This is a genomic window from Polyangiaceae bacterium (assembly GCA_016715885.1).
Lineage (GTDB): Bacteria > Myxococcota_A > Polyangia > Polyangiales > Polyangiaceae > Polyangium.
Genome location: JADJXL010000012.1, coordinates 1 through 91,811, shown reverse-complemented (window position 1 = coordinate 91,811; position 91,811 = coordinate 1). Strand labels below are relative to the sequence as shown.

The window sequence follows — 91,811 nt, the reverse complement described above, 5'->3', positions numbered from 1 at the left end:
ATTCCCGGCATTCACGAAATCAAGATTGACGTGCTCAAAGACCGCATTAAAAAGGCTTGCACGAAGCAAAAGAAAGCTTCTGTCAAAAACGCGAAACCTCGCGAGTAACCGGTTGACGTTATCCGGGCCGCAAATCAAGCGCCAAATGTAATCGACAACCGGTTACCTGCGAGCGAACCGGTTACCTTTCGGCAGACGCGTTGTCGGTTTTTTTGCGCGGTTCTATCTGTTCGCGCATGCAGTGGGAATTCAGCAAAACGCAACGCGCGCACATCCTGGCGGGAATCGCCGACGTCGAACCACGCACCGTCCAAAAGTACCTGGACGGCAAAACGGTTCACGCACGCAAACGAGAACGCATCGAGCTTGCCGAGCGGACATGGACGCAAATGGTCACGGACTATGACGAAGCTTGTGCTCGTCGCAAGCTCGCGCCCGTCGACACTTCCGACGCATCGAAGGGGACCGACCATGGCCACGAATGACCCCTTGGAAGATGCCCTTCGTCCGCTTGCCAAAGCTCTCGTCTCGGTCATGCGCGACGAGCTTGCAAAGCACGCCAAGGGGAGCGAAGGACCGCGCTACTACGACGCGAAAGATGCGCCCATGGGCAAAACGGCATTCTTGCGTCTCGCCAAGGAACGTGCGTTCCCTTCGTTCAAAGTGGGCAAGCGAATTCGAGCCCTCGCAAGCGACGTCCACGCGTACATGGAACGCCAGCAAGGCGCCAAGCCACGCGCCCCCCGTGCGCCCGTAGTCGCGCCCCCGGTCGACTTGAACGACTTGTCACCGGCCGAGCTTCACGAGCTTTCGATGAAGGGAGCTTTGCCCTCTCGACGGGGCAAGTAGCGGATCTCGCGCAAGGGTCGTGTGCGTTCGGCCCTCGCGCAAAAGACTTGACGCCGCGGGGAAAGCGTGATCCGTTGGGTGGTGAGCCTGAAAAGGCGCCGCCCATGGAGCTTGCACAACTCCACGGACGGCTAGGCAAAACCCCGTACTGAGCGAGGTTCTACCGTGAGCCCTTCCATAGTCGTATTTTGGCCAAGATCCAGCGTCATTTTTGCAGCTTGCGCGGAGGTGATTCGTCATGCCGCGTAAAGCTACAGGCAACGTCATCCGCGAAGGGGATCATTTCGTTGCGCGCGTTCAGCTCGACGGAAAGCGCGAGCGGATCCACCTTCCGCCGGGATTGTCCGAAGCGAAAGCAAGAGAGAACGCTGCGTTTTACGCGGAAAACCCCGAGCTAGCCCGCGCCAAACTCGAAGCGCAGAAAAACGAAAAAGCGAATATCGCCCCCATTCCGAAGGGCGAAACGTTCGCGCATTACGTCGTGAGGTATTACGAGGATCGAGACCGTCGCGGGCTTGCCGCGGTACAGGGCGATCAGCGTTTTCTCGAAAAACACGTTTGCCCCCATATCGGAGAAAAGCTGATCGCAGACGTTACCCGCGAGGACATAGAAAAACTCGTCCAGCATTTCGACAATAAAACCGCGCGCGGTGAATGGGCATGGCGTAGCGCGCGTCGATCGTGGAATTTGATCCACGCTCTATTCGCTCAGGCGTGCACGTCGAAAAACCTTGCGTTACGCGTTCGGAAGGACAACCCGACGCACGACGTAGCGCCCCCCGATGCAGGCGAGGAAAAGGCCAAGGCGTTTTTATGGCCAAACGAATTCTTGCGCCTCATGACGTGCGAGCAAGTGCCCCAGGATGCACGACGTCTCTACGCGATAGCGATTTACCTCTACTCGCGAGCGGCCGAAATCCTTGTCCTTCGCTGGACAGATATCGATTTGGAGCACGGGACGATCCGGATCGCGCGCGGGTTTGACCAGGAACGAAAGCAAGAAAAGTCGACGAAGGCCGGTAGGGTGCGACTGTTCGCGATAGAGCCTGAGCTATTGCCCTTGCTTCGCGTAATGCATGCCGAACGCCAAGACGACGGGCGAGTTTTCCCGCGTATGTCGAGCGCAATCCTTGCCGCTCGATTTCGCCATTACTTGCAAATCGCTGGTATCACGCGAGCGGATCTATTCCTTGACGATGACCAGCACATACCGATCCGGATGCATGATTGCAGGAGCACGGCTTGCACGTGGATGGCAATGCGTGGCGATCCGGTCACGACGATCATGGAACGCGTTGGACACCGCGAATTCGCGACCACGCAAGTCTACCTTCGTCGCGCTGATGCTTTGCGTGGACGAATCGGAGAACCCTTCCCAGCGTTGCCGTCATGCCTACTCGGCACGAGCACGAGCAACCCGAGCGGTGATGATGGCGGGGGGAAAGGGTCGGGGATTTGGTCGAACATTTTTACGGCTCCCGCTCTAGCGGCTGGTTTTTCGCTTGACGACAAGGTGCCAACCACTTTCCCGTGAGCTCTGTGCGAGGCTGGACGGCTCGAGGAGCGGCCGTCAAGACGCCGTTTCGGTGAATCTAATTGTGGAAGGAAAGCTTACCGTATCAGCTAGGTTTCGGCTCGCTACCGCCTTCGTCACCAGCATTTCGGTCACGCCGCTCGGCTGTGTATACGCCGTCTCCAAGCTGGTCCGTGACCGGATGCATGTACCGCATGCATCTCGTGCTTCACGACGAGCATGTCGTTTTTTCCGCCATGCGTTTGACCGTGGCGTTTGTCTGCGCTACCTCCGGGCAAGTCGAGACAAACGTATGGACTCCTTTGATCATTCGCTCAAATACCTTCTTCATCAAGAGCCGGCGGATTTTCTGCGTTTCGGGTTTGGCGACGATGCGGTGGTGATCGTGGCACCGAGCGAAAGTGCGCTTCCTCGCGCGCGGGCGCGACGTCGATGGTAGTTACCTCGTATATCGGCATGGCAAACAAAATGGTTGCGCACGTCGAGTTTCATCGACGGCATCAGGCACCAAGGACCTGGCCGTCGATGTCGCCGAAGCTCAGATCCGCCTATATCGTCGAGAAGAATGCCTCGTGGAGTCTCACGTTTGGGACTTGTACGGCGATTGCGACGGGACGCTGACGGAAAAACTTTCTTTGAACTACGGCACGGGTTGCTGTTCGACGTACGTACGGATCAATTTGCGAGCCATGGGGTGGCAGGATTTTCTGGCACGTGCGCCGCCTGCGCTTTGGCCGCTCGTGGCACTTACCCGGGACGGAGCGACAGGCGCGGCCGTCGAGAAGGCTCGTGACGCGATCGAAGCTCGCACGGACCGAACATCGAGCGAGCGGGCCGATCATCTTGCGGTGTTGTGGTTCGTTGCTGAAGCGGAAGATGTTGCCGTGCATCTGCTTCGGGCCTATCTTCAGAAGAGGCGACTCATGGAAAGCACGTTGTACAAGAGCATCTTTGCCGAAGGTGAGCTGGCGGGTGAAGCGCGCGGTGAAGTACGCGCGTACACGGAAACGATTACCCAAGTATTGATACGGTGGCTCGGAACGCTGGACGTCGCCTTTCGACAGCATCTCGCGGCATTCTCGGATCGAGCGATCCTTCGTGCGTGGCAGCAGGAAGCCATCTACTTGCATGGTGCCGATGACGCCCGAAAGCTGATCGAAAAGATCGAAGCGACGCCTTTGCCGCCGCCTGCACCCACGCGGGGCACCTCGAGCTGACTCCTCGGCGACAGCGGAGCCTCACCGTATGCCGGTGGTGGGTGGATGAAAAGAGGGGCCATCATCCCCTCCAAGAGGACTGGCTCCACGATCAACGCGGCTGCAGCCGCCTCGTCAGCCAGCGAGCGAGCGCGATATTCCGCACGGCCACGCCTACAGCATCGCCTCCGTCCTGCGAACGTCCAGCTCGAGCCCGATGCTGCGGATCCACCCGCGGCGGTTCTCTTTCAAGAATCACGCGTTCATCATTGACGCGGAAAACACGAAACCGAATCTGCCGTTCGCCGAGCTGCCCCTGACGCGGGTTCACTTACCTGCGCACGCAATGACTTCGGCGCAGGGCATCGGCTCTCACACTCGACGCATCTTCGCAAATGGCAACGAGAGCTGCCCCAGCGGCGCTCTCTTGCGCGAAGGTGGTCCTCGTGCGGAAAAGCCCGCTCGCGCCAATCCTGCCCGAATCGCTCAGGCCATTCGACGGGCTGCACGCGATTCGACCTGGCCCGCGCGCACCTCTTGCGATTCTCGATGATCGAGCCGAAAGGCTGAATTGAAATGCCAACGTTCGGGGAGAAATCCATGTCGATTGTGGGCGAGGTGCAACGCAGCGCCTTTGCCTTTGGTCATCAATCAGGCGATCCCGTGTTTACGACGCCATTCTTTCGGCGTGCACCCGAACCAGCGTCGGAACGCCCGAAAAAATGGACTCGGCTCCCCAAACCCGACGAGCCCCGCAATCTCATAGGTTGATACCGATGCATCGACGACATAGTTCAGCACCATCTCGCGCCGAATTTGCTCGAGCACGCCCTCGAAGCTCGTCCCCTCGCTCACCAGCCGGCGCTGAAGCGTACGCGTCGACATGCCCATGCTGCGCGCCACCGCAGATATCTTGGGAATGCCATCGTGGAGCGTGTGCATCAAACGCTGCCGCACCGTGGCGCCTGTCGGTCGCAAGTTTGCGGTCGGGTCGACTTTCGCAAGAACCAAGTCGAGCGCTCGACGGTACATGACGTGGTTCGTATGAAGCAGCGGCGTATCGAGCGTCTCCTGGTCGAAAACGATCTCATCGACGAGCGAACCGAAGTTGACAGGCACGCCGAAAAATTCTTCGTGCTCGTCTCGATCCCCAATCGGTATGTGTCGAAATGACACGCGAAGAGGCTTGATGTGCTTTCCGGTGAGTTGCCGTCCGAGCGCGACGGATGACGCCAGTGACGTCTCGTGCATCCCGGATGGGCCCCAATAGCGCTGATGTTTTTCGACCATCGGATGCGTTTGGACCGTTATCCGCATTCCTTCCGGCACGTGCGATATGTGCCGCACGATGAAATTGGTAGCCAAATGCTGAAACTTGCCGAAGTCGACCAAGGCCTGTCCGAAGGTGGTACCATGCTGCAACATGTTACCGATGACACCATAGCGCCTGGGCACGAAATGCTTACCCACGCGCAAACACGTATTGAATTTCGGCTGATGCATAAATAACATGCGCGAGACTTCGATCTGGCGTTCGAAGTGCACGAGCGCATCGCCGTCTTCGAGCACGTCCACATCGAGCCCCGCGTGCTTCAGCATATCGCGCGGATCCAGCCCCACGCGCATCCCGCCAAGGATGAGGCCCTGCGTGATCGACGCAATGATGTACGGCTCTCCCGACCCCACGAGCCGAGCATGCCAGAAATTTTCCGGCAATCATAGTCGTAAAAACCGACCAAAGGATCGTTTCCGAATCGAATGATATGGGGATTGCTGATCGGGTCGAGGCGAGCTCACCCCATTCTTTTCCTAGGATCGGCGCAGCTCCGTGAAGGGCGACGTCTTGGAGGCATAGCGCCCCGTGAGGAAATGCCAGTGGTAGCTGGCCACGATCCACGTGTAGCTGCCGCGAATGTACCGTCGCAGGGCTCCCTCGGCGCGCGCATCGATGGCCAAAAGCTCCCCGGTCCACTCCTCGACGAGGGCGACAGCGCGCAAATAACCGCCGCGCAAGCTCCGGTGCTCGTGCGTCATGACCGCATGCAGCAAATTGTTCGGGTTCCCCTCCTGCTGAACTTCCTTCTCGTATGAAAAAATATCATTGCTGACCACGACGATCAGATTGGAAAGCAGGGCCGCGCGGCGGGCCTCGGCGCTCGTTACGACATCGTCCTCCGTCGCGCTGCCAACCGCGAGCTCGATGAACGGCAGGACGGTATTGTAGGCGCCCTCGTGGATCCGCTGAGCCAGAAAAGTTTCAGGATCCGGGGTGTGGTCGGTTGCCCAGTTGCGTGCGCCCGGTAACGAACCGCGCAGCAGATACTCGCGGACGGCCCCGCGGAAGCGATCCACGCAACCGGCCGGTGCAACGGCCTGCAATTCGGCGAGGATCAGTGCGAGGAAGCGCACATTGGGATCGGTCGCCTCCGCCGTCGTCGACACATCGCGCCCGGCAAGGAGCTCGAGCAGGGACGAGACGACGCGCTCGTGCCGTGCGAGATCGGTGGCCAGATCACCACCGCGGACATCGGTGCGATCGTCGAAGCTCCACAACCAATAGTGCCAATCGTTGGCGATCTGAAGTACGTCGGCCGAGGCGTTTGGGTAGGCGGTTGCGGTCAGCTCGGAGAAGCGGCTTGCGCGGTAACGAGCGAGTCCCGCCGCACCTGATAGGAGGCCGAGCTCCTGCGCGCGTGAGAGCGTATGGCGGTCCGCCGTGTCAACGTGCTCATTCCGGATTAGCGTGACCCGAAGTGCATCGCACGTCCGTGCGAGCCCGCCGAGATCGATCGTGTCGCTCGATGCAGAGGCGGCTCGGACTGCGGCTCGTACCGCGGTCTGCCAGTGCGGGTCGCTGCGGCCCTTCCTGGTTGCGCATGCGCGGAGCGTGATGGCGATCGGGTCGCAGCCAACCTCGGGAACGTATTCGCCAAGCGCGCTCGCCTCGTATTGATCGCAGCGAAGGAGGATATCCCCGGCCTCGAGATCGCTCTGCTGCATCAGCTCGCGCAGCGTACGGGTGAGCAGCGTGAGGACCTCCCCTTCCTCGCTCGTAACGGCGCGCGGCGGGCGGTGCCGGATAGCCCGAGCATCGATGGGGGCCCCTTGGAAACGAAGCGTGCGGTGAGAAGGGAACGACCGAATGGGCTGATTGGTAATGGTGTCTCTTGACATGATGCATGCCATGATGAAACAGCGCGTTCGGATTTACAGCGACCCCAAACGCCAGATAACTGACTTCTGGCGCCAATCGTGTCGCGTCGGCCCGTCGTTTGCCAATCAACGCCCGCTCGGTGTTGTGCTACGTCTTTCGCGCTTCCTGCGTGAACTTCGGCATAACCCTCGAAACGTGACCAATCCCATGCCTACCCTCGTCCTTTCACACCGCTACAGTTCCGATTCGAATGCGCTGTTCGCTGCCGCGCTTGCCTCCGGCTGGGATGTCGAGCGGCTGCATTCGTTTCAATGCCCCGAAGGTCTTGCCACGCGCGAACCCGTCTTTTACGGGGAAACGCTCTTGGCGGATGCCATCGCCGCAGATCTTGGCATTGCTCTCCTCGAACCCACCTCCGATTGGCTCCCTCGCCTGCCGGCTCGATATCGCCTGCGCGACATTCGACTGATGACGCTCGAGGAAGCCGTGCAGTTGTCCGAGCGCGTTTTCGTCAAGCCCACGGACGAGAAGTGTTTCCCGGCGCGTGTGTACGAACGAGGCGCGGCCATCGATCCGGATCCGATGATCGATCGAGATTTGCCCGTGCTCGTGAGTGAGCCCGTGGTATTCGACATCGAATTCCGGTTTTTCGTCGTCGAACGGTCCATTGCTGCATTTTCGCCGTACATTCGCGGTGGTGCAATCGCACGAGACGCCGGTGGCGATTGGACGGCAAGCGAAGACGAAATCGATGCAGCCACGCAATCGATGACGGCACTGCTTGCCGATCCGGATGTCGAGTTGCCTCCCGCCGTCGTCGTGGATGTCGGACACATGGTGGGTCGAGGTTGGGGGGTTGTCGAAGCAAACCCGGCCTGGGCTTCGGGGCTCTGCGGGGCGGATCCGCGAGGCGTGCTTTCGGTCCTCCGTCGAGCCGCCGTGGCGCGTAATCATGTTACGGCAGCCGATGCGAAATGGGTGCGATGAAGACGAGGCTCTTGGCGCGGTCACCCATTTCTACTTGGCTATCTCATAAACGACGGATTCGCGCAGGTCCCCCTCGGGCTCGACTTCCCGAATGGTTCGGACGAGTTTGGCGCCGAGTTTTTCCATGGCGGCTCGCGACCTGAAGTTGGTCACCCCGACGACGAATTCCACGACGTCCACGAAACGAAATGCATGTTCGACCATGAGCTGCTTGAGTTCCCGATTGCTGCCATTGCCCCAGTGAGCGCGTGTCAAAAAGGTGTATCCGATTTCCACGCGCCTTTGTACGGGGTCGTGATTGACATAGCGGGAGGAACCGATGACGGCGCCGGTCGCATTGTCCCGCACGACCAGCGCGCCCCCGGATTCGATGCCAGTCTTGAAGAAAAGCGTGAACAAGGGCCGCGTGTATCGATCTACCGGATGCTGCGCCCAAATGTCCGGATCCGACGCCGCTGCGAACAGGGCGTCGAAATCATCTTCGCGGAGGGGCGTGGCATGAAGTGTCGGGCCCCGCAAAATGGGTTGCCAATCCGCTCGCGTCTCGGTGTCGTTCATGGCGTTTCGAGCTCCATTCCAGGACTTCGAGGAGCGAGCATGCCCGAGGCGGCAGCGGTGGTCAAGGTGCGCAGTTCGTCACGCGACATTCTCTGACGTCTCGGGAATGTCTTCGATAACGTTCCCGGTGTCGCGGCAAGTATTTCTCCCACGCGCAGATCCTTGCAGGAGCCTACAAATAGGTGTATACGAAGCGGCAGTGAAGGACAAACCGTTCGTCTTGACGGGATCCTCGCTCGAGGATCTCCGTGCCTTCCCGGCAGACGCGCGACGCAGGTCGACGGGCAATGTGTTCGAGGACCTGGGTTTCCCTCAGCAGGAGGCGGAGAACCTGCGAATTCGCGCTGACCTCATGATTCGTCTTCGAAAGATCATCGAAGATAGAGGTCTGACACAAGCAGCCGCGGCCACGTTGCTCGGCGTCACGCAGCCTCGCATAAGCGATCTCGTACATGGAAAGATCGAGCGATTCAGCGTGGACACGCTGATCTCGATGCTCGGACGCGCAGGTCTCGTTGTCAAAGTCACGGCCACGAATCGACGACGAGTGGCCTGATTCGCGCCGCGTACTCCCTCGGCGAAAAACGCAGCTATGGATATGCCGTGCACGAATACCTCGGGCTCCTGAAATGCCGGCGCATTGCGCCCATGGTCATCAATACCCAATGCAATGGCCCAACGCACCCGCGGTCAGATCGACACACGCCAATGCATTGAATGCATCGACCCACCTCAACGCATGATGTCGCGAATCTGATTCGACGTCGCGTCCGCCAATCCCTTCGCCAGCTTGCGCGGATCCAATTCGACGACCAGCGTCACGACATCCGGCATATGCGACGCAACCGCCGGCGATAACGGCGCATCCAGGCCAAGCAAATGACCAAACGGACGCGATGCAACATCCTCCCAGCTCGCAGCAAGCCTGCGCGATGCCTCGTCACCACTCTTACTGAAATCCCCCGCTACCACCATCTCGATGAGCACGCTCTCCCGCCGCGTCGGGCGCGCCGCCGCCCCCACCGCCGTCGCCGCCGCCAAAAGACCGCGTGCTCCTCGCGCCAGTTCCCCCTCGAAAGGCCCCGGTGCAAACGCTCGCAGCGGAGCCGATTCCAATCGCTTGGCAAGCACATGAAGCGCTTCGTCATCGAACACACGCCTCGTGCGCTTCAACTTGCCGAGCGCCAACAGCGTGACCACGCGACACGGCCCGCGATCCGCCGAACCCTCCTGCTGAAAACACACGACGTCTCGCCCTATCGCCGCAAACGCGTGCACTGTCTTGCCAATACGACCACTCGCTCGCACGACGCGCGGATCATCGACAGCTCGCAAAACGTCGGAGCTCAAACGATCGCGAAACAATCGTTCGACAACGAGCGGATCCGTCGCGTGCCGTACGAGCTGCAACGATATGTCGTCTGCTTCGGCTTCGTTGCGATACGCCGCCCATGAAGCTTCAGGAACGGCACGCAGATCGAAGCCCATGAGCTGCGCGAATCGATCGAGACGCGCCTTGTCGATCAACATGGCAATGGACGGCTCGAGCCATGCGATCGAGGCGATCTCGCGCGGACGAGCAACGACGAGCCAGCGCAATCCGGGCAATGGAACGAGCACGTCGAGCGATGGAATTGCGAGCGGTTTTGGAGGCTGAGGCGGCGGCCTCGTGACCGTCGCGCCCGGTGCGCCAGAACAACCAAACAAAGCAGACGCGAACACGGAGAGGGCCGCCGTGAGGAAAAAGCGCCGATCTACGCGTTCTTCAGCCGAGGACGAGATGGGCGAACTTGCGGTTCTTCGATCCAACGCGAACAAGATACCTCCGGCCCCGTTCGAGCTTCGCTTGCTCGTCGCGTACCACCTCGCCGTCGATGTGCACCGCGCCGCCCTTGATGAGCCTGAAGCCTTCACTCGTCGACTTCACGAGCCCCGACAAAGACAATGCCTTGGCGAGGCCGAGCGTATCTCCGTCGGCTTTGACAGCAATCTCTTCGATGTTTTCCGGTAGGCCCCCTGCCGCGACACTGCGCCTTCGTTCGAGCGCTGCATCGGCCGCTTCGCTCGAATGAAACCGCGTGACGATCTCCTTCGCGAACGTTTCCTTCACATCGATGATGTTCTTCGTTCCCGCGGCGACGTCGCTGCGCAGCGCTGCGATCTCTTCGTTCGATCGTGCCGACAAGAGGTCCATGTACCGCCAGATGACTTGATCATCGACGAGCATGAGCTTTTGCAGCATCTCGAACGGAGGTTCATCGATGCCGACGTAGTTGTTTGCGCTCTTCGACATCTTGGCGCCGACGACTTTGCCGTTCTCGAAGCGCGCGTTGGTTCCTTCGAGGATCGGCGTGGTCATGACGATCTGCGCACGCTTGCCGTAACGGGGCATGAGGTCGCGGCCGACGAGCAAATTGAAGAGCTGATCGGTGCCGCCAAGCTCGACGTCGCATTCGAGGACGACGGAGTCGTAGGCTTGCAAAAGCGGGTAGAGGAATTCGTGGACGTGGATGGGGACTTGGCCGTGAAAGCGCTTGGAAAAGTCGTCGCGTTCGAGCATGCGGGCAACGGTGTACTTGGCGCAAAGCTCGATCATGTCCGTCGGTGACAGCTTGCCGAGCCATTCGGAGTTGTAACGAACTTCGGTTCGATCTTTGTCGAGCACCTTGAACGCTTGCGCCTGGTACGTCTCGGCCGCCGCCATGACTTCTTCGCGGGTGAGGCGCGGGCGCGATTCGCTCTTACCCGTTGGATCTCCAACCATCGCGGTGAAGTCTCCGACGAGGAAAATGACTTGGTGCCCGAGCTCTTGGAAAGCTCGCATTTTCTGCATGAGCACGGTGTGCCCGATGTGCAGATCCGGCCTCGTGGGATCGAAGCCGGCTTTGATGCGCAGGGGTCGATTTTCCGAAAGCCGCTCGACGAGGTCCGCACGGACATGAAAGTCCACGACACCTCGACCAAGGATCTCGATTTGGCGCTCGGCAGAAAGCATGGCGGAGACTTTGTCGAACGCTGCGCCAAGCGCAAGCATGGGTGGGACTACGCGACGATTTGGATCACTCGTCGTCGTCTTTGCCGCCGGAGATGGCGAAGGCTCGGCTCTGGTTGACGAGCTCTTTGAGCTCCTTGCCGACCTTGAAGAACGGCAGTCGTTTGGCCGGAACGGATACGGCTTGGCCCGTGCGCGGATTGCGTCCGCTATAGGGTTTGTACGGACGCATCGTGAAGCTGCCGAAGCCGCGGATCTCGATGCCTTCGCCCTGCTCGAGCGCTTCGATCATCGCATCGAACACCGTGTTCACCACGAGCTCGGCTCGGGCTTTGGTGAGTTCGCCACGTCCCGCGATCGCGTCGATGAGCTCGCTTTTCGTCATCCCTGCACCCCTTTGTGCCCCTTGTAGACCTCACGAACGTCTCAAGGGAAAAACTCGAGCCTTCGCCCCCACAAAGCTCGATTCAGCCCCCGAAAATTCGGACCAGCGTCCCACGCGTTCACGTCCAGGGTCAACGCCTTTTCGGCTCTTCGATGTCGATGCGATCGAGCGCCACGAGGGCATCTGCAGGGAGCCCCGCATCTCTCAGCACAATGATGGATAACGTACGAGCAACTTCGGGAACTTCGAATGCAGGCAACGTCACGCAACGAGCCGACGAGGAATGTTCACGTTCACTCTGATCTGCCGCAGAAACGCGGGTCGAGTGCACGGTCTGTCCATCCACGACCCACGATACGGATGCTGAAGCGGCTGCTTCGAAGCCGATGCGCGCGGCGATACGACGGCCCGCAAGAAAAGGCGCGGGAAGCGCGAGCGTGATGGATGCGGGTTTGTCAGAGCTTACCGGCGTGACGACGAGCCAACGCCTTGCAGATGCGCACGGTGCGTTGGGCCATGAAGCGAGCGCGTAGCCTTGATCTTGCGCGATGGGTGGCCACAGGTTTTCCGCTTCGATGCCGAGCGTCGTGGACGAAGCGATGTCGTAAGGAACGACGCGCACGTCGGGATGGTCCACGCCCAAAGGAAAAAGGTAGCGATACGCGGCCGGTTTGCCGTGCTTTTGCCACGTCATGAGGTCGAGGGCGTCGCCGCGGAGACGAGCCACGTGCCATGGATTGGACGTCAAACTGTTTGACGTCGAAGCTTGTCCGTGTTTGTCCGGGTCGAAGGCAAGGTTGAAGCCGTGATCGGTGTCGACGAAGAGGAGCGCTGGGGCTTCGACGTTAGGCAGCCGGGAAGGCTCGAACATGGGGCGGCCTCCGTCGCGATCTCGCAAGGCGGCGTGGTCGAAGCCGGCGCGAAAGGCGAAACCGAGTGGTACGAGGGCAAGGACAGCGGAGGGCCTCACCCCCCGGCCCCCTCTCCACAAGTGGAGAGGGGGAGAAGGCCTCACCCCCCGGCCCCCTCTCCACACAGTGGAGAGGGGGGGAAAGCGCGCGACGGCAATCGCAGCGAGCACGTGTTCGAGCGGCAAGACGTCTGCATAAAAGCGGGCGCCTCCGCCGGGGTAGTTGCCGTCGAAGTAGAACGGAACGTACACGGCAATTTGCGCAAGCACGCCGATGGGCAGAAAACGCAGGCGCGGGTCACGAAAGGCGATGACTGCGCCGGCAAGCACGACGAGCGTGAAGGGCTCGGAGTTGCCTGCATCGACGAGGTGTTGCTTGAGGCGTCGCAGGGTGGTCGCTGCTGCGGCGAAGGCGCCGTAGCCGTGCGTTAGGTTTCGCTGGACGAACTCGCCGTGTTCTCCGATGCAGCCGATGCCAGCGCCGAATCCGTAACGGAAACAGTCTGGAGGACCGTCCGAAACGGCGTAGTAGGCGGTTTGCGACGATGCGAAGAACGCGCCGGTCGCGGCATGTTGGTGCGCAACGAGCAGCGCGAGGCCGGGCAAGCTGCCGAGAAGCGCCGATGCGAAGAGGCGCAAGGTTGCACGCGGGTGCGCTCGGCAAGCGGAGGCGAGCACGGCGGCGAGCGTGATGCCCAAGGCCAGCGCGGACACGGGACGGGTAGCTGCGAGCCATCCAGCAAAGAGGCCGGCGGCGATGCTGGGCCAGGTAGCACTACGGTGGTCGTGGATGGCGCGCGCTGCGCTGAGCGCGAAGACGAGCGCGCCGGAGAAGCACAGGGCCGACAGGCCGTGCGACATGGTGTCGGCGGTGTGATAGCGAAGGGCCGCGCACGCGACGGAGAAGAGGGCGGCGAGGCGCGGGATGGAGGGGGTGGACGAGGTTTCCCCAGGGGAGACGGCTCGAGCAAGCGCCCAGGTGGTGCAGGTGATGCCCGCGGCGAGGAGCGGTCCGATGACGAGCGGGTGTCCGAGGACAAACCCGAGGGCAAGCAGCGCAGGATACCCGGGCGGGAAGATGACGGCCGCGTGCGAGCCGTCGGCGCCGTCGGTGCGCACGAGGAAGCGGCCGAGCGTCGAGGCGACGGGTTCGTCCAGGCGAAACGCGAGGTGTCCTTCCGCGAGGGCGCGTGCTTCGAGGAAGTAGCTCGTCGCATCGATGATGCGCGGGCCTCCGCGCAGGTAAAGCGCGACGTAAGCGGCCGACAGCGCAGCGGCGACGAGCGCGCACACGCCAAGGAAGGCGCCGTTTCTCTCCCCCTCTCCGCGTAGTGGAGAGGGGGCCGGGGGGTGAGGCCTTCTCCCCCTCTCCGCTTGCGGAGAGGGGGTTGGGGGGTGAGGCAGCACGATGCGAGCGGCCCCGAAAAATGCTCCAATGCCCAGGATCAGCGCGAAGATCTGGACAGTTTCACGAGGAAAACCGAATTGCACGGGCGATCATCCGCCCGGTTGCGCGAGCTTTTCGCCCCGAGTCGATACGACCCACACGTGATACGTCACCCACTCCCCTTCGACGGGCGTGAGGGACAGCGTGAACCGAGCAGGCAGGTCTGCGGGCAAGTCCATGCTGACCTCGGACCACGTCGCGGATGCCGGCGCCGTGAGGCGTCCCGCGAGTTTGCCGTCGATGTGCACGTCCGCAGCAACGGGTTTGGCAGGAACAACGCGCACGATGAGTCGTCCGGCGCGGCTTGGAACGACAAACGTGGCCGTTTCCGCTTGGCCGCCCGGAATGATGCGCCCCGCGTCGAACATTTCACGCCGGCGACTCCCAGGCTCGGGCAGCAAACGATGCACGACAAACCCCATCCCAGGCTTGGGCATGTTGTACTGATGCGCCTTTTCGCTCACGAGATCTGCAACGTCGAGCTCGTCGACGACACGTTCTCCATCGCGAAGCGATCGCGGGGTGCCCGCGCGATCGAGGGCGCTCCAATCCGCCTTGTACAAGACCTTTTCTGCACCACCGCAAATCACGTTTCCCACGACGGGAATACCCACGAGCCGCTTGCCGAACATGGGCGGAAGGTCGCCCCACCAGGTCGGGTACAGCGCCATGTAGTCGGGTCGATCCTCGGGCGGAATTCGCTCGATGAGCTCGATGGATGCTCCGAGTCCATGCGTACCTGCGCGGGCGAACGGTAGGTCGTGGTAGCCGCCCAAGCCGATGAGATCGAGTCCCGGCCTATCGGATGCGTAGATGAGCGCGCCGGCGTCGCCCACGAGCACGCGCCTCGCTTTGCGTTCGGCAAGCACTTTGCCCGCGATGATGTGCTGGTCGCGAATGTTGCGACTCGCGCGGCCGAAGAACCAAATTTGGTCGCGCATCTTGGGCACTTGGTGTTGCCAGTAAACCCCCATCGCTGCGCACGCGATCGCGACGCGCACGGCCCACGTCGCACGAGCCGCCTTGCTTTGTCGAAGCGCGGGGGCGATCAGAACACCGATTCCCGTTGCAGCGAGCACGAAGAGCCACGCGACGGCGCTCATCGTGTACCTCTCGTTTTGCCAACGAACTTGGCCGTTCAGCGCGACGAGCACGGACCAACCGATGATTTGTGCCCAAAGCACTACGGCGAAAGCACGTGTTTTACGGGATGCAAGCGGCACGAGCGCCACGAGCGGCACCAGATAACCCCAGGGCCGGGCGTCTGCGAAGTGGTGCTCGGTGTTTCGCCGGATCACGTATTCGAAAAGGTCTCGCCACTGGTCGAACTTCTGCTGCGCCGTCATGTACGGGTGGTTGATCGCCAGCTTCACGAGCGCCCCTGCTGCCGTCCATTCGCCCGTGAATGCTCGATTCGCGATCGATTGCATGCCCAGCGCGATGGCCCCGGGCAAACCCACGCGCAGCAGCGTGGGCACGGCATCCCGCAGGCCAAACGTTCGCCACACATAGAGCGCGGCATAAATGGCAAAGGCGGCGATGCACACGACGGATTCGGGTCGCGTCCACAGCAAGAGCGCCCCGGCGAACCCCGCAACCCACGCATAACGACGCATCGCGCGCAGGTCCGAAGATTGCCGCGTCAACTCGAACGTGGGCACGAGCATGAGCGCCCACATGCCGAGATGAAAGGCGTTCTCCATGCCGCTCCAGAGCGACCACGCAAGCGCTCCCATGGACAAAACAGCCGGCGGCACGAGGTACTTTGCTGCGCGGCTCAGCGGGTCGATGACGCGCCCAAGGGCCACGAAAAACAGCACCATGGAGAGGACCGCGACCAGCGCCGCCCACACCATCAGGTTCGAGCTGCGAAACCCAGCCAAGTAACCGATGGCCAAGACAAACGGGTAGAGCAAGCTCGTGTTGCCGCTCGAAAAACCGTTTCCTTCGGACCACTCGAAAGGAAACCCGCGCGCCGCGGCTCGGGCGTAGTCGAAGTGGATGAACACGTCATCGAGCGGTGCGGACCACTCGCCGCGCGTCTGCACGTGCATGTAGCCGTAAAAGGTGGTGGCCGAATAGATAGTGCATCCGATGGCAAATGCGGGGAAAAGCCTGCGATCGATCGCAGGCCAACGTTCGACGAGCGCCTCCATGAACGTAGGTGACCTTGCGGCACCACTGTTTGGCGCAGCGCTCTTCTCACTGTTTGGCGCAGCGCTGTCCGGAGAGGGCTCGGGTTTGGCCGAATCGGCGAGGCTGTCCGAATGATCAGACACGATGTTCTTTTACACGATCCCGCACTTCGTTCACCGCCGACGGGTCGAGCGCATCGCACGAGAATCGGCACTTGGCGGTGAAAATGCATGGATGATCGCGTTGACCGCCCGGATGAGCCCCTGTAAATATCGGGCGCGTTCATGCGTCGCTCATCGAGACGCAGACGCCGAATGGACGACTGATGCGTTGGTTCGTTGAAATCTCGTCGCTCGGGGCCTCCGCCGAACCTCCCGTGAAGTTGTGTGTCGAGGCGCCTCAGTGGCAACCCGCGCTGCAAAAAGCGCGTGCTCTTCGTGGCGACGAGGGGCCGCTCAGCAATTTCTCCATCGAGCTGCTCGACGAGGGCTATCGCGCCGTCGATCCAGCAACTCGGCAGCGATACTTTGTACGCAAAGCACCTGACGACGCACCGCTCACGACGTCGATGCCGAGCGCCGCGCCCGCAGCGCCCGTGGCCAAACCCGAGCCACTCGCCGAGGACAAACCCGGTGCGCCCGCTCCGGAGAAACCGAACGTTCGCGCTCCGATGCAAACGTCGCCGTTCGGATCGACGGGCTCCGCGGCCATTCGTCCCGGTGGCGAAACACCTGCACCTGCACCTGCAACTGCACCTGCACCTGCTCGGCCTCTTCCGCCGAAAAAGGCCACGGTGCAGGGAATGCCTGCCGCTGCAGCGCCCATTCGAAAGCCCACCGTGCCCGGCATGCTCGCGGCTGCTGGAGCATCACCCAGCCCTGTCACGTCGACTCCCGCTCCGCCCGCTACGCGTGCTTCATCCCCCTCGATCGTCACACACAAGGTGCACTCGAGCCGCGAGGAAAACGCGACGGCGAGCTCGCCTCTGACGTACCGCGAGTTTGTCTATGTCGTCGCGGAAGGCACGAACGAGGATGCCGCCAAGACGCTGCTGCTCGACCGCCTCGACAACGTCGCCAAAGGCCTCGGCGACGTGCAGGGCAAGCTCGTGCAGATGGCGGTCTTCGACCATGCGTACCAGGGACGCCCGCAACGCAAGCCGATCGCAACGCTGAAGTGGCGAGATTGGCGCGGCGAACCGGAAGTCGTGTTCCCGTCGCGGCCCGAAGGTGAACAGCCCAAGGAAACGCAGGAAAAAGTAGCTCCGCAGCCAGTTCGACCGGCATCCACGCCGCCGCCTGCGAGGGTCTCGGCCACACCGATTCCAGCCAGGGTCGTGCCGGCCGCCAAACCATCGGCGCCGGTTGCTCCTCGAATACCCGCGCCTGCAACGAGGCCATCTTCTCCTGCGCTCCGAGCGTCGACGCCCGCACCTCCCAGAGCGTCCACGCCCGCGCCTCCCAAAGCCTCCGTCCCTCCCGCACGCATCAAGAGCACCGATGAAGTCATGGCCGAGCTTTCGGGTGCCGTGACGGATCTGCATTTCATGCGCGACGCGCTCGAAGGTGCCGACTTCGTCGTGACACTCGTGGGCGAAAAATTCCCCAGCGAGGTGGTGCTGGTTTGGCTGCACGACGCGGACAAACGCGAGCTCGTTCTGGTGCGACAAACCGGCGGAAAAACCGATCAGCTTCTGTCGCGCATCTCCGACAAACAAGGACTTGCCCAAGCTGCTCTGCGCAGCCAACGTGCCGTCGTGATCCCCGATGCGACGCGTGATCCCCGAGCGAACGAGGCCCGCTGGAAGACCATGGGCGTCGAGCCCAAGAGCATCGTCGTCGCTCCCGTCATGGCTTCGGGCAAACCCTACGGACTCATCGAGATCCTCAATCCGAAATCCGGCGGCCGATTCGGCACCATCGAAAACAACGGCCTGACGTACATCGGCCAGCAACTCGCCGAATTCATCGCGACCAACGGCGTGATCCTCGATTCCGATCGCATCCTCGCCGGTGCGAAACGGATCGCCACGTAGCGGATCGCATGGCTCGCCGCAGACTGCGCGAGCGGCTGCTCTACTTCGCGATCGTTCCGTCGATCGTCCTGTCCGTCTTGGTGCTTGGATACATCGCTCTACGCACCACGCTCCAAATCGAAAAGGCCCGTCAACAAACCGTCTTCGACGCGACGCTCACGCTCGCGGACGAACGGGTCGATCGTTTGGACAAACTCATCATCGCGCAGGACAACGTCGTCGCGGCCCACGTGGATCTGTCGAGTCTGACCAACATCGAGCGACGGTGGCTGCCGACGGCAAAGCGTGAAACGCCGACGGTTCGCGCGATCCTCGTGCTCGACATGACCCACAACGATCACGATGTCGTTGCGTTCGCATCGCGCGCGCCAGGTCGCGAAGACGACACGTTTCGCCGCCTCTTGCATGGCCGACTCTTCCCTCACCTCAACTTCGCCGGCGACACGGACGAGCTGCGGCATCTGCATCAAGTCATCGATCAGCAGAGCATTCTGATCAGCTACTGGCAGCGCACCTATCTGTCGCGCCGGTACCTCATCGTGGCTTGGCACGACGTTCCACGCCTCGTGCACGACGTTTTCCCGCGCCTCTACGGCGACCTCGACCGCGGCAACAGCCGCATGAACGTCATCGACGAAGAGGGCCGCATCGTCTTCGGGCCGCCCATCAAAGGCGGCGAATTCACCGTGGGCCGCCCGTTCCCGACGACCCTCTACAACTGGCGCGTGCAGATTGCGCTCACGACCGCCGAAGACCTGGAAGACAAGGTCGAACGGCAACGCCTGCTCGAGCTCGGCATGGTGGCGTTTGCAGCCGTCGTCGTGCTCGTGGGTGTCGCGATCGTCGTCTTGGCGTCCATCAAAGAACGGCGTCTTGCAGCGCTGAAGAGCGACTTCGTCGCGAACGTATCGCACGAGCTCAAAACGCCGCTCGCGCTGGTGCGCATGTTCGGGGAAATTCTGCTGGCCGATCGTGTTCCAAGCGATGACAAGCGCCGACAATATTTGCAGATCATCGTGAGCGAGAGCGAGCGGCTCACGGCGCTCATCGAAAACGTCCTCGACTTCGCCAAGGTCGAGCGCGGAAAGGCTGCGTACGAGTTTGCCCCGGGACGCCTCGACGAGGTCGTTGCGCGAGCCGTCGACGTGTATCGGTATCGCGCCGAGCGAGACGGGATCGCGGTGCACATGGGGCCGTCCGACGACTTGCCGCTCGCGATGATCGATGCGCGCGCGGTGGAGCTGGCGATCATCAACTTGCTCGACAATGCCTTCAAGTACGCCAAGGATGGCGGGCGAGTCGACGTCGCGTGCGAACGTCAGGGCGAGTTTGTCGTGGTACGCGTGAGCGATCGTGGACCGGGCATCGACGCGGACGAGCAGGATCGCATCTTCGAGCGGTTCGTCCGCGGACGTCGTGCGGGCGAACATCGCGTACGTGGTAGCGGCATTGGTTTGGCGCTCGTCAAACACATTGCGGAGAGCCATGGCGGATCGATTTCGGTGATGAGTCCCATCACCGAGGATCATCGCGGCAGCATGTTTGTCCTGAAGATCCCCGTCTTGAGGGGCGAACCGCAACGCGCGGCGGATCAAGCGGTCGCCACCGAAGGAAACGCACCGGAAGTCGCGTAATTACGGATGTGCGTGCGTCTGCGAATACGACACGTGCGTGCGCCGGCGAATGCGGTCGACCATGTGGTTTGTCCAAGCACACAAGCCGTCTCGCCCAGCGCAGCGCGGTATCGAATCGATCGCCGCTTCCACGAGCTGATCGAATAGACGCGTCGACGCCCCGAGCCCCATATCGGACACCACGTTGGGCCTTCCGAGCGCTTCGTCGCGGCCCACCGGCTTTCCCGCATTCGCCGACGTGCTCAGCACATCGAGCACATCATCGGCCACCTGATAGGCTTCTCCAATCCTTTGACCGAATCCGCGCCACGCCTCCGTGTCTTCTCCCACACCGGCCGCGAGCGCTCCGCCCACCGCTGCCGCCTCGAAAAGCGCCCCCGTTTTCATGCGCCGATAAAGCGTCGCCGGAATCGCTGGCTCACTCTCCCACCCCTGCCCCGCGACGATTCCCCCCGGCACACCCACGCCTCGCCCAAGCGTCTTCACGAGCCGCCCAAGGCGATGAGGCGCAGCTACCGCCGACGATGCCAGCGTCTCGAATGCTACGATGATCAGTTCGTCACCCGCGAGCACCGCCAATGGTTCACCAAATGCACGGTGTGTCGAAGGTTGCCCTCGACGCGTCGTGGCTGCATCGAAACAGGGCAAATCATCGTGCACGAGCGATGCACAATGCAAAAGCTCGATCGCAGCAGCCACACCATCGGTCAGCTCAGGCTGGTCCTCGTCACACGCCATCGCTACGCGAATGCACAGCTCCGGACGAACACGACCACCAGCGGGAAACACCGAGTGATACACGGCGGCCACGAGACGCGGAGGTGCGCCAGGGGCGCACAGGGGATCAAGAGCAGCGCGCAACGCACGCTCGATGCGGTCCGATATGTCCATGCTCCGGCATGTTCGCATGTTGTTCATGCTTTGTCAAGCGTTTTCAAATCCATGAACAAACACTAGACAACTCATCCGAACGTGTTAGCTTGGTCGTCATGTCGATGCGGACGAGCAGAGCGGTTGTGGTGGGAGCCGGCGTGGGGGGGCTGGTTTCGGCCGTCGAGCTTGCTCGGCGGGGCATGGATGTCGTCGTGCTCGAACGTGCCGCTCGGGTAGGCGGCAAGATGCGTCAGATTACAGTGGACGGTCGAGGCATCGACGCGGGTCCCACGGTCATGACGATGCGATGGGTGCTCGATGAAATCTGGAGCGCGGCGGGAGGATCGCTCGATCGAGATTTGACGTTGCAGCGCGCGGACTTGCTTGCGCGTCATGCTTGGGGCCCAGAACAAAAGCTCGATCTTTTTGCGGAAATCGAAAGGTCGGCCGATGCGATTGCAGCATTTGCCGGCAGAGCCGAAGCGGACGGGTATCGCAAATTTTGTAAATATGCTCAGGACATTTACGACACTGTCAAAAAACCATTTTTGCTTTCGGAAAGGCCGAGTTTGGCGTCGGCCATGACGGCGTTCGGCACGCTCGGTCTGCAAGGCGTGATGCGGATCGATGGGCATCGCACGTTGTGGAATGCGCTGCGTGAATTTTTCAAAGACCCGCGACTTTTGCAGCTTTTTGGTCGTTATGCAACGTATTGCGGCTCGTCGCCGTATTTGGCTCCAGCATCGCTCAACGTCATCGCGCACGTCGAACGGGACGGCGTATACCTCGTCGAAGGCGGCATGTACCGCGTCGCGGAAGCTTTGGTGCGTCTTGCCGAACGCCTGGGCGTGACCATTCGTTGTGGCGAGCATGTCGACTCCATCGTCGTCTCCAGCGGACGAGCGTCCGGTGTGCGTTTGTCTTCGAGTGAAGTGCTGCATGCCGACGTCGTCGTGTGTAATGGCGATCCAGCGGCCATCGCGCAAGGGTATTTCGGTGACTCCGCCAAACGCGCCGTACCAGCTCCTGCGCCGAGGTCGCTTTCTGCAATGACGTGGACGTTCGTGGCCGATCCCAAAGGCAATTACCCGCTCGTCCGCCACAACGTTTTTTTCTCCAAAGATTACGCAAGGGAATTCAGCGAGCTATTCGACGATCGAGTTTTACCGTCCGAACCCACCGTGTACGTCTGTGCGCAAGACCGAGACGACCAGGGCAATGCCCCGTCCGGTCCGGAACGTTTCTTGTGTCTCGTCAATGCCCCAGCCACGGGCGATCGAAATACCCCCACACTTTCGGAGATTGAGCGATGCGAAACAGCAACCTTTTCGCTCCTGCGACGAGCGGGTCTAGACTTTCCCCACTTTACCGCGCCGCCCGTCGTGACGACACCGATCGAATTCGAACGGATGTTTCCAGCGACGGGGGGAGCGCTGTACGGACCAGTTTCGCACGGAATGACGTCCCCATTTTATCGAGCGACATCACGGACGAAAATGCCGGGGCTTTATTTGGCGGGGGGAGCAGCCCATCCGGGAGCTGGCGTGCCGATGGCTGCGCTGTCGGGGCGCCTGTGCGCGAAAGCCGTGGAAGAGGACCTCGCTTCGACGAGCCGATTGCGCCGAGCGGTTATGCGTGGTGGTATCTAGATGCTCTCTCCGACGATGGGCAGCATGGTTTGACCATCATTGGTCTCGTGGGCAGCGTCTTTTCCCCCTTCTATGCTGCGTCTCGGCGCAAGGGGCGCACAAATCCGCTCGCTCATTGCTCGATGAACGTCGCCGTTTACGGTCCCAAACGGAATGCTTGGGCATTTACCGAACGCGGCGGTATGGACGTTCGTCGTTATCGCACGGCGCTCGTCATCGGCCCAAGCTCGATGGAGTGGGAAAACGACGTATTCACCGTTCGTTTCGAAGAAAAAACCGCGCCGCTTCCCGGACGCATTTCAGGCACGGTCCGCATTCATCCCGTCACGCTCGGCGAGGACAAACCGTTTGTCTTGGATGAAAAAGGTCGCCACCGTTGGGGTCCCATCGCCCCCATTGCGCGTGCCGAAGTCGAGCTTCGACGACCTGGGAACATTCGCTGGAACGGCCTCGCGTACGTCGACACCAATGCCGGCAGCGAACCGCTCGAAGACGGATTCTCCAGTTGGAATTGGTGCCGCACCACCACCAAAGATCGCATGATCGTCACCTACGACGCGTTTCGCCGCAGCGGCAGCCGCCACATCATTCAGCACGCATTTCACGCGAACGGCGAAACCAATAGCGTCGAACCGCTCGTCGAGCGATCCCTTGCCCGCACGCGCTGGGGTTTGTCTCGGTCGATGCGCGTCGACCCTCGTTCTTCGGCCCGCTTGGTCCGCACTTTGGAAGATACGCCGTTTTATTCGCGTTCGGAAGTGGTCGGTTCGTACGTGGGGCAATATGCCCGCGGCGTCCACGAATCTCTGTCGCTCGACCGCTGGAAAAGCCGTATCGTTCAGTTCATGCTGCCATATCGCATGCGTCGCGAAGCCCGCTGACCATGAACCCGCCGTCTCCCTTCGGTCTCGCGCTCGTCATCTGGTCCATGTCCGTGTTTTGGACGTCCATGGAAGCGATGCGACGAACCATTTGGTATGGCCGGGCGGTACGTCGAGGCGAGCTGGCTCGAGAAATTGGCCCAGAAAAACCGTCCGTTTTGGTCGTGAGGCCCTGCGCCGGGCACGAGCCAGCGCTCGAACGCGCGCTCGCATCGCTCGCACATGCAAGGCGAACGTTCGACGTGCGCTGTCGTTTCGCCATCGAATCGGCTCGTGACACCGCCGTCCCCGCGGCTCGAAGGGCCGTGGAAATGCTCGAGCGAGCTGGCATTGCAGCAGAGATCGTATTCACCCAAGGAGGCGGGCCGAATCGCAAAGTCGCTCAACTTGCGGCCGTAGCGAACGGCGCAGATGTCATCATCGTGGCCGACAGCGATATCGATCTCGCGGACGTAGATCTCGATGTTCTCGTTGCCCCAATCGTCGACCAAAACCCGGCGTGGGTAGCATGGGCACCTCCGGTCGAATACGCAAAACCGCGCACATGGGGGGATCGAGCATCGGCCGCGGTGCTCGGCGCGTCGCTCCATTCGTTTCCGATCCTCGCGCGCCTCGACCCGCGCGGGCTCGTGGGAAAACTATTTGCCATTCGCAAAGACGCACTCGCCACGATAGGCGGATTCGAGTCGCTCGCTCAATACCTTGGCGAGGACATGGAAATCGCGCGGCGCATTCGCAATCATGGCGGAAATGTCGTATCGGTGCCGCTTTTGGCGCGTTCGCTTGCTTCGGGCAGGTCGTGGCGCGCCATCGTGTCTCGATTTGGTCGTTGGCTGACCGTGATTCGAGCGCAGCGATCGATTTTGCTCTGGAGTTATCCGGGGCTCTTTTTCGCGACGTGGCCCATTGTCTTCGTATCGTTGGGGTATTCTCCGCTCGAGCCGATTCCTGGGCTCTTCGCGGCATCGCTTGCGTTGACGACGCGGTTGCTCATTGCGTTTTTTTCCACGCGCATTGCCAAGCGTCCCGTGCGTCTCGGGGCCGTTTTGCGCGATGCCGTCTTGGCCGACGTGGTCCTCGCGTGCGCGTTTGCCCATGCATTACGCACGCGCACGGTCACGTGGCGCAATCACGTGCTCGTCGTGGACCGGTCGGGGATCTTGCGACAATCGTCCTGAGCCCCAAGCTCATTCGGTGCCCATGGCTTTCAGGATCATTCGTTTTCGGCGTTGTCCGTCGAATTCTGCGTAAAATATTTGTTGCCACGTACCCAAATCGAGTTTTCCCTTGGTGATGGGCACGATGACTTCGTGGTGCACGAGCAATGATTTCAGGTGCGCATCGCCATTGTCTTCGCCCGTGCGATGGTGTTTGTAGTCCTCGCGCCTCGGAGCAAGATGCTCGAGCCATTGCCAAATATCTTCCCATAGGCCCGGTTCGTGGTCGTTCACGAACACGCCGGCCGTGATGTGCATGGCGGAGACGAGCACCATGCCTTCTCGTATGCCGCTCGATTGGACGAATGCAGCGACACGGTCGGTGATATTGACGAGCTCGCGGCGGTTTTTGGTTTCGAAATAGAGGTAGTCGGTGGCGGTTTTCATGGCGCCAGAGACCGTAGCAGAAAGATTGGAGGGGCATCATGATTTCATGAAGCTGTACGCTTCTCGCGCGCCGCAACAATCGTACCGTTTCGACGTTGCAACGTGACTTATTTTACAAAATATTCCGCTTCCGACGCACTGATGATAACGCGGAGGATAAGTTGCCGCGTCATCACGGGTCGAGTAGAAGGCGATTGATGATTCGCGGCATCGACATCGAGCGGCTTCGAGGTATCCGAACGGCTCACCTCACAGACCTCCTTCCGCTCACCGTGCTGGTCGGCCCAAGCGGCAGCGGCAAGAGCACAATCTTGGATGCGCTGCTCATCGCAACCAGCGGAGCACCAGGGGACGCGATTGGACGAGTCATCAGACGACGCGCCGAACTGCCTGCAGGCGGCCCGTGGCTGTTCGAGCGGCGTCATGCAGATGCGCGGATCGAGCTTCACGGAGACGCTCAGTCGAGGCGGTCCTGTAGTTTGAGCTGGACGCCTCATCCTGCGGAAGATCTTGTGCGCAAGCTGCCCGAACGCGAACAGAATCGGCGACCCATTCAAATCGACTGCGATGTCGATGCCCATGCAGGGCGTTTTCGGTCTCGGACCGTGATCAGTGTCAGCAATCAATACGTATTCGACCTCCAGCTTCGCGACGACAATTCTGATCGCCGGCAATTCCAGTCCGAGCCAGGTGCCTGGTTATGCGAACCGGCAGCCGGAGCCACCCATGAGGCACTCGATCGGGTGTACTCCAGGGCGTTGCGAGAGGGCCGGCTCGAGGGCGTTGTGAAGCTCGTCCGAGACGTCCTCGACGGCGTCATCGACCTCCGCGTGGAGACCGTGGAGGACGACCCCGTAGATCGCCCCATTTTGAGCCTCGTATTCGAACACGGCACGGTTCCAGTCGCCGGCGCAGGCTCCGGAGTCTATGCACTCATTCGGCTCGCACTCGATCTTGCTCAACTTCCTGGCGGCATGGCACTCGTCGAAGAACCCGAAATTCATCAGCACCCAGCCGGAATTCATCGCACCGCAAAGGTCTTGCTTGCAGCAATGCGGCGGGGAGTCCAAGTGGTTGTTTCCACGCATAGCTTGGACCTCATCGATTCTCTCGTTGCCGAAGCAGATGCGAATGACCTCGAAAGGTTGTGCGTGATGCGAGTCGTCCTCGATGAGGGCACATTGCGCTGCTCGCGTTATCCTGGCCCCATGGTGGTCACGGCGCGCGAATCGCTCGGCGAGGATCTGCGATGAAAAACATGGAGCCAGAATCGGTCATCCTCTGCGAAGGGTACCATGACCGCGCCTTCCTGAGCGGTCTTCTCCAATCGCATGGATGTACATCGCTGAAAGAGAAACCCTACCGTGGCGGGCAACCATTGAGGGGCAGAGGTCAATACGGCTTTCGAACACCGAGCGGCGAATGGCTACGAGTCGCCCCCGTCGATGGAGACGGCAACCTTCTCCCGGCCGCAAAGAAACTGCTCGAAGACCGCCATACCAATCGTCTTTCGCGCGTCTTGGTCGTGCGTGACGAGGACGCCGATGAGAGCATGCGACAAGTCGAGAATTTGCCTCACGCTGCATTGGATCAACGCGCCAAGTTGGGGAAGTGGGCACGTGACAACGCCAATGCGCGCCCCGTACCTGGCACGAATGATTTCGAGCTCGATGGCGGTATCGTGACGACGCGGTTGTCATTCCTGATTTGGCAAGTGACTGGTCTCGACGGCGCAAATGTGCCGTCCAAACAAACGCTCGAACGGCTCGTCTGTGCAGCAATCGACGAAGCCTACGGGCCCCGGTGCAAGGCCGTCTGGGAGTTCATCAATTCACGCCCAGCTCCTCCCGCGCACGAAAAACTACACAAGACACACGCGGCGTCTCATATGGCTGGTTGGTACTCTGAACGGGGTTACGAAGGGTTTTTCCTCGCCATCTGGGACGACGAAGCGATCCGAGATGCGCTACGCCGGAGGCTCGATGCTGCCGGAGCAACGCCGATCATTGCGGCGCTCCTCGGTAGCGGCTAGCCCTCCACAAAACTATCCTGATACCCCGCATCTTCGACGCCGAGCGCTGCTTCCGTCGCAGCGAGCGGTTTCCACGTATCGATCATCACCGCCAGCTCGCTCGTCTCGCGCGCCCCAATGCTCGCTTCGTACGCGCCCGGATGCGGCCCATGCGGAATGCCCCGCGGATGGTGCGAAATGCTCCCCGGACCAACCCCTCTACGCGACGTGAAATTGCCCCGACAATAAAAGATGATTTCGTCGCAATCGACGGCCGAATGCGGGTACGGACAAGGAATGGCTTCCGGATGAAAGTCCACAACGCGCGGAACGAAGCTGCAAATCAGTGCCCCGCGAGCGGCAAACGTCCCGTGCCAATCCGGCGGCAAATGCACGAGGCCCGCGCGCGGCTGAAAATTCAAAATGGGGAAGACGAACGGATATACCGTTCCATCCCAGCCGACCACGTCGAGCGGCGAATGCGCCATGGTAAAACCATGAAACGCATTTTCGCACTTCACCACGAGCTGCCTGATGCCTTCATCCATCGGCCCGCGAAACATGGGCTTTCTGAAGTCCCGGTGGCTGAACGGCGCATCCATGCGCAACTGCCCGACTTCATTGCGCCATTTCGACGGCACGTGAATCCCGCCGAATGCTTCCACGCAAAACCATCGTTGCGGTACGGCATCGGGGACGAACCGGTAGAACATGCCCTTCGGGATGAAGACGTAATCGTCTTTTTCATAGCGCAAATCCCCGAGCATCGTGCGCAATAGCCCCGACCCTTCGAAGATGTAAAACAATTCGTCCGCATCGGCGTTCGTGAAATACACCGGGTCCGCGCCATCGGGCGTCGCCATGGACACCACGATGTCGTCATTGAAGACGAGCGGTTGCCGCCCATCGATTTGCGGGCCACTTTTCGGGGGCAAGGCGAAACTTCGATAATGGCGCTTGGCGAGCGGCCGAGCCCCCGCCGCTTTGGGCAAGACAAAAGCATGCTCCGCAGAAGCGACGCGGTGCTCGTGCGGCCGGCGCTCGTGATACGCAATCGTATACGGCCCGTCGAAGCCGCTTCGCGTGATGCATTCTTCGTAGCGCAGTTTGCCCGCCGCATCCCGTAGCGTAATATGATGTTTACGCGGAATGTCCCCACACGCTACGCGCTCGATCACGACTGCTCCTCCACCTTCTGCCGTCGTTCGATGCTCTCGAAAAGCGCGCGGAAATTGCCGCCGCCGAATCCCCGATCACCCTTGCGCTGGATGATTTCATAAAAAAACGGCCCAGCCGAAGGATCCCCGTGCGTGCCCGCCGATTCCTTGAGGAATATCTGCAAAAGGTACTTCCCAGGTCCTTCGCCGTCGACCAGGATCTCGAGCGCCCGCAAATCGTCCGCAGATTCGTCGATCTTCTCTACACCGAGCGACCGTAGCCTTTGCGGAAGCATATCGTAATACGTGCCCGGCGTCGGCATGAATTGAACACCGCGGTTTCGCATCTCCCGCACGGCCGAAACGATGTCCGTCACCGCGAGCGCCACGTGCTGCACGCCATCGCCCCGATGCTCTTCATTGAAGATGTTGATCTGCGAGCTCTTGAAATAAGGCCGATAGGGCTCGTTGTTGGCAAACTTCACGCCCGAGCGCGGATCCCACATGACCGCCGAACGCAATCCCGAACCATGATCGCCTCCTTTGGCAACATCGTCGGTGTGAAACTGAATGTCCCAAAACCGCTCGAAACCAAGCACGTGCTCCATCCAGAGCAGCGCGGGAGCCATCGTCTGAAAGTTCGACGTGACGTGATCGAAATGCGTAAAACCGAGGCGATTCTTCCCACCCGTCGGGCTCGCGTAATGCTCGGCGCCTGGAAAAAGAGCGCGATATCCTTTGCGTTCGACGAAACGAAACGTCGTGTCCCCGAAAGGTGTCGTAATCGAAAACGACGCAAATTCTCCATTCGCGTCCCTGTCCCGCACGATTGCGTCAATTGGCGTACCGCCGCGCCCATCGAGAAGCCGAAACGCTCGCTCGATGTCCTCCACCTCGAAAATCAACGTACCCACACCATCCGGATGCTTGCGCAAATACCGAGCCGCCCGCCCGCCTTCGCCCATCGGCGCCGAACACACGATCATGCATTCGCCCGCCTGAAATACGACCGATCGCTGCCGAGCCGCCTGTTCCAGCGCTGCGCTCGAATGCGCGATTTCCTGAAAATCTAGTTTTTCAACGTAAAACTTGCGGCTGCGCTCGAGGTCTCGCACGTAATAATGAAGTGCCTCGATCCGTTTGATTCCAAGGGACTCGACGTTGGCCATGACAAAATCCTTTCACGCCGTTCGTTGCGCGTCAACCTGTTTTTCCGGATGAGCCGCCTGGAATCCGGGAAGTTCATTGCACTGCTGTTCAATCGTCGACAAAAGCGGATATGCCGTTACGTCAATGCCAAGCGACCGTGCGCTATAAAGCTGCGGCACGAGACACGCATCGGCCATCGACGGCGCATCCCCTACGGAGAACGCACCCGCCACGTCCGTCGCCAGAATTTCGTATGCACGAAGCCCTTTTTCGATGAATCGGCGCGCTACGGCCACATCGTCACCACGCAGCTCGTTCTTTACGATGGCCCGCATCGTCAAATTCTGAAACGGCTGAATCCCCGAATTGATGGTCTCCGCAAGCTGCCGCGCACGCGCCCGCAGATAACGATCGGTCGGCAAGAGCGGCGCCGCTGGAAAACTCTCTTCGAGCCATTCGATAATGGCAATCGATTGCCCGAGGCGCCGCAAAACGCCATTGTCCTCGAATTCCAAAATCGGTACTTGCTCCATCGGGTTCTTGGCGCGATATTCCTCCCCGTGCTGCTCGCCGCCATTTTGGATCAAATTGATCGGAACGTATTCGAACGGAATCGACTTGTGATGAAGCGCGATTCGTACGCGGTAACTCGCCGAGCTGCGCCAATATCCGTAAAGCTTCATGGAGACACCACCCTTTGTTCGATTCGTCCAAAAATATCACCGCCCTGCTCATCGAGCATCTCGATGGCAAGCGTGTCGCCCACCTTCATGAACGGCGTTTTGGGCGCGCCGAATTCGAGCGTCTCGCGCATCCGCCGCTCGGCCAAACACGAAATGCCTCGCATCGGGTCTTCGTTCGAAACCGTACCACTTCCCAAAATAGTGCCCGCGCCAAATGCACGCGTCTTCGCGATGTGCTCGAGCAAGTCGAAAAAGGAAAAGTGCATCTCCGGCCCCGCTTCGGGGTCCCCCACGAGCTCACCATTGTACGTGCTTCGAAGGCGCAAAAATACGCGACCATCGCGATATGCATCCCCAAGCTCGTCCGGAGTCACCGCAAAAGGCGAAAATGCGGTGGCCGGTTTGGAATTGAAAAAACCAAACCCCTTCGCCAATTCGACCGGCACGAGATTCCTCAAGGTAATGTCGTTCGCCAGACACAATAGACGAATGTGCTTGGAAGCGTCTTCTTTGGTCGTGCGAATCGGCACATCCCCAAGAATCGCACATATTTCGGATTCAAAGTCCAAACCCCACCGTTCGTCATGCAGTACGATGTCTTCACGCGGTCCGAGCAGCACCGACGAACCCCCTTGATACACCAAAGGATCGGTGCGCAGCGTCTCCGGAGGCTCGGCCCCACGCGCTTTGCGCACGAGTACGATATGGTTTATGTACGCCGATCCATCGACCCATTCGTAGGCCCGAGGCAGCGGAGAAGCGAGCTTTGCCGGATCGAGCGGCTCCGCCGGAACTTCGCCCCGCTCGAGACGCTGCGCGAGATCGCGCAAGTACCTTTCGTTTGCGTTCCAATCATCGAGCGCCGCCTGCATCGTCGGCACGCGATTGCCCGCGCGCACGAATGCCTTGCCGTCCTTTTGCACGACGATCAGCGTCCCGTCTCTTCCGGGCCCTCGTAGACTTGCGAGCTTCATGGTGCCTCTTTTGCCAAACGGCACGTAGCAGAGGCTCCGCGAACCTGCAAGCTCAGCGAAGCGCGAAATATCGCTCGATGCGGAAAAAACTCCGTTCAGCTCGCGAATACGTTTTCGGGATGCCTGAATGCTTTGAATTCCATCGGATTCCCACTGAAATCGCAAAGGAACATCGTGGCTTGTTCACCGGGCTGCCCCACGAACCGAACACGTGGACTGATCACGAAAGAAATATGGGCGGTCTCCAGCCGCTTTGCAAGCACATCGAATTCGTCCCAATCGAGGATCGCACCGAAGTGTGGAATGGGGACTTCGATGCCGTCGACATGGCCGTGGGCGACTTGCCGAGGCATCTCGGCCGAAACATGCGCCGATATTTGGTTACCAAAAAAATCAAAGTCGACCCACGTTTCGGTGCTGCGACCCTCGGTGCAGCCGAGCAGCTCGCCGTAGAAGCGACGCGTGGAGGCAAGATCGACGACAGGAAAGGCGTAATGGAAAGGTTTCGGCACGGCGCGCCACGATAGTCGAAAACGACCACCGGGGCAAGCGCCGTGCGAAATGTGGATGGCCGAAGAAGCTCAGCCGGATGCGCAGATGAGCTTACCGTAGAGGCGGCGCCGAGCGACGGGATCTCGGGGTTTTACCCAATCTCGACCGATTGAATCCCAATCGGGATCCGACGGATCGAGTCCGAGATTGTCGACGAAATAACCGTCGGCGATGAAGAAATGGCGCTTGTACGCGAGCAAGTAGCCATTGATCTCGCGTCGCAAATCGCACGCTTCTTCATATTGCGCGTACCAATGATTCAGCGCGCCGCATCGGGCCGGGTACAGCATCGTCCCAAAGTCGCCTTCGGCTTCGTCGCCCGAAAGAACACGTTGCGCGTGCGGATACCCCGAAAAGCCGAGTTCCCGCGATACGACGGCGAAGCAATGCTTGCGCTGAATCGTCGCCACGAATTCTCGAAGCACTTCGGCAGTTGCTTTACGCAACTCGGGCAGCGCACGAAGACGCGCAATCGACGGCGCATCGCCGTTTTCGATGCGTTTCTGCAGGATTTCGGCTCTAACCTTGATCTCTTGAATGGGATCGACCATTGCGTTCACCTCGGTTTTGGCCGTCACCCGCTCCCTCCGGCCCGAGGAACATCGCAAACCGTCGACCCGAACAGTCCATCGATTTATCTGCTCACGCCCGATATTTCGACAGACCGCCATGACGCGAGGGTGAAAACTTCTTTCCGGCGGATGGGCACCCCTCAGCACCCGCGCCACAGGTAGCAGAAAGTTTTAGGCGGCGCAAGAAAAATATCGACTTGGGCACGCCGATGCCCGGCGCTTGCACCGCGCACGGAATCCAGTGGCACGCGTTTGCTATTTCATTTCCAATCATCTCGATCTACAGTGCCAGGATGGGAACGACGGGTCTATTGACCGTACGCCTTCGCCGACCGGACGACGACGACTTCATTCGCGACGTTGCGCACGACTCGTTCGCGCGATGGTCGCACGCTCCACGGCAGTCGATCATGGCAATGCTGCACGGGCGCTCGGCACGAACGCTGGTCGCGGAAAAAAACGACAACAGGCTGGGGTTCGCAATCGTCACCTTCGAAGCCCTCGGCCGGCCCTTCGGACCTTGGCCGCGCCCCGTCATCGCGCATCTCGATGCCATTGCCGTCCAAAAGGACGCTCGTCGAAGTGGAATCGGTCAAGTCGTGCTTGCCAGTGCAGAGACGCTCGCATGCGAATACGGTGCCGTTTGCATGACCCTCAACACGGCTCGCGCAAACCGCCCAGCCCTCGTTCTCTTCGGGTCGTGTGGTTATCAGGTGACGCTCGAAATCCCCGAATTCTATCGCGGCAGACAGCCCGCTTTCGCCATGACCAAGTTGCTGGTAGAATGACGAGTGCCCGCTGACCGCTTGCGCTCGCATTTGGCACGCGAGATGCACTTCCGCATCACGCCGTGCCATCGCTCGACCGACCTCCCCATCGATATCACCCAAAGCACACGCGATACGCGCACGCCTTGCGCCCGCACGCAGAATGCGCGCCGCGCACCCGCATCACCCCTCCTGGAGCCGACCTCGTGAGCACAGAACAAACCACGATTGCCACGATCGATGCCAACGAAGCAGTCGCGTCCGTCGCACATCGATCGAGTGAAGTCATTGCCATTTACCCCATCACGCCTGCGTCGTCGATGGGCGAATTCAGCGATCAATGGTCGACCGATGGCCAGAAAAACCTCTGGGGAGCCGTCCCGCGAATCGTGCAAATGCAGTCCGAAGGCGGCGCCGCCGGCGCAGTCCACGGGGCGCTGCAAACGGGCGCTCTGACGACGACGTTCACCGCGTCGCAGGGCCTTCTCCTCATGATTCCGAACATGTACAAAATTGCGGGAGAATTGAATTCCTGCGTCATTCATGTCGCCGCACGAACGGTAGCCTCCCACGCGCTGAGCATCTTTTGCGATCATTCCGATGTCATGGCTTGCAGGCAAACGGGGTTTGCCTTGCTTTGTTCGAGCTCGGGACAAGAAGCACAGGACCTCGCTGCAATCGCCCACGCCGCAACGCTCGAAGCACGCATTCCGTATTTGCATTTCTTCGACGGTTTTCGCACGTCGGCGGAAATTACGAAAATCGAGACCCTTTCGGATGACGACCTCCGAGCGCTTTACAATGACGAGCTCCTCGCCGCCCATCGCGCTCGCGCACTCTCCCCTGACAAACCCGTTCTGCGCGGAACGGCGCAAAACCCAGACGTGTTTTTTCAAGCTCGGGAAGCATCGAATCCGTTTTACGATGCTTGCGCCGAAATCACGCAGCAAGTGATGGATCGGTTCGCTGCACGCACGGGTCGCGCCTACAAGCTATTCGATTATGTGGGACACCCGGAAGCCGAACGCGTGCTGGTGCTCATGGGTTCCGCCGCAGAAACAGCCCACGAAACGGTCGAACATCTGAATGACCGCGGCGAAAAAGTGGGCATTGTAAAGGTTCGTCTTTACAGACCATTCGATGTTCGCGCGATGATTTCGGCATTACCAAAAACCGCGCGTATCCTCGGAGTCCTCGATCGCACGAAAGAGCCCGGGGCGATTGGAGAACCACTGTACCTCGACGTGACGACCGCCGTCGCCGAAGCTCGCGCGGAAGGGTTTCTCGATCGTGACATTCGCGTCGTCGGCGGACGATATGGTTTGTCGTCAAAAGAAGTTACGCCAGCCATGATCATGTCGGTCTTCGATGAGCTCGCAAGACCAAAACCTCGAAATCATTTTACGATCGGCATCGTGGACGACGTCACGCATCGATCACTGCCATGGGACTCCGAGCTCGACATCGAAAAGAAGGACGTCGTGCGGGCGGTTTTTTTCGGGCTCGGTTCGGATGGCACCGTCGGCAGCAACAAACAATCGATCAAAATCATTGGGGAAGAAACACCCAACTTTGCCCAAGGTTTTTTCGTTTATGACTCGAAAAAGTCCGGCACCGTCACGGTTTCACACCTGCGTTTCGGCCCGCGCCGCATTCGATCCGCGTATCTCGTGAAAAAAGCCGGCTTCGTCGCCTGTCATCAACCGCAATTCCTCGACCGCTTCGACATGCTGGCGCACGCCGACGAGGGCGCGACGTTTCTGCTCAATTCGCACCACGATCCCAGCGAGGTTTGGGATACGTTGCCTCGTGAAGTACAGGAAGCCATCTGCAGCAAGCACTTGAGGTTTTTCATCATCGATGCCTATCGCGTAGCGGAAGACAGCGGTCTTGGACGGCACATCAGCACCGTCATGCAGGTTTGTTTCTTTGCGCTTTCCGGCGTGCTCCCGCGCGATGAAGCGATTGCTCGAATCAAGGCGTCCGCCGAAAAAGCATACAAGAAACGTGGCGAAGAGGTCGTCCGGAAAAACCATTTGGCCATCGACAACGCCCTGGCTCGGCTTCACGAAGTCACGGTTCCAGCCGCACCATCGGCTGCTCGGCAGCGCCCGCCCATCGTGCCTGCACATGCGCCCGACTTCGTGCAGCGCGTCACCGCAACGATTCTTGCAGGCAAAGGCGACCTGCTTCCCGTGAGCGCTTTCCCGCCAGATGGCACGTGGCCCCTTGGAACGACGCAATGGGAAAAGCGCGGCATCGCGCTGAAAATTCCGATATGGGATTCCAGCATCTGCATTCAATGCAACAAATGCGCCCTCATGTGCCCACATGCCGCCATTCGCGCCAAAGTTTTCGACGTCGCAGCGCTCGCGGATGCACCCGACAGCTTCAAAGCCGTGCCCTACAAGGACAAGGGCGAGGGCGTAGCGGGTAAACATTATACCATCCAAGTCGCACCCGACGACTGCACGGGTTGCGAGCTTTGCGTGACGGTTTGTCCGGCCAAGGACAAATCCAATCCACGCCACAAAGCCATCGACATGCAGCCCAAAGAGCCGCACCTTGCGACGGAACGTCGAGGGTTCGATTTCTTCCTCGGCTTGCCCGAGCCGGACAAACGCCGAGTTCGTTTGGACGTCAAAGGTTCGCAGCTCTTCGACCCGCTCTTCGAGTTCTCTGGCGCTTGCGCCGGATGCGGCGAAACCCCTTACATCAAGCTCGTCACGCAGCTCTTCGGCGATCGCATGGTCATTGCCAATGCAACGGGATGCACGTCCATTTATGGTGGCAACTTGCCCACGACGCCTTATCGCACGAATGCCGAAGGACGCGGTCCCGCGTGGTCGAATTCCCTCTTCGAAGACAATGCTGAATTCGGCCTTGGAATGCGCCTCGGGCTCGACGCACGTGCGCTCGTCGCCGTCACCGAGCTTTTGGCGCTGTCGAGCATTCTGGGCGATGAATTGGTCAAGGGCCTCGTGGAAGCCGATCAATCGACTGAATCCGGCATTGCCGCGCAGCGCGAACGCGTGGCGATGCTCAAGCAAAAGCTCGAGCGCGTGGACGATGTGCGCGCCCGAAGGCTCGAACGCGTCGCAGACGATCTCGTCAAGAAGAGCGTGTGGATCATCGGCGGCGACGGATGGGCCTACGATATCGGGTATGGCGGCCTGGACCATGTCCTCGCCGGAACGGACAATGTGAATTTGCTCGTGCTCGATACGGAAGTGTATTCGAACACGGGCGGTCAACAATCGAAAGCGACCCCGATTGGCGCCGCTGCGAAATTCGCTGCGGCCGGCAAGAGCATCGCCAAAAAGGACCTCGGAATGCTCGCGATGACGTACGGTCATGCCTACGTGGCGAGCATTGCGATGGGAGCCAAGGACGCCCACGCGATCAAGGCCATCGAGGAAGCGGAGAGTTACCCTGGGCCGAGCTTGATCATCGCGTACAGTCATTGCATTGCCCATGGTTACGACTTGGCGCATGGCGCCGAACAACAAAAACTTGCCGTAGAATCGGGCCTATGGCCACTTTACCGATTCGATCCGCGCCGAATTGCCAAAGGAGAGCCACCACTCGTGCTCGACTCGGGGCCCATCAAGGCCAAGGTGCGCGATTACATGAAAAATGAAGGGCGATTCCGTATGGTCGAGCTTCAAGATCCGAAACGATATGCAACACTCGTGCAGGCGGCCGAGCAAAACGCATTCGAGAGGCGAGGCGTTTACGAGCAACTTGCGGGTTTGCGGGTACCCATGAACACGAAAACCGAGGAGACGCACTCGTGAACCTCGAAACGACCTATTTGGGATTGAAGCTTGCCCATCCCTTCATGCCGGGCGCGTCGCCCCTTGCCGACGACCTCGACCACGCGCGGCAGCTCGAAGATGCAGGCGCTCCGGCGATCGTCATGCGTTCCCTTTTCGAGGAACAAATCGAACGCGAAGTCGCAGCCGTCGATGCGCACGTGTACCGTCATGCCGAGGGCTATGCCGAAGCGCGAACGTTTTTCCCGGATCCGACAGTGTTCATGATGGGTCCGGATCGATATTTGGAGCAATTGCGCAAACTGCGAGCGTCGCTCGCGATTCCCGTCATTGCGTCGCTCAATGGCACGTCGCCCGGCGGATGGTTGTCATTTGCCAAGAACATCGAGCAAGCAGGTGCCAACGCGCTCGAATTGAACCTATACGCGGTTCCTACGTATCCTGACGAAGATGCGATGTCGGTCGAAGCTCGCGCGATCGAAGTCGTATCCGCCGTCCGCGCGGCCATTCGAATACCGCTTGCCGTGAAGCTGTCGCCATTTTATTCGTCGCTACCGAATTTTGCACGAAAGCTCGAAAGCGCAGGCGCCAATGGCCTCGTGCTTTTCAACCGGTTCTACCAGCCGGACATCGATCCCGAAGCGCTCGACGTCAAAAGAAGCCTTCACTTGTCGGATTCTTCCGAACTTCTTTTGCGGCTACGCTGGCTCGCGGTGCTTTCGGGACAGAGAAACCTGTCATTGGCCGCGAGCGGTGGCGTGCACACGCCGCTCGACGCAATCAAGGCGGTCATGGCCGGCGCGCACGCCGTGCAAATGGTGAGCGCGCTGCTTTTGCACGGACCCGAGCGATTGCGCGAGATCATGACCGGCGTAAAAGCGTTTCTCGAGGAGCACGAATACGAGTCGCTCGATCAGATGCGGGGCAACATGAACTTGTCGAGGTGCCCGGACCCGAGCGGTTACGAACGAGCGAATTACGCAGAGATTTTGCAGAGTTGGCACGGACGCGGCGGTTGATGCCGGGCCGGCTCGCGTAATGGGCGGGGCCAAGCCGGCCCCGCCTTCGTGCCTACCGAATCACATGCAGATGCCGTTGATGCACGCCGTCCCTGCGGGGCAATTGGCGTTGCTGTTGCATTGGATGGTCAGGCATTGACCATTCAGGCACGTGCCTTGCGGACACAAGATCGCGCCGGCCGTCTTCTCGTCGACCTGGCCATCGCAATCGTCGTCGATGCCATTGCAGAGTTCGGGCTTTGGTTGGCAGCCGCCAGAGACACACACACCATTCGGCGAGCAAACTTGACCCGCGGGACAGGGTGTATTCGGGCCGCACATTTGCTGTTGGCCGCCGCATTGTCCCATCGTGCAAAGCGTTCCGTCCGGACAAACGGCGCCGGAACCGTCGTCGACATTGCCATTGCAATCGTCATCGACGCCATTGCAAACTTCCGGCTTGGGTAGGCAGCCCGCCGGAGAGCAAACGCCGTTCGGGTTGCAAACTTGACCCGCCGGACAGGGTGTATTCGGACCGCACATCTGCGGTTGACCGCCGCATTGACCATTCATGCAAGGCGTGCCGTCGGGGCAAACCGAGCCGGTGCCGTCGTCGATGAGCCCGTCACAGTCATCGTCGAAGCCATTGCATACTTCCATCACCGGTTGGCAACCGCCTGGTGTACATACTCCGTTCGGCGTGCAGACCTGGCCCGGCGGACACGGCGTGTTCGGGCCACACATCTGCGGTTGACCACCGCATTGGCCATTCACGCACACCGTACCGTCGGCACAGATTGCACCGGAACCATCGTCGACCTGGCCATTGCCGTCGTCGTCGAGACCATTGCAAATTTCCGTTGCGGGGCCACCACCGCACATTCCGTTGATGCAAAGCTGGTTGGGGCCGCAATCGGAATCCGCTTGGCACGGCCAATTACCGCCACCGCATTGACCCATGACGCAGACGGAACCATCCGGGCAGAGCGGCAACGATGGATCGTCCTGCTCGTCGATTTGTCCGTCGCAATCGTCGTCGACGCCATTGCACATTTCGGGCGTTCCGGCGCAAACGGGCACGCACATGCCGGCGGCGTCGCAATACATGTTCGGCGGGCACGCTGCATTCGGGCCACACTGCTGAGAAGGAACGCAATGGCTGCCCTGGCCACAATCTGCCGTACAAGCCCAGGTGCCCGTCGCCGGATCACAGCCGCAGCTCGACGGATAACACGCGTTGGGATCCGGGTCCGGCACGCAGACTTGCCCCGGCGCGCAACCGGTCTGCGTGCAGCTCAATGGGCTTGGTTGGCCATTGCAGGTGTTGTTCCCCGGTGAACAGGCACCATTGATGCACACTTGTCCAGCATCGCAATCCGAATCGGCCATGCAGACAGCACCGCCACTGCCGTTGCCTCCATTGTTGTTGCCACCAATGATCACAGGCTCGATGCATGCGGTGAGCGCGAGCATTGCGCCAACGGGAAAGAGCGCCGCAAGAATGAAGTTACGCATGTTCGTCATGACAAGCATTTCCTTTCCGCGTCAGCCGTCCGGCGACGCGTAGTCTGCTACCTACGCTTGAGTGGCCGGCATTCAGCCGGTCCGTGAAAAAATCGTCATCGCGTCGTCGGGCACGCTTTGCGCACACGCGCAGCTAGTGGAGAACGCGGATTCTGCGCCAAAAATGCCGCGGCTTCGGCATTCGCCTCATCCACGCGCCCGAGCTTGCATAGCGCGAGCACACGGGCTGCTGCCCTTTCTTCACGTAATTTTTGCCCCTCGACTTCCGCCTTTTGTTCCGATAACAACGCCAAAGCTTTTTCCGCATCCCCACTCTGCAGCGCCCCATGCGCCTCTCGCAATCGTTGCGTCTCGGCAATGAGCGAATCGGCCGTCTCTTCATTCGTTCGCGACGGTGTAATAGAAGCGGCCGGTCGAGCAGGCGGCGCCTTTTGAGGCAATTCGGCAGTCACCATTACCTCCGGAATATCTGCGATTTTTTCGCTGGGCTCAGCAGCCGTCGCCGCAGGCGGTGGAATCTCAATGGCCGTCGATACCGATGCCGCCGCATTGCTCATGACCTGCGGCGTGACCGGCGCCTTGACAGCCCCCACTTTCGGCCACGCGACCATTGCTCCAATTCCTGCTGCGCCCACAAACACGACAAAAATACCCTTGGCAAAAGCACTTCCAACGATAGATACCGCAACGGGTTTGGCTGCTCCCACGGAAGCCGGTAATCCTACGTCATCGGCCGCATTCGCCGCAGTCGTACTTGCTTGCCCCGCAGCCGCTTCTGCCGCGCCCGCAACGATGGCTGCCATCAATGCCGAATGGATTCGCGCGCGATCGGCCGGCGAAGGATTGTCGCCATCGCGTCCTTCTCGAAGAATTTCCCGCGCATCGGGCCCGAGCTCATTCATCGCAACCTCCATGTGTCGCGCGCCCGCTCACGGGCCACTGCTTGCTCGAAATCACGCCGCGCCGCCCGAAGTCGCGCGTAAATCGTATTCACGTTTTCCCCAAGCGTATCGGCAATTTCGGGCACCGTCATCGATTCGAGCTCCGCCAGCACCAGCACGATGCGTTTATCGTCATCGAGCTCATCGAGCAATCGGTGGAGCAACCGCACACCCTCGAGCCGCTCCATTCTTTCGTGCGGTCCTTCCGCCTTTTCGTCCGCAATGTCGTCCGCGTCGACCGCCGCATCCGGCCCTCGCGTGTGCGGACTTTTACGTCGAATCGCACGTCGATGATCGCTCGCCACGCGTGTGACGATCGAAAAAATCCAGGTTTTTAGTGACGAACGTCCTTCGAATTGACCCAAGCGGCGATACACGACGAGAAATACTTCTTGCACGGCGTCGTCGACCAGCGTCTCCGGAACCCCGAGGCGTCGGATGTTGCGAAAAACAAGGTCGAAATGTTCGTTATAAATGACCTCGAATGACGGTATTGCTTGCAACGTTTGCGCGCGCACAGCAGCGTTGCCGTCAGAAGGAACGGACGCCATCGGAGCTGCATGAACGGACGCAATCGGTGCCAAGCATCCCCCTGAGTGGCCGGACGCCAGCGCATCCGTGAACAAAAAAATCAAAAGCGCCACTCGCCCCCCAATGCAATGCGACCTACAACGCGGGACGGGGTGTGCGCTTCTCCAAGTCCGGTGACAATGAATCGTGGATACGCAATGTACAGCACACCATCAACCCCGAACACAAGATGGATGTTACGTCTCAAACGCATGGAGCCCTGCCCTCCGATTCCCATTCCAACGAGCATCGCGGAGGCTTTGTCAGGATTCGTAACGCCAAAACTTTCCGCTCGAAGACCACCCAACTCGAATCGGAATTTCGGTGCAAGCTCGAGCTTCGGGTGAGCTTTGATAACAACGCCCGCCGAAGCATATCCAAGGAGGAGATCCACATCCGCCCACGCACTCGAGAGCGACGAAAAAGTCGTTTTGCGCGGCAGGAGATATGAAATGCCGAGCTCCACTCTCGAGCGACCCGGAAAAACGACGAAAGCTCCACCAACGCCGAATGACGGACTTGGAAGTGTACCGATATCGCCAAGCGAATAAATCGATAATGCCATCGGCGGACGAATGAAACGATATCCAGGTTTTGGCGCAGGTGATGACGGTATGGAACGTACGGGCGATGGTGGCGTCGAAGGAATCGGCTGTGATGGACGCGGCGCTTCCGAAATTTGCTTCGGCTCGCTTGGCTGCGGAGGGGTTTGTCCGGGTGGACTTTGTTCCGGCAGGGTTTGTCCTGGACCAGGTGCAGGCTCTGCCGCCAAAGCCGCTTCGGAATCCACCATCATCGCAAGAATGAGCGCTGCCGCTTGGCCCAGCGCCGCACACGAAACGGCGCTGACTTCGCGTGAACGTGGCCCATCTTCTCCTGGTATTTCAAGACGAACCAGGTACGTCCCGTCATCCTTTCGTTGTACTTCCGCAACGACCTCGAGCGACGCTTCATTCGACGACGCTCGCGGACCGAGCAGCCGGTTCACCTCGCCGAGCACGTCCGCGCCCGTTGGACAATCCGCAGGCGCGGACCAACGTAGCGCCACAGCCTCAGCACCGTACACTTCCGATGCGCGCGCGGCGCAAAGCGCCACGAAAATGAGCGGAAGCAGGCCAAGTGCACGGGCGAAAAGCATGCGTTGATCACATTCTAGACAATATCTGTGATATTATCGAGTGTGCCACGTCTTGCCGACTCGTGGCACACGCTTTGCTGCAAGTTACGACCAACTCTCGCCAATGACGGTGCAAGCTTGACGACGAACCTGCGACCCTATCCCTTTCCGGCACTTTTGCGCCGCATGTTCCGCGAGATGGACACGCGGCAGAGTATTTTTGATCTGCCGTCGCGCAAGTTCTTCGTGTCCACCGGCCATCGCAACCTCGAAGCCATCATCCACGGTCAGCGAGCGCCCGTGCCCCTTGGGCCCGCCGCGGGACCGCATACCCAGCTCGCGCCGAATATCGTCCTGTCGTACCTCGCGGGCGGACGCGTCATCGAGCTAAAAACGGTGCAAGTCAAGGACGATCTCGACATTCCTCGACCCTGCATCGATATGACGACGGTGGGATACAACGTCGAATGGTCGCAAGAGCTGCGTATTGCCGAGTCGCTCGAGGAATACGCAAAAGCTGCGCTGGCCATCGCAATTCTAGCAGAAAGCGGTATCGCCAAGATTGCGCAGCCGGTGCGAGGCGTCCTCTTCGAAGCGAGCATTGGGTACGATCTCGCAGGTATAGAAAGCGAAAAGGTCGATGGATTTTTGCGACGCATGTGCGACGCAAGCCCCGTCATCGACAAACTGCGGCACGAGATTCCGCGCGAATTGCAGCGTTATCGTGACGTCGATGTTCCTTCGCGCCTGGCTGCGGGCATTACCCTATCGACATTTCACGGCTGTCCCCCGGGACAAATCGAGCGCATCGCGCAGCTGATCATGAGCGAATATGGACTGGCTGTCACGATCAAATTGAATCCGACACTTCTCGGCAAAAACGAATTGCTCCGGCTATTGCACGGAGAGCTCGGCTATCATGATGTCGAGGTTCCGGACGCAGCTTTCGATAGCGATGCAAAATGGGACGACGTTGTGTCGATGATTGGGCGTCTGTCGAATGAAGCGGCTGCGCGAGGGCTTGGATTCGGTATCAAGTTGACCAACACGCTCGTCGTGAAAAACACGCGCGCATTTTTCCCGAAGGACATTCCCGAAGCGTACCTTTCCGGGCCTCCGCTGCACGTGCTCGCCGTACGCCTTTCCGCACGTATTCGCGAAGCAGTCGGCATGAATTTGCCCATTTCGTTTTCTGCCGGAATCGATTGGTCGAATTTCGCCGACGCCGTGGCGCTCGATTTTGCTCCCGTCACCGTGTGCACCGATTGGCTGAAGCCAGGTGGATATGGTCGAGCGCACCGGTACTTCGAGGAGCTATTTCGACGCATGGACGCCGTCGGTGCTGCCACACGTGGCGATTGGATCATTCGTGCCCACGGGCATGGCCGCGCTGCGCTTGCCGCGCTGGCGCTCGATGCCGACACGGAAGCTCGATGCGCCCGAGCCCTCGACGAAAAACGTGATCTATTGGCCGCTTCCGGTGACGCATATGACCGCTGGGTCCGCGAGGCAGCGCGGCGAAATACGCAAAGTTATGCCGAAGGCATTCTCGCAAGCGGACGTTACCATCGCAATCACCATGACAAACCGCCGAAAAAGCTCGGCACGAAGCTTCATCTCTTCGATTGCATTACATGCGACAAATGCATTCCCGTTTGTCCCAACGATGCCAATTTCACGCTCGCCGCGGGTCACACTGAATTGCCCATCGTCAAAGCCCATCGAGAAGGCACGGCGTGGGTATTTCGTCGTTCGGGACTCTTGCGCCTCGACGAAAAACACCAGATTGGATGCTTTGCGGACCATTGCAACGAATGCGGCAATTGTGACATTTTCTGTCCCGAAGACGGCGGCCCGTACCGCATGAAACCTCGATTTTATGGCAGCATCGCATCGTTTTCGGCGAGCACCGGGGACGGGGTCTATGTCGAGCGCTCCGCGGAGCGCGACCTCGTTCTAGGGCGTTTCGATGACGCCGCCTTTCGCTTGGAAGCGCGTCACGGCAAGATACTTTTCGAGGGCAACGGATTTCGAGTGACTTTCTCCGAACACGATCCAGAAGGGACCATCGAAGGAATTGCCGCTGGCGAAGTGGACTTGACGTGGTACGGGATCCTGAACTTGCTCCGAAATGCCGTATTGTCGCAAAATGATGTCAATTGGGTTTCGTGTCTCTGGGAGAAGGACGCATGACGAATAGCATGACGAGCGCCATTGCCGAACGTGCCGATAAGTACACCGACGACATGGTGCAATTTCTTCGTGATATGATTGCCATTCCCTCGGAGAGCGGTGACGAGGAACGTGTCGTACGTCGGGCCGCCGAAGAAATGGAGCGCGCCGGATTCGACGAGGTCAAAATCGATGGTTTTGGTAATGTGCTCGGGCGAGTAGGTTCCGGAAAGACCATCATCGCCTTGGACGCTCACCTCGATACCGTCGGCATCGGGGACCGCTCGACATTTCGATTCGACCCCTATGCCGGCATCATTGAAAACGGAATCATTTTTGGCCGAGGAGCGAGCGATCAGGAAGGGGGAATGGCCGCCGCCGTACACGGCGCACGTATTGCCAAAGAACTGGGCCTTTTGGATGGCGTTTCGCTTTGGGTAACCGGCACGGTCATGGAGGAAGATTGTGATGGATTGTGCTGGCAATACATCCTGCGCGAGGGCGTGCTCCGGCCGGACGTCGTCATCAGCACCGAAGCGACGAACCTCGCCGTATATCGCGGCCATCGCGGACGCATGGAGGTCGAAGTGCGAACGCAGGGCCGAAGCGCGCACGGTTCGGCGCCCGAACGCGGCATCAATGCAATTTACAAAATGGCGCCCATCATCGAAGACATCGCTCGGCACAATGATGACCTCGTTCGAGGCGCCGACCCATTTCTCGGAAAAGGATCCGTCACGATTTCCGCGATCCGATCGACATCACCGTCGCTTTGCGCCGTTGCCGATAGCTGCACGATTCATCTCGACCGACGGCTCACCAAAGGTGAAACGGAACAAATTGCGCTCGATGCAATTGCCAAGCTACCCTCCGTCATGCAAGCAAACGCAGAGCTTTCCGTGCTCGATTATTCGCGTCCCACCTGGCGCGGGCTCGTCTATCCCACACGAAAATATTACCCGACGTGGCTGCTCGAAGAAAACCATCCCGCCATTCGAGCGGCCCTCGCGGCCGGTCAAGGGGCGCTCGGGAAAACGCCCGGCGTTGGGAAATGGACGTTCTCGACAAACGGGATTGCCACCGCGGGCATGTTTGGTATCCCGACGCTCGGGTTCGGCCCGGGCAACGAAGTGCATGCCCACACGCCCGAGGATCAGTGCCCCATCGATCACTTGACAATCGCTGCAAAGTTTTATGCAGCATTTTCTGCCGCATTCGTGGCCGAACCACGCGGATGAGCAACAAGGCGGGGAAGGACGGATCGTGATGAACGTATTCGACGACGTGCAAGAAAAAATCGACCGTATTCAAAAGATTGGCTGTAGCCTCGAAAAGCGTGATTTCCTTGCCACGTGGGATCACGACGAGGACACCATTCGATGGGTGCTTTTGGCCTCCGAAATCCTGGAGGACCTCGTCAGATTGGGCATATCGACACGCTTTTTCGATCGCGGCCTGGGAATGAGCATCTTCCGCGACAAGTCCACTCGAACACGTTATGCATTCAAGTCCGCGTGTAATCTGCTCGGTCTGGCCACCGAAGAGCTCGATGAAGCGACGAGTCAAATAGGGCATGGCGAAACGACCCGCGAAACCGCTGCCATGATTGGTTTCTTGACCGAAGTATTCGGCATTCGTGACGACATGTATCTTGGCGAGGGGCATTTCTACATGACGGAAGTGGCGGCGTCGCTGGCTGAAGCGCATCGCGCCGGCGCGCTCATGGGTAGGCCGTCCGTCATCAATTTGCAGAGCGATTTGGACCACCCGACGCAATCACTCGCGGATTTGCGTCATCTCGCGCATGTTTTCGGGGGCCTGGCAGGCCTGCGCGGGCGTAAAATCGCTATGAGTTGGGCGTATTCGCCAAGTTATGGCAAACCGCTGAGCGTTCCGCAAGGCATCGTTGGCCTGTTATCGAGGTTTGGAATGCACGTTCGCCTGGCGTATCCGCCCGGCTACGAATTAGCCGAATTGCCGCTGGAAAAGGCGCAAGCATTCGCCGCTGAAAGTGGCGGTTCGGTGCAAGTCACCCATTCGATGGACGATGCCTTCGACGGAGCGGACATCGTTTACCCGAAATCGTGGGCACCATTTGCAATCATGGAAGAGCGCACGAAACGACTCCGCGCTGGGCGAATGGACCACACAAAGGAGCTCGAAACAGAAGCGTTGGCGCAGAATGCAAAACACGTCGATTGGACGTGCACTGCGGCGCGCATGGAGCGCACGAGCGGCCGCAAAGCCCTCTACATGCATTGCTTGCCCGCTGATGTGTCGGGACTATCGTGCGAACGCGGTGAGGTCGATCGAGACGTATTCGAGGACGCTCGAATCAATACCTACAAGCAAGCCAGCTACAAGCCCTTCGTCATTGCCTCGCTCATACTGGGCATGCGCATTCGCCAGCCGGCTGCATCGCTCGCTCGATTGCTGCAAGCAGGAGAAGCTGCATTTGCCGCCCGCAAGACCCGGCCATCCAGCATTCCGCCGCCCCCGTCGAGACGTTTTTAATTCGAATCGCGACGGCGCCCCGTAAAAAGCACCGTCACACGCTCGCCCAGCACAGAAGGACGCGCTCGCGCGAGCACATACGCGCCCGCGAGCGACGCAGCGCCCGTCGCACACACGTCGATACCCGTTTCACGACGTCCCACGTCGAGCGCATGTTGAATGTCACCATCCTCGACGATGATGGGAAAACCGGCGGAAAGCAGCATTGCGCGCACGATCGCAAGCCAATCGTAGGTTTCGTCGTCCAAAATTCCATGCGCAATGCTATGCGGTGTCTCCTCCCACGGCTGCATGAATTGCGCACGATTGCGCGCTGCATATCGCACGACGTCTTCGATGCCCGCGGAACCAAGCACGTCGCGTAAGAATGCCGCCCGCGCCTCTTCGTCTTCGGGTAACTGCAGCGAATAACGCCGTTCGATGTCGCTCATAAGACGCGTGTATGCTCGCGCCAACGGAAAACATCCTTGCGTTTGCACGGCGTGAAGGCGCGGCAACGATTCGATTTTCGACAATGCTACGGCCTCCTCGAATGTCGAGAAAACCGCACTGGCCAGCGCACCGCCACCCACCTGCACGAAAACCCGCTCGGGCGCAGGTTCGTCCGAATGAATCATTTCCCAAGCGATCGTTTTGCCACCTTGAATCGCCAGTGCTTGGTCGGGGCCTTGACATGAAAATGGGATGCCGCCCGAACGAATCGCTTCGCGAAAACGACGATACGTCGGATCCCCCAGAACGCCCGGCTCCCGTGGGCACACTTCAATTTGCGCTCCAAGAGACCGTATTTGCGACAAAACCACAGCGTCGGCATCTTCCGGCACGAATACGCGTAGCGTCCGCTGCGCCGCTCGCGCAAGCACCGCCGCTGCCAGAGCGGCATTGCCACAACTCGCAATGACGAGCTCCGCGGAAACATCAGCCAAAGCAAGCGCGCGGACGACTTCGAGGTGCACGAGCGCCGAAAACAAATGCCGACCCTTGTGTGAACCGGAAACATTTCCCGTTTCGTTCTTTATCCAAATACCACCTTGCCCAGAAAAACCCATGGCGCATCCGAGCAGCTCGGCTTTGCCATACGGTGTCACGCGGAATCCATGACCATCGACGCTCGCGATGGCATCATCGAGCCGCTGAACAATGTCCACATACTGCTGGTCGGACAAACCGGCGTGTTGCGCCGCAAGATATACATGGTCAAAATGGCGAAACCGCAGAAATGGGTTTGTCTCGCCTAAACATGGCTGCAATTGCCCCGCATCGCCGAGCTTTCGCGCGAGCACGTGATCGATCGTCGCTTCGCCCTCGGCGTGTGCACACCGAAATCCGAGCGGCATGTCGCGAAGTTTTGGCAATTCGTAGCCGCAGCCAGAACAAACCAGCATCGACCGCGTCATTCACGCCCCCCAATGCGCCCGTTCAGCTCGCGAATGAGCTCGTCCCAGCGTGCCGGGAGCTTTTCGAGTGCTCGCCAGAACGCTTGTTGACGCCGCGCCTCGAAGTCGGCAAGCGAAACTCCACGCTGTTCGACCCATGTAAAGTAGCCCAAATTGAAGATACGCGTACGATCGACGTGTCTCAATTCGAGGAGGTGATCGACGTCTGCCCCGAGAATGTCTTCGCCAAATGCCTGCGCCGCCGATCGATCATCGAAACGGCCGCCGTAACGTTCGCCCAGAATGCGCGGGCATTCACTCGTATACATGCTCGCTCCGTCGGTTGCGATCGTCATGATGACGTCGTCGTCGCCGAGGTCGAAATAACGGGCCACTTTGATCGCGCCGAGAACATTGCAGATGGATGAAATGCCGAAGGACCCCAACTGCGAGATGATGTCGGGCGAAATGCCACAACGTTCGGCCAAGTATGCGCGTCCAACCGGATCGTTGAACAGAACGAACAATCTATCGGTCGCCGCGTCCGAAATGGCCGTGACGATATCCGTATTCATGACGTTGTGAATGAGCGGAACGTGCTTGTCGCCAATGCCTTGGATGTTGTGCGAACCGAATCCATTGTAAAGCATCGTGGGACATTCGAGCGCTTCGGCTGCGACGATGCGACTCCCGAAGCGATCCTTCAAATAGTCGCCGGCTCCAATCGTGCCCGCCGAACCGGTTGCCGACACGAACGCCGCCAATTGTAGATTTGGCTGCTTTTCGCGCAGCGCTTCGAATATGCGCCCCAAGGCGCTGCCGGTCACCAGACGATGCGCAAGATGATTACCGAATTCACAGAATTGATTAAAAACGACGTTTGCCGGATCTTGCCGCTCGAGAAATTCGCACGCATCGTAAATTTCTTTCACGTCGCTTTCTTTGCCGCGCGTCTTCACGATGTCCGCCGCCGGATCCTCCACCCATTGCTCGAGCCACCTGAATCGCTCTTGGCTCATTCCTTCGGGGAGAATGGCAACGCCACGACAACCGAGTATCTTCGATATCGCTACACCTCCACGACAATAGTTGCCCGTGGAAGGCCAGAGCGCTCGATGAAACGTGGGGTCGAATTGGCCTGTGACGAGGCGCGGAACGAGGCACGCGTACGCCGCGAGAACCTTGTGTGCACGAATGAGTGGAAAACGATCACCCAGCGCAACGACGATACGTGCACGCACTCCGGTAAGCGACGATGGCAACACGACGTGTGCCGGCGTGTCGCGAAATCGCGCCGCCGTTTCGTCGTTGTACCAATGCACGCGAAACAAATTCAACGGATGTGATTCGTCCGGCCCAATGGTCGCGAGCTTCTCCACGACCGACGGCCCAATACGCCGCGGATCCGATAGCTCGGCAAATGTCGGAAGCGTAATGCCTCGCTCACGAAACCTGGCTGCCGTGCGCTCGAGCGTAGAGTCGTCGACGATTCGCTCCTCGATTCCGAGCCGAGTCATGGTTTGTCTCCCGTCGATTGCATTCGCTCGAAAAGCCGCGCTGCCGCGCGCTCGGCTTCTTCGCGAATGGATGGCAAATTCCCCGACACGAGGTTGCCATCCCGAACCAATTCGCGTCCTGCAATGGTGACGCTCCGCGGCGCGCGAGCACTGAAATTTTCGTCCCATTCGACGTGATCATCGCTACGCGCGCCGAAAAATTCGTACGCAAGACGAGACGACGCCTCGAGACGATTCTGCACGAGCTCTGCCGCAGAAACTTCGTCATCTTTTTTCGCTATTCGCTCGAGCGCGTCCCGTTCGTCTTGCATATTCGACGGAAAACCATCCGTACCAAGCGCTACGCGATCCTCGAGGCCCAAAACGCGAGCATATCCTACGCCATTTGCTTCGTTCGAACGAGGATTTTGAACGATCCACGCATACACGTTGGCAAGGTCGCTTTGCACATTCGCACGCGTCAAGTGAACGCCGTGCGCAAGAATCGAATTCGGCGGAAGAGCATCCAGCGCGAGCAATCTTTCGAGCGGCCCTGCGTAACCACGCTGCTTTGCATCCTCCACGTCGGCCATGTCTTCGGCCACGTGCACGTGAATGGGCGCGCGCAGGCGCCGCGCAAGGTCCCCCGCGCGCCGAATCGAGGCATCTCCGAGCGTGAACGAGGCATGCAAACCCACGGCGCCCCGCACGAGTGGTCGTTGGTTTTCTTCAATGAATCTGCGATTTTCTTCGAGCCCCGCCAAAGCCTCTTTTTCGCCATGATTGCGTTCGCTCGTGCCATAACAGACGACCGCGCGAATGCCGAGGTCTTGGCACGCATCGGCAATCACATCGAGCGAACCTTCGATGCAATGAGGAGATTCATGGTGGTCGACGAGCACGGTGGTACCGGCAAGGAGTGCATTCGCGACGCAAAACCGTGCTGATGCTAGAAGGATGTCGTGATCGAGCGCTCGGTCGAGGATCCACCAGCGCCGCGCGAGAATGTCGAGAAAATTCCGCGGCGGCGGGTCGAGCGGCGGCAAACCCAGGGGCGAAAGGCCACTGTACAGGTGCGTATGCGCATTGACGAAACCGCGGTCGATACGAGCCACTCAATGCCCTCCTTTGCGAAAAAACATTCGCTCGGAAGGTGGCGGGTGATGGTGGGCATGATGCGGTCCGACGCTCATTGCCTTGGCCGCGGTCGATTCCTTCAAGGGCAATTCTCGACGCCGAATTCCATCTGCCGCGTATAGAGCAGACGCCACCGCCGCTGCCGTTGGCACGAGCCCGATTTCGCCAATTCCTTTCGCACCAAACGGCCCCTCCGGCTCCGCCTCTTCCACGAGAATGACTTCGACCTCGGGCATGTCACGCGCGCGCAAGACGCCCAAGTCACGCAGCCAAAACGTCGTAGGCATTCCCTTTTCGCATGCGAGCTCTTCGGTGAGCGCATAACCGAGCCCCATGTGAATGGCCCCCTCGATTTGTCCCTTGCAAAATGCGGGATTCAATGCACGCCCCACATCGTGCGCCGCAACGACTCGCTCGATGCGCCCTTCTTCATCGAGCAAAACGACCTGCGCGGCAAATCCGTACGTCGTATGCGTCTTGGGCTCGGCAGCGTATGTATCGATGGGCGTCGTGTCCGTAATCTGATGTTCTCCGTAAAACCATTGCCCCGCGAGCTCGACAAGCGTTTTCCCCGCACCGAGCGCTTCCTTCAATTTCTTCGCAGCTATTTCGGCGGCCCGTCCCGACAAGAGCGCTCCGCGTGACGCCGTGGTTTGTCCCGTATCGCAAGGAACGTCCGTATCCACACGCGGGCGGAATGTCGCGAGAGGCAAACTCGTTACTTCCGCGGCAATCTGTGCAAGCACAGTAAAGAGCCCTTGGCCCATTTCGGTAAAACCGTTGAACAATGAAATGGTCGCGTCGTTCTCGACACGGAGCAGCACTCGACCTCGTTCGGGCACACCATTGCCAATACCCGAATTTTTGATCCCGCACGCAATCCCGACCGCTCGATTGTTTTTCCTGGCTTCGTCCCACGCTGGTTTGACTGCCAATAGACATCGCTCGATGCCGACGGACTTTTTCAAGATTTGCCCCGTCGTCACGGGATCGCCCACACGAACGGCATTACGATACCGAATCTCCCACCTATCGAGTCCCGTCATCGCGGCAAGCTCGTCGATGCACGCTTCGAGCGCAAACGTTACTTGTGGGACACCAAAACCGCGCATTGCGCCGCTCGGAGGGTTGTTCGTGTACGCTGCCATTGCCAATACGTCCACATGCGGAACATGATAAGCTCCCGCAGCATGACCGGCGGCGCGTTCGAGCACCTTGGCCCCGACGGAAGCATACGCGCCGCTATCGCCCAGAATATAAGCTCGCACGGCCGTGAGATGCCCCTCGACGTCGCAACCCACCTCGTATTCGAGACGCATCGGGTGCCGCTTCGGATGCATGCGAATGGACTGTTCGCGATCGAGCGGCAGTTTTACCGGACGACCCGTTTTCCATGCCAAAAGTGCGGCGTGCGCCTGAATCGAGAGGTCCTCTTTGCCGCCAAATGCACCGCCATTCGGCACGAGCCGCACGACGACGCGATCCTCCGGAAGGCCAAGCATGGATGCAATCTGCCGCCGGTCGTCATAAACCCCTTGACCCTGGGAATGGACGCACACTCGACCATCGGGAAGCATTTCGGCAAGCGCGCATTCCGGCTCGAGAAAAAGATGCTCGATTCGTTGCGTCGTAAAAATACCTCGAGCGACATGACGGCTCTGGGCCAATGCGTCCGATGCATTTCCACGACGAATGCCGGTTCGGCCCAAAAGATTTTCGTGCTTTGGGTTGATTCGGTGTGCAGCTTCGAGCGCCACGGCCGGATCGACGACGGGTTCGAGCACTTCGTATTCGACATGCACGAGCCGCGCTGCTTCACGCGCGGTGGCAAGATCTTCCGCCGCAATGGCCGCAAGCACGTCGCCCACGCATCGCGCCTCTTCACCCATGGCTATGAATACGGGCCAATCCCGTTCGAGAAGCCCCTGGTAGCGCTCGGCCGGAACGTCTTCTGCCGTCACGACGGTCACGACACCAGGCAGAGCGCGCGCTCTCGTCGTATCGATATTCAATATTTTTGCTCGGGCGTGCGCCGACAACACCACCGCTCCATGAAGCATACCTTCGCGAGACATATCCGCGACAAACTGTTTCTCACCAAGCACCTGCTCTGCCGCACCGATTCTTGCGGACGGCGCACCCACGCCCCCATCCGCGGGACCGAGCGCCTTTTCGCCGCCACGTTTTTCCCGAGCGTACGATTCGATGGCTCGAACGATGCCCGCATATCCTGAACAACGGCACAGATGCAAATCCAGTGCGCGGTCGATTTCTTTGCGTGTCGGTTCGGGATGGTGCTTCACGAGCGATGTTGCGTGCAGCGCAATGGCGGGAATACAAAATCCGCATTGACCACCGCCGGCGCCGTGCGCAAAAGCGCGAACCAATCGGTCGCGTTCATCCGCGGGCAAACCTGCGAGCGTCGTAATGACGGCACCATCGGCGTGATCCATCGGCAGCGTGCACGTGACACGCGGATGCCCATTCACGATGGCAAGACAAGCGCCGCATTGTCCCTGCGGTCGACACCCATCTTTCACCGTCGTGATACCACAACGCTCCCGTAAAACCTCGAGCAACGATTCACCTGGGCGAGGATGCACGACATGGGGGGTGCCATCGAGCGTGAAGTGGATTGTATCCTTGTCATGAGAATGCATATGCGGGACTCACGGAAGAATGTGTGTGCCTACCTGGCGCGGCAAAGCTTCGAGTGATGTAATGATGACCTCTTCTCCCCCGGTTTTCAAAAAATCGAGCGCCGCTTCGATTTTCGGACCCATGTTGCCGGGCGGAAATTCGCCGCGCTCGAGCAATTCGCGCATGCGCGAGGCATTCGCTTTCAAAATGGGTGTCGCATTGACTTGGCCAAAATGCTCCTCTACGTATTCGACTTCCGTGAGAATGACGAGATGCGTGGCGCGCACTGCACGCGCAAGTAGCACGGCCGTGCGATCCTTGTCGATGACGGCTTCGATACCACGTAAAACCCCGTTTTGCTCGCGTACGACGGGAATGCCGCCACCTCCGCCCGCCATGACGATGATTCCAGCATCGACGAGCGTGCGCAAAATGCCCGCCTCGACGAGGGAAATGGGTAATGGTGACGGCACGGTTTTGCGAAAACCCCGCCCTCGTTCCTCGACGATCGACGCATGTTCGACGACGCGCATGTGACGAGCTCGCTCGGGTGAGAGGACCGGTCCCACGGGTTTTTCCGGATGCACGAATGCGGGATCTGCCGGATCGACTTCGACGAGCGTGAGAAGGGTCGTGACTTCCGCTGAAACTGCACGCCTCGATAGCTCGTTACGCAGCGCTCGTTCGAGCAAGTATCCCATCGTGCCCTGGGTTGCGGCAACCGCCACATCGAGCGGACTCGGCGGGACACGCGCGGCCGCAGACTCCATTTGCAGCAGCAAATTGCCCACTTGCGGACCATTCCCATGAATGATGACGACGCGAAAACCTGTCGTTATGAGCTCTGCAATGCAGTGCGCCGCTTGCTCGGCACGCGCCGTTTGCACTTCGGACGTCGCCACTTCGCCAGCGCGAAGAAGCGCATTGCCCCCCAGCGCGACGACGGCGACTTTACGCGAATTCATGGGATCGACAAACCTCTATACCACCGGAAGTATGTTTCATCTGCAGGCGTCTCACTAGGGGAATGTTCGATGGGCCAAACAAAACTCGACATCGCCGAGCAGACGTCACGCAACGCGAGATTTCGTTTATCATGCCGTCCCAAGACCAATTGACTTCTCATCGCGAGCGGGCCAACATCCGCTCGAACTCGGAGAGGACGAATGAACTACGGGGACGATCAAAATCCTTATGCTCCGCCGACGCAATTCGATCAGGCGGTGACATCATCGGGTGACGACGAGGACGAGGTGCAATTTCCGGCTGAGCCGTTCGATCGGTTTCTCGCCCGACTCGTCGACGGGCTTTTGGCCCTCTGCCTCATCGTTCCCTGGATGATATTGCTCCTTGCCATCGACGTACTTACCGTCGAGGACCTCAAGGACAAATTCTTCGCGCGGTTGATGATCATGCCGGCCGCTCTGCCGCTCTCCATTTACCAATGGATGCTGATTTCACGCACCGGACAAACCATTGGCAAAAAATGGATGCGCATTCGCGTGGTCAAACTCGACGGTTCCCCCGTGAGCTTTGGCGATGGCGTCGCCATGCGCGAGTGGGTCACGCAGGCCATCAATTTCATTCCTTGTGTGGGACCGCTCGTCAATCTCGTCGGGTATTTGATGATTTTCGGCGAGGGGCGCCGCTGCCTGCACGATCGAATCGCGGGCACGAAGGTCATCAAGACGCTGGCGGGTTGAGCGGCCGGCCGTTGGCTGGCCGCCAGTGATTAGAAGACGGTGTCGAGCGATCGCAACGGCTGCATGGGAGGAGGCGTCGAGTTCCGACCGAAAACGATGAACGGATCGTCGCGTCCTGGACCGGTAAAGCGCTCGTAAATGGCGTCGAGAGACAGAATGACGCTCAGGTTCAAGCTTGCGTCGGGGCTGTAGAGCGGATTGCGGCGTTGACCGTCGAGGCCGAGCTGGCCATTGCCATTGGAGTACGTGATATCGAAGCCCCATTCGGCGGCGGGGAAGTAACTCGCGCCGATGGCGAAGCTCGTCGAATAGCGCGTGGTCACGGGATTTTGCGCTCGGGTCGGCTCGGCACAACCCGTCGCGAGTTGCACACATCCACTGTTTGTGACGTCATTGAGGAGCCCATATTGAAGACCACCGCTCAGGAACACCCACAACGTATGATCGAAGAGCTTTTCGCTGAAGAAAAGGAACATACCCGTGCGTAGGCTGTTCGTCTCCAATGAGCCCCCGGTGAGCTGATCCGACATGATGGTCGCGCCGGAAATGGTTTGTCGGGGCCGTTGAATGTCGGGGTTCGTCGGTACGTTCGCGCGGCTGAATTGATGATCCCAACGACCACTCAAACCAACGAAAACATTTTGCAAAAAGTCAGCTTTCTTGCCTCGAAGCGGCACGGTCGCCATGAGCAATGCGCGAGGGGAGGTCGTGAGGTAAACGCCCCGCGAGTAAGATACCTTCGACGTGGGAAGCAAGACCGTACCGTTCATCACCAACGACAGGCCCCATTCCTCATTTGCGCTTTTCCACAAAGGTTTCGAAAGAATGCCTTGAAGAGGCAAATCGCGAAATTGTGGCTCGCGCTTCGTCTTCGTGACGTCGCTGTCCGTCAATTCGGTATCGAATCCCAGCGCCGTTTGGACACGAAACGAATACCCGCGCGGGCTGCCATCGGCCAGCTTTGGATCGAGAACGAAATAATTGAGCGTGAGGTTGAAACCCGTCGATATTTGCTCGTGCGAGCTGCTTTGGTTGTCCCGGCCAATCCCCAGCGCAGTGGTCGTCGCGCCCGTGTGCCAGTTGATGTTCGTTCCGCGCCACGGGACGTAGGCCGGCTTTTTCTTTGGTACGACGCCCGCATCGGCCCCGGGACCAGGCGCCGCAGGCGTGGCGGTGATCGATGGCTGCGTATTCGCAGGCGGCGGAACGACCGTAATCGATTGCGGACCACCCGTCAGATACGGGGGCAACGTCACCGGCGGCGGCGCCGGCGGCGCAGTCGTCGTTGCACCTGGCGGCGGAGGTGCCGGCGGCGCGTTCGGCGTCGGCTCGGCAGGCTTCGGCGCCGGCTGTGCATTCGGATCCGTTTGACCTGCAACTGGATCGGTCGGCGGAGGCGCTGCGTCGGCAGGTTTGTCCGAGGGCGCTGGCGCCGCGTCCGCCGGAGGTTTGTCCGCGGAAGGTGCAGCAGGCGCAGGCGCCGGAGGAGGCTGCGGCTGCTGCGCAAGCGCCGATGCTTGACCAAAAAGTCCCACACCGACGGCAACGACAAACCCGAAACGATACTTCATCCCGCGCCTCACTGACGATCCACCAAGCTCTCGAACGAAGCCTAGTGTTTCTCACACCTTTCGCCCGACGTCAATTCGCACCGAGATCGATCGAGCAAGGAAGAGCACCGCGCCGACAATGCGTCCGGCAGCACACCCGACGAAAGGTTTTTCCCGACCAGCCCTCTCAGCAGGGGCAGTCGAGGTACGGAACGTGAAGATTCTCGACGGCATACCCGGCGGAACCTTGGCGCAAGATCGATTCCCGCCCCACGAAGGACGGCAATTTCTCGCCCGGCGAGTGGACGACGAGCTCCGGCTCGAACTCCGTCTCGCCATCGAAAAGCCGCTCGAACTCGAGCTCTTTCGCGGTCGGCCCGTACACTTTCCAGAGCACGTCGATGCGTCCAGAGAAGTCACTACACGGCTGCCCTGCCGATGCCGAGAGCCATACGAACGTCGCCGCGTTCGTCGAAAATTCGTGCACCGTCACATCCGCATCGTCGCTCTCCGTCCAAGACGACGACTTCGTCACGCTTTGCGACTTTCGGTACGCCTCTTCCAACGCACCGTACGCAGGCAGCTTGCGCAGCTCATCCATCGCGCGAGCCGTGATCGATGCCGACGGTCGACGTGCAGCAGCCGCCGTGATCACCGGCAAATCCTGCGCTCGAGCAAAAAGTGCGTCCCGACAATCGCCGCTTGTCCCGACCAACTCGGCAACGAGAACGCGTCCACCCGAGCTCATGGACCAAGCCTCTTCAGCGATGCGTTCTTCCGACGCGGGCGGGGTCATGACGCCGTCGATCTCTTCGCCGCTCCAGCGTTCTCGCTCGCCGAAATGAGGCTCGACGCGCCCGAGGATGAAGGGCGAGCTGAGCGTACCGCGACAAACCTCACCGCTCGGGCCCACGAGAACCACCTCGCGGCCGATGTGACGCTTGATGAACTCCGGTAGCGCTGCTCGATCGACGTTGCGCCGCATGACGATGGGGCTCGCTTTGCCCACGAGGCTCGGCGCACCTTTTGCCCAGTGCGCTTCATCCGGCTCGGTCGAGAGCACGACGAGCGCTTCGCCTTGATCGACGACGACGTGTGCGAACGCGGCAGCGTCGATCTGCGCCGAAGAAGCGGTAGGTTTGTCCGCGGATGCTGGTGGGGCATCGTCGATGACGACGATGGGGGCCGCCGTGGCTTCATGAAGCTGCACGGGTGTTTGGGGCTTGGAGCAACCAAACGCGGAGACGGCGAGGGCGAAGAGAGCGGTGCGAGCGAACATGACGGCACGCCCTTCATGGAGCATGCCGATCCGGGATCAAAGTAAATGCGGCGGATTTCGATGCCCTGTGGCCGATGCGACGTGTCCCCCTATCCACGGACGTATCGCCGGCGCCACGGGTGCTTCATTCCGCGCCAGCCGGTGCGGGTGTTGGTGCGGGAACGGAAGCTTGCGTCTTGGGTCGCGCGTTCCACACGCGCGTGGCGAGAAAGAAACCAACGAGGGCCACGGGGATCATGGCGATCGGCCATATTTTCCAATTGGCCGGGTCTTTGTCAGCCGGTGCAGCGGGAAGAATGCGTGCGTAGAGCAGCGATTGAACACCGGTGCCGAGGTACACGAATCCATCGATGAAGCCCGTTGCCGTGCCCGCGTTTTTCTTGCCACCGAAATCGGCGCTCGCCGTGCCCGACAACATGCCGTGCACGCCGATGACGCATAACGACATGAATACGACGGACCAGCCGGTCATCACGGTGCCGAGCGTGAGAAGCGTGAGAAGCGACCCTACGAGAAGCCCGCCATATAGCACGGACGCGACGGGACCGCGCCTTGCGCTGAAAACGTGGTCGGAAATGAAGCCCGCGAAAACGCCGCCGAGAATACCTGCGACGCAAAGCAAGACGCCCCAGTTCGACGATACGAACCCCTCTTTGACGCCGGTCTTCGCGGCGAACACGAGGTACCATTGCATGACGGCATTGCGCAAAAATCCGCTGCAAAATTCGATTGCAACGATGATCCAAATGACCTTTTGGGAAAATAGTGTGCGCGCAACTTCGAGCACGCTTTGCCTTGGACCGGTGTCGCCGCTCGATGCATCGGCAGTGTCGAAATCAGGGAAACCTGCCTCGCTCGGCAAATCGCGAATGAGAAAACTATCGAGGATACAGAAGGCAATGAGCATTCCGGCGGGTACGAGGAATGCGTTCGTCAAGCCCATTGATGAGGCAATCGCGCGGCTGCCATCGTATGCAAAATAAAGACCGAGCGATATCAAAATGCCGAAAACACCTCCGAGCATCCCACGTTCGCGCACGTGGAACCACGCCGCGTTGACCTTGACGATCGATACGGCGCCGAAACTTTGAAAGTACATGTTCGCCGTGTTGAGCGCCGTCATCGCAGTGATGACGGCGTCGTGGTCCATGCTCCCTGATTGCGCGCGCCCGATGATGTTTGCCATGAGCAAGTTCATGAGCGCCGAACCACCGGCAGAAATGAGCATCGTCGCGCGACCACCCCACCTATCCGCCAGGGGCCCATTGAGCAGAAACGCCACGCCATAGACGAACGAGCCGATACCACTGATGTCGCCAAATTCGGTCTTGCTCATCAGTCCGAGTTTGTCGAAGAGCGGAGCGTTGGCCGACAAGTTGTACCGCCCGAAGTAGAGCAGCGCGTAGGTCAAGCCGAGCGGGAACCAGTTCATGAAGCGACGCCGCTTGTACGCATCCGAATGACCGACGTCGATCTTCGGCAACCGAAGCATCACAACGCCGATCGCAACGAGCAGAAGCAGAATCGGGAGGAAGTTCTGGAGCCAGTTCGGCATGACGCGCGCATGTTACTCGACCGAGCATCGAGTGCCGAGAGCGAATGTTTGGACTGCGCAACGCGCCCCGACGCCTTGCATCCCGCTAGGTTCGCGATCAACTTGCCCACATGCCGATCGACGACGCGACCGCACTGCCGGATCTACCTACGGACCCGAGCGTCGTGCGTCGCGACAGGCTTCTGGGCGCGCTTTTTGCCCTCGACCCAGAGATGTCGCTTCTTCAACATCGTCCGGAATTTTCATTGCTCATATCGCCCAGCGCGCCGCCGCAGATCTTTCTTCTGCCTACGCGCGATCGCGATGCGCTGAAACGATTGCCGGAGATCGTCGCGGAGATCGTTCGAGTTGCAAGTACCGGCAACGTACCGACGCACGTGGTGGCCATCGGCGGTGGTCCCGCGGTCGTGCAAGCACTCCAGACGGGATCTCGCGGCGCGGCCAACGTGCGCTTCGGCTTTCATCACGTCGACGATGCGAGCCGTCTTGCACACGTTTCTGGGGACAAACTCGGCCTGCTCGAAGCGGCAGCCGAGCGCATCAAGCAAAGCGACGCGCCGTCCAACGAGCGGCTCCAGGAAGCTCTCGTACGAGGCCGATCGCTCGTGGAGCGCGACCATCAAGCCATGGTCAAACTCCGCGGACAAACCCCGATGACCATCGCGCTCATCGCAGCGTGCGGCGCGGTGGCGCTGTTCGCGATGATCACGGCGAGCTCGTCCGAGTACGCGAAGGTGGTCATGGGGATGGGCGCGACAAACGGTCCGCTCGTCCGTGGCGGTGAATGGTGGCGCCTCTACGCATCGACGTTCCTGCACTGGAGCGTGATGCACTTCATCATGAACATGCTGGCGCTCTTCAACTTGGGCATGCTGCTCGAGCCGGTCTTGGGTGCCCGCAGGTTCTTCATCCTGTACGGTTTGTCCGGGCTAGGTGGGGCGCTCGTCACGACGTACTTCTCCGACAACAAGATGAGCGCCGGTGCATCGGGGGCGATCTGGGGGCTCATGATGGCGGTCTTGGCCATCGTGGTGTTTCCTCGAGGGCTCTTGCCGCCGCTGCTCGTGGCGCGCTTGAAGTCGAGCGCATGGCGACCGTTGGTGCTCAATGTATTTTTGAGCTTCCTGCCGGGCATCGACGTACTCGCGCATTTTGGCGGCGGTTTCTTCGGGTTTGTCCTGATGATTTTGTTCTTGGGCGACGGGCTCGTGCCGGTCGATCAGCGTATGCCTGGAGCGAGCATCGAGACGACGCCGCGTCCGTGGCTATCGGCGGTCGCGGGGGTCATCGCGTTGGCGATGGCAGCGTCCGTTGGGATCGGGATGATGGCGGTGCGTGGGTGAGGACCATTTGACCTCCAACCATCTCACTCCCCGACAAACTCCGGATCCTCGATCGCCTCCGACGTGCATTCCGCAGGCGCCGTGACCGGATTGCATCGCGACGGCGTTCCGCCCGGCAAGTCGAACCAGTAAGCCATCCCGTCGACGGGCGCCGGGTAGTCCGTCGTCAAAAAGTGCACGCCGTTTGTCATGGCCGCATCGCGCGCCTCCTGCGTTCCATCGACGAACGTGCGCACGAGCATGTTCGCTGCGAGCGCCTCGGCGATGGCCGCCGCATCTCCCAGCGGGCTATTCAGAACCGCGATCGCTGCCCACGGATCCGTCGGCGACGCGTCCGCGAAGAGAATTCGTCCAGCCAAACCCGTGTGGTTCTTCGTGTAGAGCTGCCGGTTCGTCCCCGAATCATCCAGCGTGAACAGCACCTGCCCTCGCAGCTCGCCAAGCGTCGGCCAACCGTTTTTCTTCACGGCGTCCCGCAACGTCGCTTCGCTCCCCTGCAATTCGTCCGGCGTGAACAATCGATTGTCAGGCCAAACGCTACGTATTTCCTTGTGCATCGCCTCGAAATACGTTTCCGCCGAAACTTCGGGCACCGTGTCTTTCATTTCGATTTGCACCACCAGCGCATGATGAGCTCGGTGCGCATCCGACCATTTCTTCAGGACGGACAAACAGTCGGTGAATTTTCGACACGTGGTTTGCTCGTCGAGAATGGGCAAATGGTACACTTCGAAGATTTCGAGCGACGCATTGAAGCGTATGTCGAGCTCCACGTGCCGGACACCTTGCGCGCCGAGCTGCACGTCGAGCGGAGCGTGCGTGTAGTTCCAATCTTCGACGGTGTTGTCCTTGGTCTCGATATGGTAGCTGTTGTGCGTGGATTTGGTTTGCACGTGATGCAAACGAAGCACGTCGTCGAGCGGGTAATCGAACTTCGGCACGGGTTCGGGCTCGGGGGTTTTTCCGCTTCCCGTTTCACCTCCACAACCCAAAACCGAGAGTGCTGAAAGCAGCGCAAGCGATACGTAGCGTTTGAAGCGGAACACGAGAACACCTCCGACGTCCGAGCGTAGCGAAAGGCAGGGCTCGGTTGCGAGGCAGAATTTGTGAGCGGCGTGTGCGGACCGCTTGCTTTTTGAGCTGCATGAGGCCATGCCTCGATCGTTCGAGGAGGCTGTCATTTCCGCATCGTCCGTTCACGCAGAGAGACCGACCGTAGCCATCGTTGGCGCGGGCATCATCGGCCTTTCCATCGGCTTTCGGCTGGCGCTCGCAGGCTGCCGCGTAGACGTGTTCGATAGGGCCGATGCGGGGCGCGGAGCAACGCATGCCGCGGCCGGGATGCTCGCGGCTGGCGTGGAAGCCGAACCTGGCGAGCAGGTGCTCTTGCCGCTGTGTCTCGCAAGTCAAGCGATGTGGCCAGAGTTTGCCCAGGAACTGGAAGCCTCGAGCGGCGAGCAAGTGGATTTGCGTCTCGATGGAACGCTCGTGGTGGCGCTCAATCGTGACGATGTGGAAGCATTGCGCCACAGATACGATTTTCAGCGGAGCCTGGGGATTTCGATCGAATGGCTATCAGGCGCGGCAGCACGCGAGCGCGAACCGCATTTGCATCCACGCACGGCGGGGGCAATCTTTTCTGCAAAGGATGGTCAGGTCGACAATCGCAACGTCGCTTCGGCATTGAAAACAGCCTTTTTGCGCGCAGGTGGCCATTTGCATGAACACACGCCCGTCGCAGGAATCGACATCGAGGCGGGGCGAGCGCGGGGAGTCGTCATTGCGGAAAAGCTTCATTCGGCAGACATCGTCGTACTTGCCGCGGGCGCGTGGTCACGCATGCTCTCGGGTTTGCCCTCGTCAGCAATGCCTCCAGTTCGGCCGGTCAAAGGGCAAATGATTGCCGTGCGAATGAATCCCAAAGAGCCGCTCGTGCGTCACGTGATATGGGCGCCGAAGAGTTACTTGGTGCCGCGTTTCGATGGCCGGCTGCTCATTGGTGCGACCACGGAAGAAAAGGGGTTCGACGCGAGTTTGACGGCAGGCGGCGTCCTGGCGCTGCTCGAAGCGGCATGGCGTGCGCTCCCTGGAATCGAAGAGCTGGCGATTGATGAAATGTGGACGGGATTTCGTCCAGGAAGCCGCGATGACGCTCCGGTGCTCGGTCCGGTGCCCGGCATCGATGGTCTTTTGCTGGCGACCGGACATCATCGTAATGGCATTTTGCTCGCGCCGATCACCGCGAAAGCGATTGCGGATTTTGTTTTGATTGGAAAACTCGACGATCGCATCTCGAAATTTGGTATTGATCGTTTTACAAAAAGCCGGGAGACTTCATGATGCGACTCAATGGAAAACTCTTGACTTCCGCGCCCGAGCGCCTTGTCGATTTGCTTGCAGCGCAAGGTTTCCAGGTGGAAACGCGAGGCATCGCCGTAGCGATCAATGGTAGCGTCGTGCCAAGATCGAAGTGGGCAGAGACGGTGCTGTCAGGGGAAGACGACATCGAAATCGTCAAGATCATGCAAGGTGGTTGAAATGATGTCGAACGAAAAAACCAATGGTAAATCGAGTGATTCGTTGATCATTGCGGGCAGGTCGTTTTCGTCGCGCTTGTTTCTAGGATCTGCGGGGTATCCGAACCAAAATATTTTTCTCGATGCGTTCACGGCATCGGGGGCAGAAATCTTGACCGTATCGATTCGAAGGGCCGATCTGTCGGGTCATGCCGAATCGCTCTTCGACCTCGTTGCAGGTCGCGCGTTTCTTTTGCCAAACACTGCCGGCTGCGCCACCGTGAAAGACGCCGTATTGACCGCGGAGCTCGGTCGCGAAGCGCTCGAAACCGCTTGGGTGAAGCTCGAATTGATTGGCGATCGCGAAACGCTTCATCCGGATGTCGAGCAACTCTTGCGTGCGGCGGACGAGCTCGTGCGGAGTGGTTTTACCGTTTTGCCTTACTGTACGGATGATCCCATTGTGTGTCAGCGATTGGCCGATATCGGGTGTGCTGCGGTGATGCCGCTGGGTTCGCCGATTGGATCGGGTCTTGGCATTTTAAATCCGTACAACATTGAACGAATTTGCGCACGGTCGCCCGTCCCCGTCGTATTGGATGCGGGCGTAGGAACGGCATCCGACGCAGCGCTCGCCATGGAGCTCGGATGTGATGCGGTATTGCTGAACACGGCGGTGTCGCGCAGCAATGATCCCGTCAAAATGGCAACGGCGATGAAGTTTGCGGTCGAAGCCGGACGGCTGGCTCGCCTAGCGGGGCGAATTCCGAAGAAAACGCGCGCTGAAGCTTCGAGCCCCGAGCTTGGGCTGATTGGGACGTGACCATTTGAAATGCGTTCGGCTCGGCTTCCCGCACCGCTGCTATTGATTACGGACCGCTCACAAGCGCGCCGGCCGCTTACCCACGTGATTCAATCGGCGCTCGAGGGCGGGTGCCGTTGGGTGAGCTTGCGGGAAAAGGACATGTCGCCAAGCGAGCGATTGTCGCTCGTGAATGAGCTATTGCCCATCGTGCGTCAGCGCGGCGGCACGCTGCTCGTTCACGGCGATATACATGCAGCCATTCATTCGGACGGCGTGCATTTGCCCGCGGGTGCAAATGTCGCAGAGGCGCGCACGCACCTGGGAGAATCGGCAATCATTGGATTGTCCTGCCACACCCTCGAGGATGTCGCGGCATCGACCGGCGCTGATTATGTGACGCTCGGTCCGTTTGCCAGAACCGCGAGCAAACCGGGCCTCACGGCCGTGCTGAAGCCGGAGGTCCTACGAGAAGCGGCGCTGCTTGGGGTGCCTGTGTTTGCGCTGGGTGGCGTGGACGAGACAAACGTGGGTATGCTGAAGCGAGCGGGGGCGTCGGGATTTGCGGTGATGGGAGGCGTCATGCGAAGCGAGGATCCGGGGAACTACGTGAAACGGCTGATGGAGGCTTGGGATGCGGCATGAACCGGGAAAACCGACCAACCATCCTTGACCTCTGGCCCGTTGTTCCTCATGAAAAAGTCTGTTCAGGTTGCAGCTCATGAAAATCATCAAGTTTCAAGACGATAGGCAACGTCGGTACGTTTTTCCAAACCCTCCGGCACGAGTGGTCTCGCTCGTCCCGAGCGACACGTATTCCGTCATTCGTTTGGGTGCCAAAGACAAACTCGTCGGGCGCACGCGATTTTGCATCGCTCCCGAAGCGGACGTGAGCGACATCGAAATCGTCGGGGGCACGAAAGACGTCGACGTCGACCGCGTCATATCGCTCGAGCCGGATCTGGTGATCGCGAATCAGGAAGAAAATACGCGCTCGCAAATCGAAAAGCTCGATGCAGCGGGCATCTCCGTGCTGGTTTCGTTCCCCAAACGGTTTGCCGAAGGCATTTCTCATTTGGCTCGGCTCGCCATTGCGCTGGGCATTTCCGAAGAGCCCTCGGCGCGTGCGCTCGTCGCTACCGCGTATCGTGCGCATCGCGAAGCTGAACAGCACCGGCAAGATCACGCGCCCGTGCGCGCTTTCGTGCCCATTTGGATGGACCCGCTCATGACGGTGCATGAATCCACGTTCATCTCGGACACGCTCGATCTCGTTGGAGGTCAAAACATTTTCGCCGACCGGCCGCGACGTTATCCGCTTGCCGCGGACCTTGGAAAGGCCGCGCCGCTTCCGCCCGAACGCGTGGGCGATCGCGACACGCGTTACCCGCGCGTGACGCTGGACGAAGTCGTCGCGCGTCAGCCCGATGTGGTGATCCTGCCCGATGAACCTCACGCATTCACCGAGTCCGATGCGGACACGTTCCGAGCGCTCGATATTCCGGCTGCCAAAAACGGGCGCATTGTTTTCTGTGACGGCAAGGATCTCATGTGGTACGGCGCGCGCAGCATCGAAGGCATCGAACGGCTTCGGCGCCTCGTGCTCGGTGACGGTCCAAAAACCTGAATTAGGCTTTGCAAATCGGGGCCATTCGGGGTAATTCCGAGCGGCCGAAATGCTGCCAGGACGCGTGTCATGACTTGGAATCGTAAAAACGTCGAAAGCAAGGTCATCGAAGTCTTTACAAAACACCGACAGTCGCAGGTCGATGTCGAATTGTCGACGCGAATCGTCGCCGACCTCGGCATCGATTCGCTCGGCGTGATGGAAGTTCTCGCCGAGGTCGAGGACACGTATGGCCTCTTGATCCCCGACGAGGCGCTCAAGCAAATCGAAACCGTGGGTGATGTCATAACGGCCATCGTGGAGCGTCTTGGACAAGACGGAAGGCTGAGCGAATGAGCGGGCACGTGTCGCGCACCGTCGCACGCGCAATCGAGGATGCGGCGGCCGTAAGCAAAACGGGTTATCGATTCCTCGGGGAATCGCGGCAAGACGAGCGGTTTTATTCGTACGCGGACGTCGAGCGGGAGAGTGGGCGTTTTGCGGGAGCCATGCAGGCGCTCGGGCTGCGCAAAGGTGACCGGATTGCGCTGATCCTTCCTGACAATGCCGATTTCGTCTTTGCGTTTCTCGGTGCCGTGCGAGCAGGCATCGTGCCCGTGCCGATTTATCCGCCGACGGGGCTCGGAAAACTCGCGGGATATCTCGACAATACGCTGCACATCGTGGCGAAAAGCGGCGCGCGAATCCTGCTGACGAACAAAGAAGTGAAATTGCTGCTCGGGACGATTCAAGCCAAAGCCCCAGAGCTCGAGCAAGTCGTCGCAGTCGAAGACGTCCGCGTTTCCCATGAACGATTACGCCCGGTCGACGTCAGTCTGGATGACGTGTGCTTTTTGCAATTCACGAGCGGTTCGACGGCGCGTCCGAAGGGCGTGACGTTGACGCACGCGAATCTTGCGGCAAACGTGCGTTCGATCATGCAGCTCGGGCTCGCCGTGACGGATACGGTCGATTCAGGCGTTTCCTGGCTGCCGCTTTATCACGACATGGGCCTCATCGGGTTCGTCATTGCGCCCATTTACCACAAGAATGCGGTGACGTTTTTGCCTCCGCTCCTCTTTTTGAAGCGTCCGGCGAGGTGGCTCGAGGCGGTATCCCAATATCGAGGAACCATATCATTCGGGCCGAACTTTGCCTACGCCTTGTGCGTCAAACGCATCAAGGACGCGGAAATGAAAGGGCTCGACTTGTCTTCATGGCGCGTCGCAGGGTGCGGAGCGGAACCCATTCGAGCTGAAAACTTGCGGGCATTCGCGCAAAAATTTGCTCCCGTGGGGTTCGACGAAAAAGCGTTCGCGAGCTGTTATGGTTTGGCCGAAGCGACCTTGGCGGTATCGTTCAGCATTGGCCAAGGCGTCGTGACCGATGTCGTGGACGGTGAAAGGTTATGGTCCGAAGGGCGCGCAGAACCTGCCAAAGAGGACAGCGCTCGCGCATCGGCCGTGGTGCAATGCGGTCCGGCATTCGAGGGGCACGAGGTGTGTGTCTTCGCGCCCGATGATGCGGAGAGCGTAAAACCGCTCGGAGAACGCGAAATTGGAGAGATCCGCATTCGCGGGGCGAGCGTGATGCAAGGGTATCATGGCGATCCCGAGGCGACTCGACATGCATTCGCCGGGGGCTATTTGCGTACGGGTGACCTTGGGTATCTCGCGGACGGGAAAATCTACGTTTGCGGGCGATCCAAAGAAGTCATCATCGTCAATGGCCGCAACTACTATCCGCAAGACATCGAATGGGAAGCGAGTCAAGTGGATGGCATTCGCAAAGGTAACGTCATTGCGTTCGGTACGATGACGGGTCCCGGCGATCGAGAACGCGTGGTCGTGGCATTCGAAACGGGCGTGACGGACGAAAAAGAACAGCAAAAGCTCGTCGCGAAAGCACGCGAAGCGATTCAACAAGCGGTGGGTTTGACCGTGGACGACATCGTGCCGCTTGCGCCGGGCGTTTTGCCAAAAACGTCGAGCGGCAAGTTGCAACGCGGAAAAACGCGCGAATTGTACGAATCGGGCGAGCTCACCCGGCGAACGAGCGCGCGTGAAGTGGACAAACTGGACCTAGCCAAGGAATTTGCGAAGAGCCAGCTTGGCTATTTTCGGCATCGGTTGTTTGGAAAAACGGACGATTGAAGGGCGGCCTTAAAATCCCCCCTCCAGCGCCAACCCCGGAACCGTGATCGGCCCAAGCGTCCGCGGCTGACAAATACCTTCTTTGCACGTCACGTCGAAGACTTCTTTGCTGAGCGTCGCGTTCTGAATGTCGAATATCAGCCCAATGAAGCCGGTCTTTCCCACCGTCCAGCGCCGTGAAACACGCACGTCGAGCCTGTAAAACGGGCGCGTGCGCTGCGGATCCGAATTCGGAGGACGGCCCGTGCCTGCTTCTTCGGCAGGAAATCCGCTATAAAATACATGCCTGACGCCTCCACGCCAATGCTTGGTGAATTCATACAATATCGCCACGTGCGCCACGTGCGTGCGATCCACCGCGGAGGGTATCGTCACGCCATTCGAAGACGTGCGCGTCGAACGCGAAAGCGTGTACGATGCAATGAAGAGCATGTCTTTGCGTAATGCACCGCGAGCGTTCAATTCGAGACCATACGCATCACCCGTGCTGCGCGACAAAAAGCGTTCGGGCCCGAGGGTCGTGCCGCGATCGGTCCCAATCGGATCGGTCATGTTGAACGTGACTTGGCGAAATACGCTCGCACCCAGCTCGATGGGAACGGGAAACAACTTGACTTCGGCCCCGAAGCTCGATTGAAAGCTTCTTTGCAATCCCCCCGTAATACCTGCAATTTGCAGCGCCGGCAACGGGGCAAACCCAGGCAATTGCGACGCCAGGCCAATGGTCGGCACGAGTTTTACTCGGTCACCCACGCCAAAACGGCCTACGATTTTCGGGTCGATCGCGGTCGCATCGTTGCCCATCGATCGATAATGATCGATGCGCAATCCGGGCGTGATCGTCGAGCTTTCATTCAGCACGATCAAAGCATCGGTCCAGGCGCCAGCAACAAAATCCCAGCGGCTCGGAAAAAGAGCACGAAATGCTTCATCGAGCTGCGAGAGCGCCAGCGGTTTGTCCAAGCAAGATGCATCCCCGGCTGGACACGGCTCGTGATGCACCATGTCGTAACGATCCACCATGACGTCAATGCCCGCGCGCAGGAGGGCCTTGCCGTGACCCATGGGCTTTGCAAATCGCAGGCGAGCGCCAATTTTGTAGTTCGTCGCGCGCTCGACGCCCACATCGCGTGAGCGGTCGAGGCCCAGGGTCACGGCAGCTCGCAGTTTGCCCCCGGAATCGAAATCGTGATCGTAACGCAGGTCGAGCCTGTGAAAATCCGCATTGAGGAGCGTGTCGCGTTCGTCAGTTTCTCCTGTCGTTGCGGCGAGTTTGTCCCACGCTCCAAATGCAAGCGCCGAAAATTTTCCGCGTGATCCAATTCGATGCGTAAATCGAGCTTGATAATCAGCGTATCCAAAATCGACGTTTTTCACGAGCGCCGAAATGAGGTGCGCTCCGGCCGAATAATGGCCTCCCACGAGCACCGTCGCATCTTCCGACACGGGACCTTGAACGACGCCGCCGATGTCCACGAATCGAAACATCCCTTCGCCTCGCCATTGTGTTGGTAATGGCGCAGGTTCGGCGTCGACGGCTGCTCCTGCGAGGCGCCCGATATCGGCCGGATATGGCCCCATGTGCAAATTCACGCGAGAAACGAGCGGCGCTGGAATGACGCTCGGTCCCGCACCCGCATGAAATAGAAGCGGAACGCGAATGCCGTCGTAATAATATCCAATGTTTCCCGGAGGCGCTCCGCGAATGTAAAAATAGGGCAAACCGCTCGCCGTGGGCGTGACGCCAGGCTGCAATTCGATCGCTCGATAAGGATCTCCGAGCACCCCGGGCATTTCGCGAATGTCACGCCGCTTCAGCGCTACCGATCCAGCAGGGGCCTTGTCGCCCTCGACGGTCACTTCGATGGGCTCGGGGGGCGGCGGTGGTGGCGCCGGCGTTTCGACTGGAGGAGACGCTGCGGGCTCTTCGGGCGGCGCAGGTTGAGCATTCGCCGCGGATGACCGAAATGCGATCGCCAGCATTGCGGCTTTCAGGAGCCGTTTCTCGCGCGTCCATCGTCCGGCCGCCATGGGTGCAGCGATGGCATGGCGAGCAGGCCGATGCAACGGCCGAACGGTGCGCAGTCGATGCATCGGCGGCAAGCAGTCCGCGAGCATCGACACGCCCTGGCACTCGAGCCCGAGACCTTCTACGTTTGGGGCACGATGACGGACATGGAGCGCACGCACATCGACCCGAATCTCGACCTCGAAGCGGAGATTCGGAGGCTCAAGCGAGAGCGGAACGCTGTTTTGCTCGCGCACTACTACCAAGAGGGCGACATCCAGGATCTTGCGGATTTCCTTGGAGATTCGTTGCAGCTCGCGCAGCAGGCGAAGAAGACGACGGCCGACGTCATCTTGTTTGCGGGTGTTCACTTCATGGCCGAAACGGCGAAGATTCTGAATCCCGATCGCGTCGTGGTCGTGCCCGATCTCGAAGCCGGATGCTCGCTGGCCGATGGTTGTCCTGCCGATCGTTTTCGCGCGTGGCGCGCCAAATACCCCGATGCCGTGGCCATCACGTACATCAACTGCAGCGCCGACGTGAAAGCCGAAAGCGACTACATTTGCACTTCGTCGAACGCCGAGAAGATTGTCCGGGCCGTACCCGCGGACAAAGAAATTTTATTTGCGCCCGACAAGAACCTCGGCCGATGGCTCATCCAAAAGACCGGGCGACAGATGCGTCTGTGGCAAGGTAGCTGCGTCGTGCACGAAACGTTCAGCTTGCGCAAGATCGTCGGTCTGCGGGAGCGACATCCGGAGGCCAAACTCATCGCGCATCCCGAGTGCGAAGAGCCGATTTTGAAGATGGCCGACTTCATTGGCTCGACGACGGCGCTTTTGAAATACACGACGACCGATGATGCAAGCTCGTACATCGTGGCGACCGAGAGCGGCATCATTCATCAGATGCGCAAAGCATCCCCGCACAAGACGTTCATCGAAGGGCCGCCCGAGAAAAACTGCGCATGCAACGAGTGCCCGTTCATGCGGCTCAACACGCTCGAGAAGGTATATCTCGCGCTGCGCGATCTGACGCCGCGGATCGAGATGTCGCAGACGCTGCGCGAGCGCGCGCGTGTGCCGATCGATCGGATGCTCGCGCTATCCTAAAGCGACGAACACGTCGCCGACTCGACGACGAAGCGCCGAACGAGCGAGCGTACTGCGCCTGGATCGAACGGTTTTTCCAAGAGCTCGTTCGATATGCGTTCAAAAAATCGTCGCGTATCGCTGGCGAACGTTGCGCCCGTGCAGAAAACGATGCGACTCGTCATCTCGGGAGCAAGCGTGCGGAGCTTCTCGTAAAAGTCGATCCCGCTCATGCCGGGCATTCGCACATCGCACAGAATCACGTCGAAACAATGGCCAGCTTCGACGAGCGAGAGCGCATCGGGCACGCTCATGACAGCCATGACGTCATGCTCGGTCCTGAGAAGGCGCCTCAGTGCCGCCACGATGAACGCTTCGTCATCGATGAGCAGAACTCGCCCGCGTCGTGCTGCATCCGAATCAACCACTCGAAGAGCCTTCCAAGATCCATAGTCCTCCCCCATCGTCGCCACGAGTGCAAGGCGTGACGCATCAAAAAATAGCGTTCAAAAGCGTCGAAATGATGACGCTTGGTCCAAATGTACGAACACTTGGTCACTCACGAAACGACCAATTCACGCTTCCGAATGACCAATGTGGCGGCGAATGGCGTCGGCAACTTCCAGCCGATCGAATAATCGCTCGACGTAATCGAGTCGATCCGTTTCGATGACGAGCGTCGGGGACAAGTCGTACCGGGCGTGCCATTGCTCGTAGAGTTTGTCGAGGGCTGCGAGGTAGGTGCGAGGTACTTTGCGTTCGAATTCACGACCTCGCTCGCGGATTCTGCGAACGAGGGTTTTCAGCGGGCAGCGCAAATAAATCATGAGATCCGGGGGCCGAATTTCTTCACGGAGAGTGCGATAAAGGTCTTGGTACATGGTCCAATCGCGATCGTCGATGTACCCGGCTTGATGCAAATGCGCGGCGAAGATCTCCGCGTCTTCATACAGCGTCCGATCTTGCACGATGGGCCGCGAATCCTGAGACGCCCGGATGAGCACGTCGCGATGAATACGAAATCGGCGGACGAGGAAAAAGAGCTGCGAGCTCATGGCCCACCGAGGCATGTCGGCGTAAAAGTCCGACAAATACGGGTTGTCTTCGTTCGGCTCGAAGAACGGAACCATTCCGAATTGCTGTTCGAGCCACTTGACGAGGCTCGATTTACCGGCGCCCATATTTCCCGCAACGGCAATGATGCGTGGACGCGTCGCCTTCGGACCGTGTTGCAACCGAGACATCACACTCCTTCAGAGCACCAAGGCAAGTCCGAGGGTTTGCACGAAACTCGCAGTTATCGAGGGAAATGCCGCGACGGGCGTACGGCGTCCGAGTGCATCGATCGCTTGACCATTACGGAGTGCGGTACCTCGTTGCGCCACATGAAAGGCCGCCGTCGCTTCGAATTCGACGGACAACCAATTCTTCACCACTTCAATCGACGTGCCGATACCCATTGGAAACTCGACGAACGAAAACACTCGCTCACGAACTTGAAACGACCCTGCAGAGCTTGCGACATCGAAGCGCCCGGTTTCGAGACGCCCCCATCCTGCGCCTACGGTGAGCCAGGTTCGAGCTCGCGGTCCAAGCGGCAACGTGGGGGACAAACGCAGACCGAACGAGTAACTCGTCATGGGAATTGGGCCGGGATCACCGGGCAGCCCCAAAGCCCCAGCGGACGGATCCAATTCGCTCGAAGCTCGCACGACATACAGATTCGCGCGCAAGTAACGCACGATGTCCACTCGAGCGGACAAACCCACGCCCAAAGCGGACGGATAACGCACCAGCGATTCGCCGTCGGTTTGTCCTTCTGCAACTCGATGCACGAGCGCCACGGCGGCGCCGAAGTCGACATGCCGGCTTTCGGGCTTGGCGCTCGGCTCGAGCGGCGGAAGTGGAGCGGGCCTTGGCGGCGCCGCGGGAGCTTCCGATGACTGCTCTTCTGCGCTCGCAACTGTGGGCATGGCCAAGGCCAAGCAGAACGAAGCGCCGAGCGTGATGACGCCCCGCATCGAGCTCGTTCCGAGGCACGTCATTCGCACACGCATCTGAGGGTGTTGTAGCAAAGTTCGGGCAAGCCGGTCGATCGAGCAAACACATGGGGACCAAGTGCGTGTGGATTCGTGACAAGTGCCGGCTTTTGCGGCACACTTCGCCCGCCATGCAAACGTTCCGAAAAATCTTCGTTCTCGCCTCGTTCACTCTTGCCTTGGCAGCGTGCGCCAAGTCCGAAGCACCGGCGCCCGAAGCTACGCCGCCAGCGGTCGCGCCCGCACCGACCACGCTGGAGCCGAAAGCCGCGACGGCAGAAGCCATCAAGCCTTTGCAGCAGAAAAAGTATGGCCAACCGGTGACGGAGGCCAAAGCCACGACGTTGACCGATCTGGTCAAGGAGCCGACGAAGTTTGCGGATCAAACCGTGCGCACCGAAGGTGTCGTATCGGCTGTGTGCAAGTCGATGGGTTGCTGGATGGAGATTGCCGATTCGTCGGGACAAGCGCACATCAAGATGGCCGGACACAGCTTCTTCGTGCCCCGTGATGCGCACGGACATCGCGCCGTCGTGCAAGGCAAAGTTCTGTCGCCGTCCGCAGACAAGGGCATGTGCGGTGCCGATGATGGTTGCGGTCAGGGATCGAGCGCCAAGCTGGCGAAGGTCGAAATCGAAGCGACGGGTATCGAGTTCGTCGATTGAAATGGTTCTTGGTCGAGGGGGCGCGTTGGATGACGCCCCCTCACCATTGACTCATTTCGCTTCGGAAAGTGCGCGGCTGACGACCTTCTTGAACTTCGAGAGCGGCTGCGCGCCCGAGATGTAATACCCGTTGATGACAAATGCGGGCGTTCCCGAGATCTTCGCGGCTTCGGCAATCTTTTTGTCAGTAGCAATCAGATCCTTGTACGTCTGACCATCGATTGCGGCACCAACCTTTTGCACGTCGAGACCCAGCGACGCAGCCGTTTTTTCAATCCCCGCCCGATCGAGCTGCGACTGATCCTTGAAAAACGCATCGTGCATCTGCCAGAAACCTTCGGCGCCCTTTTGCTTCCATGCTTCCATGGCCGCGAGCGCCGCGGGCATCGCATTCGAGTGGAACGGCAAGGGCATGTTGCGCCAAACGAACCGAATTTTGCCGGGGAAAGCGGCTTCCAGGTCGACCATGGTTTCCGCCGCGCGTTTGCAGAACGGGCATTCGAAATCCGAAAAAATCTGCACGGTGACTTTGGCATTGGCCGGCCCGCGGGTCGGTTGATCCCTCGACGGCGCGGGAATGGTCACCTTTTCATACACGATGACTTTGCCGCCCTTGATGATCGCATCGTAGACCTTGGCCGCTGAAGTGCCTTTTTTGATGAGTCCTTCGGCGTGTTTGATTTCGTCGTCGATGATTTCCTTGAATTTCTCCGGCTGCTGCGCTCCGACGATGCGCCGACCATTGATGAAAAACTGCGGTGTGCCCGTTGCCTCGATGTCTTCGGCCAAGTTTTGATCTCGCTCGATGAGGGCCACATGCTTGCGGCTTCTCACGGCATCCATGACCTTTTTCACGTCGAGCCCGAGGGTCGTGGCAATGGCTTCCAAGTCCGCATCTTCGAGCTTGCCATTGGCAGCATAAAGCATGTCGTGCGCTTTCCAGAAGGCCGCGTCGCCTTTCTGCGTGCGGGCTTCGAGCGCCAAATGCGCCGCCGCTTCGGCTCGCGTGTGGAATGCAAGCGGATTGCTTTTGTAAACGATACGGAGTTTGTCCCCATATTCACGCGCCAAGGCGTCGACCGTCCCCGAAGCGCGAACGCAAAATGGGCACTGGAAATCCGAAAACATGACCATCGTGACGGGGGCCGTGGTTTTCCCACGCACGGGTGAACCATCAATGGGCACTTTCCAAACCGTCGTCGTGTCCTCGGCAGGACGCGATGGCGAAGCTCCCGGTCTGTCCGCAGGCTTTTGGTAATTTTGAGCAGAAAGGACCGCGTATACACGCGCCGGCGACGTACCAGCCGCCAACGTCTTTCTCGCTGCCGCCACTTGTTCGTCGATGATCGCTCGAAATTTCTCCACGGGCTGCGCGCCGCTCAGGAGCACCCCATTGATGAAAAATGCCGGTGTTCCACGAACGCCGATGAGATTCGCCAAAGCAATGTCGTCCTCGATCTTTTTCGTCACCGCTCCTTTGGCAATGACGGCGTCGATGTCTTGACGCGAAAGCCCTCTCGGAAGCGATCCATCAATCACGTGTGAATCGAGGCGATGTGAAAAAAGCGCGTCGTGATATGCCCAAAACCACGCCGATCCGCGAAGCGCGTGCACGGCCATGGCCGCTTCGGCAGCCGGACGAGCATTCTTGTGAAATGCAAGGGGATAGTTTTTCCAAACAACCCTTAGCTGATCTTTACCGTAAATTCGCTTCAGCTCGTCGAGCGTGCCGAGCGCGCGCGCACAAAAGGGGCATTCGAGATCGGAAAACACGACAATCGTGACGAGCGCTTTCGGGCTTCCCCAACTGGGATCGGCCGCGGTCACCGGAATGGGACTCTGCGCGCCAAAGCCTGCATCGACTTCGTCGCCGCCGGTCCATGGGCCAAGCTGGGCAGGAACGACAGGAGGAGGAGGCGGGGCGAGCGCATCGTCGTGAGCGCCGCCCATCACGATCTCACCGGCAACCCCGTCGCCTCCTGCCGCTCGAGCTCCGCGCGGCGCACCGGCCTTTTGTGCAGCAACGGGTGCGCCCTCGTCATTCGCAGCGCCAGGGCCGCCCGTTGCAACGACCAAGTTCTTGTCCGTCGGGCTTGCGGCGCTTTCTTCCGCGCCTTGCAGGTTGGGCGACGGGGACGGAGATCCGGCGCAAGCAACCGCGCTCATCATTGTCGTGACAAACCCGAGACGAAGAACTTTCGAACGCATGCGCGGCACGATAGCAGGAATGCGGACGAGTGTCGGTCGATGGCCCGGAAGAATTCCTGCACCGCGCTCCGTCTTGGTCAATGCGAATGAGCGCAAACGTTCGTGCGGGTGGCGTGCTTCTCCTATACTCGGAGACGGAGCAATCGCATGGTGAAGAGCAAAACGGAAAACGAAAGCACCGCCCTTCCAGAACCGACGATATGGGCGCGGGCCGTCTTGCTCGGCACAGCGGTTTTGGGCGCAGCGATGAATGATCGGTCGCTGAATGCCAAAAACGTCGAGCTCTTCGGGCGCAAAGTTCGCGAAGCCGTGCAGCCAATGGGTCCGGTGGCATGGGCTGTGATGCAGGCGCTAGAAACGCGTGTGAAAGCCGTCGGAGGAAACCTCGAGTGCGATCGGCTGCGTACGGCTCGGAGTGCCAATGCACTTTGTGAATCGCTCGCAAACGCGTCGGCGCTGGAGATCGTCGACAAGCTGGCAAACGCGCGACTCGAAACGAGCTCGTCGGCTGTGCAGTCGAGCCTCGCGACCGCGGCGGAATCGCTCGGCACGCTCGAAGACGCGACCGTGGTGAACACCCTACGGCGGCTCGTGCAGATGGAGCGAGGTGATCTTTCGGCTTCGAAGTATCTGCGCGAAGCACGTGCGATCCTGCATCAGGACGAAATGCGTCGATCGCTGCCGCTCGAGCTGCGCATGGTGGTGGGCGCGGCGCAGGCGTACTTGTCGACGGGCAAGCAGAGCATCGTCGGCGCATCGGCGTTCGACACGGGGCAGGACTACGACTTCGGCACGCCTGCGCCGCAAGCGGGTCTCACGAAGGTCGTGGCGCCGATCGACGTGGTCATCGAGTCCAAGCGAGGCAGCTCGCCGCCGCCGAGTCAGCCGCGTCCGAAGAAAGAGACATCCAAGAAAACGACGGAGCTGAAAACGCTCGCCTCGGAGGATTTGCCCGTCCTCACGCGGGTCAACGTGGAGCGACGAGCAACGGGGCTCGATCGCGCAAGCGCTCGCGCGATGCTGGATGAGGCCTACAAGGAAGCGTTGGACAAACTCGACGCGACGAGCACACCGATGCTCGTCAGCGTGACGCTCACGCTGGATGTGACGGGTGACGAGTGAGGATGTGCACCCGTAGACGTCACGCCAATCATTCGAGCGCGTAATATTTCACGGGTTCGTCCCGGAGCCACGTGCGTTGCCTTCGAGCAAACACGCGCGTCGCTCGCACGATCGCTTCGACGAGTTCGTCTTTCTGTAACTGCCCCTCGACGTGGGCACGCACTTCCTTGTACCCCACCGATCCCATCGCTCGCGTGGACGCATGCCCTTTCGCAAGCAGCCCGCGCACCTCTTCGATCCAGCCTTGTTCGAGCCATCGCACGACGCGCGCTCGAATCCGCGCGTCCTGCTCTTCGCGCGACACCGCGACCCCGACAAACCTTGCCCGATACCGTTCGTCCTGAAAACCATGCTCGGCAAACCATTCGCTCTGCCGCTTGCCCGATAGCTCGTACACTTCGAGCGCTCGACTGACGCGAACGAAGTCGTTTGGGGCCAAACGATTGGCGCTCTCCGGATCGACCTTGGCAAGCTCTGCATGCAGCGCGCCGCGCCCGGATGCTTCGACGAACGCTGCATGTCTCGCGCGGATTTCAGGACTCGCAGGAGGCGCCGCCATGAGCCCTCGAACGAGAGCCTTCACCCAGAGATACGTCCCTCCGACGACGATGGGCACAAGACCACGCTTTCGTACGTCCGCGATGGCTCGATCCGCCATTTCGGCATAGGTGTGCGCATCGATCGGGGCGAATGGATCCGCTACGGACACGAGGTGATGCGCGACGCGCGCTTGTTCTTCCGCGGTGGGTTTGCCCGAGCCGATGTCGTAGTCGCGGTAGATCTGCACGCTGTCGGCGCCGATGATTTCACCCCCGAACATCTCGGCGAGACGGATCCCCAGCTCGGTTTTTCCTGTGGCCGTAGGACCAACGACGACCAAGAGCTCGTCTTCGTTCGGCCGCTCGATTTGCCGCCAGGACGGCGGAGGAGCGCTGTTTTGGGGTGCATTCATGTGCATCGCGACGGACGGAAGGCGTGATGTAGCAGCATCACCACGCCATCGCGACCGCGAGCACCGCTTGGATGCACGAAGAACCTCCCTCGAGCGCGTCGTTTGCGCTAGGGTGCGCGCCTCATGTCCGACACTCGCGACTTGCTCCTCGAGATCGGCTGCGAAGAGCTGCCGGCTTCTTTCGTCGAGGCTGCGCTGCGTGCGCTGCCCGAGCTCGTACACAAAAAACTCGCGGATCTCCGGCTTGCGCATGGGACCATCCGAGCGCTTGGCACGCCCAGGCGCCTTTCCGTGGTCGTTGCGCACGTGGCCGAGCGTCAACCGGATCTCGAAGAGGAAGTGACGGGTCCGCCCGTAAAAGCAGCGTTCAAAGAAGGTGTTCCGACGAAGGCCGCCGAAGCGTTTGCCTCGAAGATCGGCTGCTCGGTTGCCGACTTGCGCCGCGTCGAAACGCCCAAAGGCGAGTACCTCGTGGGCACGCGGCGCGAAGCAGGACAGAGCGCGGCGGCGCTTTTGCCCGATGCGCTGCGCGCGATCATCACGGCGATTCCGTTTCGCAAGTCGATGCGTTGGGGCTCCGGCGAGTTTGCCTTCGGACGGCCGATTCATTGGATCGTCGCGCTCTTTGGCCGCGACGTGATCGACGTCGACGTAGCGGGCGTGAAGAGCGGGCGCACGTCACGTGGACACAGATTCCTTGCACCTGAAACGATTTCGTTTGCCGACGCCGATTCCTACGTCGAAACGCTTCGCAAAGCGCATGTGCTCGTCGACCCAGCAGAACGCGCACGCGTGATGCACGAAAGGCTCGTCGAAGGCGCAAAAGCCGCCGGCGGAACGCTCATCGAGGACGACTTTTTGATTGGGGAAAACCTTTCGCTCGTGGAGGAACCTCACGTCATCGTCGGTGGTTATGCGAATGAATTCCTCGAACTGCCCGAGCGAGTCATCGTCGCAGTGGCCAAGGGGCATCAACGTTACTTCTGCGTGCGAGGTGCCGATGGGAAGCTTTTGCCGCGGTACTTATCGGTCGTGAACACGGCGCTCGCGCCGGAAAACATTCGCCGCGGCAACGATTGCACGATGCGTGCGCGCCTTTCTGATGCGCGCTTTTTCTATCGCGAAGACGTGGCCATTCCGCTCGCCGACAGGCGACAGAAGCTCGGAGGGATCGTCTTTCAAAAACGTCTCGGCACGATGCTGGGCAAAGCTACGCGCATCGAGCGCCTTGCGCGCGAGATTGGTCTTTTGCTTTCGCTCCCCGAACCGACACTCATGGCATCGGCATCGGGAGCGCATCTTGCCAAATGCGATCTCGTGTCGCTGATGGTCGGCGAATTCCCGGAGCTCGAAGGAGAAATGGGCCGCGCGTACGCGCTCGCGCAAGGCGTGAGTGCGGACGTGGCGGATGTGATTCGCGAGCACTACCAGCCGAAGGGTGCGCAGGATGCGACGCCGAAATCGGATGCGGGTGCGCTCGTTTCGATCGCCGACAGGCTCGACACGATCGTGGGTTGTTTCGCGATTGGTCTGACGCCCACGGGAGCGGCGGATCCTTACGGTTTGCGGCGTGCGTGCATTGGCATCTTGCGCGTGATGTTCGATCGCGGCTTCGATCTGCGCCTCTCCGATGCCATCCGGGCAGCGTATGACGGGTATGGCGGCGTGACGCTAGATCTCGGGCCCGCGGAGCTTATGGACAAGCTCGGCGACTTTTTCACGGAGCGTTTGCGCGGGTTACTGACGGACAAACTTCCGCAAGATGCCGTTGCGGCAAGCCTTGCGGTGGCCTTCGAAAGGCCGCTCGATGCGCGCGCGCGGGCAAGCGCGCTGGCGGAGCTCGATGCAGCCACGCGTGCGAGCGTGGGCGAGGTGTTCAAGCGCGCGACGAACATTGCGGAGAATGCGCCGGCCGGAGAACCCGTTGCTCCGCGCGCGGAGGATCACGTGAGCGAGCGGATCGTATACGACGGATACGTGAAGCTGCGCGCGACGCTGGTCGATTTGCGTCGAGCTGGTGATTACGGGGCCGCGCTTCGCGAAGTGGCTCGGTTTGCGCCGCTTTTGCACCAATACTTCTTGGACGTGTACGTCATGACGGACGATTTGCCCGTGCGGGAAAATCGGCTGCGTCTCATGCGAGCCATTTCCGAGATGTGCTCGACGCTCGCCCGGTTCGACTTGCTCGGCGAGCGGTAATGATACCGGGCCTCGAGTTGAACGCTCGCTTCGCGGGCGTAAGACGCCCGCTGCGCGAGGCCAGTTTGCGATGGGGGGCTCGCAGGCGGCTCTTTGAGTCTTTTGGGGCTACGCCCCAAAAGACGAGCCGACTGCTCTGCCCCCCATACCCCCCGATAGAACCTTGTTTCAAACTGCTCGGAACTCTAGGTTCTCTGCGGAGAACCGTTATCCGCACATGACTCCCGCGCTCGCACGCCTTGGCTATTCGCCCTATTTTGCTGGCCACTTTTTGGTGCACGAGGGGCCGCATCGGGCCGTTGCGCGTGTGATTACGGAACATCGTGGAGCGTACGAAATCCAGGGTGAAACCGTGTCGAGCATGGCGGTGCTTTCGGGCAAACTCCGCCACGAAGCGCAGAGTCCGATTGACTTTCCTGCCGTCGGCGATTGGGTCGTCGTGGACGATCAGCCCGATACGGACGGCCATGCAATCGTGCAAGCGCTGCTTCCGCGGCGTACGGCATTCATTCGGAGGGCGGCGGGGACCGGGGACAAACCGCAGGTCGTCGCAGCCAACATCGACTTTGCATTTCTCGTGAGCTCGCTCAATCGTGATTTCAATCCACGGAGGCTCGAGCGATACTTGGCAATCACGCGCGAAAGTGGCGCCGAGCCCATCATTTTGCTCACGAAAGCCGACTTGGGTGACCCGAAACCGGCATTGGAATGGATTTCGGCAAATGCTGCGGACGTGGCGGTGCACGTATCGAGTGCCGTGACGGGCGAAGGGATCGACACGATTCGAGGATATTTGCGCGAGGGCATGACGGGCGTGCTGCTCGGTTCGTCCGGCGTGGGCAAATCGACGCTGATCAATCGATTGATTGGTGAAGAAAGGCTAGCGACGTCGGCCATATCGGCTGGAACGGACAAGGGCCGGCACACGACGACGCGTCGGGAGCTCATTGTATTGCCTGCGGGTGGGATCTTGATCGATACGCCGGGAATGCGTGAAATTGGAGTTTGGGCAGGAGGTGGATCGGGTTTGGCGGAGGCGTTCGAAGACATCGCAGCGCTCGCTGCCAATTGCCGATTTTCGGATTGTGGACACGACAAAGAACCGGGATGCGCCGTACGCGAGGCAGTAACGCAAAAAACGCTCGCGCCGGAACGATTGGAGAGTTTTTTGCGATTACGCGCCGAAGGTCAGCGACTCGAAATCATGTCCAATACGCGACTGCGCAGTGACGAAGCGCGTAAAAATCGATGGATGGGGAAGGCGGCGAAGGCGCAATCGAAGCTCAAGCGGGGGTGACGAATTGCCGCCCCAGTTTGGATCGTCGACTCAATGGCGTCTAATTCGCCGCAGCCCCTGTTTGTGACGCCGAATTCGCATGCCTTATCGGCACTGCGTACGCGTCGTGCCCACGCGCATAAACGTCGACGAAGGCCTCACCAACCGGAAGCAGTAGCAACATGTTGGGAGAAAGCCAGCCGATGATCTCTAGAATATTTTTGTCGAGCTGAGGCAAGCTTTCCATCTTGAAGATTGGCTGATGGTGTGAAATGCGATTACGCAGCTTGCGGATATCTTGCAGCTTCCCTGCGATATTGGCACGCGTTCTATATTTTTTCGGAACATTGGGAAATGCTTTGACAAAGTGGGCTTTCCTATGCCAGATTTGCGTTGTATTCGGCTGTAGCGTCAGCCCTAATCCAAAACTCAATTCGCTACCACGCGATAGGCTCTTCAGGCTTGCTGCGTCCCTGCAGCTGCGCCACTTTCTGAACCGCTCCTTCTCTATGTCGCGTAAGGTACTGAATCCTCGTACCAACGGCTTTGAATCGTATCCGGCGATGACTTTGAAATATGGCCATGTCACTTCGACAATCCTATGCTTGGATAGAAGGATTGACCAAGAGCAAGGTTCCAGCGATAACGGGCAAGCACGACCTCATCCGACTCATCCCCCAGACGGTATGTCTCAAGTCGCTTGTCGGAGAGCGCGCTTCTTACTGCCGTCAGAGAAACCCCTTGCGTGATGCCTTCTGCTGCCATACGGATTCATACTGTCCCCGGGTACCCCTCTCCCCGCTCGCAAGGGTTGGTGATGGGCCTGGGGTTTGTCGGCGAGCGTCTCCGCATTAGCGGACACTCGTGTTTTGCCAAGAATAGACGGCCTGACTCCTGACAGAATGCCTCTTGCTTCTGCGCCTCGAAAAGCGCGACCATACCGTCCATGCACATTGCTTTCGTGGTGCACGTCGTCAAAGGTCTCGATCCCGAAGAACTGCTCTCCGACGAGACCAAGCGCGAGACGCAAGCCGTCCTGATGTCGATGGAAGATGCGGCAAAGATGGGATTCTCCGCATCCGGCGTTCAAGTCAAACCCGGACAAGAAGCCTGCCTCATCGTCGTTGCAAAGCGCGACGCGCCCTGGATTGCACGAGCTCTCGAACAACACGACAAGGTCGCGGGCTTTCAACAAGTCGACGTGAACATCGGCTGAAGCGTCAGCGCTTCCGCTCAATCACCCGCGTATACACCTCACGCTTGCTGCGTCCCGACACGAGCGCCACTTCATCCGCCACGTCCCGCGGACGCCGACCTCGTCCAAGCTCCGCATCGATCAGCCGATCCATTTCCTCGTCGCTCATCACCGGCGTGTCCACATTTTGCCGCGGCCCGAGCACGATCGTCACTTCGCCCAACATCTCGCGATCCCGCGTCAACTGCGCAAGTTCGCCCAAAGACCCACGGACAAACTCTTCGTGCACCTTGGTCAGTTCACGCGGCGTCACCAAGCTCTTCCTTGAGGTACGCGCGCAGCTTCGATGCAAGGCGCGCTTCGAGCTGCCTCACGCGTTCACGCGACACCCCGAACTCGTCGCCAAGCTCTTGCAGCGTGACGGGTTCGTCCGCCGACATGCGTTTGTCGAAGATGATGACGTCTTTGCCCGTGAGCGTTTTGCGGAACGTGTCGAGCCGCTCGCGAACCATGCGATCCATCTCTTGCGACTCGAACGCCGCGTCGGGACCGCTCGCGGACGAAGGCATGAGATCGATGCGTGAAACCGCACGACCCTCGCTGTCTCCAACGGGCGCATCGAGCGACGCTTCACCACTCGACATTCGTCGACGGACGATGAGGTGCAGATTTGCTGTGACGAGCCGTGCTGCAGTCTTGACGTCTTGTGTCTCGACGTAGTGCCGCGTGAGCTTCTGCTCTTCTTCGGACGTGAGCGGCGGATGGCGTTGAACTTCGCGCCGATAAGCTCATACCATCACGAACTTCCGAGACACTCCCGCTCAGCGAGCACACGATGCCTGCTTCCCTTCCGCTCAACGAAGCCGAATGGCTCACGCGCAAGCGACGTATCGATCCCCGACTCGATGCCGCGAAGTGGACATTCGCCCCACGCAGCGACAACGCCCCGCCCAACCCGTGCCGAACGGAGGAGCAGCCCACGGCAAACGGCCCGGCCGACTATGCGCTCTGGCTCGATGGCCACGTCGTCGCAATCGTCGAGGCCAAGCGTGTCTCTCGCGATACTCGCAACGTCCTGAGCCAAGCTGAACGCTATGCGCTCGGGTTGCCACACGGCCCTTATCACTTCGCGAACGACGTCCGTGCGCCCTTTCTCTATGCCACGAATGGCGAAGAAATCTGGTTCCGAGATGCCCGTCATCCGAAAAATCGTGTGCAATTGATTGCGCAATTTCATACGCCCGATGCGCTTCGCGAAATGCTCGACCGCGACGTGGACGCGGCATGCGAACGACTCGCTCAATTGCCGCATGATCATCCGTGGCTGAGGCCGTACCAACGTGACGCGAGCGTAGCCATCGAGCAAGCCATTGCCGATCGAAGGCGGCGAATGCTGCTCGCAATGGCAACGGGGACCGGAAAAACCTTTACCATCGTATACCAAATCCACCGACTGCTCAAGGCGGGAATAGATCGAATGGCTCGACCTGTAATGCTCGAGCGATGTTCCGCAGCATTCGCAACTGAATCCACGACCGCCCCCGCTCGATGATCGAAATGCTCAAGGGATTGCACTTCGCCATTTTGGCGAGCTTTCGCAAGGAAATGTCGCGTTCGAGTCGCAGTGATTGAATGCGCGCGCCAACGTGAACCGTAAGGTCGATCGACTCGCTTCGTTCTCCCATCGCGTCACTTTACACGAAAAGTCCGCCCCGCGAAGCGGCCACGGGTGCAGCCATCTCCATGCCATGCTGATCACACGGATGACTTTGGCGAAAGCAACTCCACAGCGAAGTCCCACTGCTCGGCGTTCTCCTCGGTGCGCTCGGGGAGCCGTTCACGTGCAGTGCAGCGGCCTACGTCGCGCGCGGTCGTAGAAGCGCCCCAGACAAGCAGCAGCTTCGCTAGGCGACAACCCGAGGCGTCTCGAGACACGCCCGCCCAATTCGTGTCCCTCGCCCTACACGCACCCGAAATCACGCTTGTCGCGCCGACATGTCGCACTAGCCCAACTTCCGCAGTTGGGCCAGGGCAGATCAATAATTTCAAGCACTTACGGCCCAAAGTTGGCACTACAAATCTACGCGACGCGTGGGGTCCGGATGCGCTCGGGTAGGCGTAGCCCGAGGCGGTCGAGCAGGGCTGCCTGTTCAGGCTCGGGACGGACGATGCAACGAATCCGCAGTTCGCGCCCGGCTTCTCCTGCGATGGGGATGATGACGTCCGCGCATTGAATGCGATGAAGCTCCTCGAGAATCGTGCGCGGACTGTTGCCCAATCCTGCACGTTTCTGCCACTGTTCCAGTTTTCCATAATGCATACGCCAGAAAGCACACGAGAATGTGCGCCTGTACTCGCTCGGCTTTCTGATGCCATATCGGTCGAATCGAGAGGTCGTTTTTATGAATGCGAAATGCGGCTTCCGCTTGCGTCAATTGAATGTACGTGTGCCATAATTCTTGCGCCGACCAATTGTTTACGTTGGTGCGCAGCACATATCCCTCGCTTTCGCGGGCCCATTCATTCCAGTCGAATTGCAGCGCTTTCGAAGTTTCAATCCTCCGGCCCTGGTTGGATCGTAAACGATTTGTATTCGATAGCGGCCGGCCGCGCGTTCATTGCCGCCGAGAAGCCGCCCAATTTGGCGTTCGAGCGTGCTTCGATCCACGGGCTTTTTGGCTCGCTCGAGCCGCCGCTCGATCGTTCGAGACCATCTTCGATCCGTTTCGCAAATCGGTCGTCATCGCCGATTCCTTCTTCGCTCGATCTGCGGACCGGCACAATACAAATGTCTCGGATCCTTCGAGCACAGCTTGACTTCCAATCCGTCACGAATTCCGTCCAGCCCGCCGAATCCAAAATCGCCTCACGCCAAGATTTCATCGCTGCTTTGGGCGTGCCAATCAAATACCGTCTGCCCGTTGATTCAAGCCATTTCACATTCGCTTCGCTGCCCATCCCGCGATCCATGACCCATACGCGTTGCGCGATGCCAAATCTTCGTTCCATGCTCTGACGATTTCTTTGACCGTCGTCATGTCGCACGGTTTCCGGGAAAACCTCGTAGCCAAGCGGAAGTCCTTCACGCGTGACGACGAGCGCGATGCAAACCGCTTGCAATCCGAGCGGTGATCGCGACTGTGTCCGCGCTTGGCGAGCTCGTTTTCTCCGCAAGCCCCTCGAAATGTGCTCGTCACATCGTACAACAGCAGATCATATTCAATCGAGAACAATTCGCCGAGTCGCTTGCGCAAATGTTTCTCGATGGCTTCTTTGTGCGGCAAAAGCTCGTCGAGCGCGATACAGCCGGTCATCTTGACCCGCTCCACTGGAAATCGAGAATGTCTTCGAGCGCCGTTTTGCGATACCAATCCTCGGCGATGTGCAATTCGCTGGATGGCTCGCACAGTCGTGCAATGACCAAAACCGCCGCCATCGTGGACCATGCGACGGACTCTTTCCCTTCGGGCATGCGACGCGCAACATATCCAGTTGCAATGCCTTCAGAGCGTCCATCCGAGCCACAATCGCCGAAATCACGACTGCGTTGGGCGGAAGATCCGCTCGAATCTTCAAGGTTTGCGGAAGGGGATTATCTTCCCATAACTCCATTTGATTCGCGCCGCCCGTCATTCGAGCGCCCAACCCTTCGCGGCCGCTCGCTCCTGCGCATCGAGATTCCCGAGCTGCGCGACCGTCTGTTGAACGACTCTGCCATTGCGACGAACGGACCGAACCAATCGCCAATAGGTGTGGGTGGTTCCGTTTTCTTGACCAGCGAGCGACGTAGATACATCGGATCTCTTGCTGCAATCATGGTCCTTCCGGTAAAACCGCGCAAATCCATCGGTTGGCACTACACGCATGGTTTGGAAGGGCCGAGTGACGGGTCTTCCCAAATCGGCGACGCATCACTCGCGCACAACAACTCAGGCCACATGCCTGGCCCACATTGTTCCGTGGAATCAGCGTTCGGTGAGCACGATTCTGACGACGGGCTTGGCCAACTGCGGAAGTTGGGCTAGGTCCGGACGTAGGCCGAGGTGTCGCGCGTGCACGTGCCCCTCCATTTGCGACGGAGTGCCATGTGTCGCGACGACGCGTGCCCCTCCATTTGCGACGGAGTGCCAGGTGTCGCGACGACATGCCGCCCTAAGTCCGAACTTGGGCCGAGGTGTCGCGACGACGCGTGCCCCTCAATTTTCGGCGGAGTGTCATGTGTCGCGACGACATGCGGGTGTCAGCCCGCGCTGAGGGGCACTGTCGTCGATTTGAGATGTGAAATTTGGAGACTGTGGGCGTACTGTGTTACCGTCGTTGCACGATCGAAGGAGGTCGAAGTGAGAAAGTATCGAGTCAAAGCGGCATCGGATATCCGCATTACGTATGGGGTCGAACTTTGCGAAGGGCTGCGGCATTTCCCGGAGACGGATGGGTATGCGGCGTCGTTCGAGGTGCTCAACAACGAGCTCGATGCGGCGCACAATACGCGACGTGGATTGCGCAAGCCGATGTTGCAGAAGCGAGCGGCTTTTCGCTTTGCGCATTACAACACGGATCAGACGATTCGGATGATTCACGGGGCGGTGGGGATCGCGGATGGTGGACGCAAGAATGGCCCCATTGCGAAGTTTTGTTCCCCGAGGACTCGGGCCGGTGGTGGCGCCGTACGGGATGCGGCAAATCCCGCCGACGGTGAAGCTCGTCGACGACATGAAGCGATGCAAGGTGCCTGGGAGCGAGGCATTCATAGCGGAGTGGCTACCGAAATTGGAGATAGCGCTCGACAAGCTGCAAACGACGGCGAATGCGTATAGCAGCGCGCAAAGCGTACCTCGAGGCATTCGCGGACGAGGTTGCATTGCGGGGCGAGCATTACCATGCGGTGGACAAATTGATGGGCCTCGTGCGCGGCATTTCCGAACGACCGCGTGCGACAGGATTTGGTGTTCCCGGTGATGGACGACGATAGCGAGAGCGACGAAGGCGAAGGCGAGGGGGAGGGCGAGGCGTAGAGGCGTGGCATCGATGGTCCTCGCGGCCCTGGGTGGAGTGAAACCAATCGCATGGTCGTGAGGACGCGGGGGGACGACCCGCTCGGCGCTAGTTGGACGCATGGTCGAGGGATTCCCGGCGGAGAAAGACTCCGCGCCCGGGCAATCGAATCTCGTCAATGGGCCTGCTCGAGACCACGATTTCTGTCGTCACTGTTACGAGACGGCCTTGCATAGCTAAAAACTCGAACTCGATGTCCTCGATCTCTTCACGATCCTCCGCATTGTCTTTCTCGAGCAGGAAGTGTAAAATTATCTCGTTGTCGACAGTGATCGAAACTGCGCGGAAATTGGAAGAAACGGCACCAAGGAGCGATTGGATGAGGTTGAGCACCTGCCGATTTTCTTCTTCAAGTGTTGCCATTGATGGCCCACCCTTGCAGCCCTTTGCGTCCGGGGCGACTGACTTGATTCATTGCCCAAACATGGTGCCAGCCCGCACTCATTCCGGCTGCTTACCGAAGACGTCCGTTACACGGCGCGCGATTTCTACGTCGCTTGTTGCAATCGACAAGTCACGCCTATCGCGGTCGATTGCCGTGTGACGCTGTACGTGTCGCCGTCGTTGCCCGCACCGACATACGGATTCAATCTTCGAAAAACGTCACCGCAGCATCGTCGAGATTACTGCCGACCGCTTCAGCGGCGAGCCCTTCGGGTCCGAGTGTGCGCGACCAAGTGGTCGCGAGAAGACGTGCCGCTTCTACCGCGATCTCGTCGCTTATTTGCTGATTCTGAAAAAGCGTCGAGATGTGTACGTGATTCATGACGCGTTGTATTTCCCGAGAGTTCAATCCTTTTGCTCGCCACTGTTCATAGAGAGCTGGGGAGAACCCGGATGCTAAGAAGCGTCGCTCTTCGTGAACAATCAAATCGGGCCAGAATAGCGAAGCGAAGCCGAATAATAGGTCTGGCGTCGCCACGAATCCGACGTAGTCGATGAGACTGATATCCGCTCCTTGTGGTCCGCTCTTGCACCATGCATCAAAATCCGCCAACTGAGCCATGACAGTATCGTTTGGGCGCATTATTCTCTCCTGAATGGGACTTCGTCCGGAGTCGAGGGTCTTGGACGACTTTCCCTGATACTTGATTTTGTCGGATCCCTCGGGTTCAAGTGCCTCGTGGTTTCAACCGTATGAGGTGTTGGGACTCCCCCATGCGGTGGCCCCACTGCATCGACGCGTTTCCCCATGCCGGGCGTTGGATAGTCATACGTTTCGTATGTCGTTACCCCTTTGCTATCGGTCCTGAATCTCGAGTGTGGGCCCCAGCCGCTGGGTCTGGACCACGAAACTGATTTCCGCCTCGTCCACCTCCGCCTCCTGGAGCAGCCCCGCCCCCTGGCGGCCCTCTCGTGGTTCTCGCCCCTGTTCCTGGTCCCAGCTTCTTCCCGACAATAGCGGCAACGATCGCTACGCCCACGCCCACGGACGCCCGCCCTACTGTGTACCAATCCTCGTCGTCGATGGCAAACCCCAGCGTAGCTGCCCCCATCAGCGGATTGACGACATTGACCGCGTCAATGAGGTCGCCCTTTTGGTACGCTTCGGCCATTTCGAGCACCGTGCGCGCTTGGGCCACCAGATTCGCATCCGACCCCGGTACCATTTCGTCGAGATGATCGTAGACGTCGACAATGCCGTCCCAGACGCCGTCCCAAGCACCGGGCGCCGACGGACCCGACTCTGGTTTCGTCGTTTGCTGCGGTAAACTGCTGGCGCCAGATCCCGTCGTTCCGACATCGGTTGTCGGCGCTTGGGCGCCCACGTCAGCCGCATGTGGCGAAGGCGTAGGTCGCGGCGTCGGTGGCGGCAATGGGTCGAACGTGATGTGAATGCCGAGCTGTCCGGGCGTTTCTTCGACGCGCCACAACCGGCGCGCTTCTTCCTCGGTAAACCCACTTGGATCCACGAATGTCAGCGGATTGTTGCGCACGTAGGAATACGCCCCGAAGCTTTGCCCATTGTACACGTTTGCAATGATCGGATCGGTCGTCGTGAATCGCCCAATGCGTGGGTCGAAATAGCGTCCCCTCATGTTGACGAGGCCGATTTCGTCGGCCTCTTCGTGCCCCGTGAATCCCTTTTTCGTTTTGCTCGTGAACGCTATCGATGGCCCGCCCCATTCTGGATTCCTGCGCGCGCCGAATGCATCGTAGCTCCGCCGCTCATCGATGCTGCCATTCTCTTTCGTGGTCGTCTCGATCGACCCAAGGTGATCGACATGCAGGTAGCGCGTCCCCGGTTCTGGGCCACCACGCGTGACTTAATTCGAAGTCGCGCCGGCAATACTCAGGAGCCTGCGAGCCTTCTCCGCTTCACCAAGCTGCTCCAGTACATCGAAAGCCGCGTCTCGTTCCCCGCATATCGCCTCGCGATAGAGGAGCCACAGCCCCTCTCGCACTACGCGATGACAGCGCTGCACAATGTCGCTTGGGGTGCCGGGACTCGTTGAAGGATACCCGGAGAGGATCTGGAACATGAGGTCAAGCACAGCCACGCGAACCCATTTTTCTCGTGGATCAACCAAGGAGGCGATTAAGACCGAAGAGCATGCTTCAGACACCTCGAACAGTTCCCCTTGAACGAATGCGTGATTCTCAACTCCCCAATATGCGCGCTCAGCGGCATCAGCACTTTCCGATGCTAGAAGTTCATGTAGAGCATGTTGAACGCTTTCGCCGTCTCCGCCCAGGGCGCGGAGAATCGACCAGTCAATTGATGCCAAGAGACGCTCTGCCGTATTCGAAGTTTTCATTGCGAACCTCCCGTGGGTTCACGAACAGTTCCAGGAACGAATCGCTCCGCAGGAAATTTGGCTTGACAGTTCGGGCAGATTGGAATCTGCCTCCATTCTAACTGACCCGTAGCCGGATTTCGCCGCCATCCCATTACCTCCGTCATAGTCCCGCCCGGAAGCTGTGCATCCGCCGCAACCTCGGCGTGCACGCCAGGTCTCGAGCGACCAACGGCGACTTCGCCATCACGGGCAATCCCTACATATGCGGCGCTTGACCGATTAGGTCGTCCATCCGCAAGACGACCCGCTGCGTCACGTGCTGCGCGCGCGTTGCCTATCGCCTCCGCCTTCGGCGGCCCCCTCGTCGTTTTCCCTCCCTTCCCAACGCCCGTGCTTGCACCGGTTATCTTGCCGACGACGACGCCCACAATGACCGTGACGCCTATCGCGGTCGATTGCCTGGTCACGCTGTACGTATCGCCGTTGTCGTTTGCAAGGGACACGTTGGCGAATGCGATCAGCGGATTGACCACATTGAATGCATCGACGGCATCGCCCTTGTCGTATGCGTCGTACATGCGCTCGATCGTCGGCAATGGTGTCGACGTCCAATCGTCCCAAATGCCGCGCGCCGCATCTCCAACGCCATCCCATACGGCATCGCCCGCGCTTCCCTTTTCGACCACCGTCGCACCCTGCGGCGGTCCTGCTGCGCCATTGCCCGTCGTTCCCACATCGGTTGTCGGCGCTTGGGCGCCCACGTTAGCCGCTTGTGACGGTGGCGCAGGTCGCGGCGTTGGTGCCGGCAGTTGGTCGAACGTGATGTGAATGCCGAGCTGCCCCGTCTCTTCGACGCGCCACAACCGACGCGCTTCCTCCTCGGTAAACCCGCTCGGATCCACGAACGTCAGCGGATTGTTGCGCACGTACGAATACGCCCCAAAGCTTTGCCCATTGTACACGTTTGCAATGATCGGATCGGTCGTCGTGAACCGCCCAATGCGTGGGTCGTAGACTCTTCCCTTCATGTTGACGAGGCCGAATTCGTCGGCCTCTTCATGGCCTGTATAGCCCTTTTTCGTTTTGCTCGTGAACGCTATCGATGGCCCGCCCCATTCTGGATTCCTGCGCGCGCCGAATGCATCGTAGCTCCGCCGCTCATCGATGCTGCCATTCTCTTTCGTGGTCGTCTCGATCGACCCAAGGTGATCGACATGCAGGTAGCGCGTCCCCGGTTCTTGGCCGCCGCGCGTCACAGCTAGAAATCGTGCGCTCCGGCGAATGCACGTGGTAACGATGCTCGATGCCGCTGGCGGTTTTCACCTGCTCGTAAAGGTGGTCGAAGTAAATGGTCTCCGTCGTCAACGTCGTTTTGCGGATTCGTTGCTGATCACCGTCGTATCCAAACGTCGTCGCCTTTGCACCTTGCGTGATCGTCTTCGGCAAATCGAACGGCGTATACGTGATGATGACGCCTCCTGGCCGCGTAATTTGATTGCCGACCGCATCATGGTAGAAGCTATCGCCTGCCGCATTCGTAACGGCATGCGGATGCGTGGGATCAGTATACGACAGAATGCCCACGTCGCTCTTTGATACGAGAGTTCCCATTGGGCGCATAGCCGTACGACGTGCGCACGGTGCATTCGGATTCTCGACGAGCCGGAAGTATGCACATGTTAGCCGATTCAGCCCATCATACTGGAACCGCTCCGTCGTGTTTTGCGCTTGCAACGCATCCGTGCGGCTCTTCAAATTAGGCCGCTCATCCCAGGAGTAAGCCAATTGCTGAATGGTCGCTGC

The 91,811-nt window shown here is 59.7% G+C and carries 87 protein-coding genes and 2 pseudogenes; 38 read left to right on the top strand and 51 right to left on the bottom strand.

Annotated features, from left to right (window positions below):
* Positions 1-236 precede the first annotated feature (236 nt).
* The 4 genes from IPM54_13360 to IPM54_13345 all read left to right on the top strand — a co-directional run bounded on the left by IPM54_13360 (position 237) and on the right by IPM54_13345 (position 3,600).
* Entirely contained in the window at positions 237-485 is a 249-nt protein-coding gene (locus IPM54_13360; protein ID MBK9260793.1) for a hypothetical protein, read from the top strand.
* The gene (locus IPM54_13355) at positions 472-849 is read left to right on the top strand and encodes a helix-turn-helix domain-containing protein (GenBank protein MBK9260792.1); all 378 of its coding nucleotides are present in this window, start codon (positions 472-474) and stop codon (positions 847-849) included. The genes IPM54_13360 and IPM54_13355 overlap by 14 nt, the downstream gene beginning before the upstream one ends.
* Positions 850-1,087: 238 nt before the next feature.
* Positions 1,088-2,383 (top strand): tyrosine-type recombinase/integrase, encoded by a 1,296-nt coding sequence (locus IPM54_13350; protein MBK9260791.1) that lies wholly within the window; start codon positions 1,088-1,090, stop codon positions 2,381-2,383.
* Between the two features lie 401 nt (positions 2,384-2,784).
* Positions 2,785-3,600: a hypothetical protein gene (locus IPM54_13345; protein ID MBK9260790.1), complete on the top strand. Its 816-nt coding sequence runs from the start codon at positions 2,785-2,787 to the stop codon at positions 3,598-3,600.
* Positions 3,601-4,230: 630 nt separating this feature from the next.
* Here the strand turns inward: IPM54_13345 and IPM54_13340 are convergent.
* Both IPM54_13340 and IPM54_13335 read right to left on the bottom strand, forming a co-directional pair.
* On the bottom strand, positions 4,231-5,265 hold the full coding sequence (locus tag IPM54_13340) for an AraC family transcriptional regulator (protein MBK9260789.1): 1,035 nt from the start codon (positions 5,263-5,265) through the stop codon (positions 4,231-4,233).
* A 123-nt stretch (positions 5,266-5,388) separates the two neighbouring features.
* Positions 5,389-6,753 (bottom strand): hypothetical protein, encoded by a 1,365-nt coding sequence (locus IPM54_13335; protein MBK9260788.1) that lies wholly within the window; start codon positions 6,751-6,753, stop codon positions 5,389-5,391.
* Positions 6,754-6,940: 187 nt separating this feature from the next.
* Here IPM54_13335 and IPM54_13330 point away from each other — a divergent pair, with 187 nt between their 5' ends.
* On the top strand, positions 6,941-7,720 hold the full coding sequence (locus IPM54_13330; GenBank protein MBK9260787.1) for an ATP-grasp domain-containing protein: 780 nt from the start codon (positions 6,941-6,943) through the stop codon (positions 7,718-7,720).
* A 30-nt stretch (positions 7,721-7,750) separates the two neighbouring features.
* Here IPM54_13330 and IPM54_13325 read toward each other — a convergent pair whose 3' ends face one another.
* Positions 7,751-8,278 (bottom strand): GNAT family N-acetyltransferase, encoded by a 528-nt coding sequence (locus IPM54_13325; GenBank protein MBK9260786.1) that lies wholly within the window; start codon positions 8,276-8,278, stop codon positions 7,751-7,753.
* 106 nt (positions 8,279-8,384) lie between these two features.
* Between IPM54_13325 and IPM54_13320 the strand changes: the two genes are divergently transcribed.
* Complete coding sequence (locus IPM54_13320) at positions 8,385-8,834, top strand: XRE family transcriptional regulator (GenBank protein ID MBK9260785.1); 450 nt, start codon at positions 8,385-8,387, stop codon at positions 8,832-8,834.
* Between the two features lie 176 nt (positions 8,835-9,010).
* Here IPM54_13320 and IPM54_13315 read toward each other — a convergent pair whose 3' ends face one another.
* The 5 genes from IPM54_13315 to IPM54_13295 form a co-directional block, all read right to left on the bottom strand.
* The gene (locus tag IPM54_13315) at positions 9,011-10,099 is read right to left on the bottom strand and encodes a hypothetical protein (GenBank protein ID MBK9260784.1); all 1,089 of its coding nucleotides are present in this window, start codon (positions 10,097-10,099) and stop codon (positions 9,011-9,013) included.
* Complete coding sequence (locus tag IPM54_13310; protein ID MBK9260783.1) at positions 10,044-11,273, bottom strand: tyrosine--tRNA ligase; 1,230 nt, start codon at positions 11,271-11,273, stop codon at positions 10,044-10,046. Before IPM54_13310 ends, IPM54_13315 begins: the two co-directional genes overlap by 56 nt.
* 64 nt (positions 11,274-11,337) lie before the next feature.
* A complete protein-coding gene (locus IPM54_13305; protein MBK9260782.1) occupies positions 11,338-11,655 on the bottom strand; it encodes an integration host factor subunit beta in 318 nt (105 codons plus the stop codon).
* Between the two features lie 130 nt (positions 11,656-11,785).
* Positions 11,786-13,858 (bottom strand): hypothetical protein, encoded by a 2,073-nt coding sequence (locus IPM54_13300; GenBank protein ID MBK9260781.1) that lies wholly within the window; start codon positions 13,856-13,858, stop codon positions 11,786-11,788.
* A gap of 204 nt (positions 13,859-14,062) precedes the next feature.
* A complete protein-coding gene (locus IPM54_13295; protein MBK9260780.1) occupies positions 14,063-16,168 on the bottom strand; it encodes a hypothetical protein in 2,106 nt (701 codons plus the stop codon).
* 305 nt (positions 16,169-16,473) lie between these two features.
* On the opposite strand from IPM54_13295, the gene IPM54_13290 reads away from it, so the two are divergent.
* Together IPM54_13290 and IPM54_13285 are read left to right on the top strand one after the other, a co-directional pair.
* Positions 16,474-18,183 (top strand): GAF domain-containing protein, encoded by a 1,710-nt coding sequence (locus IPM54_13290; GenBank protein MBK9260779.1) that lies wholly within the window; start codon positions 16,474-16,476, stop codon positions 18,181-18,183.
* An 8-nt stretch (positions 18,184-18,191) separates the two neighbouring features.
* Entirely contained in the window at positions 18,192-19,817 is a 1,626-nt protein-coding gene (locus tag IPM54_13285) for a HAMP domain-containing histidine kinase (protein MBK9260778.1), read from the top strand.
* Here the strand turns inward: IPM54_13285 and IPM54_13280 are convergent, their stop codons facing one another.
* Positions 19,818-20,708, bottom strand: a complete 891-nt coding sequence (locus tag IPM54_13280; protein ID MBK9260777.1) for a polyprenyl synthetase family protein — start codon at positions 20,706-20,708, stop codon at positions 19,818-19,820. It lies immediately after the preceding gene.
* A 104-nt stretch (positions 20,709-20,812) separates the two neighbouring features.
* Between IPM54_13280 and crtI the strand changes: the two genes are divergently transcribed.
* Genes crtI through IPM54_13265 form a run of 3 tightly spaced genes read left to right on the top strand, consistent with a single transcriptional unit; the run spans position 20,813 to position 24,398 of the window.
* Complete coding sequence (gene crtI, locus IPM54_13275) at positions 20,813-22,339, top strand: phytoene desaturase (protein ID MBK9260776.1); 1,527 nt, start codon at positions 20,813-20,815, stop codon at positions 22,337-22,339.
* Positions 22,306-23,220, top strand: a complete 915-nt coding sequence (locus IPM54_13270; GenBank protein ID MBK9260775.1) for a carotenoid 1,2-hydratase — start codon at positions 22,306-22,308, stop codon at positions 23,218-23,220. The genes crtI and IPM54_13270 overlap by 34 nt, the downstream gene beginning before the upstream one ends.
* 2 nt (positions 23,221-23,222) lie before the next feature.
* Positions 23,223-24,398, top strand: a complete 1,176-nt coding sequence (locus IPM54_13265) for a glycosyltransferase (protein ID MBK9260774.1) — start codon at positions 23,223-23,225, stop codon at positions 24,396-24,398.
* Positions 24,399-24,407: 9 nt separating this feature from the next.
* On the opposite strand, the gene IPM54_13260 is transcribed toward IPM54_13265, so the two are convergent.
* A complete protein-coding gene (locus IPM54_13260; protein ID MBK9260773.1) occupies positions 24,408-24,824 on the bottom strand; it encodes a YjbQ family protein in 417 nt (138 codons plus the stop codon).
* 197 nt (positions 24,825-25,021) lie between these two features.
* Between IPM54_13260 and IPM54_13255 the strand changes: the two genes are divergently transcribed.
* Both IPM54_13255 and IPM54_13250 read left to right on the top strand, forming a co-directional pair.
* Complete coding sequence (locus IPM54_13255) at positions 25,022-26,077, top strand: AAA family ATPase (protein ID MBK9260772.1); 1,056 nt, start codon at positions 25,022-25,024, stop codon at positions 26,075-26,077.
* Complete coding sequence (locus IPM54_13250; GenBank protein ID MBK9260771.1) at positions 26,074-26,856, top strand: hypothetical protein; 783 nt, start codon at positions 26,074-26,076, stop codon at positions 26,854-26,856. Before IPM54_13255 ends, IPM54_13250 begins: the two co-directional genes overlap by 4 nt.
* Here the strand turns inward: IPM54_13250 and IPM54_13245 are convergent.
* The 6 genes from IPM54_13245 to IPM54_13220 all read right to left on the bottom strand — a co-directional run bounded on the left by IPM54_13245 (position 26,853) and on the right by IPM54_13220 (position 31,901).
* Positions 26,853-28,013, bottom strand: a complete 1,161-nt coding sequence (locus tag IPM54_13245) for a homogentisate 1,2-dioxygenase (GenBank protein MBK9260770.1) — start codon at positions 28,011-28,013, stop codon at positions 26,853-26,855. The genes IPM54_13250 and IPM54_13245 overlap by 4 nt on opposite strands.
* A complete protein-coding gene (gene hppD, locus IPM54_13240; GenBank protein ID MBK9260769.1) occupies positions 28,010-29,161 on the bottom strand; it encodes a 4-hydroxyphenylpyruvate dioxygenase in 1,152 nt (383 codons plus the stop codon). The genes IPM54_13245 and hppD overlap by 4 nt, the downstream gene beginning before the upstream one ends.
* A 12-nt stretch (positions 29,162-29,173) precedes the next feature.
* Positions 29,174-29,824: a maleylacetoacetate isomerase gene (maiA, locus tag IPM54_13235; protein ID MBK9260768.1), complete on the bottom strand. Its 651-nt coding sequence runs from the start codon at positions 29,822-29,824 to the stop codon at positions 29,174-29,176.
* Entirely contained in the window at positions 29,821-30,798 is a 978-nt protein-coding gene (locus IPM54_13230; protein MBK9260767.1) for a fumarylacetoacetate hydrolase family protein, read from the bottom strand. The genes maiA and IPM54_13230 overlap by 4 nt, the downstream gene beginning before the upstream one ends.
* A gap of 95 nt (positions 30,799-30,893) precedes the next feature.
* Positions 30,894-31,310, bottom strand: coding sequence for a dioxygenase (locus IPM54_13225; GenBank protein ID MBK9260766.1), 417 nt, complete (start codon positions 31,308-31,310; stop codon positions 30,894-30,896).
* A 69-nt stretch (positions 31,311-31,379) separates the two neighbouring features.
* Positions 31,380-31,901: a hypothetical protein gene (locus IPM54_13220; GenBank protein ID MBK9260765.1), complete on the bottom strand. Its 522-nt coding sequence runs from the start codon at positions 31,899-31,901 to the stop codon at positions 31,380-31,382.
* Positions 31,902-32,215: 314 nt separating this feature from the next.
* On the opposite strand from IPM54_13220, the gene IPM54_13215 reads away from it, so the two are divergent.
* The 3 genes from IPM54_13215 to IPM54_13205 all read left to right on the top strand — a co-directional run bounded on the left by IPM54_13215 (position 32,216) and on the right by IPM54_13205 (position 37,484).
* Positions 32,216-32,710, top strand: a complete 495-nt coding sequence (locus IPM54_13215) for a GNAT family N-acetyltransferase (GenBank protein MBK9260764.1) — start codon at positions 32,216-32,218, stop codon at positions 32,708-32,710.
* Between the two features lie 185 nt (positions 32,711-32,895).
* Positions 32,896-36,486, top strand: coding sequence for a pyruvate:ferredoxin (flavodoxin) oxidoreductase (gene nifJ, locus IPM54_13210; protein ID MBK9260763.1), 3,591 nt, complete (start codon positions 32,896-32,898; stop codon positions 36,484-36,486).
* Positions 36,483-37,484 (top strand): dihydroorotate dehydrogenase-like protein, encoded by a 1,002-nt coding sequence (locus tag IPM54_13205; protein ID MBK9260762.1) that lies wholly within the window; start codon positions 36,483-36,485, stop codon positions 37,482-37,484. Before nifJ ends, IPM54_13205 begins: the two co-directional genes overlap by 4 nt.
* A 60-nt stretch (positions 37,485-37,544) precedes the next feature.
* On the opposite strand, the gene IPM54_13200 is transcribed toward IPM54_13205, so the two are convergent.
* The 4 genes from IPM54_13200 to IPM54_13185 form a co-directional block, all read right to left on the bottom strand.
* Positions 37,545-38,987 carry a hypothetical protein gene (locus IPM54_13200; protein MBK9260761.1) on the bottom strand — a complete coding sequence of 481 codons (1,443 nt, stop codon included), beginning with the start codon at positions 38,985-38,987 and terminating at the stop codon, positions 37,545-37,547.
* Positions 38,988-39,082: 95 nt separating this feature from the next.
* Complete coding sequence (locus IPM54_13195) at positions 39,083-39,889, bottom strand: hypothetical protein (GenBank protein MBK9260760.1); 807 nt, start codon at positions 39,887-39,889, stop codon at positions 39,083-39,085.
* Positions 39,886-40,479, bottom strand: a complete 594-nt coding sequence (locus IPM54_13190) for a sigma-70 family RNA polymerase sigma factor (protein ID MBK9260759.1) — start codon at positions 40,477-40,479, stop codon at positions 39,886-39,888. The genes IPM54_13195 and IPM54_13190 overlap by 4 nt, the downstream gene beginning before the upstream one ends.
* A gap of 80 nt (positions 40,480-40,559) precedes the next feature.
* The gene (locus IPM54_13185) at positions 40,560-41,636 is read right to left on the bottom strand and encodes a hypothetical protein (GenBank protein ID MBK9260758.1); all 1,077 of its coding nucleotides are present in this window, start codon (positions 41,634-41,636) and stop codon (positions 40,560-40,562) included.
* A gap of 165 nt (positions 41,637-41,801) precedes the next feature.
* Between IPM54_13185 and IPM54_13180 the strand changes: the two genes are divergently transcribed.
* From IPM54_13180 to ygeW, 3 genes are read left to right on the top strand one after another with little or no spacing between them, the layout of a single operon-like run.
* Positions 41,802-43,808 carry a glutamate synthase gene (locus IPM54_13180; GenBank protein MBK9260757.1) on the top strand — a complete coding sequence of 669 codons (2,007 nt, stop codon included), beginning with the start codon at positions 41,802-41,804 and terminating at the stop codon, positions 43,806-43,808.
* An 8-nt stretch (positions 43,809-43,816) separates the two neighbouring features.
* The gene (locus IPM54_13175) at positions 43,817-45,025 is read left to right on the top strand and encodes a YgeY family selenium metabolism-linked hydrolase (GenBank protein ID MBK9260756.1); all 1,209 of its coding nucleotides are present in this window, start codon (positions 43,817-43,819) and stop codon (positions 45,023-45,025) included.
* Between the two features lie 28 nt (positions 45,026-45,053).
* Complete coding sequence (gene ygeW / locus IPM54_13170) at positions 45,054-46,301, top strand: knotted carbamoyltransferase YgeW (protein MBK9260755.1); 1,248 nt, start codon at positions 45,054-45,056, stop codon at positions 46,299-46,301.
* Here ygeW and IPM54_13165 read toward each other — a convergent pair.
* From IPM54_13165 to IPM54_13145, 5 genes are read right to left on the bottom strand one after another with little or no spacing between them, the layout of a single operon-like run.
* Positions 46,298-47,698, bottom strand: coding sequence for a pyridoxal-phosphate dependent enzyme (locus tag IPM54_13165; GenBank protein MBK9260754.1), 1,401 nt, complete (start codon positions 47,696-47,698; stop codon positions 46,298-46,300). The two genes, ygeW and IPM54_13165, sit on opposite strands and share 4 nt — an antisense overlap.
* Positions 47,695-49,194: a pyridoxal-5'-phosphate-dependent protein subunit beta gene (locus IPM54_13160; protein MBK9260753.1), complete on the bottom strand. Its 1,500-nt coding sequence runs from the start codon at positions 49,192-49,194 to the stop codon at positions 47,695-47,697. Before IPM54_13160 ends, IPM54_13165 begins: the two co-directional genes overlap by 4 nt.
* Positions 49,191-50,288, bottom strand: a complete 1,098-nt coding sequence (locus tag IPM54_13155; protein MBK9260752.1) for an amidohydrolase family protein — start codon at positions 50,286-50,288, stop codon at positions 49,191-49,193. Before IPM54_13155 ends, IPM54_13160 begins: the two co-directional genes overlap by 4 nt.
* Complete coding sequence (gene xdh, locus IPM54_13150; protein ID MBK9260751.1) at positions 50,289-52,970, bottom strand: selenium-dependent xanthine dehydrogenase; 2,682 nt, start codon at positions 52,968-52,970, stop codon at positions 50,289-50,291.
* A 9-nt stretch (positions 52,971-52,979) separates the two neighbouring features.
* The gene (locus tag IPM54_13145) at positions 52,980-53,915 is read right to left on the bottom strand and encodes a carbamate kinase (protein ID MBK9260750.1); all 936 of its coding nucleotides are present in this window, start codon (positions 53,913-53,915) and stop codon (positions 52,980-52,982) included.
* 201 nt (positions 53,916-54,116) lie between these two features.
* On the opposite strand from IPM54_13145, the gene IPM54_13140 reads away from it, so the two are divergent.
* Positions 54,117-54,653 carry an RDD family protein gene (locus IPM54_13140; GenBank protein ID MBK9260749.1) on the top strand — a complete coding sequence of 179 codons (537 nt, stop codon included), beginning with the start codon at positions 54,117-54,119 and terminating at the stop codon, positions 54,651-54,653.
* 29 nt (positions 54,654-54,682) lie between these two features.
* Here IPM54_13140 and IPM54_13135 read toward each other — a convergent pair whose 3' ends face one another.
* The 3 genes from IPM54_13135 to IPM54_13125 form a co-directional block, all read right to left on the bottom strand.
* Complete coding sequence (locus tag IPM54_13135) at positions 54,683-56,224, bottom strand: hypothetical protein (protein MBK9260748.1); 1,542 nt, start codon at positions 56,222-56,224, stop codon at positions 54,683-54,685.
* A 166-nt stretch (positions 56,225-56,390) separates the two neighbouring features.
* A complete protein-coding gene (locus IPM54_13130; GenBank protein MBK9260747.1) occupies positions 56,391-57,482 on the bottom strand; it encodes a hypothetical protein in 1,092 nt (363 codons plus the stop codon).
* Positions 57,483-57,606: 124 nt separating this feature from the next.
* Positions 57,607-59,037 carry an MFS transporter gene (locus IPM54_13125; protein ID MBK9260746.1) on the bottom strand — a complete coding sequence of 477 codons (1,431 nt, stop codon included), beginning with the start codon at positions 59,035-59,037 and terminating at the stop codon, positions 57,607-57,609.
* 110 nt (positions 59,038-59,147) lie between these two features.
* Between IPM54_13125 and IPM54_13120 the strand changes: the two genes are divergently transcribed.
* Positions 59,148-60,380, top strand: a complete 1,233-nt coding sequence (locus IPM54_13120) for a rhomboid family intramembrane serine protease (protein MBK9260745.1) — start codon at positions 59,148-59,150, stop codon at positions 60,378-60,380.
* Positions 60,381-60,403: 23 nt separating this feature from the next.
* On the opposite strand, the gene IPM54_13115 is transcribed toward IPM54_13120, so the two are convergent.
* Entirely contained in the window at positions 60,404-61,426 is a 1,023-nt protein-coding gene (locus IPM54_13115; protein ID MBK9260744.1) for a hypothetical protein, read from the bottom strand.
* 106 nt (positions 61,427-61,532) lie between these two features.
* Between IPM54_13115 and thiO the strand changes: the two genes are divergently transcribed.
* The 7 genes from thiO (at position 61,533) to IPM54_13080 (ending at position 67,457) form a co-directional block, all read left to right on the top strand.
* A complete protein-coding gene (gene thiO / locus IPM54_13110; protein ID MBK9260743.1) occupies positions 61,533-62,720 on the top strand; it encodes a glycine oxidase ThiO in 1,188 nt (395 codons plus the stop codon).
* The gene (gene thiS / locus IPM54_13105; protein MBK9260742.1) at positions 62,717-62,917 is read left to right on the top strand and encodes a sulfur carrier protein ThiS; all 201 of its coding nucleotides are present in this window, start codon (positions 62,717-62,719) and stop codon (positions 62,915-62,917) included. The genes thiO and thiS overlap by 4 nt, the downstream gene beginning before the upstream one ends.
* 4 nt (positions 62,918-62,921) lie before the next feature.
* On the top strand, positions 62,922-63,719 hold the full coding sequence (locus IPM54_13100) for a thiazole synthase (GenBank protein MBK9260741.1): 798 nt from the start codon (positions 62,922-62,924) through the stop codon (positions 63,717-63,719).
* Positions 63,720-63,728: 9 nt separating this feature from the next.
* A complete protein-coding gene (locus tag IPM54_13095) occupies positions 63,729-64,343 on the top strand; it encodes a thiamine phosphate synthase (GenBank protein ID MBK9260740.1) in 615 nt (204 codons plus the stop codon).
* Positions 64,344-64,419: 76 nt separating this feature from the next.
* Positions 64,420-65,325: an ABC transporter substrate-binding protein gene (locus IPM54_13090; GenBank protein ID MBK9260739.1), complete on the top strand. Its 906-nt coding sequence runs from the start codon at positions 64,420-64,422 to the stop codon at positions 65,323-65,325.
* 69 nt (positions 65,326-65,394) lie between these two features.
* Positions 65,395-65,661, top strand: a complete 267-nt coding sequence (locus IPM54_13085; GenBank protein MBK9260738.1) for an acyl carrier protein — start codon at positions 65,395-65,397, stop codon at positions 65,659-65,661.
* Positions 65,658-67,457, top strand: a complete 1,800-nt coding sequence (locus IPM54_13080) for a fatty acyl-AMP ligase (protein MBK9260737.1) — start codon at positions 65,658-65,660, stop codon at positions 67,455-67,457. The genes IPM54_13085 and IPM54_13080 overlap by 4 nt, the downstream gene beginning before the upstream one ends.
* 9 nt (positions 67,458-67,466) lie before the next feature.
* Here the strand turns inward: IPM54_13080 and IPM54_13075 are convergent, their stop codons facing one another.
* Positions 67,467-69,488: a TonB-dependent receptor gene (locus IPM54_13075; protein MBK9260736.1), complete on the bottom strand. Its 2,022-nt coding sequence runs from the start codon at positions 69,486-69,488 to the stop codon at positions 67,467-67,469.
* A gap of 135 nt (positions 69,489-69,623) precedes the next feature.
* Between IPM54_13075 and nadA the strand changes: the two genes are divergently transcribed.
* Positions 69,624-70,577 carry a quinolinate synthase NadA gene (nadA, locus tag IPM54_13070; GenBank protein ID MBK9260735.1) on the top strand — a complete coding sequence of 318 codons (954 nt, stop codon included), beginning with the start codon at positions 69,624-69,626 and terminating at the stop codon, positions 70,575-70,577.
* Here the strand turns inward: nadA and IPM54_13065 are convergent.
* The 3 genes from IPM54_13065 to IPM54_13055 all read right to left on the bottom strand — a co-directional run bounded on the left by IPM54_13065 (position 70,574) and on the right by IPM54_13055 (position 72,577).
* Positions 70,574-70,984, bottom strand: coding sequence for a response regulator (locus tag IPM54_13065; GenBank protein MBK9260734.1), 411 nt, complete (start codon positions 70,982-70,984; stop codon positions 70,574-70,576). The genes nadA and IPM54_13065 overlap by 4 nt on opposite strands.
* 147 nt (positions 70,985-71,131) lie before the next feature.
* On the bottom strand, positions 71,132-71,800 hold the full coding sequence (locus IPM54_13060) for a deoxynucleoside kinase (GenBank protein MBK9260733.1): 669 nt from the start codon (positions 71,798-71,800) through the stop codon (positions 71,132-71,134).
* A gap of 9 nt (positions 71,801-71,809) precedes the next feature.
* The gene (locus IPM54_13055; protein ID MBK9260732.1) at positions 71,810-72,577 is read right to left on the bottom strand and encodes a hypothetical protein; all 768 of its coding nucleotides are present in this window, start codon (positions 72,575-72,577) and stop codon (positions 71,810-71,812) included.
* A gap of 86 nt (positions 72,578-72,663) precedes the next feature.
* On the opposite strand from IPM54_13055, the gene IPM54_13050 reads away from it, so the two are divergent.
* Positions 72,664-73,260, top strand: coding sequence for a DUF4920 domain-containing protein (locus IPM54_13050; GenBank protein MBK9260731.1), 597 nt, complete (start codon positions 72,664-72,666; stop codon positions 73,258-73,260).
* A 51-nt stretch (positions 73,261-73,311) separates the two neighbouring features.
* Here the strand turns inward: IPM54_13050 and IPM54_13045 are convergent, their stop codons facing one another.
* Complete coding sequence (locus tag IPM54_13045; protein MBK9260730.1) at positions 73,312-75,468, bottom strand: thioredoxin domain-containing protein; 2,157 nt, start codon at positions 75,466-75,468, stop codon at positions 73,312-73,314.
* A gap of 147 nt (positions 75,469-75,615) precedes the next feature.
* Here IPM54_13045 and IPM54_13040 point away from each other — a divergent pair, with 147 nt between their 5' ends.
* Positions 75,616-76,590, top strand: a complete 975-nt coding sequence (locus tag IPM54_13040; GenBank protein ID MBK9260729.1) for a hypothetical protein — start codon at positions 75,616-75,618, stop codon at positions 76,588-76,590.
* A 28-nt stretch (positions 76,591-76,618) separates the two neighbouring features.
* Here the strand turns inward: IPM54_13040 and miaA are convergent, their stop codons facing one another.
* The gene (miaA, locus tag IPM54_13035; protein MBK9260728.1) at positions 76,619-77,548 is read right to left on the bottom strand and encodes a tRNA (adenosine(37)-N6)-dimethylallyltransferase MiaA; all 930 of its coding nucleotides are present in this window, start codon (positions 77,546-77,548) and stop codon (positions 76,619-76,621) included.
* Between the two features lie 117 nt (positions 77,549-77,665).
* On the opposite strand from miaA, the gene IPM54_13030 reads away from it, so the two are divergent.
* Both IPM54_13030 and rsgA read left to right on the top strand, forming a co-directional pair.
* Positions 77,666-79,741, top strand: a complete 2,076-nt coding sequence (locus tag IPM54_13030) for a glycine--tRNA ligase subunit beta (protein ID MBK9260727.1) — start codon at positions 77,666-77,668, stop codon at positions 79,739-79,741.
* 217 nt (positions 79,742-79,958) lie between these two features.
* Entirely contained in the window at positions 79,959-81,038 is a 1,080-nt protein-coding gene (gene rsgA, locus IPM54_13025) for a ribosome small subunit-dependent GTPase A (GenBank protein ID MBK9260726.1), read from the top strand.
* 40 nt (positions 81,039-81,078) lie between these two features.
* Here the strand turns inward: rsgA and IPM54_13020 are convergent, their stop codons facing one another.
* On the bottom strand, positions 81,079-81,606 hold the full coding sequence (locus tag IPM54_13020; protein MBK9260725.1) for a hypothetical protein: 528 nt from the start codon (positions 81,604-81,606) through the stop codon (positions 81,079-81,081).
* A 357-nt stretch (positions 81,607-81,963) separates the two neighbouring features.
* Between IPM54_13020 and IPM54_13015 the strand changes: the two genes are divergently transcribed.
* Positions 81,964-82,233, top strand: coding sequence for a hypothetical protein (locus tag IPM54_13015; GenBank protein MBK9260724.1), 270 nt, complete (start codon positions 81,964-81,966; stop codon positions 82,231-82,233).
* Between the two features lie 4 nt (positions 82,234-82,237).
* Here IPM54_13015 and IPM54_13010 read toward each other — a convergent pair whose 3' ends face one another.
* Together IPM54_13010 and IPM54_13005 are read right to left on the bottom strand one after the other, a co-directional pair.
* Positions 82,238-82,525 carry a hypothetical protein gene (locus tag IPM54_13010; GenBank protein MBK9260723.1) on the bottom strand — a complete coding sequence of 96 codons (288 nt, stop codon included), beginning with the start codon at positions 82,523-82,525 and terminating at the stop codon, positions 82,238-82,240.
* Positions 82,512-83,000, bottom strand: a pseudogene (locus tag IPM54_13005) (RNA polymerase subunit sigma). Before IPM54_13005 ends, IPM54_13010 begins: the two are co-directional and overlap by 14 nt.
* 47 nt (positions 83,001-83,047) lie before the next feature.
* Here IPM54_13005 and IPM54_13000 point away from each other — a divergent pair.
* Complete coding sequence (locus IPM54_13000; protein ID MBK9260722.1) at positions 83,048-83,764, top strand: DEAD/DEAH box helicase family protein; 717 nt, start codon at positions 83,048-83,050, stop codon at positions 83,762-83,764.
* Here IPM54_13000 and IPM54_12995 read toward each other — a convergent pair.
* From IPM54_12995 to IPM54_12970, 6 genes are all read right to left on the bottom strand, one after another.
* Complete coding sequence (locus tag IPM54_12995) at positions 83,670-83,897, bottom strand: helix-turn-helix transcriptional regulator (GenBank protein ID MBK9260721.1); 228 nt, start codon at positions 83,895-83,897, stop codon at positions 83,670-83,672. The genes IPM54_13000 and IPM54_12995 overlap by 95 nt on opposite strands.
* A gap of 395 nt (positions 83,898-84,292) precedes the next feature.
* Positions 84,293-84,532, bottom strand: a complete 240-nt coding sequence (locus IPM54_12990) for a hypothetical protein (protein MBK9260720.1) — start codon at positions 84,530-84,532, stop codon at positions 84,293-84,295.
* 233 nt (positions 84,533-84,765) lie between these two features.
* Positions 84,766-85,095 (bottom strand): hypothetical protein, encoded by a 330-nt coding sequence (locus tag IPM54_12985; protein ID MBK9260719.1) that lies wholly within the window; start codon positions 85,093-85,095, stop codon positions 84,766-84,768.
* A 53-nt stretch (positions 85,096-85,148) separates the two neighbouring features.
* A complete protein-coding gene (locus IPM54_12980) occupies positions 85,149-85,526 on the bottom strand; it encodes a hypothetical protein (GenBank protein ID MBK9260718.1) in 378 nt (125 codons plus the stop codon).
* The gene (locus IPM54_12975) at positions 85,523-85,684 is read right to left on the bottom strand and encodes a hypothetical protein (protein MBK9260717.1); all 162 of its coding nucleotides are present in this window, start codon (positions 85,682-85,684) and stop codon (positions 85,523-85,525) included. The genes IPM54_12980 and IPM54_12975 overlap by 4 nt, the downstream gene beginning before the upstream one ends.
* Before the next feature lie 157 nt (positions 85,685-85,841).
* Complete coding sequence (locus IPM54_12970) at positions 85,842-86,078, bottom strand: hypothetical protein (protein ID MBK9260716.1); 237 nt, start codon at positions 86,076-86,078, stop codon at positions 85,842-85,844.
* 474 nt (positions 86,079-86,552) lie between these two features.
* On the opposite strand from IPM54_12970, the gene IPM54_12965 reads away from it, so the two are divergent.
* Together IPM54_12965 and IPM54_12960 are read left to right on the top strand one after the other, a co-directional pair.
* Positions 86,553-87,029, top strand: a complete 477-nt coding sequence (locus IPM54_12965) for a hypothetical protein (protein MBK9260715.1) — start codon at positions 86,553-86,555, stop codon at positions 87,027-87,029.
* Entirely contained in the window at positions 87,020-87,184 is a 165-nt protein-coding gene (locus IPM54_12960; protein ID MBK9260714.1) for a hypothetical protein, read from the top strand. Before IPM54_12965 ends, IPM54_12960 begins: the two co-directional genes overlap by 10 nt.
* Before the next feature lie 131 nt (positions 87,185-87,315).
* Here the strand turns inward: IPM54_12960 and IPM54_12955 are convergent, their stop codons facing one another.
* From IPM54_12955 to IPM54_12945, 3 genes are all read right to left on the bottom strand, one after another.
* Positions 87,316-87,630, bottom strand: coding sequence for a hypothetical protein (locus IPM54_12955; GenBank protein MBK9260713.1), 315 nt, complete (start codon positions 87,628-87,630; stop codon positions 87,316-87,318).
* 223 nt (positions 87,631-87,853) lie between these two features.
* Positions 87,854-88,273: a hypothetical protein gene (locus tag IPM54_12950; protein ID MBK9260712.1), complete on the bottom strand. Its 420-nt coding sequence runs from the start codon at positions 88,271-88,273 to the stop codon at positions 87,854-87,856.
* Positions 88,274-88,293: 20 nt separating this feature from the next.
* Positions 88,294-88,722, bottom strand: a complete 429-nt coding sequence (locus tag IPM54_12945; GenBank protein ID MBK9260711.1) for a hypothetical protein — start codon at positions 88,720-88,722, stop codon at positions 88,294-88,296.
* 183 nt (positions 88,723-88,905) lie between these two features.
* Between IPM54_12945 and IPM54_12940 the strand changes: the two genes are divergently transcribed.
* Complete coding sequence (locus IPM54_12940; protein ID MBK9260710.1) at positions 88,906-89,103, top strand: hypothetical protein; 198 nt, start codon at positions 88,906-88,908, stop codon at positions 89,101-89,103.
* 53 nt (positions 89,104-89,156) lie between these two features.
* Here the strand turns inward: IPM54_12940 and IPM54_12935 are convergent.
* The 4 genes and pseudogenes from IPM54_12935 to IPM54_12920 all read right to left on the bottom strand — a co-directional run bounded on the left by IPM54_12935 (position 89,157) and on the right by IPM54_12920 (position 91,619).
* Positions 89,157-89,498 (bottom strand): annotated as a pseudogene (locus IPM54_12935) (RHS repeat-associated core domain-containing protein).
* A gap of 36 nt (positions 89,499-89,534) precedes the next feature.
* Positions 89,535-90,026, bottom strand: a complete 492-nt coding sequence (locus IPM54_12930) for a hypothetical protein (GenBank protein MBK9260709.1) — start codon at positions 90,024-90,026, stop codon at positions 89,535-89,537.
* Complete coding sequence (locus IPM54_12925) at positions 90,023-91,264, bottom strand: RHS repeat-associated core domain-containing protein (GenBank protein MBK9260708.1); 1,242 nt, start codon at positions 91,262-91,264, stop codon at positions 90,023-90,025. The genes IPM54_12930 and IPM54_12925 overlap by 4 nt, the downstream gene beginning before the upstream one ends.
* Positions 91,167-91,619 carry a hypothetical protein gene (locus IPM54_12920; protein ID MBK9260707.1) on the bottom strand — a complete coding sequence of 151 codons (453 nt, stop codon included), beginning with the start codon at positions 91,617-91,619 and terminating at the stop codon, positions 91,167-91,169. The genes IPM54_12925 and IPM54_12920 overlap by 98 nt, the downstream gene beginning before the upstream one ends.
* Between the last annotated feature and the right edge of the window lie 192 nt (positions 91,620-91,811).

What these genes read in the sequence shown, in the direction of transcription:
- IPM54_13200 (MBK9260761.1), bottom strand. Translation starts at nt 38,987, where the DNA reads ATGACGAACATGCGTAACTTCATTCTTGCGGCGCTCTTTCCCGTTGGC.
- IPM54_13230 (MBK9260767.1), bottom strand. Translation starts at nt 30,798, where the DNA reads ATGAAGCTCGCAAGTCTACGAGGGCCCGGAAGAGACGGGACGCTGATC.
- IPM54_13130 (MBK9260747.1), bottom strand. Translation starts at nt 57,482, where the DNA reads ATGTTCGCTCGCACCGCTCTCTTCGCCCTCGCCGTCTCCGCGTTTGGT.
- IPM54_12950 (MBK9260712.1), bottom strand. Translation starts at nt 88,273, where the DNA reads ATGGCTCAGTTGGCGGATTTTGATGCATGGTGCAAGAGCGGACCACAA.
- IPM54_13175 (MBK9260756.1), top strand. Translation starts at nt 43,817, where the DNA reads ATGACGAGCGCCATTGCCGAACGTGCCGATAAGTACACCGACGACATG.
- IPM54_13085 (MBK9260738.1), top strand. Translation starts at nt 65,395, where the DNA reads ATGACTTGGAATCGTAAAAACGTCGAAAGCAAGGTCATCGAAGTCTTT.
- IPM54_12980 (MBK9260718.1), bottom strand. Translation starts at nt 85,526, where the DNA reads ATGACCGGCTGTATCGCGCTCGACGAGCTTTTGCCGCACAAAGAAGCC.
- IPM54_12960 (MBK9260714.1), top strand. Translation starts at nt 87,020, where the DNA reads ATGCGTATAGCAGCGCGCAAAGCGTACCTCGAGGCATTCGCGGACGAG.
- thiO (MBK9260743.1), top strand. Translation starts at nt 61,533, where the DNA reads ATGCCTCGATCGTTCGAGGAGGCTGTCATTTCCGCATCGTCCGTTCAC.
- IPM54_13330 (MBK9260787.1), top strand. Translation starts at nt 6,941, where the DNA reads ATGCCTACCCTCGTCCTTTCACACCGCTACAGTTCCGATTCGAATGCG.
- IPM54_13320 (MBK9260785.1), top strand. Translation starts at nt 8,385, where the DNA reads ATGTCTTCGATAACGTTCCCGGTGTCGCGGCAAGTATTTCTCCCACGC.
- IPM54_13030 (MBK9260727.1), top strand. Translation starts at nt 77,666, where the DNA reads ATGTCCGACACTCGCGACTTGCTCCTCGAGATCGGCTGCGAAGAGCTG.
- IPM54_13360 (MBK9260793.1), top strand. Translation starts at nt 237, where the DNA reads ATGCAGTGGGAATTCAGCAAAACGCAACGCGCGCACATCCTGGCGGGA.
- IPM54_13265 (MBK9260774.1), top strand. Translation starts at nt 23,223, where the DNA reads ATGAACCCGCCGTCTCCCTTCGGTCTCGCGCTCGTCATCTGGTCCATG.
- IPM54_13290 (MBK9260779.1), top strand. Translation starts at nt 16,474, where the DNA reads ATGCGTTGGTTCGTTGAAATCTCGTCGCTCGGGGCCTCCGCCGAACCT.
- IPM54_13355 (MBK9260792.1), top strand. Translation starts at nt 472, where the DNA reads ATGGCCACGAATGACCCCTTGGAAGATGCCCTTCGTCCGCTTGCCAAA.
- IPM54_13190 (MBK9260759.1), bottom strand. Translation starts at nt 40,479, where the DNA reads ATGGCGTCCGTTCCTTCTGACGGCAACGCTGCTGTGCGCGCGCAAACG.
- IPM54_13145 (MBK9260750.1), bottom strand. Translation starts at nt 53,915, where the DNA reads ATGAATTCGCGTAAAGTCGCCGTCGTCGCGCTGGGGGGCAATGCGCTT.
- IPM54_12955 (MBK9260713.1), bottom strand. Translation starts at nt 87,630, where the DNA reads ATGGCAACACTTGAAGAAGAAAATCGGCAGGTGCTCAACCTCATCCAA.
- IPM54_13335 (MBK9260788.1), bottom strand. Translation starts at nt 6,753, where the DNA reads ATGTCAAGAGACACCATTACCAATCAGCCCATTCGGTCGTTCCCTTCT.
- IPM54_13040 (MBK9260729.1), top strand. Translation starts at nt 75,616, where the DNA reads ATGGTGAAGAGCAAAACGGAAAACGAAAGCACCGCCCTTCCAGAACCG.
- IPM54_13120 (MBK9260745.1), top strand. Translation starts at nt 59,148, where the DNA reads ATGCCGATCGACGACGCGACCGCACTGCCGGATCTACCTACGGACCCG.
- IPM54_13125 (MBK9260746.1), bottom strand. Translation starts at nt 59,037, where the DNA reads ATGCCGAACTGGCTCCAGAACTTCCTCCCGATTCTGCTTCTGCTCGTT.
- IPM54_12995 (MBK9260721.1), bottom strand. Translation starts at nt 83,897, where the DNA reads ATGGGAGAACGAAGCGAGTCGATCGACCTTACGGTTCACGTTGGCGCG.
- IPM54_13180 (MBK9260757.1), top strand. Translation starts at nt 41,802, where the DNA reads ATGTTCCGCGAGATGGACACGCGGCAGAGTATTTTTGATCTGCCGTCG.
- IPM54_13260 (MBK9260773.1), bottom strand. Translation starts at nt 24,824, where the DNA reads ATGAAAACCGCCACCGACTACCTCTATTTCGAAACCAAAAACCGCCGC.
- IPM54_12990 (MBK9260720.1), bottom strand. Translation starts at nt 84,532, where the DNA reads ATGCATTATGGAAAACTGGAACAGTGGCAGAAACGTGCAGGATTGGGC.
- IPM54_13080 (MBK9260737.1), top strand. Translation starts at nt 65,658, where the DNA reads ATGAGCGGGCACGTGTCGCGCACCGTCGCACGCGCAATCGAGGATGCG.
- IPM54_13215 (MBK9260764.1), top strand. Translation starts at nt 32,216, where the DNA reads ATGGGAACGACGGGTCTATTGACCGTACGCCTTCGCCGACCGGACGAC.
- IPM54_13195 (MBK9260760.1), bottom strand. Translation starts at nt 39,889, where the DNA reads ATGAATGAGCTCGGGCCCGATGCGCGGGAAATTCTTCGAGAAGGACGC.
- IPM54_13250 (MBK9260771.1), top strand. Translation starts at nt 26,074, where the DNA reads ATGAAAAACATGGAGCCAGAATCGGTCATCCTCTGCGAAGGGTACCAT.
- IPM54_13045 (MBK9260730.1), bottom strand. Translation starts at nt 75,468, where the DNA reads ATGCGTTCGAAAGTTCTTCGTCTCGGGTTTGTCACGACAATGATGAGC.
- IPM54_13185 (MBK9260758.1), bottom strand. Translation starts at nt 41,636, where the DNA reads ATGCTTTTCGCCCGTGCACTTGGCCTGCTTCCGCTCATTTTCGTGGCG.
- IPM54_13305 (MBK9260782.1), bottom strand. Translation starts at nt 11,655, where the DNA reads ATGACGAAAAGCGAGCTCATCGACGCGATCGCGGGACGTGGCGAACTC.
- IPM54_12940 (MBK9260710.1), top strand. Translation starts at nt 88,906, where the DNA reads ATGCCGTCCCAGACGCCGTCCCAAGCACCGGGCGCCGACGGACCCGAC.
- IPM54_12970 (MBK9260716.1), bottom strand. Translation starts at nt 86,078, where the DNA reads ATGCGTGTAGTGCCAACCGATGGATTTGCGCGGTTTTACCGGAAGGAC.
- IPM54_13050 (MBK9260731.1), top strand. Translation starts at nt 72,664, where the DNA reads ATGGGGACCAAGTGCGTGTGGATTCGTGACAAGTGCCGGCTTTTGCGG.
- IPM54_13325 (MBK9260786.1), bottom strand. Translation starts at nt 8,278, where the DNA reads ATGAACGACACCGAGACGCGAGCGGATTGGCAACCCATTTTGCGGGGC.
- IPM54_13075 (MBK9260736.1), bottom strand. Translation starts at nt 69,488, where the DNA reads ATGGCGGCCGGACGATGGACGCGCGAGAAACGGCTCCTGAAAGCCGCA.
- IPM54_13280 (MBK9260777.1), bottom strand. Translation starts at nt 20,708, where the DNA reads ATGGACATATCGGACCGCATCGAGCGTGCGTTGCGCGCTGCTCTTGAT.
- IPM54_13100 (MBK9260741.1), top strand. Translation starts at nt 62,922, where the DNA reads ATGTCGAACGAAAAAACCAATGGTAAATCGAGTGATTCGTTGATCATT.
- IPM54_13350 (MBK9260791.1), top strand. Translation starts at nt 1,088, where the DNA reads ATGCCGCGTAAAGCTACAGGCAACGTCATCCGCGAAGGGGATCATTTC.
- IPM54_12985 (MBK9260719.1), bottom strand. Translation starts at nt 85,095, where the DNA reads ATGAAATCTTGGCGTGAGGCGATTTTGGATTCGGCGGGCTGGACGGAA.
- maiA (MBK9260768.1), bottom strand. Translation starts at nt 29,824, where the DNA reads ATGAAGCTTTACGGATATTGGCGCAGCTCGGCGAGTTACCGCGTACGA.
- IPM54_13055 (MBK9260732.1), bottom strand. Translation starts at nt 72,577, where the DNA reads ATGCGGGGCGTCATCACGCTCGGCGCTTCGTTCTGCTTGGCCTTGGCC.
- crtI (MBK9260776.1), top strand. Translation starts at nt 20,813, where the DNA reads ATGCGGACGAGCAGAGCGGTTGTGGTGGGAGCCGGCGTGGGGGGGCTG.
- IPM54_13135 (MBK9260748.1), bottom strand. Translation starts at nt 56,224, where the DNA reads ATGAAGTATCGTTTCGGGTTTGTCGTTGCCGTCGGTGTGGGACTTTTT.
- IPM54_13285 (MBK9260778.1), top strand. Translation starts at nt 18,192, where the DNA reads ATGGCTCGCCGCAGACTGCGCGAGCGGCTGCTCTACTTCGCGATCGTT.
- ygeW (MBK9260755.1), top strand. Translation starts at nt 45,054, where the DNA reads ATGAACGTATTCGACGACGTGCAAGAAAAAATCGACCGTATTCAAAAG.
- IPM54_13310 (MBK9260783.1), bottom strand. Translation starts at nt 11,273, where the DNA reads ATGCTTTCTGCCGAGCGCCAAATCGAGATCCTTGGTCGAGGTGTCGTG.
- thiS (MBK9260742.1), top strand. Translation starts at nt 62,717, where the DNA reads ATGATGCGACTCAATGGAAAACTCTTGACTTCCGCGCCCGAGCGCCTT.
- IPM54_13000 (MBK9260722.1), top strand. Translation starts at nt 83,048, where the DNA reads ATGCCTGCTTCCCTTCCGCTCAACGAAGCCGAATGGCTCACGCGCAAG.
- IPM54_12930 (MBK9260709.1), bottom strand. Translation starts at nt 90,026, where the DNA reads ATGAAAACTTCGAATACGGCAGAGCGTCTCTTGGCATCAATTGACTGG.
- IPM54_12975 (MBK9260717.1), bottom strand. Translation starts at nt 85,684, where the DNA reads ATGCCCGAAGGGAAAGAGTCCGTCGCATGGTCCACGATGGCGGCGGTT.
- IPM54_13220 (MBK9260765.1), bottom strand. Translation starts at nt 31,901, where the DNA reads ATGGTCGATCCCATTCAAGAGATCAAGGTTAGAGCCGAAATCCTGCAG.
- IPM54_13140 (MBK9260749.1), top strand. Translation starts at nt 54,117, where the DNA reads ATGAACTACGGGGACGATCAAAATCCTTATGCTCCGCCGACGCAATTC.
- IPM54_13165 (MBK9260754.1), bottom strand. Translation starts at nt 47,698, where the DNA reads ATGACGCGGTCGATGCTGGTTTGTTCTGGCTGCGGCTACGAATTGCCA.
- IPM54_12920 (MBK9260707.1), bottom strand. Translation starts at nt 91,619, where the DNA reads ATGGGAACTCTCGTATCAAAGAGCGACGTGGGCATTCTGTCGTATACT.
- miaA (MBK9260728.1), bottom strand. Translation starts at nt 77,548, where the DNA reads ATGCACATGAATGCACCCCAAAACAGCGCTCCTCCGCCGTCCTGGCGG.
- IPM54_13295 (MBK9260780.1), bottom strand. Translation starts at nt 16,168, where the DNA reads ATGGAGGCGCTCGTCGAACGTTGGCCTGCGATCGATCGCAGGCTTTTC.
- IPM54_13015 (MBK9260724.1), top strand. Translation starts at nt 81,964, where the DNA reads ATGCACATTGCTTTCGTGGTGCACGTCGTCAAAGGTCTCGATCCCGAA.
- xdh (MBK9260751.1), bottom strand. Translation starts at nt 52,970, where the DNA reads ATGCATTCTCATGACAAGGATACAATCCACTTCACGCTCGATGGCACC.
- rsgA (MBK9260726.1), top strand. Translation starts at nt 79,959, where the DNA reads ATGACTCCCGCGCTCGCACGCCTTGGCTATTCGCCCTATTTTGCTGGC.
- nadA (MBK9260735.1), top strand. Translation starts at nt 69,624, where the DNA reads ATGACGGACATGGAGCGCACGCACATCGACCCGAATCTCGACCTCGAA.
- IPM54_13095 (MBK9260740.1), top strand. Translation starts at nt 63,729, where the DNA reads ATGCGTTCGGCTCGGCTTCCCGCACCGCTGCTATTGATTACGGACCGC.
- IPM54_13060 (MBK9260733.1), bottom strand. Translation starts at nt 71,800, where the DNA reads ATGTCTCGGTTGCAACACGGTCCGAAGGCGACGCGTCCACGCATCATT.
- IPM54_13160 (MBK9260753.1), bottom strand. Translation starts at nt 49,194, where the DNA reads ATGACTCGGCTCGGAATCGAGGAGCGAATCGTCGACGACTCTACGCTC.
- hppD (MBK9260769.1), bottom strand. Translation starts at nt 29,161, where the DNA reads ATGGCCAACGTCGAGTCCCTTGGAATCAAACGGATCGAGGCACTTCAT.
- IPM54_13255 (MBK9260772.1), top strand. Translation starts at nt 25,022, where the DNA reads ATGATTCGCGGCATCGACATCGAGCGGCTTCGAGGTATCCGAACGGCT.
- IPM54_13090 (MBK9260739.1), top strand. Translation starts at nt 64,420, where the DNA reads ATGAAAATCATCAAGTTTCAAGACGATAGGCAACGTCGGTACGTTTTT.